Origin of the sequence: Micromonospora sp. WMMA1949 (genome assembly GCF_027460145.1) — a bacterium.
In the GTDB taxonomy this organism is placed as follows: Bacteria; Actinomycetota; Actinomycetes; order Mycobacteriales; family Micromonosporaceae; genus Micromonospora.
Map to the genome: position 1 here is coordinate 1,371,172 of NZ_JAPZBG010000001.1, position 112,768 is coordinate 1,483,939.

The following is a 112,768-nucleotide window of genomic DNA, read 5'->3' on the forward strand; positions in this document are numbered from 1 at the left end:
AGGTCCTTCCAGCCGACCTTGTAGATGAGCTGGGCGATGGTCTGCCACTCACCGTCCGGCCCGCCGGTCGCCGCCTGCGCGTTCGGGTCGAACAGCATCGGCTCGGTGAACAGCTGCAACCCGCCGATGGTGGACAGGATGACGGTGAACAGGACCACCGGCTGGATCATCGGGACGGTGATCCGCCAGAGCTGCTTCCACTGTCCGGCGCCGTCGATCGCGGCGGCCTCGTACACGTCGCGCGGGATGGACTGCATGGCGGCCAGGTAGAGCAGCGCGTTGTAGCCGATCCACTTCCAGTTGACCATGGTGGCGATGGCGATCCAGGCGTGCAGCTTGTCCGCCCGCCAGTCGATCGGGTCGTCCGGGCCGCCGATGCCGAGCAGGCCGAGCGCCCAGTTCGCCATGCCGAAGTCGCGGGAGAAGAAGACGCTGAACACCATCGTCGAGGCCACGATCGGTGTCACGTACGGCAGCAGCACACCCACCCGCCACCACGTCTGCGCCCGCAGTTTGCGGTTGAGCAGCGACGCGACGAGCAGCGCGAGCAGCAGTTGCGGCACTGTGGAGAGCAGGAAGATGCCGAACGTGTTGGTCAGGGCGTTCCAGAAGTCCTCGTCGGCGACCAGCCGGCTGAAGTTCTCGGTGCCGGCCCAGTACGGCAGCGTCGGGTCGTCCAGGCGGTAGTTGCGCAGCGACACGACCGCGTTGAACAGCAGCGGGAACAGCCCGAACACGAGGAAGAGCAGGAAGAACGGCGCGATCATCAGGTACGGCATGTACCGCATGTCGAAGCGGTACAGCCGGTCGCGCCAGCTCATCCGCCGATCGGCTGCCCCGTTACGGCCGCGCTTGCGGGCGGGTGGGCGGCCGGGCGGCGCGGGCGCAGCACGGGTGCTGGACATCTGTTCACTCCAGGGCCGGGAGATCGGACGGTGACGGGGCGGACCGGGCCGCCCCGTCACCGCTGACAGGTCAGGACGTGGCGGCCTTCTCGGCCTCCTTGACCGCCTCGGACCAGGCGGCGTCGGACTTGAGCGACTTGTTCTCCACCCGCCGGATCACGTTCTCCACCGCCACCCGGGTCGGGCCGTTCCTGCGGCCCAGGTACTGCGGGGTGAGGCCCTGCGCCATCTTCGGGAAGATCTGGCCGACCGGGGCGTCGTTGAAGAACGGGTTCTTGAAGTCGGCGATCGCCGGGTCGGTGTAGAGCGCCGGCTGCGACGGCAGGTTGCCGACCTTCTTGAAGATCTCGATCTGCTGCTCCGGCGCGACCAGCCAGGTCAGCAACTTGTACGCCTCGTCGACGTTCTTACCCTGCTTCGGCAGCGTCAGGAAGGAGCCGCCCCAGTTGCCGCCGCCACCGGGCACCGCGGCGATGTCCCACTTGCCCTCGGTGCCGGGTGCGGTGTCCTTGATGTGGCCGAGCATCCACGCCGGGCAGGCGAGCACCGCGAACGCGCCGCTGGTGAAGCCCTTGTCCCAGTCGGCCTGGAAGCTGACCAGGTTGGCCGACAGCCCGGCGCCGACCGCCTTGACCGTGTAGTCGAACGCGACCTTCGGGCCCTGCTCCATCCGGAGCTGGTCCTGCTCGTCGTAGAAGCCGACCGGCTGCTGGCCGAGGATCGGGTTGAACAGGTTGGTGCCGGCGTCGATGAACTTCTTCTTCGTCGTGGCGGTGTACTGCCGCCCGACCTCGATGAACCTGTCCCAGGTGGGCCACAGGGCTGATACCTGGTCGCGTTCGGTGGGCAGGCCGGCGGCCTTGAACAGGTCGGTGCGGTAGCACATGGCCAGGCCGCCGACGTCGGTGCCGAGGCCGATCTGCGTCTTGCCGTCCGCCGACAGCGACTGCTTCCACTTCCAGGGCAGGTACTTGCTCTCGTACGAGCCGGCGCCCTTGTCGAGCAGGTTGACGAACTTGTCGGACTGACTGCGGAACTGGACCATGAAGCCCTCGTCGATTGCCGCGATGTCCGGCGCCCCGTTGCCCGCGACGAGCTTCTTCTGCAGGTCCTCGTGCTGGGCGTTGTACTCGCCCGAGTTGAGCTGGATCTTGACGTTCGGGTGCTCGGCCTCGTACTTGGCCTTCAGATCCTGGAGCCCGAAGTCGCCCCAGAAGTTGATTTTCAGCGTGACCTGACCACCGGCCGAGTCCGAGCCGCCGGTGGTGCTCCTGCCGCTGCAGGCGGCGATCATGACCAGGCTGACGGCACCGACGGCGGCCACGCGCGCCAGGTGCGTCCAGGACCGTCTCATCTCATCCTCCGCGCCGAATGGAAACGCTCTCGAATATCGAGAGACGTTGACTGAACCGGATAAGTGACGCCACCGTACGGTTCCCATTCATGACTGTCAACGGTCGGTTACCGATGTGCTGGCCCGTTAACCTTGCCGCCGCTCACGCCCGAGGTCCGGGCCACTCGTGGCAGTCCTCGGGTTACGCCCGCTCTAAGCTGAACCGCACAAGCGCTCGCCGCCGAAACCCGTTCACCACCACCGACGGCGGCACCCGGGACCGGCACGGCGTGCAGTAGCGTCACCAGACGCCGGTGATCCGGCGACCGGAAGCGCCCGTGAGGGCCGGACACAGTGGAGGAACGCTTCGGTGAAGCGGCCGACCATCGCCGACGTCGCCCGGCGCGCCGGGGTCTCCAAGGGCGCGGTGTCGTACGCGCTCAACGGCCAGCCCGGCGTCTCCGAGACGACCCGGCAACGGATCCTCGCCATCGCCGCCGAGATCGGGTTCCGCCCGAGCAGCGCCGCCCGCGCACTGTCCGGCGCCACCGCCAAGGCGGTCGGGCTGGCACTGTGCCGCCCCGCCCGGATACTCGGCATCGAGCCGTTCTTCATGGAGCTGATCAGCGGCGTCGAGGCCGAACTGTCGGCCCGCTCGTACGCGCTGACGCTCCAGGTGGTCAGCGACCAGGAGGCCGAGATCGCCGTCTACCGGCGGTGGTGGGCCGAACGCCGGGTGGACGGCGTGCTCGTCTGCGACCTGCGCACCGACGACCGGCGCGTACCGGCGCTGGAGGAACTGCAACTGCCGGCGGTGGTGATCGGCGGACCGGGGCACACCGGCGGCCTGGCGAGCGTCTGGGCCGACGACGCGGCGGCCCTGGTGGAGACCGTGGAATACCTGGTCGCGCTCGGCCACCGGCGCATCGCCCGGGTCGGCGGTCTGCCCTCGTTGCTGCACACCGAGATCCGCACCGAGGCGTTCACCGGCGTGTGCCGGCGGCTCGGGCTGGACGAGGCGACCACCGTCTGGTCCGACTACACCGGCGAGGAGGGCGCGCGGGCCACCCGCCGGCTGCTCAGTTCCGCCGGCCGTCCCACGGCGGTGATCTATGACAACGACGTGATGGCGATCGCCGGACTGTCCGTGGCCCAGGAGATGGGCCTCACCGTGCCCGGCGACCTGTCCATCGTGGCCTGGGACGACTCACCGCTCTGTCGCCTGGTGCACCCGCCGCTCACCGCGCTGGGCCGGGACATCCCGGCGTACGGCGCGCACGCCGCCCGGCAGCTCCTCGCGGTCATCGCGGGTGAGCCGGCCACCGTCGTCCAGGACGAGACGGCGCACCTGACGCCGCGCGGCAGCACCGCCCCACCTCGGGCAACACCCCGCTGAACCGGTTCAGCTCACCGGGCGGTCGACGGGTGCTCCTCGAACCACGCCTCGACCCGTTCGGCGGTAGCCGGCCGGGCCAGCGCGAAGCCCTGCCCGTACCGGCAGCCGGCCCGCCGCGCGCCGGCCACCTGCACCTCCGACTCCAGTTCCTCGACCACCAGCTCCACGCCGAGCCGGTCGGCCAGGTTCGCCACCACGTCGATCAGCGGACGCTGCCCGTCCCCGCCCGGACCCACCAGATGCGGGCCCACCTTGAGCAGGTCGATCGGCAACCGGCGGAGCTGCGCGAGCGAGGCGTGCTCGGCCCGGAAGTCGTCCAGCGCGATCCGCACGCCGAGCGACCGCAGGCCGGCCAGCCGGGCCACCACGGTGGACAACTCCGCGCCCACCACCGGTTCGGACACCTCGACCACGAGCCGTTCCGGCACCACGTCGTACGCGGCCAGCGCGGTAGCGGTGCGCGCCACGAAGTCCGGCGCGGCCAGCTCGCGCGGCGTCACGTTGACCGCCATCCACAGATCACGGCCGCCCTCCGACCACGCGGCGAGCTGCCGGCAGGCCCGGTCCAGCACCCACCGCCCGATCTCGCCGGTCAGGTCCAGGTCGGCCGCCACCGGCAGCAGCTCCGCCGGCAGCACCGTACCCAGCGCCGGGCTGCGCCAGCGCAGCAGCGCCTCGGTGCCCACCGGCATCCGGTCGGCGAGCGCCACCACCGGCTGGTAGACCAGGTCCAGCTCACCGCGCGCCACCGCGCCCGGCAGCTCCCGCTCCAGATCCAGGCGTCGGACCAGCTGCTCCTCCAGGTAGGCGTCGTACCACTCGACCCGGTCCCGGCCGAGCTGCACCGCCCGGCGGCGGGCCAGGTCCGCCTGGCGTAGCACGTCCTCCGGATCGCCGCCGCTGGTCTCGGCCAGCCCGACGCTCACCGCCAGCCGGGCGGCGCCTCCGGGCCGGGGGTACGGCTCGGCCAGCGCCGCCAGCAGCCGGATGCCGAGCGCGTACGCGAGCACCGGCCCCCGATCGGTGAGGACCGCGTACTCGGTGTCGCCGAGCCGGGCGACCAGATCGTGCGTCTCGGAGCCCGCCCGCAGCCGGCGCGCGGCCTCGATGAGCACCGGCCCCTCCGGCACCGCGCCACCGGTGCCGTGCAGGTCGACGACGAGCAGGGCACCGCCGCTGCGTTCCGCCATCGCCCGGACCAGCTCGGCGCGCGTCAGCGGCACGGGCCCGGCCACCCGGGCGTCCGGTCCGAGCCGCCGCCGCAACCACGCCTCGCGCGCCGCGAGCCGTTGCACCCGGCGCCGCTGGTCGGCGGCGGTGAGCAGCTCCCCCACCATGATCGGCGGGATGACCGCCAGACCCAGGGCCATAGCGCCGGTGCTGAACTCCCCCGCCGTCATCAGGTGGACCCCGGCGGCCAGCGCGGCGATCCCGGCCGGCGCGGTCAGGCGGGGCCACGCGGCCGGCGCCACGTCCCGGCCCGGCCGTTCACCGCCCGAGGTACGCCGGGCGCCGGCGGCGGTGAGCAGCGCCCCGGCCACCAGCGGCGCCGCGACGAGTGGCAGCGCCCGGTCCGGCGCGCCGTAGGCCAGCAGCACCACGAGCAGCGTGAGCCCGCCGAGCGTCAGCGCGGCTCCGGCGTGGCAGCGCGCGGCACCGGGCCGGCGGCGACGTTCGGCGAGGGCCGCCACCGCGAGCACGGCGAGCACCACCGCACCAGCAGCCGCCACCGTCGCGGCGACGGCCGGGACCGGGCCGCCCGGCAGCAGCATCCAGCCCGCGAAGACCAGGCTGACGCCGAGCGCCAGCACGTCGACGGTTCGGCGCACAAGTTCCGGGCCGGACAGCCGCGACCGGCCGGGCAGGCGCAGCAGGGCCGTCACGTGCAGCACCCCGGTGAGGCACAACCCGGCCAGCGCGATCGGCAGCCGGTGCGCGGAATCACTCAGCGGCAGCACCGCGACGGTGAGCCCGGCGGTCAGGACGGCGCTGTCGAGGATGGCGGCGACCCGGCGGGACAGGGCCGCCCGTCGCGCCCGCCGCCCGGTCGCCGTTGCGACGTGCGTCGGGGCGGTGTCCGTCGTCTCGCCGGCGTGCCACCGGAACGTGACAACCTGCTGCGGTCCGGGCTGCCGCGGTCCGGGTTCGGCGGCTCGTCGTCCGGGCGCGGGACGGTCGATCGGTGCCGGCCTGTCAGTCACGGCGGGCCCGTCGGTCGGTGCGGGAGCTGCGGGACGGTCGGTCGGTGCGGGGGCTGCGGGACGGTCAGTCGGTGCGGCGGCTCCGGCCAGCCAGGCGAGCCGGACGCAGGCGAGGGCGAAACCTCCGGCGACGGCGAGCGCGGCGGCAGCGGGGCCGGGCAGGGCACCGGCGACGCCGGCGAGGAGGAAGACCGCGCCGGTGAGCGACACGGCGACATCGGGCAGGGCTGATTGCCGACGGGGATCGGCGCGAGGGGGGACGGGCACGGCGGTCGCCTTCGTGAGGGGGCACGGGGGCGGTGCGGTTGCGGTACGCGGTACGACGTGCGGGGTCGGGGCGGGCGGGGACGCATCGGCGGGGACCGCTGCGGCCACGCCTAGAAACGATCCCGGAAGCGCCCGGTGACGTCACCGCACCAGTGACGTCCGTCACATCCACAGACGTCACGGAGACGGTCCCCGTTCAAGATCGACGCCGCTCGCTTCCGCGTCGCCTCCCGACACAAGACGCGGCAGATCTTGGTACCGAGCCGCCCCGGAAAGGGCGGAGCCGTACCAAGATCTGCGGCGGGCCGCGTGCGGCGGGAGAGGGCGGGCGCGGAAGGGCAGCCCGCGGCGGAGTAGCCGGATGGGGCGGGGGGACGCCCGGGGGGTGGGGTGGAGGGGCCGGATGGGATTATCGGAGGGTGAGCCGCGCCGATACCGTCCGTTTCCGCCACAACCAGGCCATCCTGGTCGCCGCGATCGTCGCCGCCATCGGCGCGCTGCCCCTGGCCTCCGCCCGCTGGTGGCTGCTCTGGGTGCTGCTCGTACCGCTCGCCGCCGCGGTCTGGGCGTGGCGGGCCGGCACCGACGCCGACGCCCGGGAGCTGCGGCTGCGAGCGCTCGTCGGGCAGCGCCGGGTGCCGTGGACCCGGGTCGCCGAACTCGCCGGTGACCCCAGGGGAAGGGCAGTCGCCCGGCTCGACGACGGCGAGGTGGTGGTGCTGCCGGCGGTACGCGCCACCGAGCTGCCCCGGCTGATCGCCGTCACCGGGCAGGAGCTACCGGACGCCGACCGCGACCGGCAGACCGGCGATCAGTAGCCGTCGACCACCCGGTTCGTCAGCTCCTCCCCTGCCACGTACCGGCGCAACTGCTCGCCCACCAGGCGGTACGCGCGGGGCAGCAGCCCCCGTACCGAGCCGGCGACGTGCGGGGTGAGCAGAACGTTCGGCAGCTCCCACAGGGGATGGTCGGCGGGCAGCGGTTCCGGGTCGGTGACGTCCATCGCCGCGCGCAGGCGGCCCGAGGTCAGCTCGGCGACCAGCGCCGACGTACGGGCCACCGGCCCTCGGGCGGCGTTGACGAGCAGCGCGCCGTCCGGCATCGCGGCGAGGAAACGCTCGTCGACCATGCCCCGGGTCTGCTCGGTCAGCGGCACCAGCAGCACCACCACGTCCGCCTCGGGCAGCAGCGCGGGCAGCTCGTCCACCCCGTGCACGCCCTGGTCGGGGCGCGGCGTACGGGCCACCAGCGTGAAGCTCACCTCGAACGGGGCGAGCCGGTCGCGTACCGCGGTGCCGATCGAGCCGGCGCCGACGATCAGCACCCGCTTGCCGGCCAGCTCGTCGGTGGGCGCCACCTCGTCGTACGCCCACTCGCGCCGGGCCTGCGCCCGGGCCAGCGGCGCGAATCCGCGCAGCGAGGCAAGGATCGCGGCGACCACCCATTCGGCGGTGGGCGAGTCGTGTACGCCCCGGGCGTCGCAGAGCGTCACGCCGTCGGGGATCCGTCCCACCCAGGCGTCCGCCCCCGCGGAGAGCAGTTGCACCACCTCGACGTCGGGCAACTCGGCCAGGAGCGCGCCGGCGTCGGGGCCGGACAGGAACGGCGGCACCCAGAACCGCACCCCGGCCGGGGACGACGGAAGCCGCCGCGGGTCGTCCAGCAGCTCCACGGTGACGCCGGGTGGCAGTTCGCCGAGCAGCCGGCGGCCCTCGGGGTGCGGGATCCATACCTTCACGATCGCCGACGATATCGGCCCCGGACCGGCCGGCGCGGCGTGACCCGTGACGAACACCGCGCCGGGAATGGAGTGGCGGTCCGGCGGGGTATAACCGAGAACGGGATGCCGCTCGGGTGTTCCGCTTGCTGAGGGCGGTGGCGATGAGCGAGGACGGCCGGGACCGGGTGTCCGTGCCGATTCCGGCGCTCGCCGACCCCGACCGATTGCGGTCACTCGACGAGACCCGGCTCGACGCCGTACCGGACGAGGCGTTCGACAGGTTCGCCCGGCTGGTCGGCGACCTGCTGGACGTTCCCGTCGCGCTCGTCTCCCTGGTGGACTCCGAGCGCCAGTTCTTCCCCGGCGCGACCGGCCTGCCGGAGCCGTGGGCGGCCCGCCGGGAGACCCCGCTGAGCCACTCGTTCTGCCAGCACGTCGTCGACATCGAGATGCCGCTGGTCCTGCCCGACGCCCGCCTCTACCCGCGGGTGCGCCTCAACCTGGCCGTCGAGGACCTGGGCGTGGTGGCGTACGCGGGCATGCCGCTGACCGACCTGGACGGACGGGTGCTCGGCTCGCTCTGCGCGATCGACAGCAAGCCCCGGGCCTGGACCAAGGAGCAGATGCGTACGCTCGCCGACCTGGCCGCCGCGTGCTCCTCGGAGCTGCGGCTGCGCATCGCGGTACGCGGCGCGGAACAGGCCCGCCGCCGCGCGGAGGAGGCGCACGACCGGCTCGCCATGCTGGCCGGGATGAGCGAGATGCTCGGCGGCACGCTCGACGTGGCCACCGCGGTCGACCGGCTCGGACACGCGATGGTGCCGCTGCTCGCCGACTGGTGCCTGATCACGCTCGTCGACCCGGCCGGGCGGCCGCGCACCGTCACCGGCGTACACCGGGAAGCCGAGCGTGCGAGCGACATGGCCCGCTTCGCCGAGCTGCTGACCACCGGGCTCAGCGCGGACTCGCAGATCCGGTCGGTGCTGCGTACCGGCCGGCCGGTGGTGCGGGCCGTGGCCGGCCTGGACGACGTGGCGCGCGGCACCACGCGCCCGGAACTGGTGCCGCTCGCCGAGCGGCTCGGCGTGGGCTCCCACCTGACCGTGCCGATCACCGCCGCCGGGGACCGGGTGATCGGGGCCGTCACGCTCGTCAACCGTGCGGGGCGGCGCGGTTTCGACACCAGCGACCTGCGCACCGCGCAGGACATCGGGGTACGCGCCGGACAGGCGGTCGGCAACAGCCGTCTCTACGGCGAGCAGCGCCACGTCGCCGAGGTGCTCCAGCACAGCATGCTGCCGAGCCTGCCGGCCGTGCCGGGGATCGAGCTGGCCGCCCGCTACCTGCCGGCCGCCGACCGGGTGGAGGTGGGCGGCGACTGGTACGACGCCTTCGTCCAGCCCGACGGCGAGTTGATCGCCGCGATCGGTGACGTCGCCGGGCACGACATCGAGGCGGCGGCCACCATGGGCCAGTTGCGCAACCTGGTGCGGGGCAACGCGTACGGCCGGGACGATCCGGTGGAGGATCTGGTGGCCCACCTCGACCAGGCCATGGGCGGCCTGCGGGTCCCCACCGTCGCCACCGCCGTGCTGGCCCGGGTGCGCCCGGCCGACGACGGGCTGAGGGTCTCCTGGTGCAACGCGGGGCACCCGCCGCCGCTGCTGGTCCGCGCCGACGGCACGGTCTCGGTGGCGGAGGGGCGCGGACCGCTGCTCGGCCTGGCTCGGCCGCCCCGGCGCACCGGCCGGACGCTGACCCTGGCACCGGGCGACACGCTGCTGCTGCACACCGACGGGCTGATCGAGCGCCGGGACCAGCCGCTCGACGAGGGACAGGCCGAGCTGCTCGCCCACCTCGAGGCCGGCGGGCCGGGCGTACCCCTGGACCTGCTCTGCGACCGGCTGCTCGCCGCCGCGCACCGGCGCGAGGACGACGTCGCCCTGCTCGCGCTGCGCGCCGGCTGAACCGGCACCGCCTCCTCCGAACGGCCGGACGCGCCCCGCCGTGCCCGCGACGTGCCCGGTTCGCCGGTTCACCCGGCTAGGCTGGGGCGGGTGAGCCCGCGTCTTGCGTACCCCCGTGTCCGCCGCCTCCGGACGGCGCTGGCGGCGTCCTGCGCGGCGCTGCTGCTGGGCACCGCCGGCTGTGCCCTCGGCGAGCCCGAGCCGGATCCAGCCGGGGCGCCGCCCAACCTGCCGACGCCGTCGAGCACCGCGAGTCCCGGCGGAGCCGGTCAGCAGGTGGTCGCAACCGTGCTGGCCAAGGGGCTGGAAGTCCCCTGGGGCATCGCGTTCCTGCCCGACGGCGGGGCGCTGGTGACCGAGCGGGACAAGGGACGGATCCTCCAGGTCGGCCCGGGGTCCGGCCCGGACGGGCTGGCCGTGCGGCCGGTGCAGACCCTGCCGGACGTGGCCGCCGGTGGCGAGGGCGGGCTGCTGGGCATCGCTGTCTCCCCGGCGTACGCCCGGGACCGCACGGTCTTCGTCTACTACACGGCCGAGAACGACAACCGGATCGCGAAGATGCAGCTCGGGGAGGCCCCGAAGCCGATCCTGACCGGCATCCCGAAGTCCGGCACGCACAACGGCGGCGGGCTGGGGTTCGGGCCGGACGGCCACCTCTATGCGAGCACCGGTGACGCCGGGCGCACCGAGAACGCCCAGGACGCCAAGAGCCTCGGCGGCAAGATCCTGCGGATCACCCCGGACGGCAAGCCGGCGCCGGGCAACCCCACCGCCGGGTCCCCGGTCTGGTCGACCGGGCACCGCAACGTCCAGGGCTTCGCCTGGACGCCGGACAAGAAGATGTACGCGGTGGAGTTCGGCCAGAACACCTGGGACGAGATCAACCCGATCAACAAGGGCGGCAACTACGGGTGGCCCCGGGTCGAGGGCCGCGGCGACGACAGGCGCTACGTCAACCCGATCGCGCAGTGGCCCACCGGTGACGCCTCCTGTTCCGGCCTGGCTGCGGTGGACCGTCTGCTCGTCGCCGCCTGCCTGCGCGGCCAGCGGCTCTGGCTGGTGGAGCTGGCTGGCAACGGCACCGTCCTCGGCCAGCCGCGTGACCTGCTCACCGACCGCTACGGTCGGCTACGGGCCGCCGCGGTGGCGCCGGACGGCTCGCTCTGGGTGAGCACCTCGAACCGGGACGGGCGGGGTACACCTGCCGCCGAGGACGACCGCATCCTGCGACTCGTCTTCGCCGACGGGGGCGCCGGCCGGAGCTGATCCGGGCCGGGCGGGTTTGTCAAGATCGCTCAAGGGGCAGGTCAGAATCTCAGCATGGACGGCCACGAGAACGAACAGCACCGCACCGGGGACGAGACGTCTCCGGAGCGCGGGCGCGCCCGCCGCCTGGCGGCGTGGCGGCCCGGTCACCGGCTGCGCCGGCTGGGTGTCGTGCTTGCTCTGTTCGCGGTCACGCTCGGTGGCATCGTGATCGGCACGTACGCGGGCGGCCACGTCGGCACCGACATCGGCCCGTTCCGGGCCGAGTTGAAGCTCAGCCCGTCGCTGTCCGGCGGCACCACCGTCGACATCCCGCCGCTGGGCGCGCTGCTGCTGGACAGCCACGACGGCCCGGCGTACCTCACCGTCGAGGTGGGCTCGCTGGACCAGGGGCGCACCGAGGCGCTCATCGACGACCCGGCCAGCATCAGCCGGGCCAGCCAGTCGGCCGTCCAGGACGTCCGCGACGGCGTGATGCGGCTCGGGCTGCGTACGCTCGCCTCGGCCGTGCTGGCCACGCTGCTGCTGGCCGCGCTGGTCTTCCGGGACGTCCGTCGTACCGCCTGGGCCGGCGGTCTGGCGCTGGTCGTGACCGCCGGCAGCCTCGGGGTGGCCGCGAGCACGTTGCGCCCGCAGGCGATCGAGGAGCCACGGTACGAGGGCCTGCTGGTCAACGCGCCGGCGATCGTCGGTGACGCGCGCCGGATCGCGAACGACTACACCAAGTACGCCGAGCAGCTCCAGCGACTGGTCGGCAACGTCAGCAAGCTCTACACCACGGTCTCCGCCCTGCCCGTGGTGCAGCCGTCGCCGGGCACCACCCGGGTGCTGCACGTGTCGGACATCCACCTCAACCCGACCGGCTGGCAGCTGATCCGCACCGTGGTCGAACAGTTCGGCATCGACGTGGTGGTCGACACCGGCGACATGACCGACTGGGGCAGCGAGCCGGAAGCCTCGTTCGTCGGCTCGATCGGCCTGCTCAAGAAGCCGTACGTGTTCATCCGCGGCAACCACGACTCGCCGCGTACCGCCGCCGCGGTGGCGCAGCAGCCGAACGCGATCGTGCTGAACAACTCGGTCACGACTGTGGGTGGGCTGACCATCGCCGGCATCGGCGACCCCCGCTTCACGCCGGACAAGGAGACCTCGCCGGCCGGCAGCGGCCTCACCTCGGCCGTCGCCGACCAGGTGATCGGCGCCGGCGAACAGCTCGCCGGCACGATCGAGAAGTCGCCGCGCAAGGTCGACATCGCGCTCATCCACGACCCCGCCTCGGCCGGCCCGCTCTCCGGCACCTGCCCGCTCGTGCTCTCCGGGCACACCCACTCCCGGCAGGTGTCGAAGCTGCCGCAGGTGGAGGGCAAGCAGCCGACCACGCTGATGGTGGAGGGCTCGACCGGCGGTGCCGGGCTGCGCGGCCTGGAGGGCGAGAAGCCGACCCCGTTGACCATGACGGTGCTCTACTTCGACCAGCAGAAGCTGCTCCAGGCGTACGACGAGATCACCGTGGGCGGCACCGGGCAGTCGCAGGTCAACCTGGAGCGGCACGTCATCCGCGACCCGGCCAAGGGCGACCAGGTGCCGGTCACCCCGACCCCGACCCGCGGCCCCTCCGAGTCGCCCTCCCCGGGTACGACCACGCTGAGCCCCACCCCCACGAGCTGACCGCACCGCTTTTCTCGCCGCCTCCCCTCACGCGGTCGATCCGGTGCTCTACCGCATCAACACCCGGTCACTCCGCGTCACGAGGCCGCCCGGCACCGGGTTGCCCCGACGCCGCCTTTGCTCTGCAGCCATCGGCGCAGCAGGCACCGAGAGTCGCCGCGTGGGCGGGTGCAGAGCGGTGGTGCGCCCGTGCCACCCCAGCTCAGAGCGGTGCTGCGGATATGGCTGCAGAGCAAAGGGGCCGCGAGGTGATCCCTGAGGCCGCCAGAGACGGTTACTCACCGCAACCGAGCAGTCCATTACTTTCCGTGATGAGTACCCTCTGCCGCGTCGGCCGGATCCGCCAAAACGCAGACCGCCGTCCCAGAATCGAACCGGGAGCGCCCGGGGCAGCGCCGGGCGCCGCCGGGAGCGCTGGGCAGCGCTGGGCAGCGCCGGGCAGCGCCGGAAGGCCGGCCCTGCACCGCGACGACCCGGGGCCGCCCGGGATGTCCGGCCGGCCCCGTGGATGGCGTGCGGTCAGCGCGAGGCAGGCGCCTCAGCGCAGCGCGATCGCGGCCAGCGCGGCGTTGACGATGCTGCCGGGCAGCAGGTCGTGCAGCTCGTACAGCTCGCGGACGTTGCCGGACTGGCCGAACTCGTCCACACCGAGCGGCACCGCCGGGGCGCCGACCGCCGAGCCGAGCCAGGCCATCGCGTGCGACGCCGCGTCGTGCACGGTGACCACCGGCACCCGATCGGCGAACGCCGACCGCAGCGCGCCCGGCACGCTCGGCACGGTCGCGGTCCGCACGCCCTGGCGCAGCGTCCGCTGCCACGCCCGGTAGAGGCGGTCCAGGCTGGTCACGTCCACCACGTGCGCGGCCACGCCCTCCTCCGCCAGCTCCGCGGCGGCCGCGAGCACCTCCGGCAGCACCGCGCCGGAGGCGGCGAGCTGCACGACCGGGGCGTCAGCCAGATCGGGGTACGCCTGGTGCGCGTCCACGAGCCGGTACGCGCCGGCCACCACCTGCCGCCGCAGCACCGCGTCGCCGAGACGCGTACGCGCGGCCTCGAACGGCGCCTGGTCGATCGGCCGGGTGCTCAGCCGGAAGTAGTACGCCCCGTCCTCGGCCGGCGCGGCGGTGGCGGCCGGCGCGGCGCCACCGGCGATCTGGCCGAGCGCGTCGCAGAGCAGCCAGTCGAGGCTGCCGGCGTACGCGGGCTCCAGGAACGTCACACCGGGCAGCTCCAGGCCGACCGAGGCGGTGATGGTGGACTGGTGCGCGCCGCCCTCGGGCGCCAGCGTGATGCCGGACGGGGTGCCGGCCACCACGAACCGGGAACCGGAGTACGTGCCGTAGAGGAACGCGTCGAGACCGCGCAGCACGAACGGGTCGTAGACGGTGCCCACCGGCAGCAGCGGCTGGCCGGACAGGTCCCACGACAGGCCGAGCTGGCCCAGCAGCAGGAACAGGTTCATCTCCGAGATGCCCAGCTCGATGTGCTGCCCGGCGGGGCTCTCGGTCCAGCGCAGCATCCGGTCCTCGGTCCAGGAACGCTGCTCGGTCGGGGCGAAGACGCCGGTCTTGTTGATGAACCCGGCCAGGTTGGTCGAGGTGGCCACGTCCGGCGCGGTGGTCACCAGGTAGGGCGCGACCTGCGGATCGCGGGCCAGGTCGACCAGCACCCGCCCGAAGACCTCCTGGGTGGAGACGGGCTTGTTCGCGCGTACCCTCGTGGTTTCCGGAACGGTGACGCCCAGCGCCCGCTCGCGCGGCGCGCGGGACAGCGCCTCCCGGCGCTCGCCGGCCCGGATGCCGGCCGGGGACGCCGGGTCGAGGCGGTCCCACTCGGTCTCGGTGGTGAGGCCCTGCGCGGCGCGCAGCGCGTCGACCTGCTCGGTGGTGAGCAGCGCCGAGTGGTTGCGCGGGTTGCCGGCGATCGGCAGGCCCCAGCCCTTGACCGTGTACGCGAACACGACGCTGGGCCGGTCGGTGACCGCGTCGCACTGGGCGTACGCGTCGAGCATCGCCTGCGCGTCGTGCCCGCCCAGGTCCGTGACGAGCGGACCCAGCTCGTCGTCGCCGATGTCGGCGACGAACGCGGCGACCTCGGCCGGCGCGCCGTCCAGGAACTGCTTGCGCAGCGCCGGCCCGGCCAGCCCGAACAGGGACTGGTACTGCTCGTTGGGCATCCGGTCGATCCAGTCGCGCAGCGCCGCGCCGCCCGGCCGGGCGTACGCCTCGGCGAGCCGACGGCCGTACTTGACCTCCACGACGTGCCAGCCGGCCGCCTCGAACTGGCCGCGCCACTGGTTGATCCGGATGCCGGGGACGACCCGGTCCAGCGACTGGCGGTTGAAGTCGACGAGCCACATCACGTTGCCGAGTCCGGTGGTGGCCGGGTCGGCGACCGCCTCCCAGATGTTGCCCTCGTCCAGCTCGGCGTCGCCGATGATGGCGACGAACCGGGAGTGCGGGCGCGCGCCGAAGTGGGCGTCGACGTAGCGGCGGGTGACGGCGGCGAACAGCGGCGCGGCGGCGCCCAGGCCGACCGAGCCGGTGGAGAAGTCCACCTCGTCCGGGTCCTTGGTGCGCGACGGGTACGACTGGAGCCCGCCGCGCGCCCGCAGCTTCGGCAGGTACGACTTGTCGAGGTTGCCGAGCAGGTACTGGATCGCGTGGAACACCGGCGAGGCGTGCGGCTTCACCGCGACCCGGTCCTCGGCGTCCAGGTGGTGGAACCAGAGCGCTGTCATCGCGGTGACCAGGGAGGCGCTTGACGCCTGGTGGCCGCCGACCTTCACCCCGTCACCGGTGTCGCGGTCGTGGTTGGCCGCGTCGACGATGCGGGTGGCGAGCCAGAGCACCCGGCGCTGGATCTCGTCGAGGACGTCGAGGTCGTGCTGGTTCACGGTGACTCCATCCGGGCGTCGCCGTTGACGCCCTGTCCGGGGGTGGCGAGGCGTTAGGAAGGGCCCCTTCCCATGCACCAGGCGTTAAGAAGGGGCCCTTCCTTAAGTACGTCAGGCGCCGAGGCGCGCCAGGATCAGCTCGCGGACGGTCTTCGCGTCCGCCTGACCACGGGTGGTCTTCATGACCGCGCCGACGAGCGCGCCGGCCGCCGCGACCTTGCCGCTGCGGACCTTGTCGGCGACGTCCGGGTTGGCGGCGATCGCCTCGTCCACGGCGGCGGTGAGCGCACCGGTGTCCGAGACGACCTCCAGGTTGCGGTTGGTCATGATCTCGGTCGGCGAGCCCTCGCCGGCGACCACGCCCTCCAGCACGGTACGGGCCAGCTTGTCGTTGAGCTTGCCCGCGTCGACCAGGCCCTGCAGCTCAGCGACCTGAGCCGGGGTCGCGCCCACGTCGGCCAGCTCCACGCCGGTCTCGTTGGCGCGGCGGGACAGCTCACCCAGCCACCACTTCCGGGCGGCGGCCGGGGTGGCGCCGGCGGCCACCGTCGCCTCGATCAGCTCGACCGCGCCGGCGTTGACCACGGACTGCATGTCGAGGTCGGACAGGCCCCAGTCCTGCTGGATCCGCTTGCGGCGCAGGCGCGGCAGCTCCGGCAGGGCGGCCTTCAGCTCGGCCACCCACGCGGTGTCCGGGGCGAGCGGCACCAGGTCCGGCTCCGGGAAGTACCGGTAGTCGGTGGCGGTCTCCTTGGACCGGCCCGAGGTGGTGTCGCCGGTGTCCTCGTGGAAGTGCCGGGTCTCCTGGGTGATCCGGCCACCGGCCTCGAGCACCGACGCCTGGCGCAGCATCTCCGAGCGGACCGCCCGCTCGACCGAGCGCAGCGAGTTGACGTTCTTCGTCTCGGTGCGGGTGCCCCACTCCTCACCCGGCCGGTTGAGGGAGGTGTTGACGTCGCAGCGCAGGGAGCCCTCCTCCATCCGCACGTCGGAGACGCCGAGCGAGCGGATCACGTCACGCAGCTCGGCGACGTACGCGCGGGCGACCTCGGGCGCGAGCGCGCCGGTGCCCGGGATCGGCTTGGTGACGATCTCGACGAGCGGGATGCCGGCCCGGTTGTAGTCGACGAGCGACTCGGTGGCGCCGTGGATGCGACCGGTGGCGCCGCCGACGTGCAGCGTCTTGCCGGTGTCCTCCTCCAGGTGCACCCGCTCGATGCCGATGCGCACCAGTTCGCCGTTCACCTCGACGTCCAGGTAGCCGTCGAAGCACAGCGGCTCGTCGTACTGGCTGATCTGGAAGTTCTTCGGCATGTCCGGGTAGAAGTAGTTCTTCCGGGCGAAGCGGCACCACTGCGCGATCGAGCAGTTCAGCGCCAGCCCGATCCGGATGGTCGCCTCGATGGCGGCCTTGTTCGCCACCGGCAGCGAACCGGGCAGGCCGAGGCAGACCGGGCAGACCCGGGTGTTCGGCTCGCCACCGAAGTCGGTCGGGCAGCCGCACCACATCTTGGTGTTCGTGCCCAGCTCGACGTGGGTCTCCAGGCCGATCACCGGTTCGAAGCGCGCGACGACCTCGTCGTACGCGGGCAGTGTCGTCGTCATCTGAGCTCCAGGCGCGATCCGGACAGAACCGTTCCAGCCTAATCGGCTGACCCGATCACCCCGCTGCCGGGCTTCGAGATCGCGGCGCCAGGCCCGCCACGACGACCTGACCCGGGCCGGGCGTCACTCGGGTGTGGTGAAGGTCCGGCGACGGTTGTACGCCAGCACGAGCAGGATGCCGCCGATGGAGAAGGCCACGACGCTCAACAGCAGCAGCACGAGCGGCGAACCCGGCCCGGTGATCGGCAGCCACGCGCCGCTCACCTTCGACGGCGAGGGTGTCGGCTGGGGCGTCGCGGGGAGGCTGCTCTCCGACGGCGTGGCGGTCGGATCGCTCGCGGTCGCCGTAGCAGTCGGGTCGGCCGGGGCGGGCGTCGACCAGGTCGGGGGCGCCGTCGGGGTGCCCGGCGTCCGGGCGGCAACGATCAGCGACACCTGCTTCGTGGCGCTGGTGCTGTATCCCTTCGCCGCGACGGTGAAGGCGAACGTACCGGCCTTGCTCGGGGTGCCGCTGAGCTTGCCCTCCTCGTCGAGGGTGAGGCCGTCCGGCAGTGCCCCGGTGGCCAGGGCGAACACGATGTCCGAGTCGCCGTCGGCGGTGAACCGGAAGGAGTAGGGCTTACCGACGGTGGCGGCGGGCGGGTCGCCGGAGGTGAACGCGGTCGCGGCCTCGGCGACGACGACTGTGGCGTTCTGCTCGTCGAAGCGGTCGTTCTTGTCGGTCATCCGCAACGTGAACGTGTACGTGCCAGGCGTCGTCGGCGCGCCACCGAGCGACGTACCCACCACGAGCATCCCCGGCGGCAGACTGCCCGAGGTCACCGACAACCGGTACGGCGCGGTGCCACCTGTGGCCTCGACGGTGTGGATCGCGTACACCCGGCCGAGGTACATGGGCGACCGGGGCTTGCCCGACGTGATGACGACAGTCGGTTCGCGTACCTCGATGGTCGCCGTCTGCTCGCCGATGAGGTCGTTCTGGTCGGTCATCCGCAACGTGAACGTGTACGTCCCGGGCGTCGTCGGCGCGCCACCGAGCGACGTCCCCACCACGAGCATCCCCGGCGGCAGACTGCCCGACGCCACCGACAACCGGTACGGCGCCGTGCCGCCAGTCGCCTCGACAGTGTGGATCGCATAGACCTGCCCGATGACCATGACCGACCGGGGCTTGCCCGAGGTGATGGTGACGGTCTCGGTGGCGACGGTGGCCGGTTGCGCGGCGGCCGGTTGCCCGGCGCCCAGCAGCAGCGCGACCACCATCGTCAGGGCCATGACCGGGCGAAGTGTCCCCATCGCACATCCAGCTCTCGGTCGGAACCGCTCGCGTCCGCCAGCGGGTCACAGTCCAGTCGATCCAGCAGACTCGGAGTTTATTCGACCAGTGCCAGTGGCCCCGGACAATCCACTGATCGGTGATCACCGTGTCGCCGCGACGACAGACGCGCCCGGCGCGGTCGTGGTGACCGCACCGGGCGCGTGAGAGTCCCGTCAGCTCAGATCGTCGGCGGGGTGAGCGTGCCGACGGCGTTCTCCAGCGCGGCGGCGACCCGGTACATCCGGTCGTCGGCCATGGTCGGCGCCATGATCTGGAAGCCGACCGGGAGCCCGTCGGACAGGCCGCACGGCACCGAGATGGCCGGACCGCCGTACAGGTTCGTCGGGATGGTGAACAGGTCCGCCAGGTACATCTGGTACGGGTCGGCGGTGCGCGACCCGATCGGGAACGCCACGAACGGCGTGGTCGGCGAGATCAGCGCGTCGACCTGCTCGAACGCGCTGGTGAAGTCCCGCGTGATCAGGGTGCGGACCTTCTGCGCCTGGCCGTAGTAGGCGTCGTAGTAGCCCGACGAGAGCGCGTACGTGCCGATCATGATGCGGCGCTTGACCTCGGGGCCGAAGCCGGCCTCGCGGGTCAGCGACATGACCTCCTCCAACGACCGGTTGCCGTCGTCGCCGACCCGCAGGCCGAACCGGACGCCGTCGAACCGGGCCAGGTTGGAGGAGCACTCGCTCGGCGCGATCAGGTAGTAGGCCGGCAGCGCGTACTTGAAGTGCGGGCAGGAGATCTCGACGATCTCCGCGCCCAGCTTCGCCAGCGCCTCGACCGACTCGCGGAACGCGGCCATCACGCCCGGCTCCGCGCCCTCGCCGGTGAACTCGGTGACCACGCCGAGCTTGACGCCGGTCAGGTCGCCGGTGGCGCCGAGCCGCGCCGCGGCCACCACGTCCGGCACCGGGGCCGGGATCGAGGTCGAGTCGCGCGGGTCGTGACCGCCGATCACCTCATGCAGCAACGCGGCGTCGAGCACGGTACGCGCGCACGGCCCGGGCGTGTCCAGCGACGAGGAGAACGCGACGAGGCCGTAGCGGGAGGTGCCGCCGTAGGTGGGCTTCGCGCCAACCGTGCCGGTCACCGCGCCGGGCTGGCGGATCGAGCCGCCGGTGTCCGAACCGATCGACAGCGGCGCCTCGTACGCGGCCAGGGCCGCCGCGCTGCCGCCGCCGGAGCCGCCCGGGATCCGCTCCAGATCCCACGGGTTGCGGGTCGGCCCGTACGCCGAGTATTCGGTGGAGGAGCCCATCGCGAACTCGTCCATGTTCGTCTTGCCGAGCATCACCGTGCCGGCGGCGCGCAGCCGCTCGACGATCGTCGAGTCGTACGGCGGGCGCCACCCCTCCAGGATCTTCGACCCGACGGTGGTCGGTACGCCCTTGGTGGTGAGCACGTCCTTCACCGCGACCGGCACACCGGCGAGCGGGCCCAGCTCCTCACCGGCGGCGCGGCGCTCGTCCACCGCGCGCGCGGCGGCCAGCGCCCCCTCGGTGTCGACGTGCAGGAACGCGTGCACCCGGTCGTCGACGGCGCCGATCCGGTCCAGGTGGGCCTGGGCGACCTCGACCGCGGAGGTCTCGCCGCTCGCCACCAGCCCGGCGATCTCCACGGCACTCAGCTTGGTCAGGTCGCTCGTGCGCTCGCTCATGAGGCCACATCCTCGTCCAGGATCCGCGGGACGCGGAACCGCTGCTCCTCGGCGTCGGGGGCGCCCGACAGCGCCTCCTGCGGGGTCAGGCCCGGCCGCACCACGTCCTCGCGGAGCACGTTCGTCAGCGGCACGGAGTGGGACGTCGGCGGGATGTCCGCCGCGGCGACCTCGCCGACCTGCGCGACCGACTGGAGGATCACGTCCAGCTGGCCGGCGAAGGTGTCCAGCTCCTCCTCCGTGACGGCGAGCCGCGACAGTCGCGCGAGGTGCGCGACCTCCTCGCGGGAGATGGCGGCCATCAGTGCCCCCTTCGTGGCTGTCCTGAGACGTCTGCGGTGGGCCGCCCGCGCGTACGGGCGTACTCGATGACGCGCGGTGACCGGAGCGAGTCTATTGTCCCGCCGTCACGACGACGCCTTCGACTCCCCCTCCGGCGCCGGACCGCTGCGGCTCCCCGCCTCCGCCGGGCGCACCGGACGGTAGCGGGACAGCCAGGCCACCAGGTCCTCGGCCGGCATCGGCCGGGCGTGGAACCAGCCCTGCGCCACGTCGCACCCGGCCGCGTGCAGCAGCCGCCAGGTGCGCTCGTCCTCCACGCCCTCGGCCACCACCCGCAGCCCGAGCGCGCCGGCCAGCTCGATCATCGAGCGGACGATCGCCGCGTCGTCCGGGTCGTCGGCCATCCCCAGGACGAACGACCGGTCCACCTTCACCTCGGACAGCGGCAGCCGGCGCAGGTGCTGCAGCGACGAGTAGCCGGTGCCGAAGTCGTCCAGCGCGATGCCGACGCCGATCCGGTGCAACTGGGTGATGCTGGCGAGCACCCGCCGCGGGTCGGCCATCAGCGCGCCCTCGGTGATCTCCACCTGGAGGCGCTCCGGCGGCACGCCGTACCGGGCCAACCGGTCGGCGATCTGGTCGGCGATCTCACCGGTGTGCAGGTCACGGACGCTGACGTTGAGCGCGGCCCGCAGCGCCAGCCCGGCCGCCGACCACTTCGCGAGCTGCTCCACCACGTCGTCCACCACGCGGCGGGTGAGCAGCCGCATCACCGCGCTCTGCTCGGCGACCTGGATCAGCTCGCCCGGGTCGACCATGCCCCGGCGCGGGTGCCGCCAGCGCAGCAGCGCCTCGACGCCGACCACCTCGCCGGTCGCGATGGCAATCTGCGGCTGGTAGTACATGGTGATCTCGCCCGGGTGCCCGGCCTGGTCGTCCGGCCCGGCCGCCGTGGAGTTCCCGTCGGCGGTCGGCCCGATGACGCCCGGCGCGCCGGTGCTCACAGCCGCCTCGGTGTCGTGGGTGACGTCCCCGTCGGCGGTCCCGGCGGCCGGCGTGAACTCCGCCTCGCCGACCACGAGCGGGCCCGCGACCGGTCCGGCCCCGGCGTGGGCGGCCCGGCGGCGGATCGGGTCGGCGCCGGTGAGGATCCGCTCGATCAGGTCGTCGTGCCGCTCCTCGGTCCGGTCCCGGCGGCGCCGCAGCCACCGGTTCGGCCCGTCGCCGGACCGCCGGCCGCCGTCGCGCGCCGGGCGCTGGTTGCGGGCCGGGCGGTCGGCCCGGACCGGCAGCGCGGGCTCCAGCGCGGCGCCGTCACCCCCGCGTACGCCCACCGTCTCCCCGCCCTGCGCGGACGGGCCGGACTCCAGCACCCGGCGCAGGTCGGCCAGCAGGCTCAGCCGCTCGGCCGAGTTGTGGTCGGACTCCGGCGCGTAGACGGCCACGGTGTCGTTGCGGTGCTTCGCGTCGTACATGGCCACGTCGGCGTGACGCATCAGAGTGGCGAAATCCTCGCCGTGGTCGGGGTAGAGGGCGATGCCGATGGCGCCGCCCACGTCCAGCGGCAGCCCGTCCAGGGGCACCGGCTCGGCGAGCGCGGCGACCACCCGGTCGGCCCGCTCGCGGGCCTGGTCGATGTCGGTGAGCCGGGGTACGACGATGGCGAACTCGTCGCCGCCGAGCCGCGCCACCAGGTCGCCGCCGTCGACCGCGCCCATCAGCCGGGCGCTCACCTCGACCAGCAGGCGATCCCCCACCGCGTGCCCGAGCGCGTCGTTGACGTGCTTGAACCGGTCGAGGTCGAGCAGCAACAGCGCCAGGTGCGCGTCCGGCGCGCCCCGGGCGGCCCGCTCGCCGTGCAGGTGCACCTGCTCGGCCACCTCGGTAAGCAGCGCCTTGCGGTTGGGCAGCCCGGTGAGCGGGTCCAGGTCGGCGAGCTGTTCCCGTTCGTCGGAGAGCCGGGCCATCCGGTAGACGGCGAACAGCGGCACCAGCACCAGCGGGATCAGTGCCGCGCTGGCCCGGGCCGCGGCCACCAGCACCGGCGCGAGCAGCAGCAGCGAACCGGTGGACAGCAGCTCGTAGGCGAGGCCGCTGCGGACGCTCGGCCACCACCGGTCGCCGAAACGCAGCCGGACGGCGGAGCTGACCAGCCCGTAGTTGACCACGAACCAGGCGAGCGTCGCGCCGCCCACCGCCGCGACGTCCGTCCAGTGCAGCCGGTCGCCGTCGAACAGCTCGCCCGGGCCGAGGCGGCTGACCGCGTACGCGGCGGCGAGCGCACACGCGTACTGGGCCGCGTTGAAGGCGGTGCGCCACGGGGCGTACCCGAGTCGCCAGCCGCTCACCGCGACCGCGACGGCCTGCACCGCGACGGCCGGGCCGAAGCCCCAGCCGAGCAGGATGGCGAAGGTGAAGCAGGTCGACGGGAACACCGCCGACGTCTGCCGCCGGCCGGGTGGGACGAACGGGCGGGCGTCGCAGGCGACGGCGAGGACCGCCATGGTCCAGAACGCGGCCGGCAGTTCGCTCCACCTGTCGGCGAGCGCGACGAGCGGCCCGGCCGAGACCGCCAGGGCGACCGCGCCGATCGCGGTGACGAAGCCGAAGAACGGCCCGCTCCGCCCGGGCGGGACGGAGTTACGCGGGTCGCCGGTCTCCATCGCACCTCCCGGGGAACGTCCTGGCGCGCGCCGTCACGCGTCGTACGCCAATGAAACGCCCTCCGAGGCGATTTCCCCGACACGACAGTCACGAATCGGCCGGAGTCGTAATTAACTTGGTATCCGCCGGACGAAAGCTGTGACCAGCCTGTCAGTCCTCCACCCGGGCCACCTCGCGAGCCGCCTCCGGGCCGGAGTCGAGCAGCACGCGGAATCCGTCCTCGTCGAGGATGGGCAGTTTCAGGGTGGCGGCCTTGTCGGCCTTGGAGCCGGGATTGTCGCCGACCACCACGAAACCCGTCTTCTTGGAGACCGAGCCGGTCACCTTGCCGCCCCGGGCCTGGATCGCCTCGGCCGCCTGGTCGCGGCTGAACCCGCTGAGCGTGCCGGTGACCACCACCGTGACGCCGTCGAGCGGTCGCGGCCCCTCGTCGGCGGCCTCCTCGGCCATCCGGACGCCCGCCTCGGCCCACTTGCGCACCACGTCGCGGTGCCAGTCGACGGCGAACCACTCCTTCACGCTGGCGGCGATGGTCGGGCCGACGCCGTCCACCGAGGACAGCTCCTCCTCACCGGCGGCCTCGATCGCGGCGACCGAGCGGAAGTGCCGGGCGAGCGCCTGGGCGGCGGTCGGGCCGACGTGCCGGATGGACAACGCCACCAGCACCCGCCACAGGTCGCGTTCCTTGGCCTCGGCGAGGTTGTCGAGCAGCTTGGTGGCGTTGCTGCCCAGGCTGCCGTCCTTGTTGACGAAGAACGGCGACCGGCTCAACTGCTCGGCGTCGAGCTGGAACAGGTCGCCCTCGTTCGTGATGATCTGGGCGTCCAGCAGCGCCGCCGCGCCCTTCTCGCCGAGCACCTCGATGTCGAGCACCTTGCGGCTGGCCAGGTAGAAGACCCGCTCGCGGATCTGGCCGGGGCAGGCACGCCCGTTGGGACAGCGGATGTCGACGTCGCTCTCCTTGGCCGGCGCGAGCGGAGTGCCGCAGGCCGGGCAGGTGGTCGGCATGACGAACGGGCGGGCGTCGGCCGGGCGCAGCTCGACCACCGGGCCGAGCACCTCGGGGATCACGTCGCCGGCCTTGCGCAGCACCACCGTGTCGCCGATGAGCACGCCCTTGCGCTCGACCTCGCGGGCGTTGTGCAGGGTCGCCAGCGCGACTGTGGACCCGGCCACCCGGACCGGTTCGAGGACGGCGAACGGGGTGACCCGGCCGGTGCGCCCGACGTTGACGTCGATGTCGAGCAGCTTGGTGTTCACCTCCTCGGGCGGGTATTTGAAGGCGATCGCCCAGCGGGGCGCGCGGCTGGTCGAGCCGAGGCGGCCCTGGATGGAGACCGGGTCGACCTTGACCACCACGCCGTCGATCTCGTGCTCGACGTCGTGCCGGTGCTTGCCGTAGTAGGCGATGTAGTCAGCGACACCGGCCAGGTCGTCCACCACCCGCCACCGGTCGCTGGTGGGCAGCCCCCACGCCTTGAGCGCGGCGTACGACTCGGACTGCGCGGCCGGCCGGAACCCGGTGCGCGCGCCGATGCCGTGCACCACCAGGCGCAGCGGGCGGGAGGCGGTCACCCGGGGGTCCTTCTGCCGCAGGCTGCCGGCGGCGGCGTTGCGCGGGTTGGCGAACGGGGCCTTGCCCTGCTCGACCAGGCTCGCGTTCAGGTCGGCGAACGCGGCCACCGGGAAGTAGATCTCGCCGCGCACCTCCAAAAACTCCGGCACGTCGGGGAAGTCGCCCGCCGGGGTCAGCCGGGCCGGCACGCCCTTGATGCTGCGCACGTTGGCGGTGACGTCCTCGCCGGTGCGCCCGTCGCCCCGGGTGGCGGCGCGGACCAGCCGGCCCTTGGAGTAGGTGAGGTTGATGGCGAGCCCGTCGACCTTCAGCTCGCACAGGTAGGGTACCGGGCCGCCAGCGTCCCGCTCGACCCGCTCGGACCAGGCGGCCAGTTCCTCGTCGGCGAAGGCGTTGTCGAGCGAGAGCATCCGCTCGGCGTGCGCGACCGGGGTGAAGTCGGTGGAGAAGGTGCCGCCGACCCGCTGGGTGGGCGAGTCGGGGGTGCGCAGCGCCGGGTATTCGGCCTCCAGCGCCTCCAGCTCCCGCAGCTGCTTGTCGAACTCGGCGTCGGTGACGGTCGGCGCGTCGAGGACGTAGTAGCGGTACTGGTGTTCGGTCAGCTCCTGGCTGAGCGTGGCGTGCCGCTCCCGGGCCGCCGGGGTCGGCTCGGCACCCGCCGCCGCGTCCTGGGCCGCGTCGACCGCTGGGGGAACCGCTTCTTCGGACACGCCGCCACCTTCGGACACCGCTGTCGACCTCCCGTGTTGGTGCTACCCGAGAACCGTAGCGGTCGGCTGTGACAGCCGTCCGGCCACCCGCGCCGAGCAGGGCGAACCGGCACCAGCCGCGCCATCCGGCGGGCAGGTCCCGGCCGTGCGACGATCGCGTCGGCGGTACTGGGCGACAACGGTCGGAAGGCGGGCGGCGGATGCGCGACGGGGTGATCTGGGCGCTGGTGATCGTGGCCTGCGTCGCGGCCGGGTGGCTGTGGAACGACTGGCGCCGCCGGGCGGCCGAACGCGCCGCCGGCACGCGCGGCCGGGCCGACGGGCGGCGGGGCACCGGGCGTGGCGGCCGGACCGGCACCGACCGGCCCGGCGGAGGGCGCGGCGACGAGCGGGCCGGCGGTGGACGCCGAGGTGACCGGGCCGGCACCGGGCCACGGGGTGACCGCGCCGGCGCGGCGCCGAGGCCCCGGGACGCCGGGCGGGACCGGGACGAGCCGCGGCCCGGGGAGATCTGGTGGGCCGACGTGCCGTACGCCGACGGGACCGGTTCGAAGGTGCGCCCCTGTCTGGTGCTGCGAATCGACGGCGGGGACGTCGAGGTCCTGAAGATCACCAGCCAGGACAAGTCGGACCGGGACGACCACCTGCCGATCCCGACCCGCGGCTGGGATCCCGATGCCGACCACGACAGCTACCTCGACGTGAGCGAGCCGATCGCGGTGCCGCTGGGCGCGTTCGCCGACCGGGCCGGCACCTGCGACCCGGACCTGTGGCGTGGCGTCCGCCGGCTGAGCCACCTCACCGGCTGAGCGCGGGCGGCGTCACCCCTGGCCGCGAGAGCCGCCGCCGGGCGCCTCCCCGTCGAACGCGTCGGCGAGGGCGGTGAGCTGGTCGGCGTACTCGATCCGGCCGGCCCACCCGGCGGGCCAGGCCGCCGTGCCGTACGCGGCACCGACGAACGCGCCGGCCAGCGCGGCGATGGAGTCCGAGTCACCGGCTGTGGTGGCGCCCCGGGCCAGCGCGCCGACCGGGTCGTCGGCGTGGCGCAGCGCGCAGAGCAGCGCGGTGGCGAGCGCCTCCTCGGCGATCCACCCCTCACCGGTGAGCCGGCACGGGTCGCCACCGTCGTCCGGGCGGGCCAGCGCCGCCTCCAGCCGGCCGAGCACGTGCAGGCAGTCGTCCCAGCCCCGGGCGACGAACTCGGCGGCGCTGCTCCCGCCGGGCCGCTGCCACAGGTCACCGAGCCAGTCGTCCCGGTAGACGGTGCGCTGCTCCCGGGCCCGCTCGGTGAGCAGGCCGGGCAGCTCCGGCAGCGCCACGCCGTCGCGCAGCAGCCGGACCGCGTACGCGGTCAGCTCACTGGCCGCCAGCCCGGTCGGGTGACCGTGGGTGAGCCCGGCCTGGAGCTGGGCCAGCCCGGCCATGGTGTCGAGGTCGACGTCGAGCAGCCCGACCGGGGTGACGCGCATGTTCGCGCCGCAGCCCTTGGAACCGGCGACGGTGGCCTCCTGCCAGCGGGCACCCCGGGCCAGCTCGGCGCAGGCCCGCAGGCAGGTCATCCCGGGGGCGCGATTGTTCTCCGGGCTGACCGACCAGTCGACGAAGCGCTGCCGCAGCAGCGGCTCCACCGCCTCGGCCGTGTACGCGGGCGCGTCGTGCAGCGCCCACGCCACTGCGAGCGCCATCTGGGTGTCGTCGGTGACCAGGGCCGGGTCGCCGGTCAGCTCGCGCGGACCGGCCGGGCCGTAGCGCCGGACGATCTCGGTGACGGTGAGGAACTCGGTCGGCTTGCCCAGGGCGTCGCCGTAGGCCAGGCCGAACAGCGAACCGGCGGCGCGGCCGGTGGCGGTGGAGGCGGTCACGATGGCGATCATGCCTCCGCCGCGCAAGTGGCGGAAGGTCAGTCCCAGCAGAGGCAGAACGGGTGGCCGGCCGGGTCGGCGTAGACCCGGAAGCCCTTCCCCTCACCGGGGAGCCGCCGTGCGCCGAGTGCCAGCGCCGCCTTCTCGGCCGCTTCGATGTCGTCGACTGTCACGTCGAGGTGGAACTGCTGCGGCCGGGCCGGGTCGGGCCAGTCGGGGGCGCGCAGGCCGGGCGCCCGCTGGAAGGCCACCCGCGGCTGGTGCCCGGGCGGGCCGCCGAGCACCACCCACTCGTCGCCGTCGGAGTCCTCCTCGACCAGCGGCAGGCCGAGCAGCTCGGAGTAGAAGGCGGCGAGCGCGTGCGGATCGGGACAGTCGATCACTGTGGAACGCAGTCGTCCAATCATGCCGGTCATCGTGCCCGGCGGGTACGACGAAAAAACGTCAGTCCTCGGCGAGCCGCCGGCCCGCGTCGCGGCAGGCGGTGAGCACCGCGCGGGCGTACCCCGGGGTGGCGCCGGCCAGGCCGCACGCGGGGGTGACCACCACCTGCTCGGCCAGCCGGCGGCGGGGGAAGCCGAGCTGGTCCCAGACCCGCCGCACCCGGTCGGCGACCTGGGCCGACGTCGGCGCCCGGCCGGACGGCGGCGGCAGCGTCGGCGCGGCGCCGGCGAGCAGGCCGAGCCCGGCGTCGATCGCCTCGCCGAGCGGGTCGAGGTCGGTGACGAGCGACAGGTCGAGCGCGACGCCCGCCGCACCGGCGGAGCGGATCAGCTCCAGCGGTACGTCCGGCGCGCAGCAGTGCACGAGCGCCGGGACGCCGGCCGCCTCGATCACCTCGCGCAGAAGCGCCCGCGCGACCTCGGTCTCCACCGGACGGTGGGTGCCGAAGCCGCTCTCGGTGGGCACCCGGCCGGCCAGCACGGCCGGCAGGGACGGCTCGTCGAGCTGGAGCAGCACCGAGGCGCGGGGCAGCCGCCGGGTCACCGCCTCGACGTGCCCGCGCAGCCCTTCGCCGAGCGAACCGGCGAGGTCGCGTACCGCGCCGGGGTCGCGAAGCATCCGGCCGCCGATCGGCAACTCCAGCGCGGCGGCCAGGGTGAACGGCCCGGCGGCCTGGACCTTGACCGGGCCGGCGTACTCCTCGGCCTGCTCGGCGAGCTGGTCCAGGTCGCGTTCCATCAGGTCGCGGGCGCGGCGCAGGTCCCGGCCGGGGCGCGGGGCGATGCGCCAGCGGGCCGCGTACAGCTCGACCGGGAGTTCGACGAGCAGACCGGCGGTACGGCCGACGAGGTCCGCGCCCGGCCCTCGGGCGGGCAGTTCGGGCAGGTGCGGCAGGGCGGGCAGCTCACCGAGCACGATCCGCTGCGCCTCGGCGATGTCGGTGCCGGGCAGCGACCCGATCCCGGTCGCCGCGCCGGTGGGCCAGGGCCACGCCTGCTCAGTCACGGCCGCAGCCTATCCGCTGCCCGTCGCCGGTCAGGCAGCGGTGATGGTGGCCGAGCCGAGGACCACGTCGCCGGCCGGGTCCGGCCGGTAGGCCACGATCGCCTGGCCGGCGGCCACACCGCGGACCGGGCGGCGCAGCGAGGCGCGCAGGCCGTCGGCGTCCACCTCGACGGCGGCCGGCACCACGTCGCCGTGCGCCCGCAGCTGCACCTCGCACTCGACCGGCCCGTCCGGGCGCGGCCCGCCGGTCCACACCGGGCGGGTGGCGCGCACGTCCGAGACCTCCAGCGCCTCGGCCGGGCCGACGGTGACCGTGTTGGTGGTCGGGGTGATGGACAGCACGTAGCGGGGGCGGCCGTCCGGCGCCGGGCGGTCCAGGTGCAGGCCGCGCCGCTGCCCGACGGTGTACTGGTAGGCACCGCTGTGGCTGCCCACCACAGCGCCGGTGAGCGCGTCCACCACCTGGCCCGGCGCCTCACCGAGCCGCTCCGCGAGGAAGCCGCGGGTGTCGCCGTCGGCGATGAAGCAGATGTCGTGCGAGTCGGGCTTGTCCGCCACCGCCAGGCCGCGCCGGGCGGCCTCCGCGCGTACCTCGGCCTTCGTCGAGTCACCGAGCGGGAAGATCGACCGGTCGAGCTGCGCGCGGGTCAGCACCGCCAGCACGTACGACTGGTCCTTGGCCGCGTCGACGCTGCGCCGCAGCAGGCCGTCCGCGCCGAGCCGGGCGTGGTGGCCGGTCACCACCGCGTCGAAGCCCAGGGCCACGGCCCGGTCCAGCACCGCGGCGAACTTGATCTTCTCGTTGCAGCGCAGGCAGGGATTCGGGGTACGCCCGGCGGCGTACTCGGCCACGAAGTCGTCCACCACGTCGTCGTGGAACCGGTCGGCCATGTCCCACACGTAGAACGGGATGCCGAGCACGTCGGCGGCGCGCCGGGCGTCCCGGGAGTCCTCCAGCGTGCAGCAGCCCCGGGCGCCGGTGCGGTACGTCTGCGGGTTGCGGGCCAGGGCCAGGTGCACGCCCGTCACGTCGTGCCCGGCCTCCACCGCCCGTGCCGCCGCGACGGCGGAGTCCACCCCGCCCGACATCGCCGCCAGAACCCTCACCGGCCCACTCCCCTCGTCCTCACCGAGCGTATCCGGGTCAGCGGGGCGTACGGAGGGCGGCCGCGCGGCGGGCCCGCTCGACCGCGGCGGGCAGCGCGGCGATGAGCGCGTCCACGTCCGCGCCGGTGCTCGTGTGCCCGAGCGTGAAGCGCAGCGAGGACCGGGCCCGGTCGTCGTCGGCGCCCATCGCCAGCAGGACGTGCGAGGGCTGGGCCACCCCGGCGGAGCAGGCCGACCCGGTCGAGCAGGCGATGCCCTGGGCGTCCAGGAGCAGCAGCAGCGCGTCCCCCTCGCAGCCGGGGAAGGAGAAGTGCGCGTTGCCGGGGAGCCGGTCGGCCGGGTCGCCGTTGAAGATCACCTCGGGGACTGCCTGCCGGACCCGCTCGACCAGCTCGTCGCGGAGCGCGGCGACGCGGGCCGCGTACTCCTGCTGGCCCTTCACCGCGGCCTCGACGGCGACCGCGAACGCGACGATGCCCGCGGTGTCGAGCGTCCCGGAGCGGACGTCGCGCTCCTGGCCGCCGCCGTGCAGCAGCGGGGTGGCCGCCACGTCGCGGGCCAGCAGCAGCGCGCCCACCCCGGTCGGCCCGCCGAGCTTGTGCCCGGTCACGGTGAGCGCCGACACGCCGCTGGCGGCGAAGTCGACAGGCACCTGCCCGACCGCCTGGATGGCGTCGGTGTGGAACGGCACCCCGTGCGCGGCGGCGACGGCGGCCAGCTCGGCCACCGGCTGGACGGTGCCCACCTCGTTGTTGGCCCACATGGCGGTGACCACCGCGACGCGCTCGCCGTGCTCGGCCAGCTCGGCGCGCAGGCGCTCCGGGTCGAGCCGCCCGGCCGCGTCGACCGGGAGCCAGCCGGCCTGCGCGCCCTCGTGCTCGACCAGCCAGTCCACCGCGTCCAGCACGGCGTGGTGCTCGACCGCGCTGGAGACCACCCGGACCCGGTCGGGCCGGGCGGCGCGGCGGGCCCAGAAGACGCCCTTCACGGCGAGGTTGTCGCTCTCCGTCCCGCCGCCGGTGAAGATCACCTCGGAGGGGCGGGCACCGAGCGCCGCGGCCACCCGCTCGCGGGACTCCTCCACCCGTCGCCGGGCCCGGCGACCCGCCGCGTGCAGCGAGGACGGGTTGCCGACCTCGCGGGCGACAGCGACGTACGCCTCGAGTGCCTCGTCCAGCATCGGGGTCGTCGCCGCGTGATCAAGGTATGCCATCACCGTTCAGCCTAACGGCCTGCGCGCCCGGCACCGGGGGCCGGACCGCCCCGTCCCACCCGGGGCGGTCCGGCCGCTCACGACGGAACGGCCGCGATCACGCGGGAACCGCCGTGATCACGATGTTGTCCCGGTAGCTGCGGGTCTTCGCGTCGAACGGCCCGCCGCAGGTGATCAGCGTGAGGCGGGGCTTGCCGTCGCGGGCGAAGTACCGCTCCAGCGGGATCTTCGACTTCCGGTACTCCTCCCGGGCCACCACCCGGTACGAGCGCTCCCGGCCGTCCGAGCCGGTGGCGGTGAGCTTGTCCCCCTGGCCCAGCTCGCGGAGCCGGAAGAACGCCCCCTTGCCCTGCTCGGCGCTGTCCACGTGCCCGGCGATCACGACCGAGCCGGCATCGGCCTCCAGGCCCGGGCCGTAGCGGTACCAGCCGACCTGGTCCACGCTGGGCGGCACCTCGAACTCGTCGGTGCGCTCGTTGACGCCCACCGGGTTGACTGTCGCGGTGACTCGGATCGGCGGGATGCTCAGCTTCACCGGCGGCACGATCTCGCTGTCGCCGGGCAGCGTGCCCGGGTTCACCGGGACCGAGCCGCCGCCGGTCGCCGAGGCCGCCGGCGTGGGTGTGGCGCTCGCCAGCGCCGTCACCTCGTCGCCGCCGACGTCCCCGGCGGGCTCGGAGCCGCACGCCACCACTGTCGCCAGGGTGAGCGCGGCGGCGCCGGCGGCCATCGCCGCCAGCGCCACGCGGTTGCGCACCGTCACCGGCGACCGGCCCGGGCGGTTGCCGCCACCCGCGCCCCGCCGCCGACCAGGAGCAGCACGCCGGCCCCGGCCAGCACGTACCACCAGGTGTCCACGCCGGTGCCGGCCTGGCCGCCGGTGCCGCTGGGCACGCCGCCCGGCGCCGAGTGCAGGCCGTTGATGGTCTGGGCCACCACGCTCAGGTTCTTGGCCTCGGCCGAGCCGATGGCGTAGACGATGGTGGCGGTGCCCTCCTTCAGGTTCAGGTCGGCCGGGCCGATGGCGACGGTGTCGGTGCCGGCGAGCACCACGTCCGCCTTCACCGAGCCGGCGGCCACGTCCGCCTTGGCCTCCTTCGGGTTGGTCAGGTCCTCGAAGACCGGCTCGCCGCCGGCCCGCACGTCGACGGCCGGTGCGGCCGCGGTGTGCCGGACGATCAGCCGGGCCTTGCCGGCGCCCACCTTGGACACGTCGTTGACGAACGGGGTGATCTGCGGGTTTCCGTCGGCGCTCAGGTGGGCGGCGAGGCTGATGTTCGCCCCGCCCGGCACGGCGGCGTCGTCCACCTTCAGGATCGCCTTGTCGATCGCCTCGCCCGGCTTGGTCAGGGCGATGTCGTAGTCCCCCTCGGGCAGGGTGAGCGGACCGGCGACGTCGCCGGGCTTGAAGTTGTTCAGCGTCTTCTCGCCGTTGACGTACACGTCGACCGGGGTGTCCGGGATGCCGTGGATCACGGAGACCTTCGACGAGGCGGCGTAGGCGGGGCTCATGGTGGCGGCGCCGACGCCGGCGAAGGTGAGGGCGGCCACCGCGCCGCCCGCGGCGACCCGACGGAACATCGCGTACTGCATTGTCTGCCTCCTGGTGGTTGATGCTGATTCGTCAGGCCTGGCTTGCAGAACGGGTTACGCCGGCTCCGTCGCCCCCGGATGCGCCCGGATCCGATTTCTTTTTCCCGTCTCCGGACGCATCCGGCGGACCCCGCCGGGACGAAGGAGAGGTGACGAGGGTTGTGACGGACACACCGGGAGAGTGGGGCGGTGGCTGTGGGAGTTACAGTCGGGCATGCCCCACGGAAGGCGAGCCGCCCGGTGACGGCGGCGAGGCAGGGCCCCGAACCGCCGGGCGAGGACGACCTCGCCACCCGGTTCCGCGACGGCGACGAGGCGGCCCTGCGAGAGGCGTACGACAGGTACGGGCGAGCGGTGCTGCACCTGGCCACCACGACGCTCGTGAACCGCAGCGACGCCGAAGACGTGACCCAGGCGACGTTCGTCGCCGCCTGGCTCGGCCGGGAGACGTTCGACCCGGCGAAAGGCTCACTGGTCGGCTGGCTGCTCGGGATCGGGCGGCGCAAGGTGGTCGACCGGATCCGGGCCTCGGCCCGGGAGACGCGCGTGGTCGAGACGGTGAAGCAACTGCCGGAGCCGGTCTCCACCGGTCCCGACCCGGACACCGTTGTCGACCGGCTGGTGGTCGCCGACGAGCTGGCCCGGCTCCCCGACGAACAGCGTCGGATGCTCGAGCTGGCGTTCTACGACGACCTGACACACCAGCAGATCGCGGCGGTGACCGGCGTGCCGTTAGGCACTGTCAAGAGTCACATCAGACGCGGCATGCAGAGCCTGAAACGCAGATGGGAGGTGGACGGTGCAGCACCTGGACCACGACCGGCTGGTCTTTCTGGCGCTCGGTGAGAGCGAGGCGGCTGACGGCGAGGCCACCCATCTGGACACCTGCGACCACTGCCGGGGCGAGGTGGAGACACTCCAGCACGTCGCCGGGCTCGGCGCGGGCACCCAGGGTCTGGCCGATCTGCCCGACCCGCCGGAGCACATCTGGCAGGGCATCATGGCCGAGGTCCGGGCCGCCGAGCAGCTGCCGGCGCTGACCGAGCGGCGCCTGCCGCGCCCGGCCGACCCGGTGGAGCCGGCCGCCGTACCCGTCGTCGCACGTCGTCCGCGCCGCAGCCGGCGCCGGCCGGGGTGGGCGACCACGGCGGTCACCGCCGCCGCTGCCGCGGTGATCGGTGTGGCGGGCACCGCAGCGGTGCTCGGCGGTGGCGGCGAGCCCGCCGATCCGCAGCCGCAGGTGCTGGCCAGCGCGCCGCTCGCGGCGTTCGGGTCGACACCGAAGGAGGCCTCCGGCGACGCGCGGGTGCTCGGTGACAACCGATTGCATCTGCACGTGACGAATCTCCCGACCGTTCCGGGGTACTACGAGGTCTGGCTGATCGATCCGAACACGATGGAAATGTTCTCCGTGGGTACGCTGAGCAACGGATCAGGGGACGCGCTCCTGCCGATTCCCCCGAACGTCGACCTGCGCACCTACACCGTGGTCGACATCAGCGCGGAGCAGTACGACAACAAGCCCGCCCACTCCGGCGACAGCCTGCTGAGGGGCACCCTGACGGGCTGATCGGCGGGCCGGCTCAGCTCCCCGGCCCGCCGATCAGCTCCCAACGAGAAAGGCCGCCGCCCGGTGCACCGGGCGGCGGCCTTCTGTCACGCGACGCTCACTTGCGCTTGCGGATCTCCTCGGCGGCCTGCGGGACGACCTTGAACAGGTCGCCGACGACGCCGTAGTCGGCCAGCTCGAAGATCGGCGCCTCGGCATCCTTGTTCACCGCGACGATGGTCTTCGAGGTCTGCATGCCGGCCCGGTGCTGGATCGCGCCGGAGATGCCCAGCGCGACGTAGAGCTGCGGGGAGACCGTCTTGCCGGTCTGGCCGACCTGGAACTGGTGCGGGTAGTAGCCGGAGTCGACCGCCGCGCGGGACGCGCCGACCGCGCCGCCGAGCAGGTCGGCCATCTCCTCGACCAGCTTGAAGTTGTCGGCGTTGCCGACACCGCGACCGCCGGAGACGACGACCGACGCCTCGGTCAGCTCGGGGCGGGAGCCCTTCTGCTCGGCGACCCGCTCGACGACCTTGGCGAGCTTGTCCGCGTCGGTGACCGACACGGTGAGCTGCTCGACGGCCGGGGTCGCCGCGGCCGGGGCCGGGGCGAGCGAGTTCGGCCGGACGGTGACCAGCGGCAGGCCCTTGGTGACCTTGGACTTGACGATGGTGGAGCCGGCGAACGCGACCTGGGTCGCGGTGCCGTCGGCGGCCAGGCCGACCACGTCGGTCAGGATGCCGTTGTCCAGCTTGACCGCGAGGCGGGCGGCGATCTCCTTGCCCTCCTGCGACGAGGCGAGCAGCACGGCGGCGGGCTGGACCCGCGTGACCAGCTCGGCGACCACGGTGGCCTTCGGGGCGACCAGGTAGCCGTCGATCTCCTCACCCTCGGCGGCGTAGATCTTCTCCGCGCCGTACTCGCCCAGCTTGGCGCTCAGCGCCTCGGCGGCACCGGCGCCACCGAGGACGACGGCGCTCGGGGTGCCCAGCTCGCGGGCGAGGGTGAGCATCTCGAGGGTGACCTTCTTGACGCCGAACTCCTTGGTGGCTTCGACGACGACGAGAACCTCAGACATGTCCCAGACCTCTCACACGAACTTCTCGGTGGCGAGGAACTCGACCAGCTTCACGCCGCCGTCGCCCTCGTCGGTGATCTTCTCGCCGCCGGAGCGCGGCGGGCGCTTGGAGTGCTCGACCACGGCGCTGGTGGCGCCGTCGAAGCCCACCTCGGCCGGGGCCACACCCAGGTCGCCCAGGGAGAGCGTCTGCACCGGCTTCTTCTTGGCGGCCATGATGCCCTTGAAGGACGGGTAGCGCGGCTCGTTGATGGTGTCCCAGACGGAGACCACGGCCGGGGTCGAGGCGGTGACCACCTCGTAGCCCTCCTCGGTCTGCCGCTCGACGGTCAGGCTGGACCCGTCGACGGTGAGCTTGCGCGCGCCGGTCAGGGCGGCCACGCCCAGCCGCTCGGCGATCATGTGCGGCATGACCTGCACCCGGCCGTCGGTCGACTCGGCGCCGCAGATGACCAGGTCGGCGTTGAGCTGCCCGAGGGCGGCGGCGAGCACCTTCGAGGTGGCCACCGCGCAGGAGCCGTGCAGGGCGTCGTCCACCACGTGGACGGCCTTGTCCGGGCCCATGGAGAGCGCCTTGCGGATCGACTCGGTCGCCCGGTCCGGACCCATGGTCAGGATGGTGACCTCGCCGCCGTGCGCCTCCTTGATCTTCAACGCCTCCTCGATGGCGTACTCGTCCATCTCGTTGATGACGTTGTTCGCCGAACCGCGGTCGACGGTGTTGTCGTCAGAACGCAGGTTGCGGTCCGCGCCCGAATCGGGCACCTGCTTGACGAGTACGACGATGTTCATCGCGCTTCGACGACCCTCCTGTTTGGTGTAGCGATCACTCGCCCGGTCACGGGCGCAGCCTCCCGCGTGACGCAACGTGGGTCAACCGCGGGCAGCTGTGCACTTCCCCACGAGCGCAATGTTACCCGCAAGTAGCATGGCCGCCCCGGCGGCCCGGAGTGACGCAACTCACCACCGTCACGCCGCCTCGGTCAGCGCCTGTCGGATCTTCTCGATCGCCGCCGCCTCGGCCGGCTCGATCCCCCGGTGTGCCTGCGCCACCCGATCCGCCGCGGCCAGCACCACCGACCGGTACGTCTCGACGTCACCCGGCGACTTGGCGCGCAGGATCTCCACCGACCGGCCCAGGGCGGGCAGCACCACCGACTCGACCTCCAGGGCCGAGTCCCGGGGGAGCTGCGGCAGCGGCCCGGTGGTGAGCGCCTCCTTGACCACGCCCCCCACCTCGGCGAGCGCGCCGGAGGCGGCGAAGCTCTCCCGCACCATGGCCAACACGCCCGGTACGGCGTTGGAGACCAGGAACACGGCCCCGAACGCGCCGGTCTTCAGGGTGAGCCGCTCGTCCGCCGTCAACCGTTCCATGATCACGGAGTGTAGACGTACGGCGTGGAGGTGGTGACCGCAACGAGCCCGAGCCGCTCGAGGATGGGCCGGCTGTCCGGCGAGCAGTCCACCTGCAGCAGCGTCTTGCCGCGCTGCTGCGCCAGCCGCGCCCGGTACGCCACGAGCGCCCGGTAGATGCCCTTCTTGCGCCACTGCGGCAGCGTCGAGCCGCCCCAGAGGCTGGCGAAGCCGGTGCCGCGCTGGTAGCGGATCCAGCCCGCGCTGACCACGGTCTTCCCCGCCTCGGCCACCACGATCGTGATCGACTGCGGATCGGCCTCGATCTCCCGGGCCAGCCCGTACACCAGGTGGCTGCGGTCCTCCCGCCAGACCTCCTCCTCCATGGCGGCGATCCGTTCCAGGTCGGCCCGGCTGGTGACCTCGCGCAGGCGTACCCCCTCGGGGAGGACCGGGACGGCGGCGGCGAGCGGCGCGACCGGGCCGACCACTACCGTCTCCTGGTCCTCCGGCACGAACCCGGCGGCGCGCAGCCGGTCGCCCAGGTCGGCCGGCTCGTCGTGACCGGCGAGCTTCCACTCGACCGCCTCGCCCCGGGCCCGGAAGACCTCGACCTGCCGGGCGATCAGCGCGTCCAGCTCGGCGCCGGCCAGCCCGTCGAGCGTCCGGTAGGTGAGGAAGCCCCGGTGGTCGAGGCCGAGCACGCGGAACAGCGGGCCGTCGCGCTCCACGGTCACCCCGTCCGGCAGCGGGTCCGGCAGCTCCGGTCGGATCTGGGCGTCGTAGGCGTCGCGCAGCTCGCGCGCGTCAAGATCGGTCATCCCCCCAGGCTAGGCGCGGGGCAAAGCGGATAATCGGCAGCGTGTGGGAGTCGATCAAGAGCTGGTTCGACCCGCGTGAGCTGCGTTCGGTCGGCACCCCGCCGGACTACCGCTTCTCGCTGGCGAACGAACGGACCTTCCTGGCCTGGCTGCGAACAGGGCTCGCGCTGGTGGCCGGCGGGCTGGCCGCCGCCCAGTTCCTCCCGCCGCTGCGCCTGGCCCACCTGCGCGAGGCGCTCGCGATCGCGCTGCTGCTGCTCGGCGCGGCCGTCTCGATCCGGGCCGTCGACCACTGGGCGCGCACCGAACGCGCCATGCGGCTGAACGAGGAGTTGCCCGCGTCCCGCTTCCCGGCCGTGCTGGCGCTCGTCGTCGCGATCGGTGCGCTGCTGCTGGTGGCCGCCGTGCTGCTGGGTGGCGCAGGGTGATCCGTGACCCCGGCCTGCAACCCGAGCGCACCCGGCTGGCCTGGCGGCGGACGCTGCTCACGCTGACCGCGGTGCTGCTGCTGCAGCTGCGGCAGGCGTTCACCGGCCGCGTCCTCGACGCGCTGCTGACCGGGGCGGCGCTCCTGGTCTGGCTCGCCGTGCTGGTGGTGACGTGGCACCGGGCCACCGGCACCGGACCGCGCCGGTTCGACAGCTGGTCGGTGCCGCTGACCGCGCTCGGCGCGGCCGGGCTGGCAGCGCTCGGTGTGGCGCACGTACTCGGCGGGGTGCGCTGACGAGCGGCGGTGAGCCATCATGAGGCATGGCCCGCCTCTACGTGCTGCTCTTCCTGGTCCAGATCGTCCTCGCCGTGTGCGCGCTGATCAGCTGCCTCTCCGCCGACGAGGAGAAGGTCAAGGCGCTGCCCCGGATGATCTGGGTGCTGATCATTCTCTTCTTCCCGCTGGTCGGCTCGATCGCCTGGTTCCTCGTGGGCCGTGAGCGCCCGGCCGGGGCCGCCGGTGTCACCGGGACGACCCGTCCCGCCGCGCCGGCCCGCCGGCCGCTCGCCCCGGACGACGACCCGGAGTTCCTCGCCTCGCTCGACGAGCGGTCCCGCCGCGAGGACCAGGAACGGCTGCGGCTTTGGGAGGAGGACCTGCGCCGCCGGGAGGAGGAGCTGCGGGGCCGCCCGGACGACAGGGACCGCCCCGAGGTCTGACACGCGCCGCGGGCCGTCCGCCGGTCCCCCGGCGGACGGCCCGCACGCGCCGTGTTCAGGCCAGGTTCGACGACCGGGGGTACGCGTCGGCCGGGTCGGTCAGCACGTTCACCAGGTACGGCACGCCCGAGTCGAACGCGCGCCCCAGCGCGGGCCCGAGGTCGGCGGCCTTCTCCACCGTCTCGCCCGCGCCGCCCAGCGCCTCGACCACCTTGTCGTAGCGCAGCCCCGGCTGGAGGTCGGCGGCCACGTCGTAGCCGTACATCGCGCGCATCGGGTGCTTCTCCAGCCCCCAGATGCCGTTGTTGCCGACCACGATCACCACCGGCAGCTTCTGCCGGACCAGCGACTCCACGTCCATCAGCGAGAAGCCGGCCGCGCCGTCGCCCATCAGCACGCAGATCTGCCGGTCCGGGTGGCTGACCCGGGCGCCCATCGCGTAGCCCATGCCGGTGCCGAGGCACCCGTACGGGCCGGGGTCGAGCCAGGTGCCGGGCTGGGCCGGCTCCAGGTACCGACCGGCGTACGACACGAAGTCGCCGCCGTCGCCGATGGTGATGGCGTCCGGGGCGAGCGCCTTGCGCAGCTCGCCGTAGACCCGGGCCGGGCGGATCGGGTCGCTCTCGGCCGCCATCTCCTCCGCGTCGCGGGCCTTCGCCGCGTCCTCGGCGGTCCGCAGCTCGGCGATCCAGTCGGCGTGGTCGGCCCGGTCACCGGCGTGGTCGGCGAACGCGCCGAGGATCAGCCGCAGGTCACCGGCCGGCGCGGCGGCCGGCTGCACGTGCCCGGCGCGCTGGCTGGGCGCGTCCACCACGTGCACGACCTGGGCGTCGCCGAAGTCGCCGAAGGAGAGCCGGAAGTCCAGCGGGGTGCCGATCACCACGACCACGTCGGCGCCCTTGAGCGCGACCCGGCGGGCCTTGGCGAAGGCGAGCGGGTGCTCCGGCGGCAGCGCGCCCCGGCCCATCCCGTTGGTGAACACCGGCACCCGCAGCGACTCGGCGGCGGCACGCAGCGCCTCGACGGCGTCGCCCGCGTACACGTCGGAGCCGGCGATGATCACCGGCCGGGACGCGCCGGCGATCAGGCGGGCCGCCTTCGCGACCTCGTCCGGGTCCGGCTCGATCGGCGCCGGCGGCGTGACCGCCGGCAGGTCGGCGTCACCGACGGAGAAGACCGCCTCCAGCGGGAAGTCCAGGAACACCGGGCCCCGGTGCGGGGTGAGCGCGGTGGTCAGCGCCGCCGACACCGCGCGCGGGATGTCGTCGGCGCTGAACACCGTCTCGGCGTGCTTGGTCACCGGCGCGACGAGCGGCAGGTGGTCCATCTCCTGGAGGCTGCCCGAGCCCCAGCGGAACTGCGGGGCCCGCCCGCCGAGCACCAGCACCGGCGAGGCGTTGAAGAACGCGCTGGTCAGGCCGGAGACGCCGTTGGTGACGCCGGGGCCGGCGGTGAGCACGGCCAGGCCGGGGCGGCGCTGGAGCTTGGCCACCGCCTCGGCGGCGAACACGGCGGACTGCTCGTGCCGCACGTCGTAGAGGGGGAAGCCCGCCTTGTGGGCGGCGTCGTAGAGCGGGAAGACGTGCCCGCCGGAGAGCGTGAACATCTCCCGTACGCCGTGCGCCCGTAGTGCCGCGAGCGCCAGATCGCCGCCGTGGCCCTCGACCCGTTCCGTCATGCCATTCCCCTTCATCGACCGACCGGGGTCACGTTACTGGCCGGTACAGCAGATGTGAACAGCCCTCGCGTCAGCGGCCGGTGAAGCCCGGCTTGCGCTTCTCCACGAACGCGGTCATGCCCTCGCGCCGGTCGTCGGTGGCGAACAGCGCCGCGAAGAGCTGACTCTCCCACGCCAGGCCCGAGGTGAGGTCCATGTCCAGACCCGCGTCCACCGCTGCCTTCGCCGCCCGCAGCGCCTGCGCCGGCCCGGTCAGGAACGGCTTCACGTACGCCACCGCGGCGTCGTAGACCTCGGCGGCCGGGACCACCCGGTCGGCCAGGCCGATCCGCAGCGCCTCGGCGGCGTCGATCATCCGCCCGGTCATGATCAGGTCCTTGGCGCGGGCCGGACCGACCAGCCGGGCCAGTCGCTGGGTGCCACCGGCGCCCGGGATGATGCCGAGCTTGATCTCCGGCTGGCCGAGCTTGGCGTCCTCGGCGACGATCCGCCAGTCGCAGGCCAGCGCCAGCTCGCAGCCGCCGCCGAGCGCGTACCCGGTGATCGCGGCCACGACCGGCTTGGGGATACGGGAGATCGCGCCGAGCGCGCTGGACAGGTCGGCGGCACGCTCCGCCATGTCCACGTAGGACATGTCGGCCATCTCCTTGATGTCCGCGCCGGCCGCGAAGACCTTCTCGCCGCCGTACACGATCACGGCGCGGACCTCGGCGTCGGCGGTGGCCGCCGACGCGGCGGCGCGCAACTCCTCCTGCACCTGGGTGTTGAGCGCGTTCATCGGCGGCCGCTCCAGCCGGATGGTGCCGATGCCGTCCTTCACTTCCAGCCTGACGAACTCGCCCACGCTGCCCTCACTTCCTCGTCGAAGTCGCGTGCCAACCTTACGGCTCGCCTCGTTGGGGTAGACAGTGTGGTGTCGGCGACTCCCCAGGTCGCCGCCGGAGTCGCCGCCGCCCCGCCACCGGGAGTGAGGTCATGATCACCTACTTCGACGACCGATCCGTCCAGGTCACCTCCACGGCGGTACGGGTGGACGGGCGCACCTACCCGCTCGCCGAACTGACCACCGTGTGGCACCGGCGGGGCGAACGCTCGTGGCGGGTGCTCGCCGGGCGCGGCGCGATCGGGGCCGCGATGGCCGGGCCGCTGGTCACCGCCGTGCTGGGCATCGGGCTGGCCGTGTGGCTGCGAAGCTCGGCGGTGGTCACCATCGCCATCGTCGGGATCTCGGTGCTGATCGGCCTGGCCGTCGGGCCGGTGGCCGACTTCCTCTTCGAGTACCTGGACCGCTCCTACGCCCGGGGCAGCCGGGAGATGGAGATGTGGGCCGAATGGCGCGGCCGGCCGGTGCGGCTGCTGCACACCCGCGACGCGATGCGCTTCGGCCAGATCTACCGGGCGGTGCAGCGGGCCATGGAGAGCCTGCCCGCCGGCCCTCGCCGGAGCGCGCCGGGCCCTGCCGCGCCCGGTCAGAACGTGATCGGCTCGTCCGGCAGGAGGCCGAGCCCGCGCAACAGGCCATAGGTGTCCTGCTCGCCCCAGAACTGCACGATCCGGCCACCGGCCAGGCGGTACATCTTGCAGGCGCTCTGCACCGTGGTCGCCCCGGTGGCGTCCCGCCGGTACGTCTGCGCCAGCGACACCACCACCCGGTCCCCGGCCGCGAAGATCTCCTGGATCTCCTGGTCGAGCACGGTCAGGCCGGGCGAGGAGACGGCGGCCTCGGGGTAACGCCGGCCGCGTACCGCGCTGCCGGAGCCGTAGATCTCCACGTCCTCGTCGACCACCTCGGCCAGTTCGGCCAGGTCCTTCGTGACGAAGGTGCGCAGGTAGCGCTTGACCACCTCGACGTTGCGCGCCTGCTCGTCACCGGCCGTCATACCGTCACCCTACCGACGTTCGACCGTCCGGTGTCGACACGCGCGGTTAGGCTGATTCATGGTCCTCTATTACCGGGACGACACCGTGCAGGTCACCTCCGAGGCGATCCACGCGGGCGGTCAGGCCGTCGCGCTCGCCGACGTCACGTACGTCTGGCACGCGCGCGGCACCACCACACTTGCCGTCCGAGGGCGGGTGCTGGGCCGCGGCGTGCTGGTCCTGCTGCTGTCGCTGCCGCCGCTCGTCGCCGTGGTCTGCGTGCTCTCGCTGGCCTGGTCCGCGCAGGACCGCGGCGAGTGGAGACTGGCCCTGATCATCCTGGCCGCGTTCGTGGTGGTGGGACTGGCACTCACCCCGTTCCTGGAGGTGCCGCTCGGCTGGCTGGACCGCTCCTACGAGCGCGGCAACCGGGTGCACGAACTCTGGGTCCAGCACCACGGCCGGGAGACGCTGCTGGTCCGTACGCCGGACGCGCTGCGGTTCGGGCAGATCTACCGGGCCGTGCAACGCGCCGTGGAACAGCAGACCGACCGCAGGTAGCACCCGTCAGGCCAGGGGCAGCGTGGTCGCCGTCGGCCAGGCCAGCAGCACCGCCCCGAGCGACGGCGCCAGCCACCACGGCACGGCCCGGCGGCGCAGCACCGCGGCCCAGGCCGCCTGCCAGGCCACCAGCGCGGCGAACAGCGGCACCACCAGCAGCACGAACCCGGGCGCCAGACCGATCACCGCGGCCACGGCGAGCACCAGCACGGCGATCCCGCCGGTGGCCGCGTAACGGACGGAGTGGCCGTCCGCGAGCCGCTCGGCGCCGAGCAGGAAGACCAGGCAGCAGAACGTCACCAGGGGCAGCAGCCACCAGCGCGCCCCGACCGGCACGGTCGAGGTGAGACCGAGATGAAGCGGCAGGGCGACGGCGAGCACCGCGTACCCGAGGAGCACGACGGCGACGACGGCGGACCGTACGCCACCCCCGGCCTCCTGTGTCCGGCCGGATTGCGCGAAGCGCGCCGCGGCAGCGAGCAGCACGCCGGTGAGCAGCAGGAACACCGCCACGTATCCGCCCACGGCGAGCGGTAGCCGGGCGGTAGGCAGCAGCGCGGCGAGTACGGCGCCCAGCCCGGCCGCCGGCACCGTCGCGGCGAGCCACCGCCCGGTACGCGGACCGCCGGCGACCGTCCCGGCCCGGCGCGTCCCGGCCCCGTGCGTCAGCAACGCCACCAGTGGTACGAAGCCCAGCGCGAGCCCTGCCAGCAGCAGCCCGGCGCCGCCCGGCCGGGTCAGCGGGGACAGTGGCAGCCCGCCGGCAGGGTTCGGCAGCGCGTGCAGAACCGCGGCGTGCGTACGCGGCGCGAACAGCACCGACACGTGCTCGACGCCGGGCGCCACCACCCGCGTGCGGGTGCCCGGCGCCGCGTCCCGTGACGCCTCGTCGACCGCCTGGCGGAAACCGGCGAACTCCAGCCCGCCGACCACGAGCGTCAGCTTCCCCGGCCAGCCCGCCGGTACGTCGCTGCCGTCGGGCAGCGAGATCGCCACGGCCCGGTCGATCTCCGGATGCGCGACCGCGTACCGGACGACAGCACCCGCGCCCATCGAGTGCCCGACCAGGACGATCCGGTCCGGGTCGACGCCGGGACGCCCGCGCAGCCAGGCGACCGCCACGTCCAGGTCGTGCCGCAGCGCCGCCCGGCTGCGTTCCTCGTCCCGGCCCGCGCCCGGTAGCCGGGAGCTGCTCGCACCGTGCCCGGCGAAGTCGAGCAGCACCGCGATCCCGCCCCGGCGGGCCACCGAGTCGGCCAGCGGCCGCATCAGCCGGGCGGACCCGGCGAAGCCGTGCGCGATCACCACCCCGGGCCGCCGGTCCCCGCTCGCACCGTCGGCCCGTACCTCGGTCAGCGGCACCCCGGCCACCGTCGCCCGCCGGGTGGTCAGACCGGCGTCGGCGCGGGCCAGGAGCAGGGCGCCGAGGACGACCGCGAGCAGCGCGACCACGCCGCAGGCGAGCAGTCGCCGCGACGCCGGGCCGGGGGTGGGCATGTCCGGCACCCTACGCCGCACCGGAAGCCCGGCGTGACCGACGCCGCCCGGCAGCCACCGGGCGGCGCTGGCCCCGACGCCGCACACTGGATGCCATGGCGATCCCTCTCCCCCGGCCCGGCGCCCTGCTCGGCCTCACCCGTACCGCAGTGGACCAGGCGCTCGGCTCGGCCGTCACGATGGCCTCGGTGCCCGCTCGCGCCTTCGCCGTCCTCGACCAGGTCGAGGCGCTGGTCCGGCGGATCGACGGGGTGGTCGACCGGATCGAGGGCACGCTCGACCGCACCGACCGGGTGCTCACCGACGCCGAGGCGGCGGTCCGCGAGGTGGCGGTGATCAGCGCCGCCGCCACCGGCGCGATCGAGACGGCGACCGAGGTGACCGCCGCGGCGACGGTGGTGGTCGGCGAGGCGCAGCAGGTCTCCGCGGCAGCGGCCACCGTGGTCGGCGAGGCGGACCGGGTGGCCCGCAGCGCGGCCGGTGTGGTGACCGAGGCGGAGACGGTTACCGCGCGGGCGGCGGGCACCCTGGCGACCGCCGAGAAGGCGACGGGCGTGGCGAACGAGTTGCTGGCCGCGTACGAGGCGACGCTGCGCCGGGCCGCGCCGATGGCGGCGCGCTTCGTGGAGCAGCTCAGTCCGGAGGAGGTGACCGCCGCGATCCGGCTGGTGGACGAGTTGCCGAAGCTCAAGGACCACCTCACCTCGGACGTGCTGCCGATCCTGGCCACTCTGGACCGGGTCGGCCCGGACCTGCACGACCTGCTGGACGTCACGCGTGATCTCAAGCTCGCGGTCGCCGGCATCCCCGGGCTGGGCATGCTGCGCCGCCGCGGCGAACGCCTCACCGACGACGTGTAAGGAAGGGCCCCTTCTTAACGCCTCCGGTAGTAAAAGGGGCCCTTACTAACACTCGAACAGCTCGTCGATCTCCGCGCGGTGCGGCAGCGCCACCGAGGCGCCGAGCTTGCGCACGCACGCCGCACCGGCCGCCGCCGCCCAGCGCACCGCGTCGGCCAGGTCCCGCCCCTCGCCCCAGGCCACCGCGAGCGCGGCGGTGAACGCGTCCCCGGCGGCGGTCGAGTCGACCACGTTCACCGGCACCGCCGGCACGTGCGTCGCCGGCCGGTCCCGGTCGACGTACCAGGCGCCGTCGCCGCCGAGCGTGAGCACCGCCCGGGGCACCAGGTCCAGCAGCGCCGCCGGCTCGTCCCGGCCGCGACCGGTCAGCGCCTGCGCCTCCGGCTCGTTCACCACGAGCAGGTCGGTCGCCGCCAGCAGCTCGGCCGGCACCGACCGGGCCGGCGCGGCGTTGAGCACCACCCGGGTGCCCGCGGCCCGGGCCGCCAGCGCCGCCTCGGTCACCGTCTCGACCGGCACCTCCAGCTGCGCGACCAGCACGTCCGCATCGCGTGCGGCGGAGAGCTCGTCGGCGGTCAACGACGTGAACGCGGCGTTCGCGCCGGGGGTGACCAGGATGGCGTTCTCCCCCGCGCCGCCGACCATGACCAGGGCGACGCCGGACGGCCCGTAGACCACCCGCAGGTGGCCGGTGTCCACGCCCGCGGCTGTCATCCGGGCCCGCAGCGTCACGCCGAACGAGTCGGAGCCGATCGCGCCGAGGAAGACGCAGGAGGCGCCGGCGCGTACCGCGGCGACCGCCTGGTTGGCGCCCTTGCCGCCGGGCAGCATGACGAAGTCGTCGCCCAGCACCGTCTCACCGGGCCGGGGCAGCGCGGCGCCGATGCCGACGAGGTCCATGTTGGCGCTGCCGACGACGGCGACCCGGGTCTGCGGCACGGTGTCGTCCCGTCGCTCAGGCGGCGCGGGCGGCCCAGCGGTCGCCGGACCGCGTCACCACCAGCGGCAGGCCGAACGCCTTCGACAGGTTGTCGGCGGTGAGCACGTCGGCGAGCAGGCCCTGCGCCACCACGGCGCCCTCGCGCAGCAGCAACGCGTGGGTGAAGCCCGGCGGGATCTCCTCGACGTGGTGGGTGACCAGCACCATGGCCGGCGCGTCCGGGTCGTACGCCAGCTCGGCCAGCCGGGCCACCAGGTCCTCGCGCCCACCCAGGTCGAGCCCGGCGGCGGGCTCGTCGAGCAGCAGCAGCTCCGGGTCGGTCATCAGGGCGCGGGCGATCTGGACGCGCTTGCGCTCGCCCTCGGACAGCGTGCCGTACGCGCGGTCGGTGAGGTGGCCGACGCCGAGCTGACTCAGCAGCGCGCCGGCGCGCGCCTCGTCGGTGCGGTCGTAGTTCTCCCGCCAGCGGCCGACCACCGACCAGGCCGCGGTCACCACCACGTCGACGACTCGCTCGTCGGCGGGGATCCGCTCGGCGAGCGTCGCGGTGGACAGGCCGATGCGGGTACGCAGTTCGTTGACGTCGGTGCGGCCGATGCGCTCGCCGAGCACGTGCGCGACGCCGCTGGTGGGGTGCAGCCGGCCGGCGGCCAGGTTGAGCAGCGTGGTCTTGCCCGCGCCGTTCGGCCCGAGCACCACCCACCGTTCGTCCAGCTCGACCTGCCAGTCGACGTCGTGCACCAGCGCGGTGCCGGAACGCTTGACGCCGACGCCGTCGAGGCTGACCACCAGATCCGCGTCCACGGTCGAGGGGGCGGGGGCGCCCGGGGCGCCGGGGATCAGGTCACCAGTCACCGCTCCATCCAATCACGCACCCGGCCCGGCGCCCCCCACGGGCGGCGCCGCCGCCATAGGGTGGGGCGCCGTGTCGTTTGTCACCACTTCCGGAAGGACACCCATGCCCGACCGCTGCCGGAAGGCGCGCGGATGAGCGCGGTCATCGAGATCGCCGGCCTCCGCAAGACGTTCCACACGCTGCGCCAGGGGCGCCGGGTCGCCGTGGACGGCTTCGACATGCTGGTCGAGGCGGGCCAGGTGCACGGCTTCCTCGGGCCGAACGGGTCCGGGAAGACCACCACGCTGCGCGCGCTGCTGGGGCTGGTCCGGCCGGACGCCGGACGGATGCGCGTGCTGGGGGCCGAGTCACCCGAGCACCTGCCGGACGTGGCCGGCCGGGTCGGCGCGATCGTGGAGAGCCCGCAGTTCTTCGGCAACTTCACCGCGCACCGGACGCTGCGGCTGCTGGCGCTGGCCGGTGGTGTGCCGACCGGCCGGGTGGACGAGGTGCTGGAGCAGGTCGGGCTGCGCGACCGGGGCGACGAGCGGGTCAAGGGCTACTCGCTGGGCATGAAGCAGCGCCTGGCGGTCGCGTCGGCGCTGCTGAAGAACCCGGATCTGCTGATCCTGGACGAACCGGCGAACGGGCTGGACCCGGCCGGCATCCGGGAAATGCGCGACCTGACCCGGTCGCTGGCCGAGGCCGGGGTGACGGTGCTGCTGTCCAGCCACATCCTCGCCGAGATCCAGTTGATCTGTGACCACGTGACGATCGTCAGCCGGGGGCAGCGGGTCGCGTACGGGCCGGTGGAGGAGGTGCTGGCCGGCTTCGACCAGCACCAGTGGCGGGTCCGGGTGGCCGATCCGGAGCAGGCCGGGCAGTTGCTGGGCCGGGCCGGCCTGTCGGTGACCGCCGAGCCCGACCACCTGGTGGTGACCGGTGTGGAGGATCCGGAGACGATCAGCCGGACGCTCGGCGAGCAGGGCGTGTGGGTACGGGAGCTGGTCCCGCTGCGGCCGGACCTGGAGAGCGTCTTCCTGGAGCTGACCGGCGGCCACGAGCACGTGGCGGTGCCGCGGCAGGTCGACGGCGCTCCGCCGAACGACGGAGTGATCGACCTCGACGTCCGGGAGAGCCGGGAGGTGGACGCGTGAACCTGGTCCGTGCCGAGCTGGAGCGGCTGGCCGCCCGGCGTTTCGTGCAGCTCATGGTGGTGCTGCTGGCTGTCGCCTTCGCGGTGACGGTGGCGACCACGCTCGCCGGTTCGCACCGGCCCAGCCCGGCGGAGCTGAGCCGGGCCCAGACCCAGGCGGCGGAGAACGTGCGCCAGATGGAGATGGCGTACGACCGCTGCCTGCGGATCCGGGAGGGCGGGCTACCGCTGGGCGAGAACGACTACCTGCCGCGCGACTGCGCCCAGATCGACCCGGCCCAGATCGAGGAGTTGCCGACCGCGGCCGACTACCTCAGCGGTGTCTTCGTCTTCGCCAAGGAGGCCGAGCCGCTGCTCTACTTCCTGATCGCGTTCCTGACGCTGTTCGGGTTCCTGGTCGGGGCCTCCTACATCGGGGCCGACCTGAACTCGGGCGGGGTGGTGAACCTGCTGCTGTGGCGGCCCCGGCGGCCGACGGTGCTCGCCACGAAGCTGGGCACGCTGCTGGGCGGGCTGCTCGGCCTGTCGGTGCTGGCGTCGGTGGCGTACCTCGGGGCGTTCTGGTTGATCGGCCAGGCCTCCGGCCTGGTCGGGCGCACCGGCGGCGACTTCTGGCCGTCGCTCGCCGCGATCTGGGCGCGCGGGCTCGTGCTGGTGCTGCTCGCCGCGGCGCTCGGGTTCGCCGTCGCCACGCTGGGCCGGCACACGTCGGCGGCGCTCGGCACGGTGGCCGCGTACGTGGTGGTGTGGGAACTGGGTGCCCGGCTGGTGTTCCAGATCCTGGAGGTGGGCCGGCCGGACCGGTACATGCTGTCCAGCCACCTGGCGGCCTGGCTGTCCGGCGAGGTGCGGCTGTGGGACAACAACGCCTGCGGCCCCGGGATCTCCGGCTACTGCGACGGCTCCTACACGCTCACCTGGACGTCGGGGCTGGTGGTGCTGCTCGGGCTCACCGGCGCGCTGGTGGCCGCGGCGTTCACGGTGTTCCGCCGCCGCGACCTGATCTGAGGCGGATCCGCAATTCGGCAACTCCTTGCGAACCCTGAAGCCATGATGAAGGATTCCTTCACATGGCGCCAGGGTGCACGACGCGGTCAGCCGACCGTCGAGCCGAACACCTCGTCGCGCACCGCGTCCAGCGCGGTCCGCAGCGCGCCCCGCAGGATCGGCTCCTCGGTCAGCCCGGTCGTCACCACCCGGGGCCGGACCAGCGTGATCGCGGCGACCTCGTGCTGCACCCGCTCGGCCAGCGCCGCCCCGCCCGCCTGGCCGACCGCACCGGCGAGCACCACCAGCGGCGGGTCCAGCACCACGCAGGTGCTCGCCACACCGAGCGCCAGCCGCCGGGCCAGTTCGTCGAGCATCGGCCCACCGGCGGTGCCGGCCGCGATCGCCGCGCGTACCACCTCGGCGGCCCGGGCCGCCGCCACGCCCTGCTCGGCCGCCTCGGGGCTGGCGAAACCGTGCTCGGCTGCCACCGCGCGTACCGCGTCGGCGCCGACGAGCTGCTGGAACGCCGGCTTGGCCCGCTTGGACACGTCGCGCGGGATGGGCGCGCCGGGCACCGGCAGGTAGCCGATCTCGCCGGCCGCGCCGCTGCTGCCGTGGTGCAGCCGCCCGCCCAGCATGATCGCCAGGCCGACGCCCGCGTCCACCCATACCAGCACGAAGTCGGCGGTGCCCCGGGCCGCGCCGGACTGCGCCTCGGCCACCGCCGCGAGGTTCACGTCGTTCTCGAACACGACGGGGGTGTCCAGGTCCTCGCGCAGCGCGGCGAGCAGGCCGCTGTGCCAGCGTGGCAGGTTGAACGCGAACGTGATGTCGCCGGTCTGCGGGTCGACCAGGCCGGGGGTGCCGAGCACGACGCGCCGGACGGCGGACAGCTCCGCCCCGGCGCTGGCGGCCGCCTGGACCACGGCGTTGTGCACCACGCCGACCGGGTCGTCGGTGTCCTTGGTGGACTGCTCGACCCGTCCGGCCACGGTGCCGGTGATGTCGGCGCAGGCCGCGACCACCCGTTCCGCGCCCACCTCGACGCCCACCACGTACGCGCTGCTCGGCCGGACGGCGTAAAGCTGGGCGTTCGGGCCCCGCCCGCCGGCCTGCTCGCCGACCCGGGCGACCAGGCCGCGCTCCTCCAGCCGCTCGACGAGCTGGGACGCGGTGACCTTGGACAGCCCGGTCAGCTCACCGATCCGAGCCCGGGTCAGCGGACCGCGCTCGAGCAGCAGCTCCAGCGCCGCACGGTCGTTGAGCGCCCGCAGGAGTCGGGGGGTGCCGGGCAGCCGGGTCGCACTCATGCCAACGTCCTCAATTTTCAGTAAAGTTTTCTAACCACAAAACGCCTGCCGAGGGGCGCCCGTTAGCGTATCGGCCACCCCCATGCGCGGAGGTCGGACGACCCGGCAGGGAAAGGGGATACTCGTGGGTCTGGATCCAGGACTGCGCCGGCTCGCGCTGGGCACGCTGCTGGCCGCGTATCCGGGACCGGTCCCGCCGGACTGGGCGGTCGACCTGCTCGCCGACGGGCTCGCCGGGCACACCCTGTTCGGCACCAACATCCACGACCCGGCCCAGGTGGCGGCATCCACGGCGGCGCTGCGCGCCGGGCGCCCCGACGTGATCGTCGCGATCGACGAGGAGGGCGGCGACGTCACCCGGCTGGCACACGCCACCGGCAGCCCGTACCCCGGCAACGCCGCGCTCGGCGCGGTGGACGACCCCGACCTCACCCGCCAGGTGTACGCGGCGATCGGCGCGGAACTGACCGCGCTCGGCATCACCGTCGACCTCGCCCCCACCGTCGACGTGAACACCGCCGACGAGAACCCGGTGATCGGCACCCGCTCGTTCGGCGCGGACCCGAAGCGGGTCGCCGTCCACTCCGCCGCCGCCGTCACCGGCCTCCAGTCGACCGGTGTGGCCGCCTGCGCCAAGCACTTCCCCGGGCACGGCGCCACAGTCGCCGACTCCCACCACGAGCTGCCCACTGTCGACGTGCCGCCGGCCGTCCTGCGGGACCGCGACCTGCCGCCGTTCGCCGCCGTCGTCGACGCGGGCGTCCGCGCGGTGATGACCGCGCACATCCGGGTGCCGGCGCTGACCGGCGACGGTCCGGCCACGTTCAGCCGCGCGGTCCTGCACGACCTGCTGCGCGTCGAGTACGGCTTCACCGGCGCGGTGATCACCGACGCGCTGGAGATGAAGGGCGCGGTGCTCGCCGCCGGCGGGGTCGGCGCGGGCGCGGTCCGGGCCCTGGCCGCCGGCGCGGACCTGCTCTGCATCGGCGCCCGGGTGGACGCCGAGCTGGTCGAGTCGGTCGCCGCCGAGATCGTCGCGGCGATCGCCGACGGCCGGCTGGCGCGTGAGCGGGTCGAGGAGGCGGCCGGCCGGACCGCCGCGCTCGCCGCCGCCACCGGCCCCGCCGACGCCCCGCCGCCGGCCGCCGACGGCCTCGGTTACGCCGCCGCACTGCGGGCGGTACGCGTCGAGGGCGACCTCACCCGCGACACCGCCCCCCTGGTGGTGCAGGTGCACGCCACCTCCACCATCGCCGAGGGGCGGGTGCCGTGGGGGCTCGGCCCACACCTGGCCGCCGGGATCGAGCAGGCCCGCGCGGCGGCGGGCGAGACCGACCCGGAGCAGGTGCGGCGGCTCGCCGGGGACCGGCCGGTCGTGCTGGTCGGCCGGCACCTGCACCGGCTGCCCGGCGCGCGTGAGCTGGTCGAGGCGCTGGCCGCCACGCATCGGGTAGCGGTGGTCGAGATGGGCTGGCCGGGCGCGTGGCGGCCGGCGGGCGCGGTCGCGTTCGTCGCCACCCACGGCGCCAGTCACGCCAACGGCCGCGCCGCCGCCGAGGTGCTCGGCCTGACCGCCTGACCCGCGCCCCCACCGGCCCGTCGCCCGGAAGGGCGGCGGGCCGCGCTCTTGAACACGTTCAAAATCTGTCGTACGCTCAGCGTGCCCTTGATTTGAACACGTTCAAGAGAGGCGACGGGGATGGACGTGAAGGTCTGGATGTACCTGGCCTACCTCGCGGTCAGCATCGGTCTGACCATCTGGGTGGCGCGGGCACTGTCCCGCAACGGGATGGTTTTCCTGGAGGACGTGTTCGCCGACAGCCGCCTGGCCGGGGCGGTGAACAGCCTGCTGGTGGTCGGCTTCTACCTGCTCAACCTCGGCTACGTTACGGTGGCGATGAAGGAGTCCGATCCGGTCGGCGACACCAGCCAGGCGCTGGAGCAGCTCTCCATGAAGGTGGGATTCGTCCTGCTGGTGCTCGGCGCGCTGCACTTCTTCAACGTCTTCGCGCTCGGCCGCTACCGGCGCGGTCGGCTGCGGCAGCAGGCGACCCACCCGCCCCTGCCGCCGGTGCGAATGCTCCCGCCGCAGGGCGGACCGGTACCGGCGGCGGGCCCGAACCCGCCGGCCCGGTGACGTCCGCCCCGGGCGGGCACCGGCAGGATCCCACCGGGCACGGGGCCGGTGGGATCCGCGGGTTCACCGTCCTGTTCGACGCGGACTGCCCGATGTGCCGGGCCGCCCGGCGCTGGCTCGCCTCGCGCGCCCAGCTCGTACCCCTGGAGTTCGTGCCGGCCGGGTCCGCCGAGGCCCGGCGGCGCTTCCCCGAGCTGGACCACGACGCCACGTTGCGCGACCTGACGGTGGTGGCCGACACCGGTGCGGTCTACCGCGGCGACGGCGCCTGGTTCGCCTGCCTGTGGGCGCTGGCCGAGCATCGCGGCACGGCCGAGCGGCTGGCCCGTCCGCACCTGCTGCCGCTGGCCCGCAAGGTGGTCGCGGCGGCGTCGGCGGTCCGCGAACGGATCCGGGAACCGGGATACGGTGACGACGATGACCGAGCAGAGTGCGCCGACGACCGCTGCGGGTGGGCAGGGCACGACGACCCGGGGTGAGCAGACCCGCCAGCTGATCCTGGACACCGCGATGCGGCTGTTCCGCGAGCGCGGGTACGCGCGCACGACGATGCGCGCGGTCGCCCAGGAGGCCGGCGTGGCGGTGGGCAACGCCTACTACTACTTCGGTTCCAAGGAACACCTGGTCCAGGAGTTCTACGCGGGCACCCAGCGCGAGCACCGGGCGGCGGCCGACACGGTGCTCGCCCGGGAACGCGACTTCGGCCCGCGACTGGCCGGGGTGCTGCATGCGGGCATCGACGTGCTGAGCCCGTACCACGCGTTCGCCGGTGCCTTCTTCAAGACGGCGGCCGAGCCGACCTCGCCGCTGAGCCCGTTCTCCGCCGAGTCGTCGGAGCCCCGGGACATGTCGATCGCGCTGTTCCGCGAGGCCCTGACCGGGTCCACCGTCAAGCTCGACGACGAGCTGCGCGAGGCACTGCCCGAGCTGCTCTGGCTCGGCTACATGGGCGTGGTGCTCTACTGGGTGCACGACCGCTCGGACGGTCAGGTCAAGACCCGGCAGCTGATCGACGGCGTGGTGCCGCTGGTGGACCGGCTGGTGGGGCTGTCCCGGCTGCGCGTGCTGCGGCCCGTCACCCGTCAGGCACTCGCCCTGATCCACACGCTGCGTCACTGACCTCGTCGGCCCGGTTACGGGCGATTCCGCAGGTGAGAGTCCGTAACCGGACAGCGGCGCACCTCTTGTTCACCAGCGGCACTAACACATAGCGTTACCGATGTCGGGGCCCGGGGGAGAGCCGCGGACCGTGGATCCGGCCCGGGATCCACGGTCCGCGCCAACCCGGAACTTCAGCCCGGGTCAGCGGGGGAACACGCCGAACGCGGTGAGGCCCCGATCCGAGAACCCGGCCGCGTCGGCCACCCGAGCCGACGCGGCGTTGCCGGGGTCGTGCAGGTAGGTGGGGATCGCTCCCTCGTCCAGCACCCGGCGGGCCGCCTGTGCGACCAGCCGCCGGGCCAGGCCGCGCCCGCGCGCCGTCGGCACCGTGCCCACCGCCAGCTCGTGCCCGTACGCGTCGTGCCGCTTGATCCCCACGCCGGCCCGGTACGCGCCGTCGGCACCCCGGACCACGAGCACGTCCCTGTCGAACAGCCGCAGCCACGGCGGCAGTCCGGGCAGTGTGGACGGCACCCACTCCCCCACCTCGGGCAGCGGCGCCGGGTCGGTGCACCAGCGGAAGACCGAGGTGTGCGCGGTGAACTCGGGCGCGCCGACCACACCCGGCAGGGCGGGCAGCCACTCGCCGAGCGGCCGGTCCCGTACCAGCGCCCGGACCGCCTCGACCCGGTCGGTGGCCACCGAGAGGACGGTGCTGCCGCCCGCCGTCACCGCGACGGCCGGGCGCAGCCGTCCGTCCCAGGCCGGATGGGCGCGGCGGTGGGACCGGACCACGTGCAGCCCGGGGCCCGCCGGCCACTGTCCCAACCAGGTCGCCAGATGGAGGAAGACCCGCCGGTCGAGCATGGTGATCATGGTACGCCGTGACGCCGGCCCCGTGCCCGGGGAATTCAGCGATCGCGCCGGGGTTGAGACGCGCCGGCGACGGGTAGAGGGTCGGCACGCCAGCGACGGACGCCGATCCCTGCTTCCGCCACCGGCCGCAGGAAGTCCGGCGCTTCACGGAACCGAAGGCATCGACCCTGCGTCATATTCATTTTCATACATGGACAAGTTTCTCTGGGACGGTAGTGGTCATGCCTCACGAACCGAATGACCGATTCCAGCAGGACGCGGAGCGCGGCTGGCGGGCCGCCGCAGACGCCGGGCGGTTCCCGGCGCAGCCGGCGTACCGCGAGGTCCGCGACCGGGCGCTCTCCTGGGCCGAGCTGAACGCGCAGCCGGCCGGCACCGCCGCCTGGCGTGGCCTAACGCCACTCTGAGAGGGCGGGGGACGACACACCGGCCGGGCGGGCGTACCGGCCTTCGCACACCTGTGCGGTAGCGTCTTGTGGTCCGATTTCCGGCCTACGACAGGAGAAGCTCCGCGCATGGGCAAGAAGACGATCCACGTCTCCGACTTCACCGGTCAGGTGCTCAGCCCCGACGACGAGGTGGTCAAGGTCGTCGTCCTGGAGCACCCGGACCTGGTCGCCGGCCCCGTGCAGCTGGACGCCACCCCGGTCGAGGTGGAGAGCATCGACGACGCGGCGCTCGACGTCGCGGTGGTGGAGATCCACGACCGGCACGGCCACGGTGAGCCGCGCCGGGTCGTGCTGACCGCCAGCGAGTTCGACGCGATGGCGACCGACGTGCCGATGGCGCAACTGCTGCGTACCGCCGAGCGGGTAAAGCCACCAAAGGCCCGCCGCGCGACCGAGAAGATCGACTACGGCACCATCGAGCACGCCGGCCGCCCGCACCGCGGCCGGGTCACCGAAGAGGAGGCCCGGCTGGTCCGGGAACACCTCGACGAGGTGAACAAGCGCCTGGCCGACGCCGGCATCCGCCAGGTCGACCCCGCCGACCCGGAGCACGCCGCCCGATACGGATTCCCCGCCGCCGGCTGACACCCGCATGCCGGGCACGCGCCCCCGTGGCGCGTGCCCGGACCGGTGTCAGGCGCCTTTCCGGGTGATCTCGGCCAGCGTCGCCTCGAACGCCGACTCCAGCGCGTCCTTCTGCAGCCCGAGGCCGCTCAACACACCGTCACCGCCCTCCTCCTCCAGCAGGGCGAGCAGGATGTGCTCCGTACCGATGTAGTTGTGTCCCATCCGCAGCGCCTCCCGGAACGTCAGCTCCAGGACCTTCTTGGCCCGCGCGTCGTAGGGGATCAGGTCCGGGACCTGGCCGGCCGCCGCCGGCAGCGTCGCGGTGACGACCTCCCGCAGCCGTTCCAGGGGTACGCCCTGAGCCACGATCGCGGCGGCGGCCAGCCCTTCCGGCTCGGCGAGCAGACCGAGCGCCACGTGCCCGGGGGTGATCTCGGCGTTGCCGGCGGTCCGCGCCTCCTCCTGAGAGGCCAGCACCACGTTGCGGGCGCGCGGGGTGAACCGGCCGAACCCGGAGTTCGGGTCGAGCGCGGCGGCGGTCTCCGCCTTGGCGGCGGAACGCTTCTGGGCGGCCTGCTTGGTCACGCCCATGCTGCGGCCGATCTCCGTCCATGAGGCGCCGGAGCGGCGCGCCTGGTCGACGAAGTGCCCGATCAGGTGGTCGGCCACGTCACCCAGGTGGTCGGCGACGAGGACGGCGTCGGCCAGCTGGTCGAGCGCGTCGGTGTGTGCCTTCTTGATGCCGTCGATGAGGTCGTCGAGGCGTACCGGATGGGTCATCTTGTGCGGCTGGGTCTCCTCCATGCGTCAACCATAGGTTGACGGCTACGCTGTCGTCAACCCGCAGTTGACGCGCTCGACGTTCAGCCGCGTACCCACCGCTGGTTGCTGCCGCCGTTGCAGGTCCAGATCTGCACCGTGGTGCCGTTGGTGGTGCCCTGCCCGTTGACGTCCAGGCAGAGACCCGAGCCGACGCCGACGATGGTGCCGTCGGCGTTGATCCGCCACTGCTGGTTGCTGCCGCCGTTGCAGGTCATGATCCGCGCGCGGCTGCCGGACGTGGTGCCCGGGACGTCGAGGCACTTGTTGCCGTACACGGTGAGCTGGTTGTTCGTGCCGACCGTCCACTGCTGGTTGGGCCCACCGTTGCAGTCCCAGATCTGCACGACCGCGCCGTCGGCCTGGCTGGCGCCGTTGACGTCGAGGCAGCGGTTGGCGCTCGCGCTACGCACCTCTCCGGTCGGGCCGCTGGAACCGTCGCCCGGCGTGATCGCGAGGTTGTCGAACTGGGCGGTGACGCCCTGGCCGGTGCCGTACCCGATCTGGCCGGCCACCCAGGCGGAGTCCGACACGGTGCCGACTGTGGTGCCGTCGATCGCCGCGGTGAGGGTGCTGCCATTGAGCTTCAACGAGAGGTTGTGCCAGCGTCCGGTACCCAGCGCCGCGGTGTTGCCGCTGGCCAGGGTGCGCCAGTTGCCACTGGTGTTGTTGCTCCGGATCGACCAGGCGCCGCCGTCGGTGACCCGGAAGTAGTAGCCGTTGAGGTTCTGCGGGCCCTGGTGGTTGTAGGTGTTGCCGCGGCCGATGAGCTGGGCGTAGCCGGACTTCTCCAGCAGCACGTCCGAGGAGACCGTGTAGTTGCGCCAGGTCAGATCGCCCAGCAGGGCGTACGGTTCGGCCTGGCCGGACGTCCAGTAGATCGGCGCCTGCTCGGACATCTGGCGGACGCACTGTCCGGTCCGGCCGCCACCGCAGCCGACGATCTCGAACGAGCCCTGCTGGTCCATCAGGTACCGGGCTTCGCGCCCGGTGGCGTAGCTGTCGAAGTTGTCGCGGTACGGCAGATCCAGGGTGCCCTGGACCGGACTGACAGCCGTGCCTTTCCCCTGCCCACTCGTGGTGGTGATGCTGTAGACGTAGCCGGGTTGGACGGTGAGCGAGAAGCGTCCGCCGTTCGGTGTGATGTCGGCGCCCCGGACGAAGTGCTCGGCACTGTTGTTGGACCTGAGGTTCGTCGCCCACACGCGCACCGTGCCGGCGGAGAGCCCGCCGGTGACGGTGACGTCGAGCTGCTGGGCCGAGCCGGCGTCCTGCGTCTCGATGACGGTGCTCCAGTCGCTGTTGTTCGTGGACTTCAGCGAGACATAGCTACCGTTGCCGCGGTTGCCCCCGAGGTAGCCGCTGGACGAGTCGAGATAGCGCCAGCCCGGCGCCGTGAACTGGGTGGTGTGCGCCATCACCCAGGTGCTCCTGCCGATCGAGTAGGCGCCGGACCACGGCTGCTGCGCCACCGCCACGCCGGTCGTCGCCCAGGGAATGTTGGGGGTGATGGCGGCGATCACCGGCCAGTTGATGTACCCGGTCATCTTGCCGTCGAGGTAGCCGCGGTTGATGCCCCGGGCGAGGGCCGGCGCGCCGGCGTTGTAGTCGTCGGAGCCGTTCTCACTGGCCCACAGCTGCTTGCCGGTGGAGATCGCGTTGGCGGAGCTGGGGCAGCTGGTCTGGGCGCTGCGGTAGCCGCAGACGTAGTGGCTGCCGAAGACCTGCACCGCGTTGGCGAACGCCGGGTCCCGCAGCGAGTCGTCGGCGGCGCCCCACCCGAAGTCGTCCGAGGCGACGATCTTCACATTGCCGTAGCCGCGGGAGTCGAGTGTGGAGCGCAGGTTCTTGTACCAGGTGGTGTTGTAGCCCTTCTCGTTCCACCCGCCGAGGTAGTTGATGGTCAGTCCGTGCGTCGCCGCGCAGTCCAGCCACCCGACGAGGTAGTTGATCGAGTCGGTGGACCAGAAGTTGCCGTTGCCGATCCAGCCGGGTGCCCCCCAGGCCAGACCGACCAGGGCGATGGAGGGGTTCCGCGCCCGCGCCTGCTCCATCAGCCACCACTCGTAGCCCCGGTTGCAGTTCACGCTGCCCCGGGTGTGCTCGTGGCTGGGCTCGGCGCCGGAGGTGGAGTTGGTGTCGCCGCCGATCTCCACCTTCATCAGTTGCATCGCGGCGCCGTAACCCGGCTTGAACAGGTAGTCGAGGATGTCGCTGCGCTGCGGCTCCGGGTAGTCGATCAGGAGTCTGCTGTTTCCGCCGCCGCCGCTGACCACGCCGACCCCGTCGAGCACGCGCCCGCCGGAGGCGCCGTTGACGGTGAGGGCGGTCGCCGCCCGGGCCGGCGCGGCGGGGACGGTCAGCGCGAACGCCGTCACCATCGCGGCCACCGCCGCCGACGCCATCCGGCGCCACGCCGCATGTTCTCCGCTCATCCTGCTGGACACCGACCCACCTCCAGATAGACATGTGTCTATCAAATTTCCTGCATGTTAGCGTTCACACCACAGGTTGGTCAACGCCTCGCCGGCCCGGGGCCCCACCCCACCGAACGCCGCTCGCGACCGCGGGTAGGGTCGGTCGGGGTGAGCACCCATTCGACGCTGCTGTTCGTGCTCGCCGCCGTCGCGGTCGTCATCGCCGTACGGTGGGTGGCCTCCCGGACCGGCCTGCCGGCCGCCGCGCTCCTGCCGCTCATCGGCATCGCGTACGCACTGCTCCCCGGCCCCAACGTCGGCCTCGATCCCGAGCTGGTGCTCATGGTCGTGCTGCCGCCGCTGCTCTACAGTGCCGCGCTCGACTCGTCCCTGCTGGACATCCGGCGCAACCTGCGGATCGTGGTCAGCCTCTCGGTGGTGCTGGTGCTCCTCACCGGACTGCTCGTCGGCGTCGGGTTCCACCTGTTCGTCGCCGGCGCGACCCTGGCCGCAGGCATCGCTGTGGGCGCCGCCGTCGCCCCGCCCGACCCGGTCGCCGCCCTGGCCGTCGGCCGCCGGGTCAACCTGCCGCCGAAGATGGTCACGATCATCCAGGGCGAAGGGCTGCTGAACGACGCCACCGCGCTGACCATGCTCAGCGTCGCCGTGGCCGCCGCCGTGGGCGGCGAGTTCTCGTTCCACGCCGCGGTCGGACAGTTCGTGCTCGCCGCGGCCGGCGGCATCGCGGTGGGTGTGGTCGTCGCCCGGGCCAAACGGCTGGTCCGGCCGCTCACCGCGGACCCGCTGCTGTCCAACGCGATCTCGCTCGCGACGCCGTTCGTGGCGTACCTGCTCGGCGAGGCGCTGCACGTCTCCGGCGTACTCGCAGTGGTGGTCGCCGGCCTGATCGTCGGCCACCAGACGCCGCAGTTCGGCTCCGGGGCCGCCCGCCTCCAGACCAACGCCGTGTGGCGGCTCGTCGACTTCCTCCTCGAAGGCTTCGTGTTCCTGCTCATCGGCCAGCAGCTCCCCGCCGTCGTGCGGGGCCTGCGCCAGTACGAGACGTCGACCATCGTCATCGCCGTCGCGGTGTCGGTCGGTGTGGTGCTGCTCCTGCGCCCCGCCTGGCTGATCCTGACCCAGTGGCTCCCCCGGTCGCTGCACACCCGGCTCGGCGGCGTCGCCGAGCAGGACGACACCGACGAGCCGGACGCCGCACGCCGGCTCGGCGGCGTCGACCGCAACGCCCGCGGGCTGACCGCCCGCGAGGTGGTGGCGCTGAGCTGGTCCGGTACGCGCGGCGTGATCAGCCTCGCCGCGATCTTCACGCTGCCGCTGACCACCCGCAGCGGCGACCCCTTCCCCGATCGTGACCTGCTGCTGTTCTGCACCTTCGTGGTCGTCCTGGTGACGCTGGTCGGGCAGGGTCTGACGTTCGCGCCGCTCGTGCGGAGGCTCGGCCTGCGCGCCAACGAGGCCGACCAGGCCCGGGTACGCAACGAGGCCCGCTCGGCAGCGGTGGAGGCGGCGCTGGCACGCCTCGACACCGTCGTCGCCGAGGACCCGGACAGCACTGTCGCCGTCGACACCACGCGGGCCCAGTTGCAGACCCGGCTGGCCCGCTACCGGGGGCGGCTCGACCTGATCCAGCAGAGCGGCTCGTCGGAGCTGCCCACCTCACCGGAGTACGAGACGGCGCTGCGGGTCCGCCGGAGCGTCCTCGAAGCGCAGCGGGAGGAGTTGCTGCGGTGGCGCGACTCCGGGCGGCTGCCGGACGAGGAGCTGCGGGTGCTGGAACGCGAACTCGACCACGAGGAGTTGTTGCTGCCGAAGCGGGCGCCGGGCTGACGCTGGGCCCGGCGCCCGCCGGCGGCCTCACAGCTGGCGCAGGATCACCGGATCCTTGATCTTCTTGTCGGCGGCCAGCAGCAACGCCTTGCTGATGATCTCGCCGAGCCGGCTGTCACCCTCGAAGGGCAGGTACATCTCCGGCTCCTTCGCCTTCGCCGAGTCCGGGATGACGCACAGGTACCGCTCGTCCGGCGTGATCAGGATGTTGCCCGAGCCGCAGTGGATGCGGTACGTGTGCAGGTCGCCGCGTACCTCCAGGAACCTGTCGGTGAGGGTGCAGCGACCGGCGATCGCCAGCCGGGGGATCAGGTCCGCCAGCACGTCCCGGCGCGTCCGGCCGGTCGGGGTCAGCTCGCCGAAGCTGTTCTGCGCCCAGTAGTCGCGATACCGGCCCTCCGGCCCGCCGTCGTACCAGTTCGGGTCGGCGCCCACCCCGGCCGCGGCCACGAACAGGTCGACGTCGCGCATCACCTCGCTCAGCACGACCGGCGGAACCTGCGCCAGCGGGACCGGCAGGCGCTCGCCCCGGATGAAGAACAGCTGGTCGGTTCCCATCGTGTCGAACACGAGGTCGTCGTCCCGGTCCTCGATCCCGGCGACACCCAGTTCGGCGCGCAGCCCCCAGTCCGGGAGGGCCAGCCAGGGCAGGTTGTAGGACGCCCCGTCGTTGCGGTGCTGGACGTACGACCAGCCGCGCCGGGACAGCAGCGCGTTGAGCCGGTGCTGACGCACGATGTGCGCGGCGAACCGGTTGGAGTAAACGCCAGTGGCCCGCTCCGCGTCGGTGAGCAGGTACTGCTCCCGGTGCGCCTGCTTGAACGGCTGGGTGATCGCGTGCCGGGTGAGGAAGTCCCGCCACGGCCCCACCGCTTCGGGGTCGAGCACCGGATGCCACAACCGGACCGTCGCGTCGTCGGCCGGCTCGAACACGGTGTCGTCTACTGTGCGCAGCGCCTCACCGGTCCAGCAGCAGGCCACGCCGTCGACGGTCCAGACGAGCCGCCGGGCCAGGGTACGGGCCAGCGGGTGGTCCAGGAATCGTTCGCGCCACTGCTCGACGGTCCACGAACGGTCGCGCCGCAGGAGCCCTTCCAGACGGTCGCGGGTGGCGACGAGCGTCGCGGCGACGTCGGCGACAGTGGCCTTCAGCTCCTTCACCTCGTCGCCATGCTCGCTGCGCACCTGCGCCGGAGGCGTCTTGACCACCTTGCCGTCCGCGTTGCGCCACACCACTACGGCGTCGACACCGCGCACCTCCAGCTCGTACGAGCAGTCGCCCAGCTTGTCCGCGAGCGGCAGCCCGAAGCCGGGCAGAGCCATCTCCTCGACGTCCTCCCGGCTGACGCCGCGCGCCTCGGCGTGCCGGGTCAGCCCCTTCTCCACCAGGCGCAGGGTGCTCTTGTAGGTCAGCCGCGAGGACAGCCGCGCCAGCTGGGCGAGCGCGGCCGGGTGATCGGTGTCGACGAGCGCCGCGACCGCGACGTTCGCCAATTTCGGGCTCGCCGGGCCGTGGCCGGAGATCTTGCGGGCGGCCCGTTCCGCGATCTGGCCGAGGCTGCGCAGTGTCTGCTCGGACGGCGGGCACATCGTCCGCGTCCAGATCAGTCCCCACAGCAGCCCGACGTTGTAGCGGTCGATCATCCGTGGTGGCATGTCCTTGATGTGGCCGGGGCAGCACGTGGTCATGCGCAGCGGCAGGCTGCGCGCCTGCCCGACGAGCGGGAGCCAGTCGTCGAGCCGGGCGGTGAAATCGTCGACGCCCACCGCGTCGAGCAGCGACCGGGCCTGCTTGCGCCAACCGGCCGTCGGCTTCGCCTTGTCCACCTCGACCGGGCAGTGCGCCAGCAGCGCCTCCCACGCGGACCGGCGATCCGCCGGCATCGCCTCGATGTCGGCGACGGCGCGGTCGGCCCACTGCTCACCGACGTTGGGGATCGGCCACATCCGGTCGGCCTCGTCGCTGAAGTCGCTCGGCGATTGCTCGATCCCGGTCCGGCGCCAGGTCGCCAGCGCCGCCGGGTTCACGCGCCCGGCCGAGGCCTCCGCCTGGAGCGACTCCCAGGTGAACCGCTTGAGATGGGAACTCCAGTAATTGAATCCCAGCCAGGCGTGGGTGCTCAGCCGGCCGAGCCAGGCCGAGCCGTCGAGCCCGCCGCCGGAACGCACGGCACGGATCAGCGTGGCCCACCCGTCCTTGCCCGAGCCCGGCACGGTCAGCGCATCGAACACCACCTGCCGTACCGGCGCCGGTTGTGCGGCCAGGAGTTCCTTCGTGCGGCGCCACGCCTCACCCCGGGCCCGGTCCCGCGGGTCCTCGTGTGCGTACGGCAGCGACGGCAGGCGGTCGATCAGTGTCGACGCAGCGGTGACTCGGCGGTCGTGATCCGCGTCGTCACCGGCCAGGTCGGCCACGGCTGCGGCGACCGTCTGCGCCTGTCGGTTCGCCTCCGGTAGCAGCTCGACCAGCGGCGGAGCGAGATCGTACGGCCCGTGCGGATCGTTCAGTGCGGCGAGCAGCGACGGAACCGTCTCCGCCGGCGCCCAGCCGCACACGGTCACCACCAGGCTGATGGATTCCCGCTGACTGGGCTCGTTGAGGGTCTGGCCGCTCCGCTCGCCCCACCTCTTGACGGTGGCGACCACATCGCGCAGGGCCAACTCGGGGTCGTACGTGTCCACTCAGCCACCCACCAGCGGGACGAGCTTGAGGAAGGTGACGCGCGATCCCGCGTGCAGGCGGACCTTCTCGTCCAGGGCGGTGACCTGACGGTCGTCGACGAGCACCACGAAGGCGTTGCGGCCGAACGCGTCGAGTGTCATCCGCGTCCGCTCCTCCGGGTCGGCGTCCACGCCGGACTCGGCGATCTCGAGGGAGACCCGACGGCGGATCAGCTCGGCGAGAGGCAGTGCCTCCTCGAAGACCTCAACTGTCCACACAGGCCCGTTCGGCGCACCGACGACCTCGTCGGTGACTGTGATCAATGGCATGGCGGAGAAGGTAACGGTTCCCTCCGACACCTCAGCATTTTGTGTGACCTGACCGCGTGCCGGACAGTCTCCACCGTGTACGAGATCGTTCCGTGAAGGCGAGGTTGTGAGCGTGTCCTATCCCGCGTACCCGAGCAGGGCCGGCATGTCGGCGGTGGTGGACGCGGCACGCCGCGGCGACCGCGCGGCGATGGACGAGCTGGTCTCGCACTGTCTGCCGCTGGTCTACAACATCGTGGGCCGGGCCCTGAACCGGTCGGCAGACGTCGACGACGTGGTGCAGAACACGATGCTGAGCGTCGTCCGCGGGCTGCCGGGCGTACGCGAGCCGCAGCTTTTCCGCTCGTGGCTGGTCGCCGTCACCATGAACGAGATCCGCACCCACACGCAGCGCCGGCACACCACACCGGCGCCGCCGGAGGACATCGACAACGTGATCGACCCGCGCGCGGACTTCGAGGACCTGACCCTGACCCAGCTCCGCCTCGCCGACCAGCGCCGGGAGGTCGTCCTGGCCACGCGCTGGCTGGACGACGACCACCGCCACCTGCTGTCGCTGTGGTGGCTGGTCGAGGCCGGTCACCTCAGCCGCGCCGACCTGGTCGACGCCCTGAAGCTGGCCCCGCACCACGTGACCGTGCGGGTGTCCCGGATGAAGGCGCAGCTGGACACCGCCCGGCTGGTCGTGCGGGCCCTCACCGCCCGGCCCGGTTGCGCCGGCCTGCGCGACACCGCGTCGGGCTGGAACGGTCAGCCGGCGCCGCTGTGGCGCAAGCGGTTCGCGCGGCACCTCCGGGACTGCGCGCACTGCCCGGACGCGACGAAGGATCTGGTCCCCGCCGAGCGGCTGCTGGCCGGCCTGGCGCTCACCCCGATCCCGGCCGAGCTCGCCTCGGACGTCACGCACCACCTGCGCACCGTCGCCTCGCCGACGCACGCCGTCCCGCCCGGCGCGCAGGTCGTGAGCGCCGGGGCGCGGTCGACGCTCTCCCTGTCCAAGACCCTGGTCGGCGTGGTCGCCGCCGTCGCCGTGCTCGGCGGGGGTGGTCTGATCCTTGCCAACTACCCGAGCGGTTCGAAGCAGCAGCCGACGAGCGTGGCAGCCTCGCAGCCCGCGACCGAGACCACCGCTCCCGCGCTCACGCCCACCCCGACCCCGCCCGCACCCTCCCCGACCGCTGCCCGTCCGAGCCCCGCCAAGTCGGTGAAGCCCTCGAAGTCACCGAAGCCGACCCCGTCGCCGGCCAGGTCCACCGCCACGTCCAACGGCTTGTCCGCAGCGGAACGGCGGCTGCTGGTGCTGCTCAACGAGCGGCGTCGCGCGCTCGGGCTGACCGAGGTCAAGCTCGGTACGGCCCAGCACCGGGAGGCGGAGTCCTGCGTACGGCAGAACCTGAACGCGAGCGGCCTGCAGCACTGCGGGCACGAGGTGCTGTTCGCCTCGTCGGGCAACTCCTCGCCCGAGCAGATGATCGAGGCGTGGTTCAACAGCCCCGGGCACAAGGCGGCGCTGACGTACGCCAGTTCCCGCTTCGCCGGACCGGCGATCGTGTTCAACGGCAGCCGGCAGGTCGCCGCCATCAACATCGACTACTGAGGCGGTCGCTACGCTCCCCCGATGACGCACGAGAAGGAGATCGTCGAGCCGGTCGACCTGTGCATGCCGGACGGGCGGCTCAACCCCGCCGCGGTCGGCTGGACCCGCCGGCCGTTGCACCGGGCGAACCTGCGCGGCTGGGGAAGAGCCAAGCGCTGGGAGTACTGGGGGATCGTCACGCCCACCCACATCGTCGGCCTCGTCGCGTCGTCGCTGGACTACGCCGGGGTGCACGGCGTCTACGTGCTCGACCGCGCCACGAAGGTCGAGACCGGCAAGGACGTCGTGGTCCCGTTCGCCCGTGGCGTCGTCATGCCGCCGGTCAGCGGCGCGGGCACCGTGTGCGCACGCGGGGGTGGCCTGTCGATCGACATCGACCAGACCGCCGCTGGTAGCACGATCCGTGCCACCGCACCGGGCATCGAGATCGACCTCGTGGTGCCGCTCCCGCCCGGCCACGAGTCGCTCGGCGTCGTGGTCCCGTGGAACACCCGCCGGTTCCAGTACACGGTCAAGGACGTCGGGCGGCCAGTGCGCGGCTCGCTGCGGGTGAACGGCACGACCCACGTCGTGGCCGCGGACGACTCGTTCGCCGTGCTCGACCACGGCCGGGGCAGATGGCCGTACGCGATCACGTGGAACTGGGCGGCGGGCAGCGGACCGGACGTGTCGATCCAGCTCGGCGGCAAGTGGACCGACGGCACCGGCTCGACCGAGAACGCGTTGTTCACCGGCGGCCGGCTGCACAAGCTCGGCGCCGAACTGCGCTGGACCTACGACCGCCGCGACTGGCTGCGGCCGTGGCGGATCAGCGGTGATCGGGTCGCTGTGGAGTTCCACCCGTTCCACGAGAAGGTCTCCCGCACCAACCTCGGCGTCGTGGCCAGCGAGACCCACCAGTGCTTCGGGCACTTCTCCGGCTGGGCCCAGGCGGACGACGGCGAGCGGGTGGCTCTGGACGGCCTGGTCGGCTGGGCGGAGGAAGCTCAGAACCGCTGGTGACGCAGCCGCGCGTTGACCTGCCGCACCACGTCCTCTGGAAGCTTGACCACGCGCCGGTCATAGGTGAGCAGACCGTTGAGCTCGTCCTCCACGTCGGACAGCTGGGTGTAGACGGTCGCGCTCAGACCGGCCCGGATCGCGGGCACGATCTGCTCGGTGTGCAGCCGCGTGAACGCCTCCGCCAGTTCCTCGGCGCTCCGGCACCGCCGGTAGCCGAAATCCTTGCGGCTGAAGGCGTGCCCGTCGACGCGCAGGTTGTAGCCGCCGTACTCCGACAGCACCAGCACCCGGCGGTCGCCGCGTCGCCGCGGCACGCGGAAGCGGCGGAAGTAGACGTGCAGGCTGCGCAGGTCGCCCCCGCCCTGGTCGTGCCAGCCGCTGGCGTGGTCGACAGTACGGGTGCTGTCGAGTTCGGCGACCTCGCGGGCGATCCGGGCCGCGTCGAACTGCCCCCAGCCCTCGTTGAAGGGCACCCACACGGCGAGGCTCACCACGTTGCGCAGGTGCTCGACGGTGTCGCGCAGCTCGGCTCGGAACCGGTCCCGTCCACCGGCGTCGGCACGGCCGAACCGGCGCCGCCACCGGCCCCGGTCGGGCAGCCGCAGCGGCGTCACCGCCGGCGCGGTGACGACCAGCGGGTGGTAACTGCTGCCGCCGTTGACCATGTCCTGCCAGACCAGCATCCCCAGCCGGTCGCAGTGGTAATACCAGCGCAGTGGCTCGATCTTGATGTGCTTGCGCAGCATGGTGAACCCGAGCCGCTTCATGGTGGCGATGTCGGCGATCATCGCCTCGTCGGAGGGCGCCGTGTACATGCCGTCCGACCAGTAGCCCTGGTCGAGGATCCCGGCGTGAAAGTACGGCCGGCCGTTGAGCAGCAGCCGGGGCACGCCGTCGGGGTCCGGTCCGACACCGAACGAGCGCATGCCGAAGTAGCTGCGCACCCGGTCCGCACCCAGCTCGACGGTCACGTCGTAGAGGAACGGATCCTCGGGGCTCCACTGCCGTACCTCGGGGATCGGGATGCGCACTGCCAAGCCGACCGGCGCGGTGGCCTCGGCCACCGCGGCCCCGTCGGCCAGGATCCGGATGCCGGCGTCGCCGGCATCCGCCGTCGCGTGCGCCGTCACCTCGACGCACCGCTCGTCGAGGAGCGGGGTCAGGGTGAGGCTCCGCAGGTGTACGGCGGGCACGCTCTCGGCCCACACCGTCTGCCAGATCCCGGACTGGGCGGTGTACCAGATGCCGCCGCGGCGCAACCGCTGCTTGCCCCGGGAGTGGTGGCCGGTGTCGCTGTCGTCCTGGACCGCCACGACCAGGACGTTGGAGTCCTCGCGGAGCGCGTCGGTGATGTCGCAGGTGAACGGCAGATACCCGCCGGTGTGGCCGCCGACCGGAACATCGTTCAGGTAGATCCGGCAGGTCTGGTCGACCGCGCCGAAGTGCAGCAACAGGCGCGAACCGGCAGCGTGAAAGCCCGCCGGAAGGGTCAGCGGACGGCGGTACCAGAGCGTCTCGCCCGGTTGGAGCTGCCGCCCGACGCCGGAGAGCGCGGACTCCGGAGAGAACGGCACGAGGATCTCGCCGTCGTAGCGTTCCGGCTCGGTGGACGAACCGGTGATCGCGTACTCCCACCGGCCGTTGAGGTTGAGACAGCTGTCCCGGGCGAACTGCGGGCGGGGATACTCGGGCAGGACACGCTCCGCGTCGAGCGCGGCACCCCACGGGGTCAGCAGCGTCATGCCCGAGCCTCCTGCTCCCGCCGCCGCAGCGCCACGGCCGGCACCGCGATGAGGACCAGCACTGCGAGCGCCATGAGGAAGATGCCCGGCGTCGGGACCTGCTTCACCACGCCGAGGTCCTCGTAGACCTCGCCGGCACCGGTGATCACGGCGGCGCCGAGGTATGGGCCGACGAGCATCGGGACGAGGATGGCGAAGACCATCCGCAGCCCCTGGACATGGCCGGCCCGGTCCGGCGGTGAGTGGTCGCGCACGATGGCGCCGATCGGGGCGAGGACGAGCATGAAGCCCGACATCATCACGATCCCGGCGACGATCACGGGAACCATGCCGCGGGCGAAGAACATCAGCGCCAGCCCGGTGCCGTAGACCACTACTGCCGGCAGCAGGAAGCGCACCTTGCCGACGCGGTCGATGAGCCGCCCGCCGACCACGCTCACCGCCGACGCCGTGACGAGGACGACGGCCAGGACGATCGCGTACCCCTCGATCCGCAGATACCGCTGCAGGTAGATGATCAGATACGGCAGGAACACCTGGGTGGAGATCCCCCAGATCGACCAGGCCGCCAGGGCGAGGTAGAGCCCCGGGTTGGCCCGGACGGCGGCCGGGCGCAGACCGTGGACGACGGCGCGCAGGTAGCCGCCCTCGTGCCGGACGAGTGACGGGCTGTCCTCGACCAGGAACCAGGCCAGCACCCCGGCCACGACCATGATCGCGCCGATGATCACGAAGAACAGCTGCCAGTTCCCGGCGCGGGCCAGCCCGTCGAACCCGCCGAAGATCACCAGCATCGAGACCAGCGGCATGATGGCGAGCACCGACTCGACCCGGCCACGGTTCGCCGGCTCGGTCACGTCGGTGACCCACGCCTGGAACGCCGCGTCGTTCGCCCCCGAGCCGAGGAAGGACATCAGGCAGTCCAGCGTGATCACCGCGATCGCCGTGACCAGCACGACGTTCGCCACGGGCGCGATGTCCTCCACGAAACCCACTGTCAGGAAGCCGAAGGCGGCGGTGGAGACCCCCCACAGCAGGTAGCCGCCGGCGATGAACGACCGGCGCCGGCCGGTCCGGTCGGAGAGGGCACCGAGCAGCAGGGTGGCGACAGTGGCGGTGACGGCGCTGGCGGCGACCATCGTGGCGATCGCGTTGGGATCGTCGGTGATCGTGTCGTACACGAACAGGTTCAGGTAGATGTTCTCGATGGTCCAGGCCATCTGCCCGACGAGCCCGAGCAGGATCAGGGCGGTCCAGGTGCGGGGGCGCAGGCCGGCCGGACCGGCCGACGTGGCCGGGGTGAGCACGCTCCGGGTGGCGGACACGACGGCCTCCTTCGACGGGTCAGAATATGATCCGTCCCGCCCGGCCGTCGATGGGTCCGGGGTAGGCCACGCCGCCGGCGGCGAGCGGCCACGACGAAAGGGCCCTGGTACGGAGTAGCCGGACCCTGGCTTTCGTCATCAGTCTTTGCGGACGGCGAGGTTGAGGGCGGCGATGGTCAGCTGGGTGAGGTCAGGAAGTTGGTCCTCGCCGAGGGTGACGCCGCGCAGGTTGTCCAGCGGCGTCTTGAGGCTCTGGAGCCGGCTGCCCCGAAGGTCGGCCCCGTCGAGGTGGCAGGAGTCCAGTTCCAGTCCGGCAAGGTCACATGACCGCAGTGCGATGCGCGGTAGTCGGCAGGACGACCACGCGCCGTTTGTGAGAGTGCAGTCGGTGAACGCGACCGAGCCGGCGGCGGTGACGCGCCGGAGGGTGGCGTAGTCGAAGCGGCAGCCGTCGAACAGGACGTCCTTGAGGCGTACGTCGGTGAGTCTGGTGCCGGTGAACCGGGAGCCGGTGATCGCGCAGCGCTCGATGGTGATGCCGGTCAGGGTCGCGCCGGAGAAGTCGGTGCGGGTGATCTCGCAGCCGTAGAGGCTGCCGGCTTCCCAGGTGCTCTCGCTCAGGTCCGCACCGGTGATCAGGCTGCTGCGGATGCTGACGTCCTCAAGGTGCGAACCGCGCCACGCCGCGCCGTTGACGAGTGCCTCGGTGAGCCGGTCGCCGAGGTCCGTCGTGGTATCGAGGTAGTCCGGCTCGAGGTCCGGGAGCAGAACCTTCACGTCGCCGATCGTGGTGGTGCGCATGTGTCCTCAACCTGTGCGGGCGCGGGGTGGGCACGTCACCCCGCGCGCCCCGTGGCGGGGGCTACTTCTTCTTGTTCCAGTTGTCCCAGCCGGGTCGACTGTCGAACTTACCCTTGTTGTCCCAGGTGGGGCGGTTGTCGAACTTCCCCGCGTCGATCGACGCTACCGACCGCTGCGGGTCGACGCCGAGGCGGGCGAGTTGCTCGGGCGCGGCGTTGACGAGGATCGCGAGAGCGTCGGTCATGGTGCTCCTCCGTGAGGGGTGAGGTGGTCCGCGGCGGCGCGGACGAGGGCCTGCCGGGTGGTTCGGCAATAGGTGGTCTCGCGGGCGGTGAACGTCGCGTGCTCGAAGTAGCGGTTGCCGGCCTGGGCGCCCCGGCAGAAGTCGTAGAAGGCGCAGTGGTCGGCGCAGTCGTTGAGGGCCGTGATGAACTCGGCGACGTAGTCCAGGTCGCCGGCGCCGGCGAGCATGGCGGTGATCGGCTGTTGGAGGACGTTGCCGGCAATGAAATCGCCGTATCGCGGCTCGGTGATGCCGAGCAGTTCCGGTGACAACAGCACCACTTGCCCATCCCAGGAGACGGTCGGGATCGGCTCGTACGGGGCGTGGTCGACGTGGCCGGAACGGGTGGCGGCGAGATAGTCGGCCAGGCGGTCCACGTCGCGGATCCGCAGCGTGCTGCCGCCGACCCGACGTGCGATGAGGTGCTGCCAGAACCGGTAGGCGGCATCCTCCGCCACCGACGCACGGTCGGCCCCCTCCTGCTCTTCGATGTTGAAACCCACCGACTGACAGCCGGGAAGGCCGGTGAAGAAGTCGACCAGGGCGTCGGGATGGTCGATGGTTTCCGGGGTGACCACACAGATCACCGAGTACGGCACCCCTGCGTCGGCCAGGGTCTGCATGCCGCGCAGGGTTCGGGCATCGGTCGGGTTGCCGGCCCGATCGAGGCGGTTCCGGTTCAACGCGCCCGGTCCGTCGATGCTGACCCCGACCTCGAACCCGTAAGCGATGAACAGCTCGCACCACTGGCGGTTGATCAACGTCGCGTTCGTCTGGATCTCGTGACGCACCATCCCCGCGCGCCGCAGCTCCTCGAACGGGGCCAACAGACCCCGGAACAGCCCGATGGGTGTGGCGGTGGGTTCGCCCCCGTGCCACACGACACTCACGGGGTGACCGCTGTTCTGCCGGGCGATCGATTCGGCGCAGGCCTGCGCGACCGCGCCACTCATCAGGCGCAGGGATCTCCGGTCGGGCAGGTAGCAGTAGGTGCAGTCGAGGTTGCAGAAGCTCGTCGGCTGCACGACCAGGGTGTGGAAGCTGCCGCCGATCGCCGGCTGGCCGGTGGCGTTGATGAGGCCGATGCCGATCACGAGGGGGCCTCCTCGGTGCTGTCGGCCGTGGTGGTGCTGACGCGGTAGGCGTGGGTGTGGCTGGCCGGCCAGCCGAGGAACCGGTCGAACGTGTCGGCGGCGCTGCCCGTGACGCTCGGGTTGAGCCGGTGCAGGTCGTCGATCGCGTCGTGCAGGCACCCGGCCAGGTAGAGGAACAGACTCACCGGCACTTCTCGGTACTCAGCCAGGAGCGCGAGCTTCGCCGCGCCGCAGGGCCACGGCTGCCCGCACCGGCGGCACAGCCACAGCGGGCGCATCGGCAGATGTTCCACCTCGGCGGGCGCGAGCCGGTTCGCCGCGAGACGGCGCTGCTGCCCAGTCACCGGCGACCGCCCTCGCGGGCCTGCTGCGCGAACAGCCGACGCCACACGAAGGTGAGCAGCGGAGGATCAACGGGCCACACCTGCCCCTGCTTGGACGTCCACCCCGGCTCGGGAAGCCGGGACAGGCCGTCCATGGCGTTACGCGAGACGTACACCGTCATGCCGCCACCCCCACCAGGGGCGATGAGCGGCGGGCCCGCCGTAGGAAGGGCGAGCCCGCCGCCGCACCACGGCGGCTGGGAGCAGACCGCCGATCACCCACCCGCGCAGCCCTCATGGCGGTACGCAGGCGGGGATTCACCCAGACGGTCGGCGGAGTGTCCGGCGCGAGCACTTGCCGGTGCGTCGGGTCGCATTCCGACCCGTCGCCGATCGACACGTCCATCTGGTTCTCCCTGGCGATTGCCGCTGACCCGCCGGCGCCATGGGATCAGGATGGTCCTGGACCGTTCCGCCGACGTGTTCCTGACGTCCACGATCGCGGGAGGCACGGGCCCGAGACAGACCCAGCGTGGTGGGCCACGGTGGGCCTCCTTGTGGTCGACCTCGGCCGATGCGAGGAGGACAGGTGGTACTACCCCGTCCCTACGAGACTCATCTCAGAGGATGTGCCAGCGGCGGAGCTCCGGCCCGCCGTGGACAAGTCCTGCAATCCGGTGGTGCACCTCGTCGGCGGCGTCGGTCCCGGGACGGGACTTGCGGGCGTTGGTGGCGATCATCTGTAGTTCGCGGAGCTGGCACAGCTCCTCGAACCCCGGCCAGCATGTGGCATCCCAGCCATAGGCGGCGGTGAAGCCGGCGAACGCCTCGGGACCGGGAGGATCGAATCGGCGGCAGTGGACAGCGACCGTGGCAATGTCCCACTCGTGAGGCCCGAGGGCGGCGCCGTCCCAGTCGGCGAGTACGGGCGTGCCGTCAAAACGCCGGAGTGCGTTGCGGATCTGCGGATCTGACTGGATCAGGCTTGTGCCACGGGGGAACCGCATCGTCTCCCAGCCGACGGCCAGCGTCTCGAGCCGGCCCAGCAGCAGATCCTGTTCCTTGCCGTTCAGGATCTCCGAACGGATCACGGATCGCTCGATGCCATGGATCGGCCGCAGCACGGGCAATGGCACAGGTGGCGCAGGAAGGGCATGCAGATCCCGGAGAAGGCTTCCGAGCTCGGAGACGGTGATCGGGTCGTCGTGTGCCGGGTCCAGACGCTGCCAGACCGTAACGACGTGCCCGCCCACCTCCAACGGCTGGGACAGGCCCGGGTGAAGGCCGACCGTGGGGAACTCTCGGTCCACCAGCCAGTCGACCACGGCCACCATCGCGCGCACCCGGTTCAGGTCCTGGTCGCCAGGGGCGATCTTGATGACGACGTCCCCGACGGCGTAGACGGCGTTGGTGTGGTGCCGCAGCAGAGCCGCGTCCGAGTCGGGGTAGCCGAGGAGACGACATACCTCGGCGAGCACCGGCCGAGTGCGCGCCTCGACGAACATGGGGCTCCTAGGGACCGAGTGCGGCTGTGGTCCCAAGCCTACGGGCGCGCTCGCGGCAGGCCCGTAGGTAGTCCGTCAAGGTGGCGACCTCACCCCGCTGGCTCTCTCCAGGAATCGCCGTGGTCACGTCGCTGGCCCGGGTCAGGATGATCTCCGTCCGCTGCGTCTCGGGCAGGTCCGCGACGGCGTCACGCGCGGTTACCAGTGCCTCGGTCACCCGCCGATCCCGCGCGAGGCACATCGACCGGTCCAGGGCAATGAGCGCCGCATCGATCGGCACGGCCGGAGCCGTGCCGTAGAGCCGCAACGCCTCGTCCTGGACCCGGTACGCCTCCACCGTGTCACCGAGCCAGGTGTACGCACCGGAGAGGTACAACAGCAGCCGCTTCGCCGGAAACCTGAACGCCACGTCGGTGTCCTCGTCGCCAGCCTGATCGAACAGCCGGCGTGCCTGATCGACGGCCGACCGCGCCTGCTCGGTGGCACCGATTCTGGCCAGGGCACGCGCCCTGCCCGCAGCCGCCAGGGCACCCGACGACGATGCGGCCGGGGTGACCGCCAGAGCCGCATCAGCCAGAGCGACGGTCTGGGCGGGATCCCCGAAGTAGTACGGCAGCATCGCCGCCTGGGCGCGCACGAGCACCCGGAACCGAGCCTCCCCGCTGTCGTCCGCCGCGTGGATCGCTGTGCCGTACCACCGTCGAGCCTCGGCAACATCACCAAGCCTCATCAACGCGTCAGCGCACATCGTCGCCAGCAGCGCCGCCACCCCGGACAGCCGGGCCTGGACCGCCGCCGGCTGGCGCCGAAGCGACAGCATCTGCACCTCTCGGCAGTCGGCGGCCAGCAGCGCCAGCATCGTCTGTGGCGAAGCCGAGGGATAGACCCGCAGGTGCTCGCCAGCGCTTTGCTCGATCAGCTCAAGCTGCCGAGGGGCGACACTCGACGCCGCCAGAGCCTCGTCCAGTCCCAGACGGAGTCTGACCAGACCTCCGGCCTCGTTGCTCCCCATACGGGCAGGCGACCGATCCGCTTCACCGGCCACGGTCTCGATGCTGACGTCACGCGGCATAGTGCTGTCCTCGGCGCGGCCGAGCCCCATGGCCGGACGCGGAATGTGAAGACCCACGGCGATCCGTTCCAGCACCTCGTACGCCGTGACCTGCCGGACGCCTTTGGCGATCTCCGTAGCGCGGTGAGGCGAGAGGCCTACGAGAGCGGCGATCCTGCCGTAGGACACGCCTCGGGCGTGAAGGAAGCGGAAGACCGCAGTGATGTCGCGCCGCTGAAGAAACTCGCTGATCGGTCGGCCGTTCCACAGCCCCGAACTCCACCACTCGGGATCCACCTGCGCGGCCACGATCACCTCCGATCGGACGACGACCACCTGACAGCACAACGCATCCGCGCCAACACATCAAGTCAATGACGGTCGAGTCGACAGCCCAACCAGAGTCGACGCTCGGGGTGGCATCCGGAAGACCCACGATGAGCCCTCAGCGTGTCCCCTCCTGGGATCAGCGCAGGCTCCGGAGCGCCATGACCTGTCCAGCCCGAGCCTTGTCGCCGGCCTGGGACGGAAGCGAGTGATGCAGATGAGGGAAGAGCCGTCTATCAATAATCCGTCGCAGCCCAGCAGATGAAGCAGATCTATAGGCTCCCACCAGGCAAAACGCCCGCAGAAGGTGGAGTCCTCGAGTCGAACTGCCCCGACCCAGTCACACATCCATTGGCATCCATCGTTGCCTGACATAGAGTCACTGGCTAGTCACATTGAGCGCAAACGACCGGGCGGCGACTTGCGGATGATGACCAACACCCACAGAGCCAACTGCGCAAACGCCCAGAGGCCGGGCTGCACATGCTCCGGCTGCGGGGGCTCCCAACATGGCTGGCAAGGATGGACATCTCTGGCCGCCGACCGGCCAGAGAAGCGCGACGACCGGCGGCGTGAACTCAAGGAGAAGGTGGAGGAAGACAGACGATCCGGACGCCAGAAGTTCAACGCCCACAACCGGGAAATCTACTTTGACCTCGCACGCCTGGACATCACCGACTACCTGTGGGCCGCCGACGGCCGAACCAGAATCATCGGCCGACTGCCACGCGATGTTGAGCCAACATGGATGTCATCAGACCTTGGCCGAATGGACACCCTTGCCCACCAGGTCATGGAGAACCCGTGGGACGAAATCTCAGCCGGCATAGACAGCCTCGTCCGGAATAAGGCTGACGCCAGGGAGGTCAAGAAGCGCCTGGCTGATCACACATGGTGCGGCCTGCTGGTGGCCCTGATCCAGTTGATCGAAAAGATCAACAAGACCGTCGAACTGCTGACGGATACCGCCAAGCAGTTCATCACCGACGCGTTGTCGCGGCGGTTCGATTCGGGGCTGCCCCGGCTGGTGACCGACGCCGTCATCCGCCTTGTCGTGGACAAGGTGTGGTCAGCCCTGGCGAGGCTGCTAGAAGCTCACTTTCCCCTCCTCGGAACAGACACCCTGCGCGTCTTGAGGATGTTGGCCATCTTCACCTGCCCCTCGGTCGAACACCATCCAGAGGTCTACAAGCACGCCGTCCGGCCGCTCATGGGCGACGGACACGAGATCATCACGGACGAGATCAAGACGCACGTGGTCACCCTCTTCAGCGCGTGGTGGCGGCGGCGCGCCCCGGAAGCGCTGGCCTGACGCGCCCCGGACACGCCCGGCCCCATCAAGCCCGGAAAGAACCAGCGGTGCGCGCCGGACATACACGAGACCCGCGTTCAGTCCGGGCAACACCGGCCCGGTCCAACGGCTCCCGAGCACCCACCGAGCCACCACCCACTCTCGGCGTACGCGAAAAAGGCCCCGACCCGGTGTGAACCACCAAGTCAGGGCCTTGATCGCTGGTGCGCCGCCAGGGACTCGAACCCCGAACCCGCGGATTAAGAGTCCGCTGCTCTGCCAGTTGAGCTAGCGGCGCTCGCTGACAACGGGACGAGACGTTAGCACCCCGCCCACCACCCCGGAAATCCAGGGTCGGCCTCACCGCACCTCCAGCGTGACCTGCCCGGTCGCGGCCCCCGACGGGTCCACCACCAGGGTGTACGCCCCGGAGGCCGGCGCCACGGTCGGCCCGAGTTCACCGGCCCCGTTGATCACGCAGCCGCTGCCGACGGTGCTGCCGTCGGGCGCGCGCAGCGCCAGCACGCCGCACTGGTCCGGCAGGTCCGAGGCGGAAGCGCTCACCGTCACCGACGTGCCGGCCGTGGCGGTGAACCGGTAGCCGGTGACGGCGCCGGGCCGGTCCACGACGGCGACGACAGGTGGCCCGCCGAGCGTGATCGCCGCGTCGCGGTCCCGGCCGGTGACCACCCGCAGCGTGGTCGTGCCGGTGCCGCGTTCGGTCGGGTCGACCACCACCGTGTACGTCCCGTCGGCAGGCAGCAGCGTGCCGTCGACCTCACCGACGCCGTTGATCACGCAGCCGCTGCGCAGCAGCCGCCCCTCGGCGTCCCGCAGTTCCAGCGGTGAGCACTGGTCGGTGAGCGTGCTCGCGGACACGTCCACGTAGGCCCGCTCCCCCGCGCGCCCGCTGAACCGGTAACGCGCCCGCGCGCCGGGTTGTGCGACTGTCGCGGTGACCGCCGGGCCGTTCGGTTGCAGCGTCCCGTCGCTGTCCTGGGCCGTGTACACCCGTACGGCGGCGCGGCCGGTGTCGCCGGGTGCGGCGGTGACCCGCAGCGCGTACGTGCCGGTGGCGGTGAGGTCGACGCGGTCGACGTACCCGGTGCCCTTGATGTTGCACCCGCCGGCGATCTCCCGGCCGCCCGGCTCGGTGAGCACGTACGGCGAGCAGCGGTCCCCGATCCCCGGCGCGGTGGCGTCGACGAAGACGGCGTCCCCGGCTCGCGCGGCGAACGTCAGCGGCTCCCCGCCGGGGGTGAGCGTGGCGGTGGCGACGGGTACGGCGGTGATCGGGGTGGCCGCCGGCGGGGCGACCCGTTCGGTGCTCGCGCCGGCCACGGCGAACTCGGGGCGGCCGCTGACCGCGACGTCGAAGACGCACTCGGCGAGCTGGGCGGGCGCGGTGACGCCGGCCCAGCGGCACACCTGTTCGGCGGCCACGCGCCGGGCCGGGTCGAGGTCGGCGACGGTGACCTCCCGTTCCGGGAACGCGCGGTCGGTGAAGGTGCCCGTGTCCTGCCCGTCGTCGTAGTGCAGCAGGGATCGGCCCGGGGCGATCCGCCAGCTGTCCGCGTACGCGGGATAGAGCTTGTCGAACGGCACCGGCTGGGCCAGCGCCGCCCCGGAGGAGGGGGCGATGTCGTCGGCCGGGTCGCCGTCGAAGTCGCCGAGCAGTCCGCGTACCTTCCCGGCCCGGCCGTCGGCCAGCCGGACCAGCACGCGGTAGCCGTAGCGGCCGATCTGGTCCACCGCCGCGGCGGACCCGTCCGGCCACGTCACGTCGTACCCGTCGACAGGGCCGGTGTCCGACGGGCGGCGGGTGAGGGTGCCGCCGCCGGCCAGGTCGGTGCGGTCCGGCAGCGCGGCCGGCGACGCGCCGTCGACGTGCACGCGGGTGCCGCCGTCGGTGAGGGTGAGCGCGACCCGGTGCGCGCCGATCCGGAACGCGACTGCCGAGTTGACCGAGGCGGTACGCGTGCCGGCCATCGGCGCCTGCCGGACCTGCACCTCCAGCGGGTCGCCGCCGGTCGCCGCGACCAGCGTGAACTCGCCGACGGCCTGGAAGTCGTAGGCGACCCGGTCGAACGTGACCAGGTGCGGGTCGCCGTTGCTGCCGCCGCAGTCGGCGCCGTCCTCGCAGAGCTTCACCGGTCCCTTCGGCGGCGGCGTCTTCTTGGCCGGCTTCTTGCACTCGTCGAGGTTCTTCGGCAGCGTCTTCCCCTTGTACTCGGTGCGCGGCGGCAGCCCTTTCGCCGCCCGGTAGCGGTTCTCCGCGAGCGTCGCCTTCACCTCGGCGGTAGGGATGCCGGTGCCGCCGCACTCCCCCTGCGGCACGGCGTTGCGGGAGATGTCGTCGGCGTGGTTCAGCTCGTGGTACAGCGCGGCGCAGGGGTCGCGGGCCACCCCGTCGCCGTACGGGTCGGTGGACGTCGGGTTCCAGGTGACGGTCGAGGAGCCCTTGCCGTCGGCGCTGTCCGGCGTCTCGAACGCGCCGGAGCCACCCGTGGTCGGGATGATCCGCACCCGGGGACTCTTCTTGTCGCGCAGCCTCGGCAGCAGGCCGGACGGGTCGCCGCCGGGCAACGCGAACCCGGCCAGGCAGCCGTCGACGGCCGCCTGGAAGTCGACGCCGCTGACCGGCACACCGGCGGTCGGGTCGACGCCGTAGTCGGCCCGCGCCGGCCGGGCGCCACCGCCGACGAGCGCACCGACCGCCACCAGCAGCAGGGCCACGGCGGCGGCCGCCGGCCTGCGGCGGCGTACCAGCAGCAGCACGCCCAGCGCGACGGCGAGCAGCGCCAGCACTCCCCCGCCGGCGAGCCAGAGCCAGCGCCGGCCGGTCCCACCGTCGTCGGAGACGGTGAACGTGGTGGTCCGCAGCGCCGTCGCGCCCGCGCACGGGTCCGTCGCGCCGGTGCCCGGCAGCGTCACGTAGCCGGCGGTCACCTCGTACCGGCCGGGTGCGCCGACCGGCCAGAGCGTGTCCAGCCCACTGCCGTCTCCGGTGGCGGCCACCGAGCGGAGCACGACCTCGCCGTCGTGCAGCCGTACCCCGGTCAACGCCACGGTGGCGGTCGCACCCGGCTCCACTGTGGTCAGGCCGGCGGTGGCGGCGGCGCCGATCCCGTCGTCGTGGAAGCTGCGGGCGAGCGTCGGCGCGACGTCGCGCCCGTCCCGGCGTACCCCGGTGACCTGCACGGTGCCGACGGGCCTGGTGGCGAGCGCGCAGGCCGCCCCGCTGGTGTTCGTGACGGTGAGGTCGAGACGGACCTGGTCCCCGGCGCGGTAGTCGGCCTGGCCGGACCGCAGGGCCAGGCCGAGGCCGCCGTCGGCGGGCGCCGCGGCGCCGCTCGCCGCCCCGGTCGCCAAAGCGGTCACGAGTACGCCGAGCGCCGCCACCAGCCGCAGGGTCCACCTCATGGTGCGGACTGTAGAAGCGGGTGGGCCGGATTCCGCGCGGTCTGTCGGGGACCGGTCGGAGCCGTATCCTCCTGGTGATGGAGCTCTTCGGCACGGTGGCCGACCTGTACGAGCGCGCCCGGCCCGGATATCCGCCGGCGATCGCCGAGTCGATAGTCGCCTACCACGGCGGCACCCCGGCCTCAGTCGTCGAGGTGGGCGCGGGCACCGGCAAGGGCACCGAGGTGCTGGCCCGCCTCGGCGCGCCACTGACCTGCGTGGAACCCGACGCGCGGATGGCGGCCCGGCTGGCCGGGCGGTTCCCGGAAGCGCGCATCGAGGCCACGACGTTCGAGCGATGGTCGCCGCCCTCGGGCGGGGTGGACGTGCTCGGCTGCGCGATGGCCTGGCACTGGCTGCACCCGGCCACCCGCAACGCCCTGGCCCGGCGCGCCCTGGCGCCCGGCGGCACGCTCGCCGTGTTCGGGCACCGCTACGACTACGCGGACGCCGCCCAGCGGGACGCCGTCCGGGCCGCACTGCGATCCGTCGACCCCACCGTCCGGGAACGACCCGTCGACTGGTTCCACCGCGACGTCCTCGACAGCGGACAGTTCGACGACGTACGCCGCGAGGTGATCCGGCGGGAGCTGCCGCTGGACAAGGAGCGGTACCTGGCGCTGATGCGCACGTTCGGGCCGTACCTGTCCCGGACCCCGGAGCAGCAGCGGCGCGGGATCGCCGCCCTGGACCGGCTGGTGGACGACTTCGGCGGCACCGTCGTGCTCGACCTGCGGACCACGCTGGTGCTGGGCCGGGCCGATGCTCGGTGACCGGCCGCTGACCGTGCCCGCCGACGTGGCGAGAATCCGGCGGAGCCTGGCATTTTCGCCTCTCGTCGCCGGTAACCGGCGTTCCTAGGCTCCTTCCCGAGACGCTTTCCGCGAACGGGAAGGGGGCTGCACGTGCTTCGCTATGTCATGCCGGTCGTGATCGGGCTGGTCTACGTCGGGCTCAACTCGCTCGTGCCCGAGCCGCACCGGCGACGACTGAACGCACTGATCGTCACCGGTGCCGGTGCCGCCTACATCAGCGGTGGCGGGTTCGGACTGTGGGAACTGGCCTTCTGCGCCCTGCTCGTGGGGGCCGGCTACGCCGGGCTCACCTCGTACACCTTCATCGGTGTCGGGTGGCTGCTGCACACGGCCTGGGACGTGCTGCACCACCGCCGCGGCACCCCGATCATCCCGTCGCTGCACGACTCGTCGTTCGGCTGCGCGCTCTGCGATCCGGTCATCGCGCTCTGGTGCTTCGCCGGCGGCCTGTCGGTCAAGGACCTGTACCGGAGAGCCGTCACGGCGTTGCGGCCGCCGGTCGCCGCGCGGTCCTGACTGGTTGAATTCCGCCATGCACACCGTGGCAGTGCTCGCCCTCGACAGCGTCGTGCCGTTCGACCTGGCCACCCCGATGGAGGTCTTCGGCCGCGCACGCCTGGCCGACGGCCGGCCCGGCTACCGGGTGCTCGTCTGCGCCGCGACGCCGACAGTCACCACCGGCGCGTTCCGCATGGCGGTGCCGTGGGGCCTGGACGCCCTCGCCGACGCCGACACCGTCGTCGTACCCGGTGTGTCAGACCCGGCCGCCGCGACGCCCGCCGCGGTCCTCGACGCGCTGCGGACCGCGGCGGCCAACGGAGCCCGGATCGCCTCGATCTGCGGCGGCGCGTTCACCCTCGCCGCCACCGGCCTGCTCGACGGGCATCGCGCCACGACGCACTGGATCGCCACCGACCGGCTCGCCGCCGAGCATCCGCGCGTCCAGGTCGACCCCGACGTCCTGTACGTGGACAACGGCCAGCTCCTGACCTCCGCCGGCGCCGCCGCCGGGCTCGACCTGTGCCTGCACCTGGTCCGGCGCGACCACGGCGCCGCCGTCGCCGCCGACACGGCGCGGCTGTCGGTCATGCCGCTGGAACGCGCGGGCGGGCAGGCTCAGTTCATCACCCACGAGCCGCCCACCCCCGAGGGGACGACGTTGGAGCCGCTGCTGGCCTGGATGCGCGACAACGCCGGGCGTGAGCTGACCCTCGCCGACATCGCCCGGCACGCGGGCCTGAGCACTCGCACACTGAACCGCCGGTTCCGGGACCAGACCGGCACCACCCCGCTGCGGTGGCTGCACCGGGTACGCGTACACCAGGCCCAGCACCTGCTGGAAACCACGACCCACCCCGTCGACCGGGTGGCGAGCCAGGTCGGCTTCGGCTCCACCACCGCCTTCCGGGACCGCTTCCGGCGGATCACCGGCACGAGCCCGCAGGCGTACCGCCGGAGTTTCCGGGGCGTCTGACCGGCCCGGTGGTCACTCCGGTCGTCGTTCGACGGGGGCGCTGCTCAGCACGCCGTCGGGCCGGACCTCCTGACGGAGCCGCGCCAGGTTGACGAACCGGTCGCCCTCGACGGGGGCGGCGTCGAGCAGGCGCAGGACGACAGTGCAGTACTTGGCCATCGTGTTGCGACCCGGCATGAAGATGGACAGCTCGTCGTGGGCGCCGGGTGTCTGCACGATCAGGTCGGCGGGCAGTAACGGCAGCGTCTCCGGGGTGCCGTCCACCGCGACCTTGACGATCCAGAACGGCCCGGTGCCGTCGAGTACGCGCCGGTCCTGCCCCGGTGTCTCCAGCGCGAGCGTCCGCCACGGCTCACCCAGGCAGGTGACGCCGGCCTGCCGCACCGTGGTGACCAGTTCGGCCCCTGCCGCCACGATGATCTCCTCGGCCCGGTCCCACTCCTGCGCGTCCCGGCCCAGCGGTGTGCCGGGCACGAGCCGCGCCACGACAGTCATGGCCGGTACGTGCCGCAGCCGTGGTTCGGGCTGCGCCTCGAAGACGGCGCGGGCCGCCGCGATCGCGTCGGCCTGAGCTTGTCGTTGCCGGTCGACCTCGTCGCGGTGCCGGTCGAGCAGGGCGAGCGCCTGGTCCGGTTCGTCGAGGGCACGCCGGACCAGCTTGACGCTCATCCCGGTGTCCCGCAGCAGGGTGATCAGCATGGCGCGTTCCACCTGGTCGAACGCGTACGAACGGTGGCCGGACCGGTCGTCGACCTCGGCGGGCACGAGCAGCCCTTCGGCGTGGTAGAAGCGCAGCGCCTGCGGCGACAGGTGACACATCTGGCTGAACTCGCTGATCGACAACATGACCCCAGACTGCCCCTTGCGGTAACCGGAAGGGCAAGCGCCGCCTAACCTCCGCGCTCGTGCTGGGGCAGCCCGACGGCGGCCGCGATGGCCTCCACCGCCTGCTCCAGGCCGGTGCTCTCCGGGAGGACGAGTTCACCGGGCCAGCCCAGGACGTCGCGTGCGGCGTACCAGCCGCTCATCTGCTCGGCGGTGAACTCGCCGGCCTGCGGGCGGGTCAGATGCCGGCGCAGCGTCTCGGCCAGCGACACGTCGAGGTAGCAGAACAGCGACCGCCCCCGGTGGCCGTCCCGTAGCGCGGTCAGCATGTCGCGGTAGCGGCCCGTGTACAGGATGCCCTCCAGGACCACGTGGTAGCCGTGGTCGAGGGCGAACCGGGCGGTCTGCTCGATCAGGGCGGGCGCCACACCGCCGGGCTTGTCCCGTTCGAGCAGGACGACGCGGCGCAGGTAGTCCTGCTCGACGAGGGCGCACCCCGGGCCGTGCCGGCGTCGTAGCTCGCGGGCGATGCTGCTCTTGCCCGAGCCGGAGTTGCCCCGGATGCAGACGAGGATCGTGTCCGAGCTGCCGGTGGCCCCAGCGGACACGATCCCCTCCCTGGCGTCAGGTGTCGCAGGCGGATGCCGATCAGGCCCGGGTGATCACCAGGAACGCGTACCCGATCACCTTCGTGCCGTCCCAGTTGTACATGGGACGGCACGCCTGCGGCTTCGTCCACGACGACTGGTACTTGGGCCGGGCCTCGTTGCAGGCCTTCAGCGTCGAGTAGGTCGGGCTCGAGTAGTCCGCGTACGCGGGCGCGGCCAGGCCGAGCACCAGGGCGCCCGCGACCGAGGTGGCGGCGACGAGGCTGCGGATCCGCGGCCGTCGGAAGGCTTTCATGTCTTCTCCTACTCTCATGCACGTCGCCCGACCGTCCATCATGGCCGGCGATCATGATCAGCTTAGGGCGGCGGGACAAGGCGCGCAGCGGGCGGCGTACGCGAAAAAGGCCCCGACCGGCGTGAAGCGCCTGGTCAGGGCCTTGCTCGTTGGTGCGCCGCCAGGGACTCGAACCCCGAACCCGCGGATTAAGAGTCCGCTGCTCTGCCAGTTGAGCTAGCGGCGCTCGCTGACAACGGGAAGAAGATTAGCACGCCCGCCGAGGCGGGTTCCAATCCGATACCGGGGTCCACCCTTCGGACGAGCTTAACCGGCGAAAGCGGTCAAAACGGTCAGCCGATCCGGCGCGGGGGCGGGCGTGGGGGCGTCGATACGGCACGATGTCCGCCAGGCACGCGATGACAGGGGTGGGCATGGGCAGGTTCGCGCGGGCCGGGGCGACGGTGGGCGTCCTGGTCCTGACGGCGTCGCTGGCACTGACCGGGTGCGGCGGCGGCGACGAGGGGAAGAAGCCGGAGTTCGTGCCCGGCCAGCAGCAGGTCGGCGGCGTCTCGTCCTCCGCGCCCGATCCGAGCGTCACACCGAGCGACAGCGCCGCCGCGCCGCCGCTGACGGTGAGCCCCGCCGACGGCGCGAACGCCCGGCCGGTCAGCACCGAGATCAGCGCCCGCATCCCCGGTGGCGGCACCGTGTCGAAGGTGGTGCTCGCCACCGCCGACGGGAAGAACGTCGCCGGGCGGATGCGGCGCGACGGCTCCAGCTGGGTGCCGTCGGCAGCGCTGAAGTACGGCACCAAGTACACCGCCACGGTCACCGGCGCCGGTAAGGACGGCCAGACCTACCAGGGCACCAGCACGTTCACCACGATGGCCAAGCCCAAGTCGATGATCGGCTCCGGTCTCTACATGTTCAGCGGCAAGACGTACGGGGTGGCCATGCCGGTGGTCGCCGAATTCTCCCCGGGCATCCCGAAGAAGGACCGGGCCGCGGTGCAGAAGCGGATGTTCGTGCAGACCGACCCGCCGCAGCCCGGCGCCTGGCACTGGGTCGACAACGGCACCCAGGCGTACTACCGCGCGCCGGAGTACTGGAAGACCGGCACCACGATCACGGTCCGGCTGGCGCTGGCCGGCATCCCGCTGAGCAACGGCCGGTACGGCAACATCGACCGCAGCGCCACCGCCAAGATCGGCCGCGCGTTCGAGATGACTGTCGACAACGCGACCAAGCAGATGACGGTGTCCGAGAACGGCACGGTGATCCGTACGCTGCCGGTGAGCCTGGGCAAGAAGAGCACGCCCTCCTCCAGCGGCACGATGGTGGTGATGGAGAAGAAGGAGGCCACCGTCTTCGACACCCGCAGCGAGCCGGACCCGGCCAACCGGTACGTCACCGAGATCGACTTCGCGCAGCGGATCACCTGGGGCGGCGAGTACATCCACGCCGCGCCCTGGTCCGAGGGCGTGCAGGGGCGCCGCAACGTCTCGCACGGCTGCGTCAACGTGTCGATGGCCAACGGCCGGTGGCTGTTCGGCAAGACGCTCGTGGGCGATCCGATCACGGTGAAGGGCACCGAACGCCGCCTCGCCCCTGGCAACGGCTGGACGGCGTGGAGCATGAGCTGGTCGCAGTTCGTCGCCGGCAGCGCGCTGCCGGTTCCGCAGGGCGGGCAGCCGGCGCCGTTCTGACCGGCGTAACGTGGTCGGACACGCCACCTCCGACGAAGCGCCGGACGCCAGTGGAATCGTTACACCCGCGCGGGGTGTTCCGTTTCACGTCCGGCAACGCGTACCCGCTCCGGCGCGTCTGACCTGAGACGACGGGGAACGGCATCACCTTGTGAGGGAGTCATGCGAGCTGGCCAGGACGAACCGATCCGGGGCGCGAGCGCCCGACGCGTCGGCCGCCGCCGCGCGCTGGCAGCCGGGCTGCTCGCCGCCGCGATGGCCCTGACCGCCTGTACGAGCGGCGGCGACAAGCCGTCGAGCTGGCAGGGCGGCGGAGACGGCGACGGCGGCGAGAAGGCACCGAAGGCGACGGCCACCATCAGCGAGCCCGCCGCCGACGCCAAGGACGTACCGGCGTCCACCGCCATCACCTTCACCACGGAGGAGGCGCAGGACACCACAGTCGAGCTGAAGGACGCCGCCGGCAAGGCCGTCGACGGCACGCTCGCGGCGGACGGCGCCAGCTGGCTGCCGTCCGCGGCCCTGGAGTACGGGCAGACGTACACGGCGACCGTGACCGCGACCGGCGACGACGGCAAGCCCGCCACCGCCACCAGCACGTTCACCACGATGGCGAAGCCGGCCAAGCAGGTCCGGGTCACCAGCTTCCTCGGTGACAACCAGGTCGTGGGCGTCGGCATGCCGCTGATCGTGAAGTTCGGCCGGGCCATCCCGGAGGACTACCGCGACGACATCCAGCGCCGGATGACAGTCACCTCGAAGCCGGCCCAGGAGGGCATCTGGCACTGGGTGAGCCCGACCGAGGTGCGCTACCGGCCGAAGACGTTCTGGAAGGCCAACAGCACCGTCAGCTACAAGGTGCAGGCGGGCGGGCTGCCGCTGGGCGGCGGCTGGTACGGCCGCGCCGACCTCAGCGTCGACATCAAGATCGGCCCGTCGTTCGTGATGACCGTCGACAACCGCACCAAGCGGATGACGGTCACCCGCGACGGCAAGGTGGTCAAGACCATCCCGGTGAGCCTGGGCAAGAAGAGCACCCCCTCCTCCAGCGGCACCATGGTGGTGATCGAGAAGCTCCGGCACACGGTCTTCGACACCATGGAGGAGCTGGGCCCGGAGGAGGGCTACCGCACCGAGATCGACTACGCCCAGCGGCTCACCTGGGGCGGCGAGTTCATCCACGCCGCACCCTGGTCCGAGGGCGTGCAGGGCCGCACGAACGTGTCGCACGGCTGCGTCAACGTCTCGATGAAGGAAGGCAACTGGCTGTTCGCCAACACCCGAATCGGTGACCCGATCACCGTCAAGGGCACCGAGCGCAAGCTCCAGAACGGCAACGGCTGGACCGACTGGAACATGAGCTGGGACGAGTACGTCAAGGGCAGCGCCCTGCCGTACGAGCCGCCGTCGGCCGACACCACGCCGGACGCCGGTACGCCGAGCGTCGAGCCCACCCCCTGACACCCCGCACACGACGAAGCCCCCTCCCGGAGGAGGGGGCTTCGTGTTGGGGTGACTGATGGGAATTGAACCCACGACAACCGGGACCACAACCCGGTGCTCTGCCAACTGAGCTACAGCCACCATGCTCGCCGCTCCGGTCGCCCGGGGCGGTGCGCGGACTAATCATAGCCACACTCCGGCCGACCCCGTCCACCGGGTTCGGCGCGGGCGTCAGAGCTGGGCGGCGATCGCCTTCGCGGCCTCCACGTCCGGCCCCGGCAGTGGCACGAACACGGTCCGCCGGTAGTACTCCAGCTCGCGGATGCTCTCCCTGATGTCGGCGAGCGCCCGGTGGGCCAGGCCCTTCTGCGGCTGCCCGAAGTACACCCGCGGGTACCAGCGCCGGCACAGCTCCTTGATCGAGGACACGTCGATCATCCGGTAGTGCAGGTGGGCGTCGAGCCGGGTCATGTCGCGGGCCAGGAAGCCCCTGTCGGTGGCGATCGAGTTGCCGCACAGCGGCGCGGTACGCGGGTCCTTCACGTAGCTGGTGACGTAGTCGAGCACCATGTCCTCGGCCTCGGCCAGCGTCACCGTGGAGCGGCGTACCTCCTCGGTGAGGCCGGACTTGGCGTGCATGGTGCGCACGATCTCCGGCATGCCGTCGAGCGCCTCGTCGTCGGCGTGGATCACCACGTCGACGCCGTCACCGAGCACGTTGAGGTCGGGATCGGTGACGAGCGCGGCGACCTCGATCAGGGCGTCCCGCCGCAGGTCGAGCCCGGTCATCTCACAGTCGATCCAGACGAGAAGATCAGCCACCGGAACAGACTACGCGCCGCCGACGCGCCCGCGCCTCGGCCCGGCGGCCGAGGTGGACCGCTAGGGTTTCCTGCGTGCCAGCCGAACCCGACGCGCCACCCGCCGTCGCCCGCGACGACGCGGGCGCGCGTACGGTCCGGCGGGTCGTGGCGGTGCTGGCGCTGGTCGCGATCCTGCCGGCGCTCTACCTGCCCAACCTGCGCCACGACTACTACGACCAGAAGATCTACATGTCGGCGATGGACTGGTGGGCGGCCGGGCATCCGCTGTACGACTACGTCCAGCCGGACCGGGTGCAGGGGGCGCTCTACTTCACCTATCCACCGTTCGCGGCGCTGCTCCTGGCGCCGTTCGGGTATCTGCGGCTCGGGGTGGCCATCGCCGCCTTCGCGGTGCTGACCGTGGCCGCGGTGGTGGTGACCACCCGCTGGCTGGTGCTGCCGGTGCTGCAGCGGCACGACCTGCCGCGCGGGTTCGGCCTGACCGTCGCCGTGCTGCTGGTGCTGGCGGTGGAGAGCACGCGGGAGACGCTCACGCTCGGGCAGATCAACATGCTGCTGGTGGTGCTGATCCTCGGCGACCTGCTGTTCGCCGTACCGCAGGGGCGGCGCTGGGCGGGTGTGGGCGTGGGCTTGGCCGCGGCGCTCAAGCTGTTCCCCGGCATCTTCGTGCTCTACCTGCTGGCCGCCCGGAAGTGGCGGGCGGCGGCCGTGGCGGCGGTGACAGCGGCGGTGGCCACGCTGCTGGCGGCGGCTGTCGCGCCGGGTGACTCGTGGCGGTTCTGGACGCACGAGCTGTGGGTGACCGACCGGGTGGGCCGCCCCGATTACACCGGCAACCAGTCGCTGTTCGGGCTGCTCAGCCGCCTGACCGCGCCGGCCGAGCCGGACCGGCTGCTGTGGCTGCTGCTCGCGCTGGCGGTGGCCGCGTTCGGCCTGTGGCGGGCCGCGCGCGCCGCCCGGGCGGGGGACGCGCTGGTGGGTCTCACAGTGACCGGGCTGGTGGGCGGGCTGGTCAGCCCGATCACCTGGATCCACCACCTGTACTGGTTCATCCCCGCCGTGGTGGTGCTCGTCGACGCGGCTCTGGACGCCGATCCGGCGACGCCCGCCGGAGCCCGCCGTCGCGGCGGCCTGTTCGCGCTGGCCGCCGTCGTGGGCCTGCCGATCGCGTACGGGTTGGTGACGTTCCAGGACTGGGGCACCGCCATCGTGCACACGGACGACCCGGTCGACTTCGTCGTCCGCAACGTGTACGTGCTGCTCAGCCTGCTGCTGCTCGTAGCGCTGCCGATCCGCCGGCGCTCGGCCGCGAACCCGATAACTCCGACTGATCGGACACAACTCGCAACAAACGGCGATCAGCGCTAATCTGGTATCAACTACCTCAGTTTTCTCCCAGGTAGCACCGATCCCCCGGTGAGAACGGCCCTCCGCGTCGGCAGCGCGGAGGGCCGTTCGGGTTCTCGTCAGTCCCCGCCGTCGGGGCACCGGCCGGGCGGCGGAGCGATCGCCGCGCGGGTCCGTCCGCCGGGCCCGGAGCCCACCGACACCAGATGCCGCTCGGGCCGCGACGCCGGACCCGGCTGCCGGCCCAGCCCGCTCAGCGACGTGACGCCGAGACGCCCGGCCAGCACCGGCACCTGGTCCGGCTCGACCACGAAGACCACCTCACGCGGCCGCACCGGCCGCAGCAGCACCACCACGGCGAGGACCACCAGCAGCGTCCCGCCGGCCAGCAACGCCCACGCCAGCCCGGGGAACCACCCGGCGCGCACCTCGGCACGCATCCGCAGGTCGAGCCCGTCCGCGCCGTCCACGCGCATCACGACCAGGCTCAGCGACCGGTCGGACAACTCCGCCGGACTCCACTCCAGCGAGCCGACGCCCTCGCGTACCCAGAAGGGCTGGGTCATCGGCGCGGCGGTGCCGGCGCCGGCGGTGGCCGGGTCGAGGTCGACGGGCAGCGGGCCCCGGGTGACCGCGACGCGGCGCACGGTGCTGTGCGGGACGTCGGCCAGCCACCGTCGCACCTGGTCGGCCGGGGCGAGGCCGAGGAAGACCGGACCGTCGTCGTCCCGCGCGGTCAGGTGCAGCCGGGCCTGACCGGTACGCGCCACCGGCAGGTCGGTGCGCAGCAACTCGTCCACGTCGGTCACCAGCACCGCGCGGGCCGACGTGCGGACCGGCTCGAACCGGGCACCGAACGCGCCGTCCGGGCCGGCGTGCCGGGCGGCGAGCCAGAGACCACCACCCGCCAGCAGCGCCGGAACCCCTAACGCCAGCAGCATCATGCCGGCGATCGTGCGTACGAAACGCATTCGCGTCGTCCCTCTCGGTAGCCAACCACCCGGCCGACCTTACCGACGCGCGGCTGCCGATCGGCGGATATCGGCGGCACCCGGCCGGGACGGCGACCGGCCCGGCGGATCGTTCCGCCGGGCCGGTACGACGCTCGCGTTCAGGACTTCGCGGCGGGCTCCCGACGGGTACGCGCGAACGCCAGGCCGCCGAGCGCCAGGCCGCCCAGACCGGCGACCAGGCCGGCCACCCCGAGGGCGGTGGCGGCGCCGGAACCGGCGTCGTCATCGTCGTCGTCGGCCGCCGCCGCGGCCGGCGCGCTCGCGCCCGGCGAGGCGGGCGCCGCGGCGGCCAGCGTGAGCACCGGTGCCGGGCTCTCCGGCTCCTCCGCTCCCGGCGTGGGCTCCTCGATCCAGCGGGAGACGTTGCCGTCGGAGTACGTCTGGAGCACCTTGAACGCCATCGTGTCGACCTGCGGCAGCGGGCCCATCGACACCGGGAACTCCTGGAACTCGCCCGGCTTCACGCCGCCGTTCGGCGCGGCGGTGAAGGTCAGCTTGGAGACCGCCTCGGTGAGCTGGCTGCCGTGCACCTCGATCGGCGGGTCGACCTTGCGCTTCTCCACCGCCACCGTCCAGCCCGCCACCGGCATGGTGGAGACCGAGCCGACCGGGGCGTTCTCCGGCAGGTTCACCTCGACCTTGACTGTCGACGCCGTGTCGCTCTCGTTCGGCACCCGGAACGCGAACCGGCCGTAGCCGCCCTGCGTACCCTCGGCCGGGTTGATCGTGACGTGCGCCGAGGCCGGACCGGCCACGCCGAGCACGGCCGTGGCGACGGCGGTGAGGGTCAGCGCGGCGACTGTCGCGGAGCGCCGGAGACGGATCATCAGATGGGACCTTCCGTTACTTGATCGGCACGGTGGCGGTCACCGTGGCCTGGTCGATGTCGGTCGTACGGACGGTGATGCGCAGCTGCCAGTCGCCCCGGGCCGGCAGGTTGACCTCACCGGTGGCGTGGTTGTCGCTCAGCGGCAGCAGCGGGACGGTGATCGGCTCGATCCCGGCCGACGGCAGCGCGGCGGTGACCTTCCACTCCTGCACCGTCTGGGGACGGTTGTCCTTCGTGTAGGCGTACAGGTGCATCGAGTTGTTGCCGGTCTCGGCCGGGTCCAGCTCGACCTGGAGCGAGTAGATCGGGCTGCTCAGCGTGGTGGAGAAGTAGCCGGCCGGGGCACCCGCGACGTCCGCGCCGGCGGTCCGCGCCGGTGTGGTCTGCACGAGCGTCGCCGACACGCCCAGCACCACCGCCGTGATCGCCAGTTCGGCCACCACGGCCCGCCGCATCGCACCCGGCCGCCCGGCGGCCACCCGCCGCCGCACCAGTGCCCGGGAGTACGCGGCCACGCCGATCACCAGCACGAACAGCGCGATCTTGACCAGCAGGAGCCGGCCGTACGTGGTGTCGATCAGCGCCTGGAAACTGGCCACCTCGATCAGCCCCTGCACGGTGCCGGCCAGCAGCAACGCGGCCACCGCGAGCGCCGCCCAGCGGGACCAGATCGGCAGGATCGCGTCCAGCTCGCGTTCGTCGGCCCGGCGCAGCAGGAACACCGCGAGCATCACCAGGCCGCCCAGCCAGACCGCCATGGCGCCCAGGTGCACCGTGTCCACCACCACCGACACCGCGGGCGCGGGCGACGCCGCCGCGTGCCCGGACAGCGGCCAGGTGAACAGCGCCGCGCCGCCGAGGACCGCCAGGATGATCCCGTCGGTACGGCCGATCGGGCCGGCGAACAGCGGCCGGAGCAGGAACGCGGCCGCGGCGAGCAGACCCAGCCGGACCAGGTGGGTGGTGCCGTAGGCGCTGCCCAGCACGTCGCTCAGGCCGGAGCCGGTCACGTCGAACAGGCCGCCGCCGTTGACGTACGGCACCTGCAGCCACACCTCGGCCACCGTCGCCACCGCCAGCAGGCCCAGCCCGGTCCAGGCCAGCCGTGCCGGTCCCCGGCGGGACAGCCGGCGCGGCCAGAGCGCGACGAGCACCAGCGCCGGGCCGACGAGCAGCAGCAACCCGGCGTAGCCGGCGTACTTCGCCACCTTCACCGCGTTCTCGGTGACCGGGTTCGCCCGGTTGTCCGAGCCGCTGTCGGTGGGCGGCTCCGACGGTGCGCCGACGGAGTAGGTGAAGGCACCGGAGACCGGGTGGCTGTCGGCCGAGATGACCCGGTAGCTCACCAGGTAGGTGCCGCGCCCGCCGGAGGCGTCCACCGGGATCGTCACCTCGGCGCCCTGGAACGTCGGCTCGCCCCGGTCGGCGCGCGAGCCGTCGGGAGCGATCACCCGTACCTTCCCGGGCACCTTGCGGACGCCCTCACTGAAGGTGATCACCACCTGCGCGGGCGCGTCGGGCACCACGGCGGAGGCGGCCGGGCTGCTGCTCACCAGCACCGCGTGGGCGGCGGCCGGGGTGGCCGGGACGAGCAGCAGGGCGACCAGCAGGAGCAGCAGCCCGGCGACGGCCCCGGATCGGGCGGCGACGGCCCGGGACGGGCGGCGTACGGCAGCAGTCATGACCGCCATGGTTCCCGAACCGGGGCGGGTCCGGCGAGCCGGTCCGGGGCGGGCGTGACCGAGCGCCCACCCGGTGCGGCGGCACGCGCCACGCCGGGCCTGCTCGGAGGTCATGGGAGGGTAGTCGGACGGCGGCCGGAAAAAGTTCCCGGCGTGTGCGGGACCACGGAATGGGTCGAAGGACCCTGTCCTGTCCAGGTACGCCGCGTAACCTCGGGTGACGTGATCCCCGGCCCGCGCGACACCGCCGCCGACCGCCCCGAGTCGGCGCCCGACGCTGCCCGGGACGCGGCCACCGGCTGGGCGCTGGCCGCCCGCGACGGGAACCGCGACGCGCAGGCCGCCTTCGTCCGGGCCACCCAGGCCGAGGTGTGGCGCTTCGCCGCCGCGCTCGTCGACCCGGACACCGCGGACGACCTGACCCAGGAGACGTACCTGCGGGCGTTCCGGGCGCTGTCCGGCTTCGAGGGGCGCTCCAGCGTGCGGACCTGGCTGCTCGGGATCGCCCGGCGAGCCTGCGCCGACCACCTGCGCACCGTGGTACGCCGCCGCCGGCTCGACGCGCGGCTCGCCGCCCAGGCCGCCACCGACCGTCCGTACCCGGACCCGGCCGGCCAGCTCGGCGCCGCCGACCTCGTCCGCCGGCTGCCCGCCGAGCGGCGCTCCGCGTTCGTGCTCACCCAGCTGCTCGGCCTGTCGTACGCCGAGGCCGCCGACGTGGAGGGGGTGCCGGTGGGCACCATCCGCTCCCGGGTGGCCCGCGCCCGCGACGAACTCGTCGGCGCCGTCGGCGACACGCTGGCCGGATAACGGGAACCTTTCGTGGCGCTCGGACGACGAATGACTGTGACCCCCTCCCCCTCCCGGGCCGGCCGCTGGCAGGCCCTGCGACCGTGGCTCGGCGTCGCGGCCCGCCTCGGACTCGCCGCGGTGTGGCTGATCGCCGGCGGCACCAAGGTCGGCGACCTGGCCGCCTCCGGCCGGGCCGTGAACGCGTACCAGGTGATGCCGTACGACCTGGCCACAGTGATCGGCGCGGCGCTGCCGTTCGTCGAGCTGGCCCTGGGCGTGCTGCTGCTCGCCGGGCTCGCCACCCGGATCAGCGCCGGTGTGTCCGCGGCGCTGCTCGTGATCTTCATCGCCGGCATCGCCTCGGCCTGGGCCCGGGGCCTGGCCATCGACTGCGGGTGTTTCGGCACCGGCGGCCAGCTCGCCGCCGGTCAGACGCCCAGCTACCTCCCGGAGATCCTCCGGGACCTCGGGTTCCTGGCCCTCGCCGGGTTCCTGCTGATCTGGCCCCGCACTCCGTTCTCGGTGGACGGGTGGCTGGCGGGCGACGACATCGTGGAGGACACCGATGAGCAGTCGTAAGGGACGCAAGGACGCGGCCCGGGTCGTACGCGAGCAGATCGCCCGGGAGAAGCGGCGCAAGCGCACGCTCTGGACCTCGATCGCCGCGGTGCTGGTGCTCGTCATCGCCGGCGGCATCGGCTGGGCGGTCTACTCCAGCCAGAAGTCCGACGAGTTCACCGCCCCGCCCGGGGCCAACGACGCCGGCACCGGCATCGTGCTCGGCACCGGACCGGTCACCATCGACCTGTACGAGGACTACCTCTGCCCGGCCTGCAAGCAGTTCCAGCAGATCAACGGCGAGACGCTCAACCAGCTCGTCGACGAGGGCAAGGCGAAGCTGGTGTTCCACCCGGTCGCGTTCCTGAACCGCTTCTCCACCACGGAGTACTCGACCCGTTCCTCGGCCGCCTCCGGCTGCGCGGCGCAGGGCGGCAAGTTCCGCGAGTTCACCGAGGAACTGTTCGCCAAGCAGCCGGCGGAGGGCGGCGCCGGGCTCAGCAACGACGAGCTGGTCGACATCGGCGCGGGCGTCGGGCTGAACCGGGACGAGTTCGCCTCCTGCGTCTCCGACGGCACGTACCGGTCGTGGACCGAGCACGTCACCGACGAGGCGAGCAAGTCCGGCGTGACCGGCACCCCGACCATCAAGGTCAACGGCAGCGAGCTCCAGGACCGCAGCCCGGAGGGGATCAAGTCGGCGGTGGAGGCGGCCGGCAAGTGATCGCACCCCTGCGCCGGGCCGCGGTGGTGCTCGCCGTCGCGGCCACCGCCCTGCTCACGCTCGCCGCGCCGGCTGCCGCGCACGGCGCGGACGCGCCCGACGGAACCGACTACCGCGCCACGATCAGCGGCGTCGACCCGGACCGGCCCGGCCTCACCGCGCGGATGGTGGAGGCCGGCGCGCGGCTGGAGCTGACGAACGACACCGGCGCCGACGTCACGGTGATGGGCTACTCCGGCGAGCCGTACCTGCGCATCGGCCCGGGAGGCGTGTACGAGAACACCCGCTCCCCCGCCACCTACCTGAACCGGACGCTGGCCGGGGAGACCCGGCTGCCCGCCGAGGCGAACCCGGCCGCCGCGCCCGACTGGCGGCGGATCGACGACGGACCGACCGCCCGCTGGCACGACCAGCGCACGCTGTGGCGCGAGGACGCCCCGCCGGCCGCCGTCGCCGCCGACCCGGACCGGGAACACCGGGTACGCGACTGGACGGTCCCGCTGCGCGCCGGTGACGCCACCGGAGCCGTACGCGGCACGCTGGACTGGGTGCCCCCGCCCGACCCGTACCCCTGGTGGGTGGCCGCCACGCTGGGCTTCCTGCTGATCGGCGCGGCCGGGCTCGCGCCGGGCGGTACCGCCGCCGGGGTGCGGGCGCTGCGCGCGGTCGGCGCGCTGCTCGCCGTGGGCGGCGCCGCCACTGTGGCGCTCACAGTGGCCCGCGCGCTGGACACCGGCGCCCCCGGCGTCGGCGGAACGCTCGCCGAACTGGTCACCGGTCAGGTGTGGACGCTGCTCACCGGCCTCGGCGCGCTCGCCGCGGGCGGGTACACGCTGGCTCGCCGCCCGGCCGCCGACTTCGTGCTGGCGCTCGCCGGCGCCTGCCTCACCGTGTTCGCCGGGGTGACGAACCTCGCCGCGCTGTCCCGCTCGGTGCCCCCCGCCGCCGGTCCGCCCACGCTGGTCCGGGTGCTGGTCGTGCTCGGCCTGGCGACAGGAGCCGGCGCGGTCGCCACCGGCCTGCTGCGCCTGCGCACCGCCGCAAGAACAGCCCGCCCCATCCCCCACCCCACCCCCACGCCCTAACCCGCCCGCCGCCCGCCGCCCGGCGAGATCTTGGTACCAAACGGCCCCCATAGGGGCCCTTTCCTACCAAGATCTCCACTGCTCCCACCACGCGGAACGCCAGTCTCGCGTAACGGGAGGCGTACCTTCCGCCCGGCATCCAAGTCGCCACGACATCTCCGGGGGCCGCAACCGCAAGATCACCGCAAGCTGTGAGCGCCGGGCACGCCCGAGTGGAACACCACGAGTGTCAAACCGCCCTAGACACACCCATCACGTTCCACCCCCGCCGCACTCGCCCCTGGATGGCGTGATCTTGCAGTTGCCGCCCCGAGTCGGCGGCTTTGGCCCTGGAATGCCCGGGCGGAAAGTGCAAGATCTGTGAAGGTGTTTGTCAAGCGTTGGTTTCGAGGGTGCGCCAGATTTGGCGGGCTATGTAGCGTTTGAGGCTGCGGGTGATTTCGGCTGGGGTGCGGCCTTCGGTGGTGCGGCGTTCGACGTAGTCCTTGGTGGGTTGGTGGCATCGTTGGCGGGTTTTCGCGATGGTGTGTAGGGCGGCGTTGAGGGTGCGGTCGCCGCCTCGGTTGAGGCGGTGGCGGATGGTGCGTCCGGAGTTGGCGGGGACGGGGCTGGCGCCGGCGAGTGAGGCGAAGGCGGCTTCGTTGCGGAACCGGCCGGGGTGTGACCAGGCGGTCAGTGCGATCGCGGCGGTGACGGGGCCGATCCCGGGTTGGTCGAGCAGGGTGGGGCAGAGCTTGTCGACCAGGGTGCGGATCTCGGCGAGGTTGGCTTTCAGGAGCTTCTCGAGGGTCAGGATCTGCTCGGCCAGGGCTGCCAGTTGAGTGCGGCGCAGTCGGTCAAGTCCGCTGCCGCTGCCGGTGCCGGTGGTGAGGGTGGTGGCGTGTTGGACCTGCCGCAGGGTGTTCAGTCCGCGCATCTGTGTGCGTAGATCGTCGTCGGCGGTGAGGATCAGCGATTTGAACAGGTTGATGGTGGCGGTGCGGGTGTCGCTGTAGTGGCGGCGGCAGACGTGCAGCAGGCGCAGGGCTTCCCGGTCGCCGTCGGCGCGGGGCGTGGCGACGTGGTCGGCGGCCAGCACCGCGCGAGCGGCGTGCACGGCGTCCAACGCGTCGGACTTGCCGCCTCGCCGACGGCGTCCGGCAGCGGGTTTGGGTGCTTCCAGGACGTCCTCACCCGCGGCGCGCAGGACACGCAGCAGGCCGACCCCGTGACACCGGGCGCCGTCCAGGGCCCAGGCCCGCCGGCCCGTTCCCAGCCCGGTCGTCTGCCGCCCGGCCCAGGCCAGCAGAACAGCGGCGCCGTCGGCGGTGGCCGGCACGGTGATCTCGGCCAGCACTGTCCCGACCGGGGTGGTCACCGCGGCGGTGTGCGTATCGGTATGGGTATCCACACCGATGACCGCGTCAACACGGCCGGCCAGACGATCTGCCAGGATGGAAGGCACGGACGGTTCTCCCTTGCACGGGACGACGTTCGGACGGCGTCGGCCCGGGAGACGATCACCCGGCGGCACATCTGTGATGAGTCACGCGACACCAATCGCGGACAGGCTTCTGATCAGGCCAGCAAGGTGGGCCGGGCCGACGCCGGCAACCCACGAGGACAGGTCGCGCTTCACGGCACACCCTTCTGCGGTGGCCAGATCTTGCATGAGTCACTCGTCGATCACCGACGTCGAACCCTACCGATACCAACCCCTCCCGGAACCGGCCCACCTATAGAAGCGTCGCGGAGGAGGAGGAGGAGGAGGGGCGGGACGGGCGAGGGCCGGGTCAGGTGGGGCGGGGGGCGAAGCCGTAGGGGAGCTCCAGGCGGTGGGCTGTCAGCAGTGCCTCGTCGGACAGCAGGTCGAGCGTGGGCGCGTCGGCGACGATACGGCCGCCGTCCAGGATCACCGAGCGGGGGCACAGCTCGGCCGCGTACGGCAGGTCGTGCGTGACCATGAGCAGCGTCACCGGCAGGGCGCGCAGGATCTCCGCCAGCTCGCGCCGGGCGGCCGGGTCGAGGTTCGACGACGGCTCGTCCAGCACCAGGATCTCCGGGCGCATCGCCAGCACCGTCGCCACCGCCACCCGGCGCCGCTGCCCGAAGGACAGGTGGTGCGGCGCGCGGTCCCGGTGCTCGCTCATGCCGACCGCCGCCAGCGCCTCGTCGACCCGGGCGGCCAGCTCGGCGCCGCGCAGACCCAGGTTGGCCGGCCCGAACGCCACGTCCTCGGCGACGGTGGGCAGGAACAGCTGGTCGTCCGGGTCCTGGAAGACGATGCCGACGCGGCGGCGTACCTCGGCCAGCGTGTCCCGGTCCCGGGTGACGGTCAGGCCGCCGACGCTCACCGTGCCCTCGGCCGGGGTGAGGATGCCGTTGAGGTGCAGCACGAGCGTGGTCTTGCCGGCGCCGTTGGGCCCGAGCAGCGCCACCCGCTCGCCGCGCGGGACGGTCAGGTCCACGCCGTGCAGGGCGACGTGACCGTCCGGGTACGCGTACCGGACGCCGCTGACGTCGAGGGAGGGCGGCTGCTGCACGTACCCGATCATTGCAGGACGAGCGCGACGGCGGCGATGGTGGCCGCGATCGCCGGCACCGTCGCGGCGGCCGCCCACTGGCCGGCGGTGGCCGCACCGGCCCCCTGCCACACCGCCGGCATCCGGCCGGTGTAGCCGCGGGAGAGCATCGCCAGGTAGACCCGCTCGCCGCGTTCGAACGCGCGCAGGAACAGCGTGCCGACCCCGGCCGCGAAGCCGCGCAGCTGCCACAGGAACCGCGGGTCGTCGCCCCGCGACACCCGGGCCACGCGCATCCGCCGGGCCTCGCCGACCAGCACCTCCAGGTAGCGCAGCATGAACGTGGCGATCTGGGTGAGGATCTGCGGGCACCGCAGCCGGTCCAGGCCGAGCAGCAGGTCACGCGTCGTCGTGGTCGCGGCCAGCAGAAGCGACGCGAGTACGCCGAGCGTGCCCTTGGCGAGGATGTTGAACGCGCCGTGCAGACCGTCGACGGACAGCGCGAGCCCGGCCACCTCGACCCGTTCCCCGGCGCCGAGGAACGGCAGCGCGAACGCGAACAGCACGAACGGCAGCTCGATCAGCGCCCGGCTGAGCAGCCAGCGCGGGCCGACCCGGGCCAGCGCGGCCACCACGGCGACCAGGAGGGCGTACCCGCCGAAGGCCCAGTACGCCTCCCGAGGCGTGGCCACGACCGCCACGGTGAACAGCACCATCGCGGCGATCTTCACCTCCGGCGGGAGGCGGTGCACCGGCGAGCCGGACTCGCGGTAGAGCACGTGGGCGTGCCCGGCGCCCATGGTCAGCGTGTGCCGGTGGACTGGGCTGCCTCGTCCGCCGGGTCGGTGCTCGCGGCGCTGTTGGCGGGTGCGGCGCTCGTGGCCGGGCCGCGACGGCGGGCCAGCCAGAACAGGCCGCCGCCGACCGCGAAGGTCAGCAGCACACCGAGCACGCCGGACAGGCCGGTGGAGACGAAGTCGTTGCCGATCCCGCGTACGCCGTAGTCGGCGAGCGGGCTGTCCGCCAGCTCGTGGTCCTTGGCCTGCTGGGCCGGGCAGCTGCCGCCGGTGATCTCGTCGTCGGCGTTGACCGTGCAGCCCTTGAGCAGCGACGAGTCGAGGCCGTCCGGGTGCGAGGAGGCGTAGTTGCTGACCACGCCGGCCAGCAGGAGGGCCACCAGCAGGCCGCCGAGCAGGAACGACCAGTGACGCTTGTTCATCGGGCACCTCCGGCGACCGGGACGGCGGGAGCCGGCGCGGCCGGCTTGAGGGCGCGCAGCGCGTACACCAGATCGGGCCGGACCTTCGCGACGGTGACCACGGTGGTGGCGGTGATCAGGCCCTCGCCGATGCCGATCAGCAGGTGGGCGACGGCCATGGTGCCGGCCAGCCCGGTGAGGTTGCCGCCGAGGTCGGTGGTGCCGCCCAGCCAGTACTGAAGGACGAAGCCCTGGGACGCGACCACCACGCTGACCAGCGCGGAGACGAACGCGGTCACCGCCAGCCCGGCCGGGGTACGCGGCAGCACGCGCAGCAGCAGCGCGATCAGCAGGTACGCGGCGGCGGTGCCGAGCAGCGCCATGTTGGTGATGTTGAGGCCGAGCATCGCCACCCCGCCGTCACCGAAGACCAGGGCCTGCACGATCAGCACCACGGCGACGCAGAGCGCGCCGACCCAGGGGCCGACGAGCAACGCGGCCAGCGCCCCGCCGAGCAGGTGACCGCTGACCCCGGCGGTGAAGATCGGGAAGTTGAGCATCTGCACGGCGAAGATGAACGCCGCCACCAGCCCGGCCATCGGGGCCAGCCGATCGTCGAGGTCGGCACGCCCCCGCATCACGCAGAAGGCGAGCGCGGCCAGCGCGAGGACCGCGAAGATCGCGGCGACAGGACCGTTGATGATCCCGTTGGAGATGTGCATCGCCAGGGTGTCCACGCGCTCAGCGTATTTCCAGGAAGGCACAGTTGCCAATATCTGGCAACAACCTCATGATGGCGATCACCCCGCCCGCGCGTCGCCGTCGGCCGGCCGTACCGGCCCGGCGGTATCGTCACCGCCATGACCGACCGCCTCAAGCCCGGCGACCCCGCCCCCGAGTTCACCCTCCCCACCGACGACGGCGGCACGCTGTCCCTGTCCGCTCTGCGCGGCCGCAAGGTCGTCCTGTACGCGTACCCGGCCGCCATGACGCCCGGCTGCACCAAGCAGGCATGTGACTTCCGGGACTCCCTCGCCTCCCTCCAGGCGGCCGGCTACGAGGTGGTCGGCATCTCGCCGGACAAGCCGGCGAAGCTCGCGAAGTTCCGCGACCGGGACGCCATCACGTTCCCGCTGGTCTCCGACGAGGACAAGGCGGTGCTGACCGCGTACGGCGCGTTCGGCGAGAAGCAGATGTACGGCCGCACCGTCACCGGCGTGATCCGCTCGACGTTCGTGGTGGACGAGAACGGCAAGATCGAGCGGGCGCTCTACAACGTGCGGGCCACCGGCCACGTCGCCAAGCTGCGCCGGGATCTCGGCCTCGACTGAGGTCGCGGATCGCCACGCGTGCCGGCGCCCGCGGGGCGGCAGTGGCGGCGGCGGAAGTGGTCTACGATCCGGAGGCTGTGACACCGGTCGGCGGGCTTCCGCGGCGTCGGCCAGAATGGCCGTGGAGAACGACGGTGTTCACCGTGGAGGGGCCGTAGCCCAACGGCAGAGGCATGCGGTTTAGGTCCGCACCAGTGCGGGTTCGAATCCCGCCGGCCCTACCAGTCCGACCGTCGGTTCCGCCCGGTCCGGCCGCCGGTTCCGCCCGGTTCCACCGCCGGTTCCGCCCGGCGCCTGTCGGGAACGTCACGAACGCGGGTTGGGGCGGTGTCGCCCCGCGCAGGATGGCGACGTGGACCTGCGCTTCGTACTCGACCCCGACCTGACGCCCGAGCTGCGCGAACAGATCATCGCGCTCTGGGTGGACGTGACGAACGCCGGCGGCGCCGTCGGATTCGTCGCCCCGGTGACAGCGGACAAGGTCCGCCCGCTCGCCACCGCCACGCTCGACGAGATCGCGGACGGGCCGGACCGCCTGCTCGCCGGCTACGAGGGCGACCGGCTGGTCGCGGTCCTGGTCATCGCCGACAACCGGTTCCACCTCAAGACGCACTGGCGGGTGCTCAAGCGCGTCATGGTGCACCCCGGCACGCAGGGACGCGGGTACGGCGCGGCGCTGATGCGCGAGGCCGAGCGGATCGCCCGAGGGCTCGGCCTGGCGGCGCTGCACGTGACGGTCCGCGACGGCCTCGGCCTGGACCGCTTCTACAAGCGCCTCGGCTACCGGGAGGTCGGCCGCCTTCCGGGCGCGCTGCGCCTGTCCCCCACCGACGCCCGAGACGAGATCCTCATGTGGCGAGACCTCCCCACCTCCTGCTCCTGACCCCACCCTCGCCCGCCCCCGTCCTCGCCCCGCCCGCTCCGCTCCCGCTCCCGCTCCCGCTCCCGCCGATCTTGCACATACCGCCCCCACAAAAGCCGCATCCTGGGCAATCCAGGGGCCACAACCGCAAGATCAACGCTGGGGTGCTGTCGTCGTTTCGCGCCGGCCCGCCCGCTTGCGGCGATCTTGCGGTTTGGGCCCGGTCGAAAGGTGCTTATCCGGCAACCGGGGGGCCGGAAGTGCAAGATCGGCGACGGCCGGCAGAGGGCGGGGCGGAGGGCGGCGGGACGGAGGGTGGGTCAGGAGCACGGGGTGGGGGTGGGTGGGGCGGCGGCTGCCTGGACCACGGGCTCCGTGAGGGTCGGGGTGGGGGCGGCGGCGGGGCTGGACGACGGGGTTGTCGCGGGACTGGTGGTGGGGATCGGAGGCGTGGGGGTCGGCTTCTTCCGAGCCGGCGCCGAGGCGGCGGGCTTCGCGCCGTACATGCGGGTCGTGCTGCGCTGCACCTGACCGGGGAGTATCCGGATGCCGGAGGCGGTCACCCGGTGGCCGTACACGTCGGTGACCCGGATCTCGTACGGGCCGGGACCGGCGCCGGACTCGATCAGCCAGTAGTTGTAGTCCTGCCGCTGCGCCGCCCGCCACGAGCCGTTCTGCCGCACCTCGACCGCGCGCAACGGGTTGCCGTGGTCACCGACCAGGACGGCGAACCACCACTGCGACGAGCCCTCCTTCATCCGGAAGGTGAGCGGCCCGGCCAACGGCGGGTTCACCACCGCGCGGTAGCTGACCTTCACCACCCCCTGCACCGGGTCGGCGATCCGGGCGAACGCCTTGGCGGAGAGGTCGAGGTGACCGGGCGCGCACTCCGGGCACTGGTCCATCACCAGCACCCGGACGGTGCCTCGCGGGCCGGTGACGTCGAGGTAGCCGCCGCAGGAGGCGCCGGAGGCGTACTCGCTCGGGCCGAGCGCGACGTACATCCGGTCGGCGGGCGCCGCGGGCCGGGAGCAGTTACCGCCGGCACCCTTGGAGTCGTAGAAGGTCGCCTTGCCGCTGCGCGTCGCGCCGCCCGTGGGGGGAGCGGCGGCCACGGGCAGAGCAGCAGCCATGGGCGGAGCGGCGGCCACCGGCATGGCGGCGGCGTGCGGAAGGGCGGCCACGGGCGCCTCGGCACCGCGCGGCGGCGGGGCGGCGCAGGCGGGGGCGGCGCCACCGCGTACCGCGAGGGTCACCGCGACCGCGGCGGCGACGGTGACCAGACCGGCGGCGGCGAGGCGGCGACGGTGCCGGGCGGTACGGCGGCGACCGTCCGCAACGGCGGGTCGGGGCGCGTCGCCGGTGCTCGGTTGAGGGGGTGCGGTGCCGTCGGTCACGCCGGTCGATGCTGCCGGACCGGCGTGCCGCCGGACAAGCGAGCTAAGCGAAAGCTAAACCGGGGCGGGCGCCGATCAGGCCGGGCGCGCCGCGCGGACGGCGGCCACGACGCCGGCCAGTTCGCCGGCGAGATCGGGCTGCTGCCGCAGCGAGTCCTCCAGGCGTACGCGCCAGACGCCGGTCTCGACCGGCAGCCGCCCGTCGCCCGCCCAGCGCACCCGGTCGCGGGTCTCGTCGAGGGCCGCCGCCGTGGCGGGACCCATCAGGGCACCGAGTTCGCCGCGGAGCCAGGTGAACAGGCGCTCGTCGTGAATCGCACCGCCGATGACCCGGGCGGCGTCCCACGCCACCCGAGGTTGGTGGAGAACCTGCATCTCGGCTCCTCGGTCGATGTGGTCTTCCTCGCCATCATCGATCGGGCGGGCACCCGGCGGCAAGGCCCGGAACGGGCCCACCTCGCTCCGGCGGCCCTGGACCTCCGACACCACACCTCACCGTCCGGTCGCGGGCCCACATCGTGCGACGCGAATCAGTAGCATCGCGGCATGTCAGATCGCCACCAGCTCACCGATTCCGACACGCGTGCGCAGGGCTCCGATGTGGAGCCGGGCGGGCCGGCGGAGGAGAAGGCGCCGCGGCGCCGCCGGGGCCGGCGGATCGCCCTGATCGTGCTGCTGGTGGTGGTGCTGCTCGCCGGCGGCGGTGCCCTCGCCGGCGGCCTCTACTACCGCTCGGTCGACAACTCGATCGAGCGGGTCGACGCCTTCGAGGGCGTACCGGAGGAGTCGCGCCCGCAGGTCGAGGCCAAGGGCGCCATGAACATCATGATCCTGGGCAGCGACTCCCGCGACCCGGAGAGCACCGGCGGCTCGCGCAGCGACACGATCATCCTGGCCCACCTGCCGAAGGACAGGTCGAGTGCCCAGCTCATCTCGATCCCCCGCGATACCTGGACGGCCGTCCCCAAGTCGAAGGAGGGCCGCGGCGGCCGCGACGCGAAGATCAATGCCGCGTACGCCTGGGGCGGTGTGCCGCTGATGGTGCAGACGGTGGAGAAGTTCAGCGGGGTACGCGTGGACAACGTGGCCATGGTCGACTTCGCCGGCTTCAAGGAGATCATCGACGCGCTCGGCGGTGTCGAGATCGACGTGGAGAAGGGCTTCACCACGAAGTACTCGCTGATCGGCACGCGGACCTTCGAGAAGGGCCGACAGACCATGGACGGGGCCGCCGCGCTGGACTACGCGCGGGAGCGGCACGCCTTCCCGGACGGCGACTTCGCGCGCATCCGGCACCAGCAGCAGGTGATCAAGGCCATTCTGGACAAGGCCGCCTCCGGCGGGGTGCTGACCAACCCGGCCAAGCTGAACTCGTTCGTCCGCGCCACGTCCGACTCGGTGGCTGTCGACAAGTCGCTGTCGCTGGTGGATCTCGCGATGGAGATGCGTGGCCTGCGCGGCGGCAACCTGACGTTCTTCACCTGCCCGGTGAAGGGAACGGGCCGGGTCGGCAGCGAGAGCGTCGTGTTCCCGGATCCGGCGCGTTCCAAGCAGTTGTTCGACGCGGTACGCCGCGACTCGGTCCCCGAGATCCTGGCGATCAGCGGAAAGTAGGACGTCGATCTGTCATGCCGGTGCTGGCGGCAGGGCGGGGCCGCTCGTATCCTGCGATCGCCGTCGGTCTCTGCATCCGGGCCGGCGGCGTCACGGGGAAGGATCGACCATGCCACGCCTGCCGGCGTTCGAGCATTCGTCCGCGCCGCCGTCCGGTGCACAGATGAACACGCCGGCGGACAGCGGCATGGACACGACCACAGTGCTGCCGTACGCGGGTTCGCGCGCGTCGACGCGTACCCGGCGGTTGCGGGCCTGGATGGTCACCGCGCCCATCGACGTCGCGGCGCTGCTCACGCCGCTGCTGCTCACTCAGGACTACTGGCGGGGCACGCTGTTCAACGCGGCCCTCACCGTGGGTCTGTTCGCCACGGGCGGGCTGTACCGGCCGCGCCGGCACATCAGCATCCTGGACGAGTTGCCGAGCCTCGGCGGCCGCCTGCTGGCCTCCGGCGCGGTGGGTGCCATCATCGCGGCGCTGCGGCACGACTCGGTGCCGCACGTCAGCGGGTTCATGCGCGGCGTCGCGCTCTCCGCCGGCCTGGTGATCGTCGGGCGGGCGCTGAACAGCCGGCTCATCCTGCTGGCCCGCAGGCGCCGGTGGGTGGAGCACAACGCGATAGTGATCGGCGGCGGCCCGATCGGCGGTGAGCTGGCCCGGCTGTTGCGCCGCTACCCGCAGTACGGGCTGCGGTTCGTCGGCGCTGTCGACGCCCCGTCCCGGGGGCGGATCGGCGCGTTGCCGCTCATCGGCACGATCGACGACCTGGAGAAGCTGGCCGACATGCTGGAGTGCGAGGTCCTCGTCATCGCGGACCCAGACTGCTCCGAGGCCGATCTGATGGAGGCGCTGCTGCGTCCGGCGAGTTCCCGCTGCGACCTGTGGGCGGTGCCGCGCCTGTGGGGGTCGCGGTCGCAGGGCGGCTACCCCGACCACATCGGCGCCATCCCGATCATCAAGATCGGCGACACCACGCTCACCGGTCCACGGTGGCGACTCAAGCGCGCCTCGGACGTGGTGTTCGCGGTGACCGCCCTGGTGGTGCTGAGCCCGCTGCTGCTGCTCTGCGCCGCCGCCACGTTCCTCGACGGCGGTCGCGGTGTGTTCTTCCGCCAGGAACGCGTCGGGCGGTACGGCAGGCCGTTCCACGTGATCAAGTTCCGGTCCATGCGCCCCGCAGACGAGTACGAGTCGCAGACCACCTGGTCCATCGCGCACGACGAGCGGGTCGGGCCGATCGGCCGGTTCATGCGGCGCACCTCGTTGGACGAGCTGCCGCAGCTGTGGAACATCCTGCGCGGTGAGATGAGCGTGGTGGGGCCCCGGCCGGAGCGGCCGTACTTCGTGGAGAAGTTCTCCATCGAATACCCGAGGTACGCGATGCGGCACCGGGTACCGGTCGGGCTCACCGGGCTGGCCCAGGTCAGCGGCCTGCGCGGGGACACGCCGATCTCGGACCGGGCGCGGTTCGACAACTACTACGTCGAGAACTGGTCGCTCTGGCTCGACATCAAGATCGTGCTGCGTACCGTCGCCGAGGTCTTCCGGGGCGGCGGCCGCTAGCGGTCGCCGGCGGCCAGCGCCCGCACCAGGTCCGCCCGCCAGTGCTCCGGCGGCGGCAGCTTCGCGGCGGCCCACCGGCCGTGCGCCAGCACGCTGTAGCGGGGGCGCGGCGCCGGGCGCGGGAAGTGGTCGGTCGTGGTCGGCCGGACCCGGTCCGGGTCGAGGCCGCGCAGGGTGAAGACGGCGCGGGCCAGGCCGTACCAGGTCGTCTCGCCGGCGGCCGTGCCGTGGTACGTCCCGGGCGCCGCGTCGCCTGCCAGCGCCGCGTCGGCGAGCGCGACGAGACGCTCGGCGAGCCGGTACGACCAGGTGGGCTGGCCCCGCTGGTCGTCCACCACGTCGAGCCGGTCGCGTTCCGCGGCGAGCCGCAGCATCGTGGTGACGAAGTTGCGCCCGTGGGTGGCGTAGAGCCACGCGGAGCGGACGACGTACCCGGTCTCGGGCAGCAGCCGCGCCACCGCGCGTTCCCCGGCGAGCTTGCTGCGCCCGTACGCGTTCACCGGCCCGGTCGGGGCGTCCTCCGGGTACGGCTCGGTGGCGTCCCCGCCGAACACGTAGTCGGTGGAGACGTGCACGAGGCGCGCCCCGGACACGGCGCAGGCGCAGGCCAGCGCGGCGACCGCGTCGCCGTTGACGGCGGTGGCCTCGGCCTCCCGGGTCTCCGCGCCGTCCACGTCGGTCCACGCCGCGGCGTTGAGCACCACGTCGTGCCCGCCCACCGCGTCCCGGATCGCGCTGGTGTCGGTGACGTCCAGGTCGGCGCGGGCGGCGGCGGTGACCGACAGGTCGGGCCGGGTCCGCAGCACGGCGATCAGGTCCCGCCCGAGCATCCCGCCCGCGCCGGTGACGAGGACCCGGGTCATCAGTGGCCGGCCGTCTTCAGTGGCTCCCACCAGGCCCGGTTGTCCCGGTACCAGCGGACCGTCTCGGCCAGGCCCCGGTCGAGGTCGATGCTCGGCGCGTACCCCAGCTCGCTGCTGATCTTGCTGATGTCCAGCGAGTAGCGACGGTCGTGGCCCTTGCGGTCGGTGACCGGCACGACCCGGTCCCAGCCGGCCCCGCACGCCGCCAGGAGCCGCTCGGTGAGCTGCCGGTTCGTCAGCTCGGTGCCGCCGCCGATGTGGTAGACCTCGCCGGCCCGCCCCTTCTCCTGCACCATCGCCACGCCCCGGCAGTGGTCGTGCACGTGCAGCCAGTCCCGGATGTTGCCGCCGTCGCCGTACAGCGGCACGGTCCCGCCGTCGAGCAGGTTGGTCACGAACAGCGGGACGACCTTCTCCGGGAACTGGTACGGCCCGTAGTTGTTGGAACAGCGGGTCACCACGACGTCCAGGCCGTGGGTGCGGTGGTAGGACAGGGCCAGCAGATCCGACCCGGCCTTCGAGGCGGAGTACGGGGAGTTCGGCGCCAGCGGCCAGGTCTCCGTCCAGGAGCCGGAGTCGATCGAGCCGTACACCTCGTCGGTGGAGACGTGCACGAACCGGCGGGTGCCGTGCCGCAGCGCGGCGTCCAGCAGCGTCTGCGTGCCGAGCACGTTCGTGGTGACGAACGGGGCGGCACCGGTGATCGAGCGGTCCACGTGCGACTCGGCGGCGAAGTGGACGACCACGTCGTGGCCGGGCACCACCTCGTCGACCAGCGCGGCGTCGCAGATGTCGCCGCGTACGAAGCGCAGCCGGGGATCGTCGCGCACCGGCGCCAGGTTCGCCAGGTTGCCGGAGTAGGTCAGCTTGTCCAGCACGGTCAGCGCCTCGGGGCCCTCGACCGGCACCCCGGCCGCGTCGCCGCCGGGCACGCCCAGCAGCATCCGCACGTACTCCGACCCGATGAAGCCGGCGCCGCCGGTGACGAGGATCCTCACGGGTCGTGGAGTCTACGCCGTACCGGCAGCGTGGGCGGGACGTCGACGGGCCACGGGGGCGGCGGCGACGCGGGTAGTCTCCGCGGGTGCGCGGAATCCTTCTCGCCGGCGGCACCGGATCCCGGCTCTGGCCGATCACGCGGGCCGTCTCCAAGCAACTGATGCCGGTGTTCGACAAGCCGATGGTCTACTACCCGCTCTCCACCCTGATGATGGCCGGGGTGCGGGAGATCCTGGTGGTGACCACTCCGGAGGACCGCGCCCAGTTCGAGCGGCTGCTCGGCGACGGCAGCCAGTGGGGACTGCGGCTGGCGTACGCCGAGCAGCCCCGGCCGGAGGGCATCGCGCAGGCGTTCCTGCTCGGCGCCGACTTCCTCGGCGACGAGTCGGTGGCGCTGATCCTGGGCGACAACATCTTCCACGGCGCCGGGCTCGGCCGGCAGCTCGCCCAGCACGGTGAGCCGGCCGGTGGGCGGATCTTCGCGTACCCGATGGCGAACCCGCAGGACTATGGCGTGGTCGAGTTCGACGGCACCGGCCGGGTGCTGTCGATCGAGGAGAAGCCGGCCCGCCCCCGGTCCCGGTACGCGGTCCCGGGCCTCTACTTCTACGACAACCGGGTGGTCGACATCGCCCGCAAGCTGACCCCGAGCGCCCGGGGCGAGCTGGAGATCACCGCGGTCAACGAGACGTACCGGACGTGGGGTGAGCTCACGGTGACGGTGCTCGACCGGGGCACCGCGTGGCTGGACACCGGCACGTTCGCGTCGATGATGCAGGCCGGCGAGTTCGTCCGGGTGATCGAGGAGCGCCAAGGCATGAAGATCGGCTGCGTCGAGGAGGTCGCCTGGCGGTCCGGGCTGATCGACGACGAGCGGCTGCGGATGCTGGCCCATCCGCTGACCCGCAGCGGTTACGGTGACTATCTGCTGGGCCTGCTGGCCGATCGATCCGCTTCGGGGAGTCCGTCGTGAAGATCCGTCCGCTGAGCATCGAGGGCGCCTGGGAGGTGACCCCGCAACAGCACGGCGACCCGCGAGGTCTGTTCCTGGAGTGGTACCGCTTCGACCGGCTCGCCGAGACGGTGGGGCATCCCCTGCGGCTGGCGCAGGCCAACATCTCCGTCTCCGCGCGGGACGTGGTGCGCGGCATCCACTTCGCCGACGTACCGCCCGGTCAGGCCAAGTACGTGACATGCGTACGCGGGGCGGTGCTGGACGTGGTGGTGGACGTACGGGTCGGCTCGCCGACGTACGGGCGGTGGGAGGCGGTACGCCTCGACGACACCGAGCGGCGGGCCGTCTACCTGGCCGAAGGGCTGGGGCACGGGTTCTGCGCGCTCACCGACGACGCGACGCTGAGCTACCTCTGCTCCACCACGTACAACCCGGCGGGCGAGCACACGGTGCACCCGCTGGATCCGGACCTCGGAATCGACTGGCCGGCGACGACGCCGCTGTTGTCCGACCGGGACGCGGCGGCACCGAGCCTGGCCGAGACACGCGCGGCGGGTGTGCTGCCCGGCTACGACGCCTGCCGCTCCTTCACCGAAGGGTTGGAGACCCGCCCGTCGCCCTGACCCGGCACCCTGGCCGGTTCCTCGGCCACGCCCGGTTCCGCGACGGCGTCGGCCGGACGGCGGCGCACCGTCGTCGCCCAGAGCGTCCGCACGTCCGCGCTCACCGGGGTACCGGCCCCGCGGTAGCCGAGCACGAGGGCGATGCCGACCCCGACGGCGAGGCCACCGAGTGCGCCACCTGCGGCGTACCACTGCCACCGCGCGGGCTGCGGACGCTGCGGCGGCGCGGCGGCCCGCACCACGGCGACGTGGGCCTTGAGCCCGAGCCCGGCGGGCGGCAGGTCGCGTTCGGCGATCCGTTGCAGTTCGGCGGCGAGCGCGGTGGCGACCGCGGCGGCGGTGGCGGCGGACCGGTCGGTGACCGCCACGTCGATCGCCAGCGAGTCCACAGCGGACGAGGCGACGATGCGGCCGGCCAGATCGTCTGTGGTGTACGGCAGCCCGAGCGAGTCGATCACCGGGCGGGTCAGCCGGGGCGTGTTCATCATGGTGGCGTACGTCTTCACCCGCCGCTGCATCAGCCGGCCCGCCTCGTCGGCCGGCGGGCGGGGCTGGGGCGCCGCCGACTTCTCGGCGGCGAACGTGACGAGCATCTGGGTCTCGGCCCGGTAGACCGGCGGCCGGCGTTCGGCGAGGACCCCGGTGAACGCGCCGCACAGCAGCGTCAGCACCAGCACGATCGGCCACCGCCTGCCGATCGTGTCGCGGAAGTGGGCCAGGTCCACGACGCGTCACCCTACCGGCGTCGTGTGGCTGCGGGCGTACCCGCCCGCCGGGTCCATTGCGCGGTGCCGCTCATGTCGGGTAGAACAGGCCCGCACACATCCGCGCATCTTGGGGGAAGACGAGTGGATTCCGCGTGGTCGGCTCGCGGCCGACGCCGGTGCCTGGGCGCCGGGTGTTAGCCCGGGTCCGGCGGATCGTCTCCCCCGAGCGCCTCTATCTGGTCGCCCTGGGCCTGACCGGGCTCGCCGCACTGGTGTCGGTGACGCTGCCGGCGGCGGAACGCGGCGAACTCGCGGCGAACATGGTCAGCGCCACGGTGGGCGCGGCCCTCGGCGGGCTGTCCGTCGACACGTTCCTGCTGTCCCGCCCGGCCGGTTGGATCATGTCGCGGGGTCGTCTGTGGATCGCCGGCATCCTCACCGTCTCGCTCGGCCTCACCGCGCTGGCCGCGGCGCTGCTGACCACGCTGGCCGGGCTGGGCAGCCACCCGGTGGGCATCGGCGCGGGCTGCGCGCTCACCGTGTTCAACACGGCCGCCTCGCTCGGCCTGCGCCTGAAGCGGTTCTGGTTCGTCTACACCATGCGGGCGCTCGGCGGCGCGGTGCTGGTGGCCGGGTACGCGCTGCTCTGGCTGGGCCACCGGCTCGACGGTGGCCTGTGGAGCGTGCTCTGGCTGGGCGTGCAGGTCGCCACCGCGACGGTGCTCGGCGTGGCGGTGCTGGGCTGGGCGCGGCGGTTCGGGCCGGTGCCGGCGGCGACGGCCGGGCGTACGGAGTACCGCGCCGACCTGCTCGCGGTGGGCCGGCTGCACGTCGGGGTGTGCGCGCAGATGCTGACGTACCGGCTGAGCCAGGTCCTGGTGGCCCGCTTCGCCGGTGCGGGCGCGCTCGGTGTGTTCGCGCTGGCGGTGGCCGCGCTGGAGTTCGCGCAGTCCGGCGCTGTGGTACGGGCGCAGCGGATCCTCGCCGAGCGTGACCCGGACGCGATCGGCGACCACGGCCGCGAGGTCGTCCGGTCGGCGCTGCCGATCGCCGCGCTCGCCGTGATCGGCCTGGCGGTGCTCGGCGTGCTGGCGCCCGACTACCGCGACGCCTGGATCTTCGGGCTGCTCCTGCTGCCCGGGACGCTGGCGTTGTCGGCCGGCAAGACGTGGAGCGCGGCGCTGCTCAAGCGCGCCGGCGAGCAGGCCACCACCGCCGTGGCCCTGGTCACCATGTCAGTGTCGGTGGTGCTGTACGTTCTGCTCATCCCGTGGGCCGGCGCGCTCGGCGCCGCGGTCGCGTCGTCTGTCGCCTACGGCGTCTACGCGTTGCGCACCCGGCAGCGACTCCAGCGGTCCACGCACCTCCTCGTCAATCGGATGGCCTAGCGGTGGACGTCTCAATCGTCGTGTTGACCTGGGAAGACTTCGAGCGCACCGACGGCTGCGTCCGCTCGCTGCCAGACGGTGTGGAAGCCGTCGTGGTGGACAACGGCAGCGCCGCCGAGATCAGCGACAAGCTGCGGGCCATGTGCGCCGAGACCGGCGCCCGGTACGTGCGCTCGGAGACGAACCTGGGCTACGCCAAGGGCATGAACCTCGGCGTCCGGCACAGCACCCGGTCCCGGGTGGTGCTGTCCAACAACGACATCCTCGTCCAGCCGGGTGCGATCGAGCGGCTGGCGGCCGAACTGGACGACCCGGCTGTCGGCGCGGCTTTCCCGAAGGTGCTCGACGCGACCGGGCGGGACCAGACCGCCGCCGGCCGGTTCCTCACCGTCGGCACCGGCGTCGCGCACGCCACCGGGCTCAGCCTGGTGTTCCCGAGGCTGCGGATCGTGGCCCCGCCGGAACGGGGCGACTGGCTCTCCGGGCCGTTCGTGGCGATCCGGCGTGAGACGCTGGACCGGATCGGCGGGGTGGACGAGTCGTCGTTCTTCTACTCCGAGGACCTGCGGCTGTGCTGGGCGGTGCGGCGGCTCGGGCTGCGCCTGGCGTACCTGCCGGACGCCGTCGTGACGCACGAGGACGACGCGAGCGCGAAGCGGCGGTGGGCGGTCGAGGAGATCTCCCGCCGGCAGACCCGGGAGTTCATCCGGGCCAGCCGTGAACTCGGCGGATGGCGGGGCACGGTGGCCTGCTCCGCGTACACGCTGGGGGTGCTCGCCCGGGCGGCGGTGGGCGGCGGGGCCGCGCGGCGGGCGATCGCCCGCGGCGCCCTGGAAGGCATGGGCGTCCGATGAGGGTGCTGTTCGTCTGCACCACCGGCGGGTCGGGGCGGCGGCAGCTCGGCGGCGCCGAACGCTTCCTGATCGAGATGCTGCCGGCGCTCGCGGACCGCGGCGTCGACGTGGTGGCGGCCACTCCGGAGGACGAGGTGGCGGCGGCGTTGCGGGACGCCGGGGTGCCGTGGCGTCCGCTGGGCGCGGCCAGGCGGGTCGACCTCGGGTACGCGCGCGGCATCCGCGCGCTGGTCGAGGAGCTGCGGCCGGACGTGGTGAGTGCCCACCTGCTCTCCGCCGCGATGCACGCCCGCGCGGGGCTGGGCGTGCGGGGCCGCCGCATGCCGCTCGTGGTGACGCTGCACAACAGCCTCTGGCAGTACCGCGACGCGGCGGAGACGCTGCGCGCCAAGGCCGCCGTGCAGGCCAACATCAGCACCGACCTGATGTTCCGGCGGCTGCGGCCGCACGCGACGGTCGCGGTCTCCGACTTCGAGGCCCACGAGCTTCGGGTACGCGGGCGGATCCGCGACGTGCGGGTGATCCCGAACCCGCTGCCCGCCATCTGGCCGCAGGTCGATGACACCGTCGGCCTCGCGCCGGACGGCCCGGTGCGGGTCGG

106 protein-coding genes and 4 tRNA genes (2 of these 110 running past the window's edge) are annotated in these 112,768 nt (G+C 72.8%); 46 read left to right on the plus strand and 64 right to left on the minus strand.

What is annotated here, in order from left to right:
* Both O7607_RS06155 and O7607_RS06160 read right to left on the minus strand, forming a co-directional pair.
* Window positions 1-905, minus strand: the 5' portion of a protein-coding gene (locus tag O7607_RS06155; RefSeq protein WP_269701617.1) for a carbohydrate ABC transporter permease. It extends 109 nt beyond the left edge of the window; 905 of the gene's 1,014 nt are visible here — the first part of the coding sequence; it begins with the start codon at window positions 903-905; the stop codon falls past the left edge of the window.
* A gap of 70 nt (window positions 906-975) precedes the next feature.
* Complete coding sequence (locus tag O7607_RS06160; protein ID WP_269701618.1) at window positions 976-2,259, minus strand: ABC transporter substrate-binding protein; 1,284 nt, start codon at window positions 2,257-2,259, stop codon at window positions 976-978.
* Window positions 2,260-2,608: 349 nt separating this feature from the next.
* On the opposite strand from O7607_RS06160, the gene O7607_RS06165 reads away from it, so the two are divergent.
* A complete protein-coding gene (locus tag O7607_RS06165; RefSeq protein WP_269701619.1) occupies window positions 2,609-3,634 on the plus strand; it encodes a LacI family DNA-binding transcriptional regulator in 1,026 nt (341 codons plus the stop codon).
* Window positions 3,635-3,645: 11 nt separating this feature from the next.
* Here the strand turns inward: O7607_RS06165 and O7607_RS06170 are convergent, their stop codons facing one another.
* Entirely contained in the window at window positions 3,646-6,045 is a 2,400-nt protein-coding gene (locus tag O7607_RS06170; RefSeq protein ID WP_269701620.1) for an EAL domain-containing protein, read from the minus strand.
* 476 nt (window positions 6,046-6,521) lie between these two features.
* Here O7607_RS06170 and O7607_RS06175 point away from each other — a divergent pair, with 476 nt between their 5' ends.
* The gene (locus tag O7607_RS06175; RefSeq protein WP_269701621.1) at window positions 6,522-6,920 is read left to right on the plus strand and encodes a PH domain-containing protein; all 399 of its coding nucleotides are present in this window, start codon (window positions 6,522-6,524) and stop codon (window positions 6,918-6,920) included.
* On the opposite strand, the gene O7607_RS06180 is transcribed toward O7607_RS06175, so the two are convergent.
* A complete protein-coding gene (locus O7607_RS06180; RefSeq protein WP_269701622.1) occupies window positions 6,914-7,840 on the minus strand; it encodes a 2-hydroxyacid dehydrogenase in 927 nt (308 codons plus the stop codon). The two genes, O7607_RS06175 and O7607_RS06180, sit on opposite strands and share 7 nt — an antisense overlap.
* Before the next feature lie 143 nt (window positions 7,841-7,983).
* Between O7607_RS06180 and O7607_RS06185 the strand changes: the two genes are divergently transcribed.
* The 3 genes from O7607_RS06185 (at window position 7,984) to O7607_RS06195 (ending at window position 12,723) form a co-directional block, all read left to right on the plus strand.
* The gene (locus tag O7607_RS06185; RefSeq protein WP_269701623.1) at window positions 7,984-9,789 is read left to right on the plus strand and encodes a SpoIIE family protein phosphatase; all 1,806 of its coding nucleotides are present in this window, start codon (window positions 7,984-7,986) and stop codon (window positions 9,787-9,789) included.
* Between the two features lie 90 nt (window positions 9,790-9,879).
* A complete protein-coding gene (locus O7607_RS06190) occupies window positions 9,880-11,055 on the plus strand; it encodes a PQQ-dependent sugar dehydrogenase (RefSeq protein WP_269701625.1) in 1,176 nt (391 codons plus the stop codon).
* Window positions 11,056-11,109: 54 nt separating this feature from the next.
* Window positions 11,110-12,723, plus strand: coding sequence for a metallophosphoesterase family protein (locus O7607_RS06195; RefSeq protein ID WP_269701626.1), 1,614 nt, complete (start codon window positions 11,110-11,112; stop codon window positions 12,721-12,723).
* Window positions 12,724-13,261: 538 nt separating this feature from the next.
* Here O7607_RS06195 and O7607_RS06200 read toward each other — a convergent pair.
* From O7607_RS06200 to ligA, 7 genes are all read right to left on the minus strand, one after another.
* A complete protein-coding gene (locus O7607_RS06200; protein ID WP_269701627.1) occupies window positions 13,262-15,619 on the minus strand; it encodes a transketolase-like TK C-terminal-containing protein in 2,358 nt (785 codons plus the stop codon).
* A 111-nt stretch (window positions 15,620-15,730) separates the two neighbouring features.
* Window positions 15,731-17,224: an Asp-tRNA(Asn)/Glu-tRNA(Gln) amidotransferase subunit GatB gene (gene gatB / locus O7607_RS06205; RefSeq protein ID WP_269701628.1), complete on the minus strand. Its 1,494-nt coding sequence runs from the start codon at window positions 17,222-17,224 to the stop codon at window positions 15,731-15,733.
* 123 nt (window positions 17,225-17,347) lie between these two features.
* Window positions 17,348-18,499 carry a putative Ig domain-containing protein gene (locus tag O7607_RS06210; protein WP_269701630.1) on the minus strand — a complete coding sequence of 384 codons (1,152 nt, stop codon included), beginning with the start codon at window positions 18,497-18,499 and terminating at the stop codon, window positions 17,348-17,350.
* A 221-nt stretch (window positions 18,500-18,720) separates the two neighbouring features.
* The gene (gene gatA, locus O7607_RS06215) at window positions 18,721-20,208 is read right to left on the minus strand and encodes an Asp-tRNA(Asn)/Glu-tRNA(Gln) amidotransferase subunit GatA (protein WP_269701632.1); all 1,488 of its coding nucleotides are present in this window, start codon (window positions 20,206-20,208) and stop codon (window positions 18,721-18,723) included.
* Window positions 20,205-20,510 (minus strand): Asp-tRNA(Asn)/Glu-tRNA(Gln) amidotransferase subunit GatC, encoded by a 306-nt coding sequence (gene gatC, locus O7607_RS06220; RefSeq protein WP_013284468.1) that lies wholly within the window; start codon window positions 20,508-20,510, stop codon window positions 20,205-20,207. The genes gatA and gatC overlap by 4 nt, the downstream gene beginning before the upstream one ends.
* Window positions 20,511-20,615: 105 nt before the next feature.
* Entirely contained in the window at window positions 20,616-23,153 is a 2,538-nt protein-coding gene (locus tag O7607_RS06225) for a putative bifunctional diguanylate cyclase/phosphodiesterase (RefSeq protein WP_269701633.1), read from the minus strand.
* A gap of 151 nt (window positions 23,154-23,304) precedes the next feature.
* Entirely contained in the window at window positions 23,305-25,458 is a 2,154-nt protein-coding gene (ligA, locus tag O7607_RS06230) for an NAD-dependent DNA ligase LigA (RefSeq protein WP_433495215.1), read from the minus strand.
* Window positions 25,459-25,640: 182 nt separating this feature from the next.
* Here ligA and O7607_RS06235 point away from each other — a divergent pair, with 182 nt between their 5' ends.
* A complete protein-coding gene (locus tag O7607_RS06235; protein ID WP_269701637.1) occupies window positions 25,641-26,249 on the plus strand; it encodes a type II toxin-antitoxin system PemK/MazF family toxin in 609 nt (202 codons plus the stop codon).
* A gap of 12 nt (window positions 26,250-26,261) precedes the next feature.
* Here the strand turns inward: O7607_RS06235 and O7607_RS06240 are convergent, their stop codons facing one another.
* The 7 genes from O7607_RS06240 to O7607_RS06270 all read right to left on the minus strand — a co-directional run bounded on the left by O7607_RS06240 (window position 26,262) and on the right by O7607_RS06270 (window position 32,664).
* Window positions 26,262-27,314: an ADP-ribosylglycohydrolase family protein gene (locus O7607_RS06240; RefSeq protein WP_269701639.1), complete on the minus strand. Its 1,053-nt coding sequence runs from the start codon at window positions 27,312-27,314 to the stop codon at window positions 26,262-26,264.
* 26 nt (window positions 27,315-27,340) lie between these two features.
* Window positions 27,341-27,709: a VOC family protein gene (locus O7607_RS06245; protein WP_269701641.1), complete on the minus strand. Its 369-nt coding sequence runs from the start codon at window positions 27,707-27,709 to the stop codon at window positions 27,341-27,343.
* Window positions 27,710-27,746: 37 nt separating this feature from the next.
* On the minus strand, window positions 27,747-28,751 hold the full coding sequence (locus tag O7607_RS06250) for a methionine synthase (protein WP_269701642.1): 1,005 nt from the start codon (window positions 28,749-28,751) through the stop codon (window positions 27,747-27,749).
* A 30-nt stretch (window positions 28,752-28,781) separates the two neighbouring features.
* Window positions 28,782-29,858: a tRNA 2-thiouridine(34) synthase MnmA gene (mnmA, locus tag O7607_RS06255; protein ID WP_013284461.1), complete on the minus strand. Its 1,077-nt coding sequence runs from the start codon at window positions 29,856-29,858 to the stop codon at window positions 28,782-28,784.
* Window positions 29,859-29,895: 37 nt separating this feature from the next.
* Window positions 29,896-31,071, minus strand: coding sequence for a cysteine desulfurase family protein (locus O7607_RS06260; RefSeq protein ID WP_269701644.1), 1,176 nt, complete (start codon window positions 31,069-31,071; stop codon window positions 29,896-29,898).
* Between the two features lie 97 nt (window positions 31,072-31,168).
* Window positions 31,169-31,834: a class F sortase gene (locus O7607_RS06265; RefSeq protein WP_269701646.1), complete on the minus strand. Its 666-nt coding sequence runs from the start codon at window positions 31,832-31,834 to the stop codon at window positions 31,169-31,171.
* Window positions 31,831-32,664 carry a DUF4397 domain-containing protein gene (locus O7607_RS06270; protein ID WP_269701648.1) on the minus strand — a complete coding sequence of 278 codons (834 nt, stop codon included), beginning with the start codon at window positions 32,662-32,664 and terminating at the stop codon, window positions 31,831-31,833. Before O7607_RS06270 ends, O7607_RS06265 begins: the two co-directional genes overlap by 4 nt.
* A gap of 240 nt (window positions 32,665-32,904) precedes the next feature.
* Here O7607_RS06270 and O7607_RS06275 point away from each other — a divergent pair, with 240 nt between their 5' ends.
* Together O7607_RS06275 and O7607_RS06280 are read left to right on the plus strand one after the other, a co-directional pair.
* Window positions 32,905-33,510, plus strand: coding sequence for an RNA polymerase sigma factor (locus O7607_RS06275; protein ID WP_013284457.1), 606 nt, complete (start codon window positions 32,905-32,907; stop codon window positions 33,508-33,510).
* A complete protein-coding gene (locus tag O7607_RS06280; protein ID WP_269701649.1) occupies window positions 33,464-34,234 on the plus strand; it encodes an anti-sigma factor in 771 nt (256 codons plus the stop codon). Before O7607_RS06275 ends, O7607_RS06280 begins: the two co-directional genes overlap by 47 nt.
* Window positions 34,235-34,331: 97 nt before the next feature.
* On the opposite strand, the gene O7607_RS06285 is transcribed toward O7607_RS06280, so the two are convergent.
* The 4 genes from O7607_RS06285 to O7607_RS06300 form a co-directional block, all read right to left on the minus strand.
* Complete coding sequence (locus tag O7607_RS06285) at window positions 34,332-35,291, minus strand: electron transfer flavoprotein subunit alpha/FixB family protein (RefSeq protein WP_269701651.1); 960 nt, start codon at window positions 35,289-35,291, stop codon at window positions 34,332-34,334.
* A gap of 12 nt (window positions 35,292-35,303) precedes the next feature.
* The gene (locus tag O7607_RS06290; protein WP_269701652.1) at window positions 35,304-36,083 is read right to left on the minus strand and encodes an electron transfer flavoprotein subunit beta/FixA family protein; all 780 of its coding nucleotides are present in this window, start codon (window positions 36,081-36,083) and stop codon (window positions 35,304-35,306) included.
* 177 nt (window positions 36,084-36,260) lie between these two features.
* Window positions 36,261-36,665, minus strand: coding sequence for a hypothetical protein (locus O7607_RS06295; protein WP_269701654.1), 405 nt, complete (start codon window positions 36,663-36,665; stop codon window positions 36,261-36,263).
* A gap of 2 nt (window positions 36,666-36,667) precedes the next feature.
* Complete coding sequence (locus tag O7607_RS06300; protein WP_269701656.1) at window positions 36,668-37,465, minus strand: GNAT family N-acetyltransferase; 798 nt, start codon at window positions 37,463-37,465, stop codon at window positions 36,668-36,670.
* Window positions 37,466-37,506: 41 nt separating this feature from the next.
* Between O7607_RS06300 and O7607_RS06305 the strand changes: the two genes are divergently transcribed.
* From O7607_RS06305 to O7607_RS06315, 3 genes are read left to right on the plus strand one after another with little or no spacing between them, the layout of a single operon-like run.
* Entirely contained in the window at window positions 37,507-37,893 is a 387-nt protein-coding gene (locus O7607_RS06305) for a YidH family protein (protein WP_269701658.1), read from the plus strand.
* On the plus strand, window positions 37,890-38,189 hold the full coding sequence (locus O7607_RS06310) for a DUF202 domain-containing protein (RefSeq protein WP_269701659.1): 300 nt from the start codon (window positions 37,890-37,892) through the stop codon (window positions 38,187-38,189). Before O7607_RS06305 ends, O7607_RS06310 begins: the two co-directional genes overlap by 4 nt.
* A gap of 26 nt (window positions 38,190-38,215) precedes the next feature.
* Window positions 38,216-38,614: a PLD nuclease N-terminal domain-containing protein gene (locus O7607_RS06315; RefSeq protein WP_269701661.1), complete on the plus strand. Its 399-nt coding sequence runs from the start codon at window positions 38,216-38,218 to the stop codon at window positions 38,612-38,614.
* Between the two features lie 55 nt (window positions 38,615-38,669).
* On the opposite strand, the gene O7607_RS06320 is transcribed toward O7607_RS06315, so the two are convergent.
* Window positions 38,670-40,292: an acetolactate synthase gene (locus O7607_RS06320; RefSeq protein WP_269701662.1), complete on the minus strand. Its 1,623-nt coding sequence runs from the start codon at window positions 40,290-40,292 to the stop codon at window positions 38,670-38,672.
* A 70-nt stretch (window positions 40,293-40,362) separates the two neighbouring features.
* Entirely contained in the window at window positions 40,363-41,136 is a 774-nt protein-coding gene (locus tag O7607_RS06325; RefSeq protein ID WP_269701663.1) for an enoyl-CoA hydratase-related protein, read from the minus strand.
* A 131-nt stretch (window positions 41,137-41,267) separates the two neighbouring features.
* Between O7607_RS06325 and O7607_RS06330 the strand changes: the two genes are divergently transcribed.
* The gene (locus O7607_RS06330; protein WP_269701664.1) at window positions 41,268-41,816 is read left to right on the plus strand and encodes a DUF6232 family protein; all 549 of its coding nucleotides are present in this window, start codon (window positions 41,268-41,270) and stop codon (window positions 41,814-41,816) included.
* Here O7607_RS06330 and O7607_RS06335 read toward each other — a convergent pair.
* The gene (locus O7607_RS06335) at window positions 41,762-42,172 is read right to left on the minus strand and encodes a nuclear transport factor 2 family protein (protein ID WP_269701665.1); all 411 of its coding nucleotides are present in this window, start codon (window positions 42,170-42,172) and stop codon (window positions 41,762-41,764) included. The two genes, O7607_RS06330 and O7607_RS06335, sit on opposite strands and share 55 nt — an antisense overlap.
* A gap of 58 nt (window positions 42,173-42,230) precedes the next feature.
* Between O7607_RS06335 and O7607_RS06340 the strand changes: the two genes are divergently transcribed.
* Window positions 42,231-42,713, plus strand: a complete 483-nt coding sequence (locus tag O7607_RS06340) for a DUF6232 family protein (protein ID WP_269701667.1) — start codon at window positions 42,231-42,233, stop codon at window positions 42,711-42,713.
* A 6-nt stretch (window positions 42,714-42,719) separates the two neighbouring features.
* Here O7607_RS06340 and O7607_RS06345 read toward each other — a convergent pair whose 3' ends face one another.
* Window positions 42,720-44,210 carry a dienelactone hydrolase family protein gene (locus O7607_RS06345; RefSeq protein WP_269701669.1) on the minus strand — a complete coding sequence of 497 codons (1,491 nt, stop codon included), beginning with the start codon at window positions 44,208-44,210 and terminating at the stop codon, window positions 42,720-42,722.
* A gap of 95 nt (window positions 44,211-44,305) precedes the next feature.
* Here O7607_RS06345 and O7607_RS06350 point away from each other — a divergent pair, with 95 nt between their 5' ends.
* Window positions 44,306-45,070, plus strand: a complete 765-nt coding sequence (locus tag O7607_RS06350; RefSeq protein WP_269701670.1) for a hypothetical protein — start codon at window positions 44,306-44,308, stop codon at window positions 45,068-45,070.
* A gap of 45 nt (window positions 45,071-45,115) precedes the next feature.
* Here O7607_RS06350 and O7607_RS06355 read toward each other — a convergent pair whose 3' ends face one another.
* A complete protein-coding gene (locus O7607_RS06355) occupies window positions 45,116-46,009 on the minus strand; it encodes a ribokinase (RefSeq protein WP_269701672.1) in 894 nt (297 codons plus the stop codon).
* Window positions 46,010-46,025: 16 nt separating this feature from the next.
* The gene (locus O7607_RS06360) at window positions 46,026-46,865 is read right to left on the minus strand and encodes an ABC transporter ATP-binding protein (RefSeq protein WP_433495206.1); all 840 of its coding nucleotides are present in this window, start codon (window positions 46,863-46,865) and stop codon (window positions 46,026-46,028) included.
* Between the two features lie 132 nt (window positions 46,866-46,997).
* On the opposite strand from O7607_RS06360, the gene O7607_RS06365 reads away from it, so the two are divergent.
* A complete protein-coding gene (locus O7607_RS06365; protein ID WP_269701676.1) occupies window positions 46,998-48,002 on the plus strand; it encodes an ABC transporter ATP-binding protein in 1,005 nt (334 codons plus the stop codon).
* The gene (locus O7607_RS06370) at window positions 47,999-49,009 is read left to right on the plus strand and encodes an ABC transporter permease subunit (RefSeq protein WP_269701677.1); all 1,011 of its coding nucleotides are present in this window, start codon (window positions 47,999-48,001) and stop codon (window positions 49,007-49,009) included. The genes O7607_RS06365 and O7607_RS06370 overlap by 4 nt, the downstream gene beginning before the upstream one ends.
* Window positions 49,010-49,095: 86 nt before the next feature.
* Here the strand turns inward: O7607_RS06370 and O7607_RS06375 are convergent, their stop codons facing one another.
* A complete protein-coding gene (locus tag O7607_RS06375; protein WP_269701679.1) occupies window positions 49,096-50,301 on the minus strand; it encodes an ROK family transcriptional regulator in 1,206 nt (401 codons plus the stop codon).
* Window positions 50,302-50,425: 124 nt separating this feature from the next.
* On the opposite strand from O7607_RS06375, the gene O7607_RS06380 reads away from it, so the two are divergent.
* The 4 genes from O7607_RS06380 to O7607_RS06395 all read left to right on the plus strand — a co-directional run bounded on the left by O7607_RS06380 (window position 50,426) and on the right by O7607_RS06395 (window position 53,557).
* Window positions 50,426-51,880 (plus strand): glycoside hydrolase family 3 protein, encoded by a 1,455-nt coding sequence (locus tag O7607_RS06380; RefSeq protein ID WP_269701680.1) that lies wholly within the window; start codon window positions 50,426-50,428, stop codon window positions 51,878-51,880.
* A gap of 120 nt (window positions 51,881-52,000) precedes the next feature.
* Window positions 52,001-52,438 carry a hypothetical protein gene (locus O7607_RS06385; RefSeq protein WP_269701681.1) on the plus strand — a complete coding sequence of 146 codons (438 nt, stop codon included), beginning with the start codon at window positions 52,001-52,003 and terminating at the stop codon, window positions 52,436-52,438.
* Window positions 52,435-52,917 (plus strand): thiol-disulfide oxidoreductase DCC family protein, encoded by a 483-nt coding sequence (locus O7607_RS06390; RefSeq protein WP_269701682.1) that lies wholly within the window; start codon window positions 52,435-52,437, stop codon window positions 52,915-52,917. The genes O7607_RS06385 and O7607_RS06390 overlap by 4 nt, the downstream gene beginning before the upstream one ends.
* Window positions 52,856-53,557, plus strand: coding sequence for a TetR family transcriptional regulator (locus O7607_RS06395; RefSeq protein WP_269701684.1), 702 nt, complete (start codon window positions 52,856-52,858; stop codon window positions 53,555-53,557). The genes O7607_RS06390 and O7607_RS06395 overlap by 62 nt, the downstream gene beginning before the upstream one ends.
* A 183-nt stretch (window positions 53,558-53,740) precedes the next feature.
* On the opposite strand, the gene O7607_RS06400 is transcribed toward O7607_RS06395, so the two are convergent.
* Window positions 53,741-54,406 carry a GNAT family N-acetyltransferase gene (locus O7607_RS06400; protein WP_269701685.1) on the minus strand — a complete coding sequence of 222 codons (666 nt, stop codon included), beginning with the start codon at window positions 54,404-54,406 and terminating at the stop codon, window positions 53,741-53,743.
* A gap of 230 nt (window positions 54,407-54,636) precedes the next feature.
* Here O7607_RS06400 and O7607_RS06405 point away from each other — a divergent pair, with 230 nt between their 5' ends.
* Window positions 54,637-54,822 carry a DNA repair protein gene (locus O7607_RS06405; RefSeq protein WP_269701687.1) on the plus strand — a complete coding sequence of 62 codons (186 nt, stop codon included), beginning with the start codon at window positions 54,637-54,639 and terminating at the stop codon, window positions 54,820-54,822.
* Between the two features lie 108 nt (window positions 54,823-54,930).
* Window positions 54,931-55,449 carry a hypothetical protein gene (locus O7607_RS06410; RefSeq protein WP_269701689.1) on the plus strand — a complete coding sequence of 173 codons (519 nt, stop codon included), beginning with the start codon at window positions 54,931-54,933 and terminating at the stop codon, window positions 55,447-55,449.
* 48 nt (window positions 55,450-55,497) lie between these two features.
* On the opposite strand, the gene O7607_RS06415 is transcribed toward O7607_RS06410, so the two are convergent.
* Entirely contained in the window at window positions 55,498-56,235 is a 738-nt protein-coding gene (locus O7607_RS06415) for a Clp protease N-terminal domain-containing protein (protein WP_269701691.1), read from the minus strand.
* A gap of 59 nt (window positions 56,236-56,294) precedes the next feature.
* A complete protein-coding gene (locus O7607_RS06420; RefSeq protein ID WP_269706903.1) occupies window positions 56,295-58,655 on the minus strand; it encodes a ricin-type beta-trefoil lectin domain protein in 2,361 nt (786 codons plus the stop codon).
* Window positions 58,656-58,835: 180 nt separating this feature from the next.
* Between O7607_RS06420 and O7607_RS06425 the strand changes: the two genes are divergently transcribed.
* Complete coding sequence (locus tag O7607_RS06425) at window positions 58,836-60,515, plus strand: Na+/H+ antiporter (RefSeq protein ID WP_269701692.1); 1,680 nt, start codon at window positions 58,836-58,838, stop codon at window positions 60,513-60,515.
* A 27-nt stretch (window positions 60,516-60,542) separates the two neighbouring features.
* Here the strand turns inward: O7607_RS06425 and O7607_RS06430 are convergent, their stop codons facing one another.
* Both O7607_RS06430 and O7607_RS06435 read right to left on the minus strand, forming a co-directional pair.
* Window positions 60,543-63,197 carry a DUF4132 domain-containing protein gene (locus tag O7607_RS06430; protein WP_269701693.1) on the minus strand — a complete coding sequence of 885 codons (2,655 nt, stop codon included), beginning with the start codon at window positions 63,195-63,197 and terminating at the stop codon, window positions 60,543-60,545.
* A complete protein-coding gene (locus O7607_RS06435) occupies window positions 63,198-63,506 on the minus strand; it encodes a hypothetical protein (protein ID WP_269701695.1) in 309 nt (102 codons plus the stop codon). It abuts the gene before it with no gap.
* Between the two features lie 112 nt (window positions 63,507-63,618).
* Between O7607_RS06435 and O7607_RS06440 the strand changes: the two genes are divergently transcribed.
* Window positions 63,619-65,103, plus strand: a complete 1,485-nt coding sequence (locus O7607_RS06440; protein ID WP_269701697.1) for a sigma-70 family RNA polymerase sigma factor — start codon at window positions 63,619-63,621, stop codon at window positions 65,101-65,103.
* Between the two features lie 21 nt (window positions 65,104-65,124).
* Window positions 65,125-66,105 carry a DUF2804 domain-containing protein gene (locus O7607_RS06445; protein ID WP_269701699.1) on the plus strand — a complete coding sequence of 327 codons (981 nt, stop codon included), beginning with the start codon at window positions 65,125-65,127 and terminating at the stop codon, window positions 66,103-66,105.
* Here O7607_RS06445 and O7607_RS06450 read toward each other — a convergent pair.
* The 9 genes from O7607_RS06450 to O7607_RS06490 form a co-directional block, all read right to left on the minus strand.
* Window positions 66,090-67,847 carry a glycoside hydrolase family 2 protein gene (locus O7607_RS06450; RefSeq protein WP_269701701.1) on the minus strand — a complete coding sequence of 586 codons (1,758 nt, stop codon included), beginning with the start codon at window positions 67,845-67,847 and terminating at the stop codon, window positions 66,090-66,092. The genes O7607_RS06445 and O7607_RS06450 overlap by 16 nt on opposite strands.
* A complete protein-coding gene (locus O7607_RS06455) occupies window positions 67,844-69,172 on the minus strand; it encodes an MFS transporter (protein ID WP_269701703.1) in 1,329 nt (442 codons plus the stop codon). Before O7607_RS06455 ends, O7607_RS06450 begins: the two co-directional genes overlap by 4 nt.
* Before the next feature lie 138 nt (window positions 69,173-69,310).
* Window positions 69,311-69,973 carry a pentapeptide repeat-containing protein gene (locus tag O7607_RS06460; protein WP_269701704.1) on the minus strand — a complete coding sequence of 221 codons (663 nt, stop codon included), beginning with the start codon at window positions 69,971-69,973 and terminating at the stop codon, window positions 69,311-69,313.
* A gap of 61 nt (window positions 69,974-70,034) precedes the next feature.
* Window positions 70,035-70,217 (minus strand): multiple cyclophane-containing RiPP AmcA, encoded by a 183-nt coding sequence (gene amcA, locus O7607_RS06465; protein WP_269701705.1) that lies wholly within the window; start codon window positions 70,215-70,217, stop codon window positions 70,035-70,037.
* On the minus strand, window positions 70,214-71,350 hold the full coding sequence (amcB, locus tag O7607_RS06470) for a cyclophane-forming radical SAM peptide maturase AmcB (RefSeq protein ID WP_269701707.1): 1,137 nt from the start codon (window positions 71,348-71,350) through the stop codon (window positions 70,214-70,216). The genes amcA (O7607_RS06465) and amcB overlap by 4 nt, the downstream gene beginning before the upstream one ends.
* Window positions 71,347-71,694 carry a hypothetical protein gene (locus O7607_RS06475; protein WP_269701709.1) on the minus strand — a complete coding sequence of 116 codons (348 nt, stop codon included), beginning with the start codon at window positions 71,692-71,694 and terminating at the stop codon, window positions 71,347-71,349. The genes amcB and O7607_RS06475 overlap by 4 nt, the downstream gene beginning before the upstream one ends.
* Window positions 71,691-71,855, minus strand: coding sequence for a multiple cyclophane-containing RiPP AmcA (gene amcA / locus O7607_RS06480; protein ID WP_269701711.1), 165 nt, complete (start codon window positions 71,853-71,855; stop codon window positions 71,691-71,693). Before amcA (O7607_RS06480) ends, O7607_RS06475 begins: the two co-directional genes overlap by 4 nt.
* Before the next feature lie 438 nt (window positions 71,856-72,293).
* Entirely contained in the window at window positions 72,294-73,178 is an 885-nt protein-coding gene (locus tag O7607_RS06485; protein ID WP_269701713.1) for a phosphotransferase, read from the minus strand.
* Window positions 73,179-73,185: 7 nt separating this feature from the next.
* Window positions 73,186-74,544, minus strand: a complete 1,359-nt coding sequence (locus tag O7607_RS06490; RefSeq protein ID WP_128138151.1) for a hypothetical protein — start codon at window positions 74,542-74,544, stop codon at window positions 73,186-73,188.
* Window positions 74,545-74,983: 439 nt separating this feature from the next.
* Here O7607_RS06490 and O7607_RS06495 point away from each other — a divergent pair, with 439 nt between their 5' ends.
* On the plus strand, window positions 74,984-75,868 hold the full coding sequence (locus O7607_RS06495) for a hypothetical protein (RefSeq protein WP_269701715.1): 885 nt from the start codon (window positions 74,984-74,986) through the stop codon (window positions 75,866-75,868).
* Between the two features lie 201 nt (window positions 75,869-76,069).
* Here the strand turns inward: O7607_RS06495 and O7607_RS06500 are convergent.
* Both O7607_RS06500 and O7607_RS06505 read right to left on the minus strand, forming a co-directional pair.
* Window positions 76,070-76,145 (minus strand) — tRNA-Lys (locus tag O7607_RS06500).
* 62 nt (window positions 76,146-76,207) lie between these two features.
* Window positions 76,208-79,270 carry a VWD domain-containing protein gene (locus O7607_RS06505; RefSeq protein ID WP_269701717.1) on the minus strand — a complete coding sequence of 1,021 codons (3,063 nt, stop codon included), beginning with the start codon at window positions 79,268-79,270 and terminating at the stop codon, window positions 76,208-76,210.
* 77 nt (window positions 79,271-79,347) lie between these two features.
* Here O7607_RS06505 and O7607_RS06510 point away from each other — a divergent pair, with 77 nt between their 5' ends.
* The 3 genes from O7607_RS06510 (at window position 79,348) to O7607_RS06520 (ending at window position 81,598) form a co-directional block, all read left to right on the plus strand.
* A complete protein-coding gene (locus tag O7607_RS06510) occupies window positions 79,348-80,082 on the plus strand; it encodes a class I SAM-dependent methyltransferase (RefSeq protein WP_269701719.1) in 735 nt (244 codons plus the stop codon).
* Between the two features lie 132 nt (window positions 80,083-80,214).
* Entirely contained in the window at window positions 80,215-80,640 is a 426-nt protein-coding gene (locus O7607_RS06515; protein ID WP_269701721.1) for a DUF6010 family protein, read from the plus strand.
* 16 nt (window positions 80,641-80,656) lie between these two features.
* Window positions 80,657-81,598: a GlxA family transcriptional regulator gene (locus tag O7607_RS06520; RefSeq protein WP_269701723.1), complete on the plus strand. Its 942-nt coding sequence runs from the start codon at window positions 80,657-80,659 to the stop codon at window positions 81,596-81,598.
* A 12-nt stretch (window positions 81,599-81,610) separates the two neighbouring features.
* Here O7607_RS06520 and O7607_RS06525 read toward each other — a convergent pair whose 3' ends face one another.
* From O7607_RS06525 to O7607_RS06540, 4 genes are all read right to left on the minus strand, one after another.
* Window positions 81,611-82,444 (minus strand): MerR family transcriptional regulator, encoded by an 834-nt coding sequence (locus O7607_RS06525; RefSeq protein ID WP_269701725.1) that lies wholly within the window; start codon window positions 82,442-82,444, stop codon window positions 81,611-81,613.
* 44 nt (window positions 82,445-82,488) lie between these two features.
* Complete coding sequence (locus O7607_RS06530) at window positions 82,489-83,031, minus strand: kinase (RefSeq protein ID WP_269701726.1); 543 nt, start codon at window positions 83,029-83,031, stop codon at window positions 82,489-82,491.
* Window positions 83,032-83,071: 40 nt separating this feature from the next.
* Window positions 83,072-83,326, minus strand: a complete 255-nt coding sequence (locus O7607_RS06535) for a hypothetical protein (protein WP_269701728.1) — start codon at window positions 83,324-83,326, stop codon at window positions 83,072-83,074.
* 150 nt (window positions 83,327-83,476) lie between these two features.
* Window positions 83,477-83,552, minus strand: a tRNA-Lys gene (locus tag O7607_RS06540).
* Between the two features lie 187 nt (window positions 83,553-83,739).
* On the opposite strand from O7607_RS06540, the gene O7607_RS06545 reads away from it, so the two are divergent.
* Both O7607_RS06545 and O7607_RS06550 read left to right on the plus strand, forming a co-directional pair.
* Window positions 83,740-85,014: a L,D-transpeptidase gene (locus O7607_RS06545; RefSeq protein ID WP_269701730.1), complete on the plus strand. Its 1,275-nt coding sequence runs from the start codon at window positions 83,740-83,742 to the stop codon at window positions 85,012-85,014.
* Between the two features lie 162 nt (window positions 85,015-85,176).
* Window positions 85,177-86,475: a L,D-transpeptidase gene (locus tag O7607_RS06550; RefSeq protein WP_269701731.1), complete on the plus strand. Its 1,299-nt coding sequence runs from the start codon at window positions 85,177-85,179 to the stop codon at window positions 86,473-86,475.
* Between the two features lie 47 nt (window positions 86,476-86,522).
* On the opposite strand, the gene O7607_RS06555 is transcribed toward O7607_RS06550, so the two are convergent.
* Window positions 86,523-86,598: transfer RNA gene (locus O7607_RS06555), tRNA-His, on the minus strand.
* 90 nt (window positions 86,599-86,688) lie between these two features.
* Window positions 86,689-87,279, minus strand: coding sequence for an oligoribonuclease (gene orn, locus O7607_RS06560; protein ID WP_013474266.1), 591 nt, complete (start codon window positions 87,277-87,279; stop codon window positions 86,689-86,691).
* A gap of 74 nt (window positions 87,280-87,353) precedes the next feature.
* Here orn and O7607_RS06565 point away from each other — a divergent pair, with 74 nt between their 5' ends.
* Window positions 87,354-88,649 (plus strand): glycosyltransferase 87 family protein, encoded by a 1,296-nt coding sequence (locus O7607_RS06565; RefSeq protein WP_269701734.1) that lies wholly within the window; start codon window positions 87,354-87,356, stop codon window positions 88,647-88,649.
* Window positions 88,650-88,747: 98 nt separating this feature from the next.
* Here the strand turns inward: O7607_RS06565 and O7607_RS30555 are convergent, their stop codons facing one another.
* The 3 genes from O7607_RS30555 to O7607_RS06580 form a co-directional block, all read right to left on the minus strand.
* Window positions 88,748-89,599, minus strand: a complete 852-nt coding sequence (locus O7607_RS30555) for a hypothetical protein (RefSeq protein ID WP_442929469.1) — start codon at window positions 89,597-89,599, stop codon at window positions 88,748-88,750.
* Window positions 89,600-89,739: 140 nt separating this feature from the next.
* A complete protein-coding gene (locus tag O7607_RS06575; protein ID WP_269701736.1) occupies window positions 89,740-90,468 on the minus strand; it encodes a YcnI family copper-binding membrane protein in 729 nt (242 codons plus the stop codon).
* Window positions 90,469-90,484: 16 nt separating this feature from the next.
* Window positions 90,485-92,152 carry a copper resistance CopC/CopD family protein gene (locus O7607_RS06580; RefSeq protein ID WP_433495182.1) on the minus strand — a complete coding sequence of 556 codons (1,668 nt, stop codon included), beginning with the start codon at window positions 92,150-92,152 and terminating at the stop codon, window positions 90,485-90,487.
* A 222-nt stretch (window positions 92,153-92,374) separates the two neighbouring features.
* On the opposite strand from O7607_RS06580, the gene O7607_RS06585 reads away from it, so the two are divergent.
* The 4 genes from O7607_RS06585 to O7607_RS06600 are packed head-to-tail and all read left to right on the plus strand — an operon-like array spanning window position 92,375 to window position 95,311.
* A complete protein-coding gene (locus O7607_RS06585) occupies window positions 92,375-92,962 on the plus strand; it encodes a sigma-70 family RNA polymerase sigma factor (RefSeq protein WP_269701738.1) in 588 nt (195 codons plus the stop codon).
* A gap of 30 nt (window positions 92,963-92,992) precedes the next feature.
* Window positions 92,993-93,523 carry a MauE/DoxX family redox-associated membrane protein gene (locus O7607_RS06590; RefSeq protein WP_269701740.1) on the plus strand — a complete coding sequence of 177 codons (531 nt, stop codon included), beginning with the start codon at window positions 92,993-92,995 and terminating at the stop codon, window positions 93,521-93,523.
* Window positions 93,510-94,226 carry a thioredoxin domain-containing protein gene (locus tag O7607_RS06595; protein ID WP_269701742.1) on the plus strand — a complete coding sequence of 239 codons (717 nt, stop codon included), beginning with the start codon at window positions 93,510-93,512 and terminating at the stop codon, window positions 94,224-94,226. The genes O7607_RS06590 and O7607_RS06595 overlap by 14 nt, the downstream gene beginning before the upstream one ends.
* Window positions 94,223-95,311 (plus strand): hypothetical protein, encoded by a 1,089-nt coding sequence (locus O7607_RS06600; protein ID WP_269701743.1) that lies wholly within the window; start codon window positions 94,223-94,225, stop codon window positions 95,309-95,311. Before O7607_RS06595 ends, O7607_RS06600 begins: the two co-directional genes overlap by 4 nt.
* Before the next feature lie 373 nt (window positions 95,312-95,684).
* Here the strand turns inward: O7607_RS06600 and O7607_RS06605 are convergent, their stop codons facing one another.
* From O7607_RS06605 to O7607_RS06625, 5 genes are all read right to left on the minus strand, one after another.
* On the minus strand, window positions 95,685-96,668 hold the full coding sequence (locus O7607_RS06605) for a transposase (RefSeq protein WP_269701746.1): 984 nt from the start codon (window positions 96,666-96,668) through the stop codon (window positions 95,685-95,687).
* Between the two features lie 415 nt (window positions 96,669-97,083).
* Window positions 97,084-97,845, minus strand: coding sequence for an energy-coupling factor ABC transporter ATP-binding protein (locus O7607_RS06610; RefSeq protein ID WP_269701748.1), 762 nt, complete (start codon window positions 97,843-97,845; stop codon window positions 97,084-97,086).
* Window positions 97,842-98,612 (minus strand): cobalt ECF transporter T component CbiQ, encoded by a 771-nt coding sequence (cbiQ, locus tag O7607_RS06615; RefSeq protein ID WP_269701750.1) that lies wholly within the window; start codon window positions 98,610-98,612, stop codon window positions 97,842-97,844. Before cbiQ ends, O7607_RS06610 begins: the two co-directional genes overlap by 4 nt.
* Window positions 98,613-98,614: 2 nt before the next feature.
* Window positions 98,615-99,031 (minus strand): PDGLE domain-containing protein, encoded by a 417-nt coding sequence (locus O7607_RS06620; RefSeq protein WP_269701752.1) that lies wholly within the window; start codon window positions 99,029-99,031, stop codon window positions 98,615-98,617.
* On the minus strand, window positions 99,028-99,747 hold the full coding sequence (locus O7607_RS06625) for an energy-coupling factor ABC transporter permease (protein ID WP_269701754.1): 720 nt from the start codon (window positions 99,745-99,747) through the stop codon (window positions 99,028-99,030). Before O7607_RS06625 ends, O7607_RS06620 begins: the two co-directional genes overlap by 4 nt.
* A 123-nt stretch (window positions 99,748-99,870) precedes the next feature.
* On the opposite strand from O7607_RS06625, the gene bcp reads away from it, so the two are divergent.
* The 3 genes from bcp to O7607_RS06640 all read left to right on the plus strand — a co-directional run bounded on the left by bcp (window position 99,871) and on the right by O7607_RS06640 (window position 101,224).
* Window positions 99,871-100,341 carry a thioredoxin-dependent thiol peroxidase gene (gene bcp / locus O7607_RS06630; RefSeq protein WP_269701756.1) on the plus strand — a complete coding sequence of 157 codons (471 nt, stop codon included), beginning with the start codon at window positions 99,871-99,873 and terminating at the stop codon, window positions 100,339-100,341.
* A gap of 148 nt (window positions 100,342-100,489) precedes the next feature.
* Window positions 100,490-100,565 (plus strand) — tRNA-Leu (locus O7607_RS06635).
* A 128-nt stretch (window positions 100,566-100,693) separates the two neighbouring features.
* Window positions 100,694-101,224, plus strand: coding sequence for a GNAT family N-acetyltransferase (locus O7607_RS06640; protein ID WP_269701757.1), 531 nt, complete (start codon window positions 100,694-100,696; stop codon window positions 101,222-101,224).
* Window positions 101,225-101,523: 299 nt separating this feature from the next.
* On the opposite strand, the gene O7607_RS06645 is transcribed toward O7607_RS06640, so the two are convergent.
* Window positions 101,524-102,600 carry an expansin EXLX1 family cellulose-binding protein gene (locus O7607_RS06645; RefSeq protein ID WP_269701759.1) on the minus strand — a complete coding sequence of 359 codons (1,077 nt, stop codon included), beginning with the start codon at window positions 102,598-102,600 and terminating at the stop codon, window positions 101,524-101,526.
* A gap of 75 nt (window positions 102,601-102,675) precedes the next feature.
* The gene (locus tag O7607_RS06650; protein ID WP_269701760.1) at window positions 102,676-102,975 is read right to left on the minus strand and encodes a hypothetical protein; all 300 of its coding nucleotides are present in this window, start codon (window positions 102,973-102,975) and stop codon (window positions 102,676-102,678) included.
* A gap of 171 nt (window positions 102,976-103,146) precedes the next feature.
* Here O7607_RS06650 and O7607_RS06655 point away from each other — a divergent pair, with 171 nt between their 5' ends.
* Together O7607_RS06655 and O7607_RS06660 are read left to right on the plus strand one after the other, a co-directional pair.
* Window positions 103,147-104,214, plus strand: a complete 1,068-nt coding sequence (locus O7607_RS06655) for an LCP family protein (protein WP_269701761.1) — start codon at window positions 103,147-103,149, stop codon at window positions 104,212-104,214.
* Window positions 104,215-104,323: 109 nt separating this feature from the next.
* Window positions 104,324-105,778 (plus strand): sugar transferase, encoded by a 1,455-nt coding sequence (locus tag O7607_RS06660; protein ID WP_269701762.1) that lies wholly within the window; start codon window positions 104,324-104,326, stop codon window positions 105,776-105,778.
* Here O7607_RS06660 and rfbD read toward each other — a convergent pair.
* Together rfbD and rfbB are read right to left on the minus strand one after the other, a co-directional pair.
* The gene (gene rfbD / locus O7607_RS06665; protein WP_269701764.1) at window positions 105,775-106,641 is read right to left on the minus strand and encodes a dTDP-4-dehydrorhamnose reductase; all 867 of its coding nucleotides are present in this window, start codon (window positions 106,639-106,641) and stop codon (window positions 105,775-105,777) included. The genes O7607_RS06660 and rfbD overlap by 4 nt on opposite strands.
* A complete protein-coding gene (gene rfbB, locus O7607_RS06670; protein ID WP_269701766.1) occupies window positions 106,641-107,639 on the minus strand; it encodes a dTDP-glucose 4,6-dehydratase in 999 nt (332 codons plus the stop codon). The genes rfbD and rfbB overlap by 1 nt, the downstream gene beginning before the upstream one ends.
* A gap of 86 nt (window positions 107,640-107,725) precedes the next feature.
* Here rfbB and rfbA point away from each other — a divergent pair, with 86 nt between their 5' ends.
* Entirely contained in the window at window positions 107,726-108,613 is an 888-nt protein-coding gene (gene rfbA, locus O7607_RS06675) for a glucose-1-phosphate thymidylyltransferase RfbA (RefSeq protein ID WP_269701768.1), read from the plus strand.
* Window positions 108,610-109,218: a dTDP-4-dehydrorhamnose 3,5-epimerase family protein gene (locus O7607_RS06680; protein WP_269701770.1), complete on the plus strand. Its 609-nt coding sequence runs from the start codon at window positions 108,610-108,612 to the stop codon at window positions 109,216-109,218. The genes rfbA and O7607_RS06680 overlap by 4 nt, the downstream gene beginning before the upstream one ends.
* On the opposite strand, the gene O7607_RS06685 is transcribed toward O7607_RS06680, so the two are convergent.
* Window positions 109,164-109,943 carry a YveK family protein gene (locus O7607_RS06685; RefSeq protein ID WP_269701772.1) on the minus strand — a complete coding sequence of 260 codons (780 nt, stop codon included), beginning with the start codon at window positions 109,941-109,943 and terminating at the stop codon, window positions 109,164-109,166. The two genes, O7607_RS06680 and O7607_RS06685, sit on opposite strands and share 55 nt — an antisense overlap.
* 173 nt (window positions 109,944-110,116) lie before the next feature.
* On the opposite strand from O7607_RS06685, the gene O7607_RS06690 reads away from it, so the two are divergent.
* The 3 genes in view from O7607_RS06690 to O7607_RS06700 are tightly spaced (at most 2 nt apart) and all read left to right on the plus strand, a layout consistent with a single transcriptional unit that may run on beyond the window.
* The gene (locus O7607_RS06690; protein ID WP_269701773.1) at window positions 110,117-111,313 is read left to right on the plus strand and encodes a hypothetical protein; all 1,197 of its coding nucleotides are present in this window, start codon (window positions 110,117-110,119) and stop codon (window positions 111,311-111,313) included.
* A gap of 2 nt (window positions 111,314-111,315) precedes the next feature.
* Entirely contained in the window at window positions 111,316-112,167 is an 852-nt protein-coding gene (locus O7607_RS06695; protein WP_269701774.1) for a glycosyltransferase, read from the plus strand.
* Window positions 112,164-112,768: the 5' portion of a glycosyltransferase family 4 protein gene (locus O7607_RS06700; RefSeq protein WP_269701775.1), read on the plus strand. The gene runs 490 nt beyond the window's last position; 605 of the gene's 1,095 nt are visible here — the first part of the coding sequence; it begins with the start codon at window positions 112,164-112,166; its stop codon lies off the right edge, out of view. The genes O7607_RS06695 and O7607_RS06700 overlap by 4 nt, the downstream gene beginning before the upstream one ends.

Excerpts from the sequence above, each read along its gene's own strand:
- O7607_RS06375 (WP_269701679.1), bottom strand. The coding sequence starts at position 50,301 with ATGAGTGCGACCCGGCTGCCCGGCACCCCCCGACTCCTGCGGGCGCTC.
- O7607_RS30555 (WP_442929469.1), bottom strand. The coding sequence starts at position 89,599 with ATGCGTTTCGTACGCACGATCGCCGGCATGATGCTGCTGGCGTTAGGG.
- gatC (WP_013284468.1), bottom strand. The coding sequence starts at position 20,510 with ATGGCCGCCATCTCCCGCGAGGAGGTCGCGCACCTCGCGCGACTGTCG.
- O7607_RS06405 (WP_269701687.1), top strand. The coding sequence starts at position 54,637 with ATGCCTCACGAACCGAATGACCGATTCCAGCAGGACGCGGAGCGCGGC.
- O7607_RS06340 (WP_269701667.1), top strand. The coding sequence starts at position 42,231 with ATGGTCCTCTATTACCGGGACGACACCGTGCAGGTCACCTCCGAGGCG.
- O7607_RS06290 (WP_269701652.1), bottom strand. The coding sequence starts at position 36,083 with ATGAACATCGTCGTACTCGTCAAGCAGGTGCCCGATTCGGGCGCGGAC.
- O7607_RS06410 (WP_269701689.1), top strand. The coding sequence starts at position 54,931 with ATGGGCAAGAAGACGATCCACGTCTCCGACTTCACCGGTCAGGTGCTC.
- O7607_RS06385 (WP_269701681.1), top strand. The coding sequence starts at position 52,001 with ATGGACGTGAAGGTCTGGATGTACCTGGCCTACCTCGCGGTCAGCATC.
- O7607_RS06435 (WP_269701695.1), bottom strand. The coding sequence starts at position 63,506 with ATGCCATTGATCACAGTCACCGACGAGGTCGTCGGTGCGCCGAACGGG.
- O7607_RS06650 (WP_269701760.1), bottom strand. The coding sequence starts at position 102,975 with ATGCAGGTTCTCCACCAACCTCGGGTGGCGTGGGACGCCGCCCGGGTC.
- O7607_RS06610 (WP_269701748.1), bottom strand. The coding sequence starts at position 97,845 with ATGATCGGGTACGTGCAGCAGCCGCCCTCCCTCGACGTCAGCGGCGTC.
- O7607_RS06210 (WP_269701630.1), bottom strand. The coding sequence starts at position 18,499 with ATGGCCCTGACGATGGTGGTCGCGCTGCTGCTGGGCGCCGGGCAACCG.
- O7607_RS06620 (WP_269701752.1), bottom strand. The coding sequence starts at position 99,031 with ATGAACAAGCGTCACTGGTCGTTCCTGCTCGGCGGCCTGCTGGTGGCC.
- O7607_RS06505 (WP_269701717.1), bottom strand. The coding sequence starts at position 79,270 with ATGAGGTGGACCCTGCGGCTGGTGGCGGCGCTCGGCGTACTCGTGACC.
- O7607_RS06300 (WP_269701656.1), bottom strand. The coding sequence starts at position 37,465 with ATGACCGATCTTGACGCGCGCGAGCTGCGCGACGCCTACGACGCCCAG.
- O7607_RS06260 (WP_269701644.1), bottom strand. The coding sequence starts at position 31,071 with ATGGCATACCTTGATCACGCGGCGACGACCCCGATGCTGGACGAGGCA.
- cbiQ (WP_269701750.1), bottom strand. The coding sequence starts at position 98,612 with ATGGGCGCCGGGCACGCCCACGTGCTCTACCGCGAGTCCGGCTCGCCG.
- O7607_RS06445 (WP_269701699.1), top strand. The coding sequence starts at position 65,125 with ATGACGCACGAGAAGGAGATCGTCGAGCCGGTCGACCTGTGCATGCCG.
- gatB (WP_269701628.1), bottom strand. The coding sequence starts at position 17,224 with ATGACGACGACACTGCCCGCGTACGACGAGGTCGTCGCGCGCTTCGAA.
- O7607_RS06335 (WP_269701665.1), bottom strand. The coding sequence starts at position 42,172 with ATGACGGCCGGTGACGAGCAGGCGCGCAACGTCGAGGTGGTCAAGCGC.
- O7607_RS06535 (WP_269701728.1), bottom strand. The coding sequence starts at position 83,326 with ATGAAAGCCTTCCGACGGCCGCGGATCCGCAGCCTCGTCGCCGCCACC.
- O7607_RS06400 (WP_269701685.1), bottom strand. The coding sequence starts at position 54,406 with ATGCTCGACCGGCGGGTCTTCCTCCATCTGGCGACCTGGTTGGGACAG.
- O7607_RS06365 (WP_269701676.1), top strand. The coding sequence starts at position 46,998 with ATGAGCGCGGTCATCGAGATCGCCGGCCTCCGCAAGACGTTCCACACG.
- O7607_RS06485 (WP_269701713.1), bottom strand. The coding sequence starts at position 73,178 with ATGTTCGTCGAGGCGCGCACTCGGCCGGTGCTCGCCGAGGTATGTCGT.
- O7607_RS06225 (WP_269701633.1), bottom strand. The coding sequence starts at position 23,153 with ATGGAGACCGGCGACCCGCGTAACTCCGTCCCGCCCGGGCGGAGCGGG.
- O7607_RS06590 (WP_269701740.1), top strand. The coding sequence starts at position 92,993 with ATGACTGTGACCCCCTCCCCCTCCCGGGCCGGCCGCTGGCAGGCCCTG.
- O7607_RS06660 (WP_269701762.1), top strand. The coding sequence starts at position 104,324 with ATGCCACGCCTGCCGGCGTTCGAGCATTCGTCCGCGCCGCCGTCCGGT.
- O7607_RS06575 (WP_269701736.1), bottom strand. The coding sequence starts at position 90,468 with ATGATCCGTCTCCGGCGCTCCGCGACAGTCGCCGCGCTGACCCTCACC.
- O7607_RS06525 (WP_269701725.1), bottom strand. The coding sequence starts at position 82,444 with ATGTTGTCGATCAGCGAGTTCAGCCAGATGTGTCACCTGTCGCCGCAG.
- O7607_RS06450 (WP_269701701.1), bottom strand. The coding sequence starts at position 67,847 with ATGACGCTGCTGACCCCGTGGGGTGCCGCGCTCGACGCGGAGCGTGTC.
- O7607_RS06195 (WP_269701626.1), top strand. The coding sequence starts at position 11,110 with ATGGACGGCCACGAGAACGAACAGCACCGCACCGGGGACGAGACGTCT.
- O7607_RS06295 (WP_269701654.1), bottom strand. The coding sequence starts at position 36,665 with ATGGAACGGTTGACGGCGGACGAGCGGCTCACCCTGAAGACCGGCGCG.
- O7607_RS06595 (WP_269701742.1), top strand. The coding sequence starts at position 93,510 with ATGAGCAGTCGTAAGGGACGCAAGGACGCGGCCCGGGTCGTACGCGAG.
- O7607_RS06655 (WP_269701761.1), top strand. The coding sequence starts at position 103,147 with ATGTCAGATCGCCACCAGCTCACCGATTCCGACACGCGTGCGCAGGGC.
- O7607_RS06330 (WP_269701664.1), top strand. The coding sequence starts at position 41,268 with ATGATCACCTACTTCGACGACCGATCCGTCCAGGTCACCTCCACGGCG.
- O7607_RS06550 (WP_269701731.1), top strand. The coding sequence starts at position 85,177 with ATGCGAGCTGGCCAGGACGAACCGATCCGGGGCGCGAGCGCCCGACGC.
- O7607_RS06580 (WP_433495182.1), bottom strand. The coding sequence starts at position 92,152 with ATGACTGCTGCCGTACGCCGCCCGTCCCGGGCCGTCGCCGCCCGATCC.
- amcA (WP_269701705.1), bottom strand. The coding sequence starts at position 70,217 with ATGACCGACGCTCTCGCGATCCTCGTCAACGCCGCGCCCGAGCAACTC.
- O7607_RS06395 (WP_269701684.1), top strand. The coding sequence starts at position 52,856 with ATGACCGAGCAGAGTGCGCCGACGACCGCTGCGGGTGGGCAGGGCACG.
- gatA (WP_269701632.1), bottom strand. The coding sequence starts at position 20,208 with ATGAGCGAGCGCACGAGCGACCTGACCAAGCTGAGTGCCGTGGAGATC.
- O7607_RS06460 (WP_269701704.1), bottom strand. The coding sequence starts at position 69,973 with ATGCGCACCACCACGATCGGCGACGTGAAGGTTCTGCTCCCGGACCTC.
- O7607_RS06350 (WP_269701670.1), top strand. The coding sequence starts at position 44,306 with ATGGCGATCCCTCTCCCCCGGCCCGGCGCCCTGCTCGGCCTCACCCGT.
- amcA (WP_269701711.1), bottom strand. The coding sequence starts at position 71,855 with ATGACGGTGTACGTCTCGCGTAACGCCATGGACGGCCTGTCCCGGCTT.
- O7607_RS06320 (WP_269701662.1), bottom strand. The coding sequence starts at position 40,292 with ATGACGGAACGGGTCGAGGGCCACGGCGGCGATCTGGCGCTCGCGGCA.
- rfbD (WP_269701764.1), bottom strand. The coding sequence starts at position 106,641 with ATGACCCGGGTCCTCGTCACCGGCGCGGGCGGGATGCTCGGGCGGGAC.
- O7607_RS06545 (WP_269701730.1), top strand. The coding sequence starts at position 83,740 with ATGGGCAGGTTCGCGCGGGCCGGGGCGACGGTGGGCGTCCTGGTCCTG.
- O7607_RS06160 (WP_269701618.1), bottom strand. The coding sequence starts at position 2,259 with ATGAGACGGTCCTGGACGCACCTGGCGCGCGTGGCCGCCGTCGGTGCC.
- O7607_RS06185 (WP_269701623.1), top strand. The coding sequence starts at position 7,984 with ATGAGCGAGGACGGCCGGGACCGGGTGTCCGTGCCGATTCCGGCGCTC.
- O7607_RS06345 (WP_269701669.1), bottom strand. The coding sequence starts at position 44,210 with ATGCCCACCCCCGGCCCGGCGTCGCGGCGACTGCTCGCCTGCGGCGTG.
- O7607_RS06415 (WP_269701691.1), bottom strand. The coding sequence starts at position 56,235 with ATGGAGGAGACCCAGCCGCACAAGATGACCCATCCGGTACGCCTCGAC.
- O7607_RS06240 (WP_269701639.1), bottom strand. The coding sequence starts at position 27,314 with ATGATCGCCATCGTGACCGCCTCCACCGCCACCGGCCGCGCCGCCGGT.
- O7607_RS06495 (WP_269701715.1), top strand. The coding sequence starts at position 74,984 with ATGATGACCAACACCCACAGAGCCAACTGCGCAAACGCCCAGAGGCCG.
- O7607_RS06245 (WP_269701641.1), bottom strand. The coding sequence starts at position 27,709 with ATGATTGGACGACTGCGTTCCACAGTGATCGACTGTCCCGATCCGCAC.
- O7607_RS06315 (WP_269701661.1), top strand. The coding sequence starts at position 38,216 with ATGGCCCGCCTCTACGTGCTGCTCTTCCTGGTCCAGATCGTCCTCGCC.
- O7607_RS06510 (WP_269701719.1), top strand. The coding sequence starts at position 79,348 with ATGGAGCTCTTCGGCACGGTGGCCGACCTGTACGAGCGCGCCCGGCCC.
- O7607_RS06285 (WP_269701651.1), bottom strand. The coding sequence starts at position 35,291 with ATGTCTGAGGTTCTCGTCGTCGTCGAAGCCACCAAGGAGTTCGGCGTC.
- O7607_RS06235 (WP_269701637.1), top strand. The coding sequence starts at position 25,641 with ATGCGCGACGGGGTGATCTGGGCGCTGGTGATCGTGGCCTGCGTCGCG.
- O7607_RS06520 (WP_269701723.1), top strand. The coding sequence starts at position 80,657 with ATGCACACCGTGGCAGTGCTCGCCCTCGACAGCGTCGTGCCGTTCGAC.
- O7607_RS06270 (WP_269701648.1), bottom strand. The coding sequence starts at position 32,664 with ATGCAGTACGCGATGTTCCGTCGGGTCGCCGCGGGCGGCGCGGTGGCC.
- O7607_RS06420 (WP_269706903.1), bottom strand. The coding sequence starts at position 58,655 with ATGGCGTCGGCGGCGGTGGCCGCGATGGTGACGGCGTTCGCGCTGACC.
- bcp (WP_269701756.1), top strand. The coding sequence starts at position 99,871 with ATGACCGACCGCCTCAAGCCCGGCGACCCCGCCCCCGAGTTCACCCTC.